Consider the following 115,343-nt stretch of genomic DNA (forward strand, 5'->3'; position numbering starts at 1 on the left):
CAAAGAACACTGGCGCATCACCATCCAAAACGGCGTCCCCTGGTTCATCCCCCCACCCCACATCGACCCCCACCAAACACCCCGACGCAACCACCACCACACACCACCCAAAACATGACACCGGGCGGGAAAACGTGACCCCGGGGCGGGAAAACCAATACGCATCCCAATGCCCGCGCGCCTAAGACAGGCCCAAGACGCAGCTAAACAGGAGCCCGAACGGGCGCCGGACATGCCCCCGGACATGCACTGCTCCCAACGCGCTGGCCACGACAGCTGCCGTCGTTCGCACGCCTGCACTGCCACGCACGTGGGTCGCTCCGGTATTCCTAGGACTCACAGAGCCTGCCTTAGGGGCTGCGCACGGCACGCGTGCGGCCTAGGCTGGAAAACCGAACCCCGCTGGAAAGCACACTGCAGCAGGGCAAGGTCCAGCCACGATCAAGGAGCACACCATGAGGATTGCCGTCACCGGCGGAAGCGGGAAACTGGGCAGGAGCGTGGTGCGTCGCCTCACGCAGGATGGCCACCAGGTTCTCAATATGGACCGGGCCGGCACACGCGGACGAGGCTACGTCAGCGTGGACCTTCGGAACTACGGACAGGTCCTGGACGTCATTCTGGGCCTGGATGACCAACATGACGGCCTCGATGCAATAGTTCACCTGGCCGCCATCCCAGCGCCGGGCCTCGCCCCCGACGCTGCGATCTTCGAAAACAACATGGTCTCCACCTACAACGTTTTCCAGGCAGCACGGCGTGCCGGCATCAAAAAGGTGGTCTATGCCTCCAGCGAGACCGTCCTTGGCCTCCCCTTCGACATCGACCCTCCCTACATTCCGGTCGATGAGGAGTACCCCGCCCGGCCGGAAAGCACGTACTCACTGGTGAAGCACCTCGAGGAGCAGATGGCCATCCAGCTGACGCGGTGGGATCCCGACCTGAGCATCACGGCGCTTCGTTTCTCCAATGTCATGGACCCCGAGGACTACGATGCCTTCCCGTCCTTCGACGCCGACGCCACACTGCGCAAATGGAACCTTTGGGGCTACATCGATGCCCGGGACGGGGCCCTGGCCGTGGTGCGTGCTCTGGAACACGGGGAACCGGGATTCGAGACGTTCATCATCGCCGCGGCCGATACCGTGATGAGCCGCAGCAGCGCTGAGTTGGCAGCGGAAGTCTTCCCCGGCGTCGAGGTTCTCAAGGAACTGGGCGAGCACGAAACCATGCTGTCGATCGACAAGGCGCGCAAACTGTTGGGCTTCGAACCTGAGCACAGCTGGCGCAACGTCCACTCCAACCGCACCACTCCCACCGAGGACTAACGCTCAGCACGGACGCGGCACCATCATGCCCCGACGCGCGACGGCCCATCCCCTGGCTGCAGTTTCCTGCATGCACTCGTAAGGGGATGGGCCGCCGCAGCTTGGGACGCATCAGATCATGGTCATGACCATGGCGGGGTCGGACAGGATGGCGCCCAGGTCCGCCAGGAACCGCGAGCCTTGTTCCCCGTCCACCAGACGGTGGTCGAAGGACAGGCTAAGGGACATGACCTGGCGCACTGCCAGTTCATCGTTCACCACCCATGGCGCCTTCCTGACAGCACCAAGGGCCACAATCGCGGCCTCGCCCGGATTGAGGATCGGCGTGCCCGCGTCGATCCCGAACACGCCGATGTTCGTGATCGAGATCGTGCCACCGGAGAGATCGGACGGAGACGTCTTGCCTGCCCGCGCCGTGTCGGTGAGCTGGGTCAACGCAGTGGAGAGCTCGCGCAGCGACAGTTGGTCAGCGTCCTTGATGTTCGGGACGGTCAGGCCCCGCGGCGTCGCGGCCGCGATACCCAGGTTCACATAGTTGAACTGGACAATCTCCTGGTTCGCCTCATCCCAGCGGGAGTTCAGCGAAGGATTGTTCCGCAGGGCCACCAGGACCGCCTTGGCTGCGATGGTCAGCGGCGTCAGTTTGAAGCCTTCGAAGGTCCTGTTGCCCTTGAGCCTGGCCAGCAATTCCATGGTCGCGGTGACATCCACTGTCAGGAATTCCGTGACATGCGGTGCCGTAAAGGCGCTCTGCACCATGGCAGCGGCGGTGAACTTCCGGACTCCCTTGATGGGCGTGCGGGTTTCCCGCTCGCCCTGCCCTGCAGCAACCGGCGCCACGGCAAGCTCATCCGCTGTGCCGGAAAAGTTCTGGACATCCTCGCGGGTAATAAGTCCGCCCGGGCCGGTTCCTGGCACCAGTTCCAGGTCGATCCCGAGGTCGCGGGCCAACTTGCGCACCGGAGGCGTGGACCTCGGACGCTCACCCGAGACCTCCGCCTGCGGCTCCGCGACCGGTTCCGGGATCGCCGGAACTTCCGCCTGCACCGTAGCCTGCTCTGCTGCGGGCGCCTGAATGCGGGCACGTCGCGTTGGACGTCCGGAGTGTTCGACGACGGCACCGTAACCCACCAGGTTCGGCTCACGTTTCGCGGGGGTCCCCACCGCTTCAACACCGCTGGCGGCAGGCGCACCATGCGCAGAGGCCCCGACGGCGGACCCGGCACCAGCGGTCGGCGAGCCAGCCCCGTTGGAGGACCCGGCGTCGTCGACTTCGAAAGAGACGATCGGCTTCCCGACCTCCACGACCGTTCCGGGCTGCTCGTGAAGCGCGGCCACCGTGCCTGCAAATGGTGACGGCAACTCCACCACGGCTTTGGCGGTTTCGACCTCGGCGATGACCTGGTTCAACGTGACAGTGTCGCCCACTGCCACCTTCCAACTCAGGATTTCCGATTCCGTCAGCCCCTCACCCAAATCCGGGAGCCTGAATTCCTTGATCATGGTGGCGGTCATCCTTCCAGTCCACTCAGGGAGTTGGGGCGGCCGAGGGCGCGATCCACGCCGTCGAGGATCCTGTCCAGATCCGGCAAGTGGTGCATTTCGAGCTTGGAGTAGGGATACGGCACGTCAAAGCCGGTAATCCGGACTGGCGCGGACTCCAGGTAATTGAAGCAGCGTTCCGTAATGCTCGCCGCGATCTCCGCGCCAACGCCACCGGATTGTCCTGCTTCGTGGGTGATCACGAGTCGTCCCGTCTTGCGGACGGAGGCTTCCACTACCGGGTAATCCACTGGGGCCAATGACCGGAGATCGATCACTTCAACCGATATGCCGTCGTCAGCGGCAGCCAAGGCGGCATCCTTCGCTGTTTTGACCAGCGGACCGTACGCAATGAGGGTGACGTCGGAGCCGGCGTTGACGACAGCAGCCTTATCCAGGGGCAATGCCGTGGCGAGGTCGAGCGACTCATCCACATCACCCTTGTCGTGGTAGCGCCTCTTGGGCTCAAAGTAGAGGACGGGGTCGTCCGATGCGATGGCCTGCTGGATCATCGTGTAAGCGTCCTGGGGGTTGGAAACGGCCACGACGCGCAAACCCGAAGTGTGGGTGAAGTAGGCTTCCGGCGATTCGGAGTGGTGTTCCGGCGATCCGATCCCGCCGCCAAAAGGCACCCGGATAGTGATGGGCATCTTGACGCGCCCCTGGGTGCGGTAATGCATCTTGGCTACCTGGCTGACGATCTGGTCGAACGCAGGGTAGATGAAACCGTCGAACTGGATCTCGCACACCGGGCGGTAACCGCGGTAGGCCAACCCCACTGCGGTGCCGATGATCCCGGACTCGGCCAGGGGAGAATCAATAACGCGGTGCTTTCCAAAGTCTTTCTGCAGCCCGTCGGTGACACGGAAGACGCCACCAAGGGAGCCAATGTCCTCACCCATGAGGACCACTTTGGGATCATTTTCGAGCGATTTCCGGAGGCCGGCGTTGATTGCCCGGGCAAAAGTGAGCTTGGACATCAGAGTGCACCTTCCTCGACGGGCTGGTTGAAACTGTTCAGGTAGCGGGAGTAGTGGTCCTTCTGGCGCTCGATCCAGGAATTCGGAGTGCTGTAGACGTGGTTGAACACGTCCAATGGCTGCGGGTCGGGCATGCCAATGCAGCTCGAACGGAGATCGGCTGCAACGGCATCGGCCTTGGCCTTGACGCGGGCTTCCACATCCTCCGTGAGCAGGCCCTTGGCCTCCAGGAGCTTCCGGAGCCTAAGAATCGGGTCCTTGGCAGCCCAATCCTCCAGCTCAATCGGATCACGGTAGCGGGTGGGGTCATCAGCGGTAGTGTGCGGACCCATTCGGTAGGTGACGGCTTCAATGAACGTTGGTCCCCCGCCCTTGCGCGCCCGGTCAAGCGCCACACGAGTGGCCGCCATGACAGCCAGGACATCGTTGCCGTCCACGCGCATGCTGGGAATACCAAAGCCAGTGGGCCTGTCGGCCAACTGAACGTGCGACTGGATGCGCACGGGCTCCGAAATTGCCCAGTGGTTGTTCTGGCAGAAGAACACCACAGGAGCTTGGTAGCTGGCTGCGAACACCATGGCCTCGTTGACATCGCCTTCGCTCGTGGCGCCGTCGCCGAAGTACGCGAGGACTGCCGTGTTGGCTCCGTCCAGCTGCACACCCATTGCGTAGCCCGTAGCGTGCAGGCTCTGGGAACCAATGATGATCTGGGGAGTCGCCAGGTTGATGCGCTGCGGGTCCCAACCGTACGAAGCGTTACCACGCCAGACTCGCGCGATCTCGGAAAGATGGGCACCCCGGACGTAGGCCACTCCGCTTTCCCGGTAGCTCGGGAAGACGAAGTCGTCGTCGCGCAGAGAACGGCTTGAACCGATCTGTGCCGCTTCCTGGCCAAGGAGCGGCGGCCACAAGGCCAGTTCACCCTGGCGTTGGAGTGCCGTGGCTTCTGCGTCGATACGGCGGATGACGGTCATGTCCTCGTAGAGCGAGCACAATTGTTCGTCGCCGACATCCTTAACCCATAGATCAAACTCGGGATGGCTGATGCGCTCGCCGTCCGGAGACACCAACTGGAGCAAATCGCCGCCAGTCCGCAAGGAGATATGTGCACTTTGTTCCGGGCCCGGAGCATCATGTCGCACTCCCTTGCCCGCCTGATCCGTCAACACAGGTGATCGCAACCTTCCGGCTCGTTTTCGTCGGCGCTCGCAGGACTTGTGATCCTGCCGCACGCCGGCCCTCCGGCACCTTCGCCGGAGTTAATTGTGACCCTACTCACAGAACGCATCGGGTACAACTACCCGGGATGAAGTTGAGCATTATGCACTATTCGGAGTATCGGGGGCGTGCTAATCTTGCGCATTATGCAACCCTTGGATGGCACCGACACCCGCCTTCTTTCCGCCATGGCGAAGGATCCCCGTGGCACTGTGGTTGCCCTTGCGCAGAAGCTCGGCCTCTCCCGCAACACGGTGCAGGCCCGCATGGCGCAGCTCGAAAAGAAACACGCCTTTCTGTCGTTCGAACGACGCATCAACCCCGTGGCCCTCGGCTACCCTCTGACGGCCTTCATCACCGTCCACGTGCAGCAGCAGAAGCTCGCTTCCCTGGCGCGGGACCTGGCCGACATCCCGGAAATCCTCGAAGGCTTTGGCCTCACCGGCTCCGCTGACCTGTTGTTGCGTGTCGTTGCGCTGGATGCGGAAGATCTCTACCGCATCAATGGAAAGATCCTCGGTTGCGACGGAGTGGACAGGACGGACACCGCGCTGGCCATGCGTGAGATGATCCCGTACCGCGTGCAGCCGCTCCTGGGACGTCGTTCCGGGGCTTGAACCGCCACTTCACCTGCGGTGTTCCGTCGCGCCTCTTGCCCGCGGAAGCGGAAATGCGCTTTGATTCAAGAGGACGCACCGGGGGCCGCCCAGAGGTTCCCGGCCAGGTGGTGGCGCTGCCGAAGGCTGCCGAAAGGGGCACTACCGTGAGCAACCCGCAAGAACCAAGCCAGAACCAGCCCGGGTACAACCCGCCACCGGTTCCCCCGGGGCCCGGTTACCCGCCGCAGACCGGAGCGTCGCCGCAGTGGCAACAGCCGCCGTCGTCCGATCCCCAAAGCGGGAACCCGCAATACGCGGCTCCCGGCCAACAGAACCCCTATCCCCAGGGACAAACCCCACCAGGGCAGTATCAACCAGGCCAATATCAGCCGGGCCAGTACCCACCGGGCCAATACCCGCCCGGGCAGTACCAACCAGGCCAGTACGGCCAGCAACCTCCCAAGAAGAACCGAAAAGTTCTGTGGATCGTCCTCGGCATCGTGGCGGGCGTCATCGTGCTGGCGGTAGTCGGCGTCCTTATCTTGGTCAACGTGGTGGGCAATGCCACCTCCAAGGCCCGGTCGCTGGCGGACGAATTCACCAACCTTGTGGTCTCCGGCCAGACCGAACAGGCCTACGACAACTACCTCAGCCAGCCCCTCAAGGACGAACTGGACAAGCAGTCCTTCGTGGACGGCATCGCCAGCCTGGAACTGGACAGCTCGTGCAAGCCGAACTACAACTCCGTAAGCGTTGACTCAAACAACGGGAACAACAAGGCCAACCTCGCAGGCAAACTGCAATGTGACGGCAAGACGATCGACCTCCAGTACGTTTTCGAGGGCACCAACGACCTCAAAATGAGCAGCATCCGCCTCCGCCCCTAGCCGGCAAGAAATAAATCCGCCCATCCACCCATCCACGCAAACGCATGATCCGAATCACTGCTTGAGAGTCCCGACCGGGACTCAGCAGGTCGGCCGGGAATCCCGGCCATCACCGGAAGGCTCGGACCAATGCGTACTTCGCCCAATCGCTTGATCGCCACCATCTTCGGAGCCGTCTACCTCTTGGTAGGCGTGCTCGGATTCTTCGTCACCTCGGGAATCGGCTTCTTCGCCACCGAGGGCGCCAATTTGATCATCTTCGCCGTGAACCCGCTTCACAACATCATCCACTTGGCCATTGGCGCAGCCCTCCTCATCGCCGGCATGAACAGCGTCACGCTGTCCAAGTCCATCAACACCGCAGTCGGCGGCGTCTACCTGCTGGTCGGCATCGTGGGCCTCTTCCTGGTGGGCAGCTCACTGAACATCATCGCCCTGAACGGCGCGGACAACGTCCTGCACCTCGCCAGCGCCGTGGTACTGCTGGGCGTTGCATTGTCCCAGGACAAGGCCACCGTAGCTTCCGCCCGCGCCTGATCATCGACTCCAAAGGACGAGGACGGTAACAGCCATGCACCGCGTGAACCACCCCACCCTGAGGGCAGCTGTAGTGCTGTACGTATACTTCGCTGCGATGGCGGCCGGGATGGTTGAACTGTCCCTGGCCGCCGGGTACCTCGCTGGAACTGGATCCGCCGCCCTGGGCATGGTTGTTGCCGGCGGTGCAGCCCTCGCGGCGGGCCTGGCCTTCATGGCCTGGTCGCTGTGGGGCCTGCACCGCAATTCCCTCGTCCTGGCCCGCTTCGCGCTCCCGGCCCTCGCCACGGCAGCGGTCGCGCACGTAGCGGCCATGGCGGCAGGGATCACCTCCCAGCGCTCCCTCGATGTCAGCCACTTTGCCGCCTTCGGCCTGACCCTCATGGCACTTGCCGGGGCAGGCTGGCTCAGGCGGCAGCACAAGACCAACGACGGCGGCGCCCACGGCCAGCCAAGGACCGGGCGGCTTCTGGCAGCCGCGTTCGGAGCCGCCGTCGTTGTTGCCTCAGTAGCAACACCCGGACTGGCCGCGTCGATGGCCGGCCAGTACGCCGTTCCGCACGGGGAACACGGCCAGGCACCCGTCGGAGAAAACGGCCAGGGCTCCAATCCCGCCCTGGATCCGGGCCACCACCACTAGGTGGCGGTCACGGACCGGCGCACCATCAAACCGTGCCCACTGTTGATGGTGCGCCTGGTTCGTGGATCATGGAGCCATGGATCCCATTGAGGCGCTCGACGAAATTTCCTTCTGGCTGGAACGCAGCCAAGCACCAACCTTCAAGGTCCAGGCTTTCCGGAAGGCGGCCGACGCCGCACGGAAACTCTCAACAGATGAACTGGCCCGACTCGTCGCCAGCGGCAGGATTACCAGCCTCAAAGGCGTAGGCAGCCGCAGCGCCGAAGTCATCACCCAGGCACTGGAGGACCGCGTCCCCGACTACCTGGCCGACCTCCGCGGGAAGGGCACCGAAGCCCTTGCCTCCGGCGGAGACACACTCAGGGCCGCGTTGCGCGGCGACCTGCACAGTCACAGCAATTGGTCCGACGGCGGCTCGCCCATCGAAGCCATGGTGGCCGCGGCCCGCACGCTCGGACGCGAATACCTGGCCCTGACCGACCACTCCCCCAACCTCACCATCGCCAACGGCCTCAGCGTCGAACGGCTCGAAAAACAGCTGGACGTGGTGGAAGGGATCAATTCTTCCCAGGACGACTTCCGCTTGCTCAAGGGCATCGAGGTGGACATCCTGGAGGACGGCACACTGGACCAGACCCCTGCAATGCTGGACAAGCTCGACGTCGTGGTCGCCAGTGTCCACTCCAAGCTCCGAGCCGACAAGGAGACCATGACCGAACGGATGCTTGGCGGTATCAGCGACCCCCACACCAACGTTTTGGGTCATTGCACCGGTCGGCTGGTCCAGGGATCACGCGGGACCCGGCCCCAATCGGAATTCGACGCCCCCAAGGTTTTCAAGGAATGCGCCGAGTGGGGCGTCGCCGTCGAAATCAACTCGCGGCCCGAGCGCCAGGACCCACCGGATGACCTCGTCAAGATGGCCCTCGACGCCGGCTGCTTGTTCAGCATCGACAGCGATGCCCATGCTCCCGGCCAGCTCGACTTCCTGCAGTATGGTGCCGAGCGAGCGGAAGCCCTGGGGGTGCCGATGGAACGCATCGTGACTACCTGGCCGCTGGCCCAATTGAAAGAGTGGCTCAGCCTGAAGAAATGACGCACGCAAAAGGCTCCCCCGGAAAACGCTGTTTCCAGGGGAGCCTTTTGTTCCGGTCTTAGTGGTTCACCGCCTTTTCGGCACCGATGCCGGTCAGAGAACGTACTTCCATTTCAGCTTGCTTGGCCGGGTCCTCGCGCCGCTTGTCCAGGACAGTTCCGAGCCAGCCCAGGAAGAAGGCCAACGGGATGGACACGATGCCCGGGTTGCTCAGCGGGAAAATGGCGAAGTTGGCGCCGGGGATCATGGACGTCTTGGCGCCGGAGACCACGGGCGAGAAAGTGATCAGCAGGATGGCTGCGGCGAGGCCGCCATACATGCTCCAGACTGCGCCCTGGGTGGTGAACTTCTTCCAGAAGAGGGAGTACACGATGGTGGGCAGGTTTGCTGATGCCGCAACAGCGAAGGCGAGCGCCACCAGGAAGGCCACGTTCTGGCCGTTGGCGAAGATGCCTCCCAGGATGGCGAGGACGCCGATCACCACCACTGTACGCCGGGCGACCTTGACTTCCGTGGTGGCATCCGCCTTGCCCTTGGAGATGACGTTTGCGTAGATGTCGTGGGCGAAGGATGCTGCCGCAGTAATGGTCAGTCCGGCCACCACCGCAAGGATGGTTGCGAAGGCCACGGCCGAGATGAATCCAAGCAGCAGCGGGCCACCCAGGTGGAACGCCAGGAGCGGGGCGGCCGAGTTCACGCCGCCGGGTGCGGACTTGATGGTTTCTGCACCCACCAGGGCTGCTGCGCCGTAGCCCAGCACCAAAGTGAACAAGTAGAACAGGCCGATCAGCCAGATGGCCCACACCACGGATTTGCGGGCTTCCTTGGCCGTCGGGACGGTGTAGAAGCGCATCAGGACGTGCGGCAGGGCGGCTGTCCCAAGGACCAATGCCAGGCCAAGGGACATGAAGTCGAGCTTGGACGTCTCGGTCTTGCCGTACTGCAGGCCCGGGTTGAGGATGTTCGGGTTGTTGGCCGCTTCCGCTGCCGATCCCAGCAGGTTGGAGAGGTTGAAACCGTAGATCGCGAGGACCATGGCCGTCATGACGGCGGCACCGGCGATGAGCAGGATGGCTTTGATGATCTGCACCCAGGTGGTGCCCTTCATGCCGCCGATAAGCACGTACATGATCATCAAGGCCCCGACGACGATAATCACCAGGGCTTGTCCGCCCCAGTCACTGATACCCAGCAGGAGCGAGATCAGGCTGCCCGCACCGGCCATCTGGGCGAGGAGGTAGAAGAAGCAGACGGCGAGGGTGGACAGTGCCGCCGCGATGCGCACGGGGCGTTGCCTCAACCGGAAGGACAGGACATCGGCCATGGTGAACTTGCCGGTGTTCCGGAGCAGTTCGGCCACCAGCAGCAGGGCCACCAGCCAGGCGACGAGGAAGCCGATGGAGTAGAGGAAACCGTCATAGCCGTTGATGGCGATGGCGCCCGTGATGCCAAGGAACGAGGCCGCAGAAAGGTAGTCCCCGGCGATGGCGGTACCGTTCTGGGAGCCGGTGAAGGAACGTCCGGCTGCGTAGTAGTCGGCAGCTGTCTTGTTGTTGCGGCTTGCCCTGAAAACAATCACCATGGTGACGGCGACGAAAAGGGCGAAAATGCCCATGTTCAGGAGCGTGGTGTCTTTTAGGGCAGCGACCTCTACTGCCGGGACCATGGTGGCGTTCATTTGGCTCCTCCGTGGATGACGTTGCCGTCCTTATCGAATTGGTGCCCCTCGATCTCATTGCGGATTTCGGCCGCGATGGGGTCCAGCTTCCTGTTGGAGTAGCTCACGTACCAGGCCGTGATGCCGAAAGTGGTGACGAACTGGAGCAGGCCAAGAATCAGGCCGACGTTGATGTTGCCCCAGACTTTGGTGGACATGAAGGCGACGGCATAGTCGGCCAAAAGAACGTACGCGAAATACCACAGCAGGAAGATCACTGCCATGGGAAAGACAAAGCTGCGGTGCCGCTTGCGCAGCGTCTTGAACCGTTCCGTCTGCTGGACTTCCTGGAAGTCCACGGACGCCGTTGCGTCCTGGGGTTGGGCCTCATTACCCATGGTTCCTCCTGGTTGTGATGAGTCCACGTCAGCGCGCGCGGCTGATGTGACTGCAATCACTATCGAATGCGCTCCGGCTTCCCATCCATAGATACGCCGGTCGGCGTCGCCCAGCGGCTGTACCGCTGCGCCAAACGGTGGGTTGCAGCAGGCCACAGGCGATAACGAGGTTCGGGGAACACATCGGACTACGCTGGCCTTATGCCCGATTCCCCGCTCTTCACCGCAGCCGCCATCGCCGTGATCGTGCTGGCGGTCGCCGTCGTCGTGGGCGTTGGCCTGAAGGTGATCCGCTCCTTCCGGGACCTCGGCACGGACGCCGAACGCGCCACGTACAACACGCTGCACGCAGCATCGCGGGCGGGCCAGCATCTGCGCGCGGGCCTCCAGCCTGCGGGAGCTGCCAAAGCCAGCAGGCAGCTGCGCGTCCTGCTGGGCTGCGACGCCTTCGCCATGACGGACACCGCCTCTGTACTTGCGTGGGATGGGGCGGCGGAGGAACTCCGGCCAGCACTGATGGGGCTCGCAGCCGAAGTCCTTGCGACCGGGCGGACTGCCGTGGTTCCCCACGCTGGCCATTCCACGGACAAAGCCGGGCCTGATTTCAGTGCTGTCATCGCCCCGATCAGGGCAGGATCCAGGGTTGTCGGTTCGGTTGCGGCGTTGGCTCCCGCCGCCGGAGCAGGTCTGGTGCGGGCGACCAGTGAGGTTGCTGACTGGATTGCGGCACAACTGGAGCTGGCGGAGCTGGAGGCCTCAAGGACCCTGCTGATGGAAGCGGAAGTGCGGGCCCTGCGCGCGCAGATCAGCCCGCACTTCATCTACAACTCGTTGAACGCCATTGCGTCCTTTATCAACACGGACCCGGCCAGGGCGAGGGAACTCGTGGTGGAATTCGCCGACTTCACCAGGTACTCCTTCCGCAGGCACGGCGACTTCACCACGGTGGCGGAGGAGCTGCGGTGCATCGACCGTTACCTCCTGCTGGAGCGGGCACGCTTCGGTGAGCGCGTCCAAGTCAGCCTGCGGATCGCACCCGAAGTGCTGAGCACCGTCATTCCGTTCCTCAGCCTCCAACCGTTGGTGGAAAACGCGGTCAGGCACGGTTTGGAAGCGAAGGAAGGTCCGGGGCACATCACCATCTGCGCCAATGATTCCGGGGCGTTTGCCGAAGTCACCATCGAAGACGACGGCGTGGGCATGGATCCGGAGCACCTGCGGTCAGTCCTCGCCGGACATACGGATGGCGACCATGTGGGGCTCCGCAATGTCGATGCCCGGCTGCGACAGGTCTACGGAGATGAGCACGGCCTGGTGATCGATACGGCCCCCGGCGAAGGCACCCTGATCACGCTGCGGGTCCCGAAGTCGCAACCCGGCCACGACGCCTGAGGCGGCGGTTAGTCTTTAATCATGATCAACGTGCTCGTCGCCGATGACGAACTGCCCGCGGTGGAAGAACTTGCCTTCCTCCTCGGACGGGATGCGCGGATTGGCGCCATCCATCGCGCGTCCTCCGGGACCGAGGCGCTCCGCAAGCTGGAAACGGAGTCCGTCGATGCCGTCTTCCTGGACATCCATATGCCCGCCCTGTCAGGCCTGGACATTGCCCGCGCCATTTCCCGCAGCAGCAGCCCGCCCGCCGTCGTCTTCGTCACCGCCGACGAAGACTGCGCACTGGAGGCCTTCGACCTCGCCGCCGTCGACTATCTGCTCAAGCCGCTCCGGGCGGAACGGCTGGCCCGTTCGGTGGACCGGATCAGTGAACTCATCAAGGACGGCACTCCTGCCCCGGAAATGATTACCGTTGACCTCGGCAGCACCACCCGGATGATCCGCCGGGACGATGTCACGTACGTGCAAGCACAAGGCGACTACGCAAGGCTGCACACCGCCGAGGCCAGCTACCTCATCCGGGTTCCCCTCACCGACCTCGAGCAGAAATGGGCGGACGCCGGGTTCATCAGGATTCACCGCTCCTACCTGATCGCGCTGCAGCACGTGCAACACCTCAAGCTTTCCACTACCGGACCGAGCGTCGCTGTCTCGGGTGCTGAGCTGCCCATCAGCAGGCGGCACCTACCCTCGGTCAGGGACAAGCTGCAGTCCACCCGCATCCGGCCACAGGCATGACCCGGGTCCGCGTTACCGCTCCACGCCAGTCGGCCGCGCCTGCCACCGGCCGGGTGCCGTACCCACATGAGGCCGCAGAGGACTCGGACGCCGGCCGGATCTTTGTCCGTTCCCTCATCCGCTCCCAGCTTCGCCTGGCGTTGGTGGTTGCGTGCGGATTCCTGATCATCCTCGCTGTACTTGCAACGATCCTGGTCTACGGTCCCGGCGTAGCGGAGACGCGCGTTGTGGGAATCCGCTTGGACTGGCTGGCGCTTGGGGTGGGCATCTATCCGGTGATCGGCCTGAGCGCCTGGCTTTACAACCGGGCAGCAGCACGCAACGAGGCCCGCTACCGGGACCTGGTGGAGGACAAGTGAACCCAGCCGTTGGCTTGTTCGCGTTCCTCGCCGTTTCCCTCGCCACGGCGGTCATCGGCTTTTACGGGTTGCGCGTCTCCCGGACCACCAGCGACTTCTACGTGGCCTCACGCACCGTCCCTCCGTGGTGGAACGCCTCCGCGATTGGCGGCGAGTATCTTTCTGCCGCAAGTTTCCTGGGGGTAGCGGGGCTGATCCTGCTCTCCGGCACCGACGCTCTCTGGTTCCCCGTTGGCTACACGGCCGGTTACCTGATGCTCCTGCTCTTCGTGGCAGCACCGCTGCGCCGCTCCGGCGCGTACACCATCCCCGATTTCACCGAGGCCCGCCTGGACTCCCCCTTGGTCCGCCGCGTCACGAGCCTGGTGGTGGTGGCCGTGGGCTGGCTCTACATCGTTCCGCAACTGCACGGCGCCGCGCTCACCATCCGGATAACCACCGGCCTGCCGTCGTGGGTAGGCTCGACGGCGGTGGTGGCGGTTGTGTGCCTCACGGTGGTGGCAGGTGGCATGAGGTCCATTACGTTTGTCCAGGCTTTCCAGTACTGGCTGAAACTGACTGCCCTTGCCGTGCCTGTGGTCTTCATCCTGTTGGTGCTGGTGGGCAACGGAACACCACCGCAGGCGCCCTTGCCGGTCAATCCCACCGGCCAGGCCGCTGCGGGTGCCTACCAACACATCTCGCTGCTGGTGGCCTTGCTGTTCGGAACCCTTGGCCTGCCGCATGTTCTGGTGCGGTTCTACACCAACCCTGACGGCCAATCTGCGCGCCGGACCACGCTGATCGTCCTGGGCCTACTCTCCGTGTTCTACCTCTTCCCCACTCTCTCCGGCGCCTTGGGACGGATGTTCGCCCCCGAGCTCGCACACTCCGGACAAGCGGACGCCCTGATCCTCCTCCTCCCGGGCAAGCTGATCGGCGGGGTGCCAGGTGACCTGTTGTCAGCGCTCGTGGTGGCGGGTGCCTTCGCTGCCTTCCTGTCCACAACATCCGGCCTGGTGGTGTCGCTGTCCGGTGTCATCAGCCAGGACCTGTTCGGGGGAAGTGTGAGAGGGTTCCGCCTCGCGGCGGTGATGGCCGCCGTCGTGCCTTTGGGTTTTGCTTTCATGACGGACACCCTGGCCCTGGCCGGCAGCGTCGGCCTGGTCTTCGCGTTCACCGCTTCCACCATCTGTCCTGTCCTGCTGCTGGGCATTTGGTGGCGCGGCCTGACGGACTTTGGTGCGATCGCAGGGATGGTCACAGGCGCAGTGCTGTGTGGGGGTGCCATGGTGGCGGGCACCCTGACTGGGACAGGGAACGCTCCCGCTTGGCTGGCCCAGCCCGCGGCGTGGAGTGTGCCTTCAGCCTTCGCCGTCACGGTAATCGTGTCCATCGTGACGCGGAACCGCGTTCCCGCCTCAGTCAACCGGGTGATGTCACGGCTGCATGTACCTGAGCGGCCGGTAGCTACCGAGCGCTGAAAGCTGTTGTCCGCGCAACGGCCCGGGAGGACAATGTCGCCATGTCCGAGGAACCACAATCCGGCGGCCGGGAACCAACACCTGCCGGCCATGGGCAAGCAACGGCCGGTCCGCCGGAGCTGTCGCCAAGCGTCCGCGCGCAACTGCTGGCCACTGAGCATTGGAGCTTGCTCGCTTCACGGAGCACCACGCAGGGGGAAGTCCTCACGCGGATCAGCATGTTCCTGACGTTCACCTCGGCCAGCCTGCTGAGTGTCGCTTTGGTGGGCCAAGCCACCCAATTCTCCGGCGCTTTCCGGGCCTTTGCCCTGACCGTACTGGCTATCGACCTTGTGGTCGGCCTGCTGACTCATATCCGTGTCATGAGCGTTGGCATGGAGGACCTCATGTACGTCATCGCCATGAACCGGCTTCGCGCCGCCTACGTGGACCTGGACCCGGGAATGGCTCCATACTTGATGGCCGGATACCACGACGACGAAGAAGGCTCGAGGCACACGTACTATTTCCTGGGCGGAAGGAAGGACTTCAGCCAAGTGGCCGGCAGCAGCATGGTCTTCATGGGTTTCGCCAATGCGGCACTTATCGCCCTGCTGCTCGGATCAGCCCTGTTGACAGCCGGCCTGCCTGTTGTGCTTGCCGTGGCCATCGCAGTTGTTGTGGCCCTGGCGTTCTTCGCCACATCCTTGGTACGGGGCAGGCGCCACTACATGGACGTATGGAAGAACAATCCGCCGCTCTCCCCCACGCCTCACCAGCCCGGGTAGGCGTCAGTCAATGGCCGCCATCAGCTCCACGACTCGGGCGAGGAAGGCATCAACCTGCGCTTCTTCGTAGCCCTCATCGCCCTTGGCTGCACGGAACACGGCCCGTCGAACGGTGTCTACGCTCAAGGGCTGATCGTTTTCCAGGTAGCCGATCAACTCAACGCACAGGGCATCGACATCCTGGACGTTGTAACTGCGCGTCCGCTTGCGTGCCGGGCGGCGGAAACGCTCACCGTCGGGCCTGTGCAGCCTGCCGCGAAGTATCCCGGAAAGCTTCCCGATCTGGCGCAACCAGGCTTCCTCGCCTTGTTGGCTGATCAGTTCGTCCCGCTCACGGCGTGCGAACGCGTCCTCAAGGCGGTCCAGGGCGGCGTCCACGCTGTGGGCGTCGTAGCCACCCTTGACGGGGTCGAAAGCCACCTCACGGACATCCACGCTGGCAACCTGGTCAGCGGCGCCAACAGGGTTCTCAAACGACGTCCGTGCGCGCTGGAGAAACTCGTCTACCTGCTTGGCGTTATAACCATATTTGCTGCGTTCCACGCGGTCGAACGTCGCGGGGATCTGGCGTCGAATATCCAAGGCCACTATTTTTCCTTCATCGGTTGTCAGACGCCGCTCAGCAGCGCGAACAAAACATAGGCCACAGGGGCCGCGAACACGATCGAGTCCAGACGGTCCATCACACCACCATGGCCCGGCAAGATACTGCTCATGTCCTTGACGCCGAGTTCCCTCTTGACCATGGACTCGGCAAGGTCGCCAGCGGTTGCCGCGGCAACCATTCCAACGGCCAGGACAAGGCCGACCCACCAAGGCCGGTCCAGCAGGAAGATGCAGGCCAGGACACCGATCACCATGGCACCACCCACAGATCCCGCGAACCCCTCCCAGGACTTCTTGGGACTGATCTTCGGAGCCATCGGGTGCTTGCCGAACGAAGCTCCCACGATGTAGCCGAAAGTGTCATTCGATACCACCAGCAGCAGCATGGAGGCGATCTGCCATGCCCCGTCCGGGATTCCATGCGGCCAGAAGCCCACGGGGGTGGCTCCGCCAGTGGCGTGAAGCGGCAGCGCAGCGAAACTGATCAGGAACGGTATCCACGCCAAAGTGAAGACACCCGCGAAGACGCTGCGCGGCGCCCCGGCTGCGCTTTCGATGGAGCGCCAGAGCAGTACGGCCACCGAGCTGGCTGTCATGGTGAAGAGCAGGCCTTCGAGACCACCAAAGTAGGCCGAAACCGGCATCACCAGGCTGCCGACCATCACTGGAACGATCGGCATCCTGGTGCCTTGGGCTTCGAGGGCACGGAAAACTTCCCAAACACCAAGGACCGCGAAGGCCGTGGTGAGCAGGACGAACCCCAACGGGAGGAACAGCAGCCCGCCCAGGACGGCCAGCAGCATGGCAAGGCCGACGCCGATGGCCGCGGGCAGGTTGCGGCCTGCCTTGGGTGTGGGGTTCGCCCGCACACGCCGTGCGCGCTTGGGGGTATCGCGTGTCGGGACCCGTTCAGCGGGCGCCGGCTCAGCCTGGCTCATCAGACCTCGAGCAGCTCGGCTTCCTTGCGCTTGAGCAGCTCGTCGATGCTGTCGACGTGCTGCTTGGTCAGGGCATCGAGCTCCTTCTCAGCGCGCGAGCCCTCGTCTTCACCGGCTTCGCCGTCCTTGACGAGCTTGTCCAGGGTGTCCTTTGCCTTGCGGCGGATGCTTCGGATGGAGACCTTGGCGTCCTCACCCTTGCCCTTGACGATCTTCACGTATTCCTTGCGGCGCTCTTTGGTGAGCTCCGGGATGGTGACGCGGATGACGTTGCCGTCGTTGGACGGGTTGGCCCCGACTTCGGAGTCACTTAGGGCCTTTTCGATGTCGCGCAGCGCGGTCTTGTCATAAGGCGTGATCAGGATGGTACGGGCATCGGGCACACCGAAGGACGCCAGCTGCTGGAGCGGGGTGGGTGTGCCGTAGTACTCAACGATGACCTTGTTGTAGAGACCGGGGTTGGCCCGGCCCGTACGGATCGTGGCGAAATCGTCCTTGGCTACTTCCACGGCTTTGTCCATCTTCTCGCCGGCTTCGAGTAAGGTCTCTTCGATCACGGGTTTCTCCTCAGAAATAGTTGCTGCCCAGCTGCAGGCGGCAATGCACAGTAAAGATCCGCCACCAGGGGCGGACGGTCCTAGAAATATCCTAGCCCTTGCTAGGGAGTTACCAGGGTTCCCAGCGTTTCGCCGAGGATCGCCCGGGTGACATTGCCTTCGCCCTCCATGCCGAAGACCACCATGGAGAGGTTGTTGTCCTTGCACATGGTCATGGCGGTCTGGTCCATGACGCGGATGTCGCGGCGCAGGGCGTCGTCGTAGCTGAGGACATCGAGCTTCTCGGCGGTGGGGTCCTTCTTCGGGTCGGCCGTGTAAACGCCGTCCACGCCGCTCTTGGCCATCAGGACAACATCTGCGTGCACTTCCAGCGCACGCTGCGCAGCCACCGTGTCGGTGGAGAAATACGGCAAGCCGGCGCCTGCACCGAAAATGACTACCCGGCCTTTTTCCATGTGGCGGATGGCGCGGCGGGGAATGTAGGCCTCGGCCACCTGGCCCATCGTGATGGCGCTCTGGACACGGGTCTCCACTCCGGCCTGCTCCAGGAAGTCCTGCAGCGCGAGGCAGTTCATGACGGTGCCCAGCATGCCCATGTAGTCGGCGCGGGAGCGATCCATGCCGCTTTGGGACAGTTCAGCGCCCCGGAAGAAGTTGCCGCCGCCAACAACGATTGCAACTTCCACATCCGCAACACCTGCTGCGATCTGCTTGGCAATGGCCCTGACGGTCTCGGGATCGACGCCGAGCTTGCCTCCGCCGATGACTTCGCCGGAAAGTTTCAGAAGTACACGTCGGCGGGTCTTCTCGGGCTGGATTGCAGTGTTGACGGTTTCCATGGTGCCTTCCCGTTGGTGGACTCTGGCTAGATTATCGTGCTGGGGGTCCGCGCAGGTACTACCCGGACGCGTGCATGAAAAAGGGGCGGCCACCGAAGTGACCACCCCTTTTCATGAATTACTAGTTTCCGACGCGGAAACGGGTTACTGCGGTTGCCTTGACGCCGGCTTCTTCGAGGACCTGTGCAACAGTCTTCTTGGAATCCTTGGCGAATGCCTGGTCAACCAGAACTTCACCCTTGTAGAAGCCCGTAACGCGGCCTTCGACGATCTTCGGGAGAGCAGCTTCGGGCTTGCCTTCAGCCTTCGCGGTCTCTTCGGCGATACGGCGCTCGGACTCGACCAGTTCGGCCGGGACGTCTTCGCGGGTCAGGTAGTTCGGTGCCATTGCTGCAACGTGGACAGCGATGTCGTGTGCGGCGGTGGCAGCGGCTTCGCCTTCACCGTCGACAGCGAACAGGACGCCGACCTGGGCCGGGAGGTCCTTGGACGTCTTGTGCAGGTAGGCGTCAACCGTGGTGCCCTCAACGCGGGAGATGCGACGGACAACAACCTTTTCGCCGAGGACAGCGCCCTCTTCGACGACGACCTCGGACAACGGCTTGCCGTCGACTTCGGTTGCCAGCAGGGTTTCGAGGTCGGCTGCGCCGGACTCGACTGCAACGTTGAGGACCTTGTCGGCCAGCTGGATGAACTTGTCAGCCTTGGCAACGAAGTCGGTCTCGCAGTTGACTTCGATCATTACGCCAACGCCGCCGTTGACCTTGGCAGCAACCAGGCCCTCAGCCGTGGAACGGCCTTCGCGCTTGGTGGCACCCTTGAGGCCCTTGATGCGGATGATCTCGATGGCCTTCTCAGCGTCACCGTTGGCCTCGTCAAGAGCCTTCTTGACGTCCATCATGCCGGCGCCGGTGCGCTCGCGCAGGGCCTTGATGTCAGCAGCAGTGTAGTTCGCCATGTGAACCCCTCTGTCTAGAAATTTGTGTGTTTACGGACTGACAGGACGGCAGCCCACCGTGTGAGCCGCCATCCTGTCAGTTGCCCCCGACGCTGTCTCCAGCATCAGGGAAGGTCCAGATTTACTTGGCTTCGGCTTCGCCGGTTGCAGCTTCAGTTGCTTCCGGAGCTTCTGCTGCGGGAGCTTCTGCGGCCGGAGCCTCAGCTGCTGCTGCTTCTTCAGCCTTGCTGCCTTCGAGGAGCTCGCGCTCCCACTCGGCCAGCGGCTCTTCCGGAGCTTCGGTGGTACCGGTTGCGCGCTGGTTGCGGGCGATGAGGCCCTCAGCTACGGCGTCGGCAACAACGCGGGTGAGCAGGTTGACGGAGCGGATGGCGTCGTCGTTGCCCGGGATCGGGAAGTCGACTTCATCGGGATCGCAGTTGGTGTCCAGGATGGCAACAACCGGGATGTTCAGCTTCTTGGCTTCGTCAACAGCAAGGTGTTCCTTCTTGGTGTCAACAACCCACAGAACCGAGGGAGCCTTGGTCAGGTTGCGGATACCGCCGAGGTTGGACTCGAGCTTGGTGAGTTCACGCTTGAGGAGCAGGAGCTCCTTCTTGGTGTAAGCGGAGCCGGCGACGTCGTCGAAGTTGATCTCTTCGAGTTCCTTCATGCGCTGGATACGCTTGGCGACGGTCTGGAAGTTGGTGAGCATACCGCCCAACCAACGCTGGTTGACGTACGGCTGGCCAACACGGGTAGCCTGCTCGGCAATTGCTTCCTGAGCCTGCTTCTTGGTGCCGACGAACAGGACGGTGCCGCCGTGGGCGACAGTAGCCTTGACGAACTCGTAGGCGCGGTCGATGTAGGACAGCGACTGCTGAAGGTCGATGATGTAGATGCCGTTGCGTTCCGTGAAGATGAAGCGCTTCATCTTCGGGTTCCAACGACGGGTCTGGTGTCCAAAGTGGACGCCGCTGTCAAGCAGCTGGCGCATGGTTACGACGGGCATGCCGACGCTCCTTCCGGCAGGTCATTCATGAGAGAGCCCATGGGGCTGCTCTTACCCTGCCAATAGTTGACGGTTGTTTAGCCTCTGCCCGGACGGGCGCGGCTCCTGGCATCCATTGCGCTTCTCATCCGGCATGGAACCAAAGGCTCCTCCGGACCGCAAGAGGCACAATCCTCCGCAGCATGAAACCATGGGCTTCGCTGGAGGAGGGCTGGATACGCGTAGTCAGCCTGGCACCCCCACACATCTGAATGAGACATGTTCCTGAACAAGCTTGAGGGCACAGCAAACTGCTCCACCAAGTGTACTACAGCCATACCGCCCAACGGACCGCCCATCACCGGCAGTTGTCCACATACCGGCTCCCCGCGGTAGCCCCGGGATCACGCAAAGGGAAGGCTGGATCCATGTCCTTCCTGAAGCTGGCAGCCACCTTGATCCTTACCCTCAACATCACTCTCAGCATCCCGTCCGGGGCGGACGGCGCCCCGGACGCTCCCCAGGGAAGATGGAGCTGGCCGCTGTCCCCCAAGCCGTCCGTCCTGCGGACGTTTGATCCTCCGGACAAGCCGTGGCTGAGCGGACACCGCGGCGTGGATTTAGGCCCAAGGCCCGACGGCGGACAGGTCACCGCGCCGTCCGATGGCGTGGTGGCCTTCGCCGGCGTCGTGGTTGACCGCCCGGTCCTCACCATCGATCACGGCGACGGACTCAGGAGCAGTTTCGAACCCGTGGCCAGCAGCCTTAAGCAGGGCGACCACGTGGCCAAAGGGCAAACGGTCGGCACCCTGCAGTCGGGACACTGCGGAAGCACCACGTGCCTGCATTGGGGTGTTCGGCGCGGCGAGGAGTACCTCAATCCACTGGGCTTTGTGTCCGACCTGCGCCCATCAGTGTTGCTGCCGCTGGAGTGAGCCCCGCCGCGCCGTCCGCGGAGGTTCTAGACGATGGCAGAAACGCCCGTGATGGCCCGACCGGTCACCAGAGTGTTGATTTCGTGGGTGCCCTCGTAGGAGTAGATCGCCTCGGCATCGGAGAAGATCTTGGCCATGCCGTAGTCCGTCACGATGCCATTGCCGCCGAGGATACTGCGCCCCAGGGCGACACTTTCGCGCATGCGTGCAGTGGTGAAAGCCTTGGCCAGGGCGGACTGTTCGTCTTTGGCAACGCCCGCGTCCTCAAGCTGCGCAAGCCTGACCATCATGCCCATTGAGGCGACTGTGTTGCCCAGGATCTGCACCAACTGGTTCTGGACCAGCTGGAAGGCCGCCAACGGGCGCCCGAACTGCTGGCGCTCCACCGCGTAGCTGCGGGCAACGTCGAAGGCGGCCATCTGAAGTCCGACGGCCTGCCACGCCACAGCCAGGCGCGTGACCTTCAGGACCTTGTTGGTATCCCGGAAGCTGTTGCCGTTGGCCAGCTTGAAGAAGTCCGGCACCACCACGTTATCCAGGGTGATGTCCGCGTTCTGGACCGTGCGGAGGGAAATCTTGTTCTCGATCTTGCTGGCGGAATAGCCCGGCAGGGTGGTGTCCACCAGGAATGCTTTCACCTGGTTGTCGGCCACGTCCTTGGCATAGATGACCACCCAGTCCGAGAAGGTGGCATTGCCGATCCAGCGCTTTGCACCGTTGAGAATCCACGTGTCGCCTTCACGTCGTGCCGTCGTGCGGGTTCCGCCTGCAACATCGGAACCACCCAGCGGCTCGGTCAGCCCGAAAGCGCCGATCTTCTTCAGGGAGTAGATGTCCGGCAGCCACGCATCCTTTTGCTCCTGGGAGGCGAGGGCTTCAATGGAGCCCGTGAAGAGGCCGTCATGGACACCCATGAACGTGGCAATGGAAGCATCCGCTCGGGTCACTTCGGCATGGAGCATGCCGGCAAAGAGATTGGAGTATCCCTGGCGCCGAACCGGGCTTACGAGGTCCAGCTCGCCAAGCTTGGGAATGAGGTCCATGGGGAATTCGCCGCGGTTCCAGCAGTCCACTGCGATCGGAGTGACCTCGCGGGCAAGGAACTCCCGCACTTCGGCCAGACGGTCCTGCTCCTTGCCTGTCAGCAACTGCTCGAAGGCATAGAAGTCACCATCGGCGTAAGGAAGAGTGGTGGCGTCGAATGCGGTGTTGGACATGTTCGCTCCTTCAAGGGTGGTCACCTGCGACCACGTCAAGGTCCCGGAAGGACTGCACTGTGACCCGGGAGTCGGCAGGGCAGCCAAGTTACCGGCGGGCAATAAGTTACTGATCAGTAACTTACCGCATGACGCCACCTCCTGCAACGGTGCATGGTCCCGCTTGTCTAGGGCCGGCAACACAAAAAATCCCCCTTGCCGACTTTGAGTCGGCAAGGGGGATCTTCCGGTAGGGCTACTCGGACTTGAACCGAGGACCTTAGGATTATGAGTCCCGCGCTCTAACCAGCTGAGCTATAGCCCCGTAATGCCCGAACAGCCGCCGTCCAGCAGCCGTTCCGGGCAAAGCACTCTAGCAATACTAATAGCTAACGGGGAGTGCTTTGGTCACACCACCATGTCCTCATAGGACGCGCCCCGGTAAAGGTCCTCAAAGGTCTGCAGAGTGCCGTTAAGGCTGTGCGGCTCCACCATTTCGCGGCTCACCTTGCCCATGGCTTCCAGCTCGTCCTCGGGAAGCTGAACCAGTTTGGTGATTTTCGCGGCGAGTTCAGAGCTGTCGTTGGGGGTGAAGAGGTAGCCGTTTTCTCCGTCGCGGACCAGGTGCGGCAGCGCCATGGCATCGGCAAGCAGGACAGGGGTGGAAGCGGACATGGCTTCCAGCGTCACCAGGGACTGCAGTTCGGCCGTGCCGGGCATGCAGAAGATGTCGGCCTTGATGTAGGCCTCACGCAGGTCCTCGTCGCTCGCGAGCCCGAGGAATTTGACCCGGTCTCCCAGGCCAAGCCGGGCCACTTGGGCTTCCAAGGCCGGACGGACTTCTCCGCCGCCGACAATTTCAAGGTTGACGTTCAACTCCCGGGGAGTCTTGGCCACGGCGTCGATCAGCACATCGATGTGCTTCTCCTCCGCGAGGCGCCCAACGAAAAGCACGGTGGGATGGCTGTGCGGTTCAATGACTTCACCGGGCTGAAGCTCATACGCCGAAGAATCGATGCCGTTGGACAGCGGCAGGACTTTGCGCAGGAAGGCGTGCTGGTGCATCGCCTTGGCGGCCAGAGGCGTAGGGGTGGTGACAACGTCAGCCTGTCCCATGACCTTACCCATGTCCTTCCAGGAAATGCGGCCCACGATGTCCTTGAACCACTGCGGGAACGGCAGGAACGGGTTCAGGTTCTCCGGCATGAAGTGGTTGGTGGCAATGATCCTGATGCCGCGTTTGACGGCCTCATAAAGGACGTGTTCGCCGATCATGTAGTGGCTTTGGATGTGCACGACATCGGGCTGCACTTTGTCGAACAGGAGGCTGATTTCCTTCTTGATTTCCCATGGGAAGCAGATGCGGAAGTACTCATGGGTGAAAACGCCATGGGAGCGCAGCCGGTGCACGGTGGCCTCGTCGCGGAGTTCCGTGTAGCTCTTGCCCGAATCCGGACGGCAGGCCAACACGTGAACGTTGTGTCCGCGTGCCGTCATCCCCTTGGCCAGGCGGTAGCCGAACTGGGCAGCACCGTTGACATGCGGCGGGTAGGTGTCCGCGGCAATCAGGATGGTAAGGGGCTTGTTGGTGTCGGGAATGGTCACGTGGAGAACTCCTGATGGTCACGGTGCGGACAGCACTGCTTGTGGCAATGCTGCGGTGTCGCCGGGTTGCCGCCCGCAAAAGCGGTGGCGCAAGGTAAAGATCTGCCCTAGGCCTTCCGGCTGGCAGCCGCCTTCGCGTCCTTTTTGCGCTTGGTGACTTCCGGATGGTGCCTGCTTAGGGCAATAACCCCCACGATAGCAAGCGTAGCGGCCGCTGCCATGGCGATCGCCATCACGGCGTGGACATCGGGACGAAGCTCACCAAGGATGACGATGCCGATCGCAATGCCCACCATCGGGTCAATCACAGTCAATCCCGCGATCACGAGGTCCGGCGGTCCACCAGAGTACGCACTCTGGACAAACCAAGAACCCAGGCCACCTGCAGCAACGATGGCTATCAGCGTGTACCACTGGACGTTGAGCAGGAAGAGTCCGTTGGGATCGAGCAAGTGCTTGCCGATAATCCGGGTCAGTACGGCCACGAAACCGAACAGGACGCCTGCGCCCAGGATGTAAATGAAGGCGCTCATCCGGTGTTTGAACAAGACGGCCAGGGTGCCGAAAATACCGACGGCCAGGGCAAGGAGCAGCACGATCGTCAGCTCATCGTCACCGCTGACGTGGTGATTTTCCTGTGTGACGAACACGGCCAGCAATACAAACAGCGCGGAACCGGTGACACAGGCGCTGATCGCCACAACTGTTGCCCGGTTGATGCTCAGTCCTTGGTCTTTGGCATTGACCACCGTGGTGATGACCAGCGCAATGGCGCCGATCGGTTGCACCACCGTCAAGGGCGCAGACACCAATGCAATGGCATTCATCACCATGCCCAGGGCAAGGAACAGCAGGCCCAGCATCCAGCGCGGATTCCGCAGAAGCCGCAGGAAGCCATTGGAGCTCAGCGCCAGGCCGCCCGTATCGGCTTTCACCGCGCTCCCCTGCCGCTGGGCGCCGATGGCGAGGAAGAAGGCTCCAAGTACCGCCAGGCAAACCGCCAGCCAGACCATCAGCCGAGTCCGCCGTCGTCGGTTTTCAATTCTTTTCCTTTTCGCAGGATGGCCCAGAAGTAGTTGTATGCCGCAATCCAGTGGCCCACCAGGCCCAGGCCCAGGAACGTCCACGCCGCCACGAAATACACGTCAGTCAAGGGTATGGGCAGTTTGGACAGGACGAGCAATGGCGTGCCCACCAGCAGCAGGGCGGTGCGGATTTTCCCGACGATGCTCACGGGAAGATCCGGGTGGCTCCGGAAATAGATCAACGATGCGATCGCCAGGATCGCGTCAGGGACCAGAAGCGCCGCCAGATACCACCACTGCACGACGCCGGCAATCGCCAAAGTGAAAGCCACGGCCAGGAGGGCGGCCCGGTCGGCCATCGGATCCAGGATCCTGCCCAACTTGGAGGTCTGGTCGAACCGCCTGGCGATGTAGCCGTCCACCCAGTCCGTGCTGCCCATGACGACGAGCACCAGGACCGCGAACCCGTACTCCTGTTCGGAGAGCACGAGCCAGACAAAGAGAGGCACGCCCATGAAACGCAGGACGGTGAGGATATTGGGGACAGTGAAGATGAGGTCATGGTCGACCTGCGGACGATCCGGGTGCGAACCAGCACCGATCAGCCTCATGTGTCCCCCTTCCTCGTGTTCAGTATCCGGTGCTCAGAAACCTGCTATTTCTTCAGCAGCTTCCTCAGCGCAACCACGAAGACCACCGCGGCGGTGGCGAAAGCTGCAAGGTCTTTCCAGTGCGCGGCCATCCGCTCGCTGACGCTTTGGGGAACTGAATCGCCGAGGTCGGCGAACTTCGCGGCAGCGAATTCCTTGCCCTCCTGGAACCTGACGTTGGCGCTCTCGAGCAAGGCCTGGCCCTGCTTTTTGACGTCCAGCTGTTCACCCAGCTCATCGCGGACACCCGTCAGGTGTTCGCGGCGCCTCTTCAGGCGGGAGCGAAGCTCGGCTTCCGTGGGCGCCTTGACGGCATCGGCTTCCTTGGCAGCTTCCTTTGCTGCCTTTTCGGCCTTGGCCTTCTCAGCTGCGGCTTCCTTTTCGGCTTTGGCGGCCTTGGCGGCAGGCGAGTTCGGGTCGAGGATCGACTCGTCGAACGCTGAGCCTTCCTTGGCGATCCCGAGGTCATGCTTGATGCCCCGGATGGTGTCCTCGGGGACCAACGGCATGGCCTTCTTGAACTTGGCGATGCCGATCAGCGATGCGATGGCGACAACCACAAGGAAAAACGCTGAGACGAGCAGAGCCGCGAGCCAGCCGGGCAAGATGGTGGCCAGGCCCAGAATGGCTGCCACCACCAGTGCAATGACCAGCAGCGCCATGAAGACGAGGGCAACACCGAAAAAGGCGCCGGCCACGCCAAGCTGTGTGGCCTTGCGTTTGAGTTCCACCTTGGCAAGGGCGATCTCATCATTGATTTGCCGTGGGGCCAAGCGTGCAACGAGCTTGAGGGTCTTCGGCAAAGTACGAATGGCTGGTCCTTGACTGGTCCGGCCGGTGTGACGTCCACTCATGGGTTCCGCCTAACTGCTTCCTCTTGGCATCGTGTCGGGCGAACGCAGCGGAAAACTCCGCCGCGGACACCTGTCCTCAAAGCTATCATTCAGGTTCCTGCTGAACTTTCGGGGCCACGCTCCGGCGCGCCCGTCATAGCAGCAATAAATATGATCCGGGCCATAGGATAGATGATCGTGACCCCTCCCATTGCCCCGGGCGATTCCCTGAGCCGACGCGAAAAGCTTGTCTACATTCTCCTCCTGGGCGCCTTGACGGCCTTGGGTCCCTTCACCATCGATCTCTACCTCCCCGCGTTCCCGGCCCTGGAATCAAGTTTCAACGTCTCGGAAGCGGCAATCCAGCTCACCCTGACCGGAACAACCGTCGGCTTCGGCCTTGGCCAGTTGGTGGTGGGACCGTTCAGCGACAAGGTAGGCCGCAGGCTGCCGCTGATCCTGGCCACAGCCGTGCATATTGGCTCTTCCCTGGGCGCTGCGCTGGCAACCGACATCGGCATGCTTTCCGTTTTCCGTGTCCTCATGGGAATCGGGGCGGCCGGAGGTGGCGTGGTGGCCATGGCAATGGTCAGGGACCTTTTCCACGGCTACTCCATGGTGCGGATGTTCTCCCGCATGTCACTGGTCAACGGGCTCGCGCCCATCCTGGCTCCGGTGATCGGGTCACAACTGCTCCTTGTCTTTCCCTGGCCCGGGATTTTCTACTTCCTGGCGTGCTACGGCCTGCTGGTCATCATCGCCTCCATCTTCTTTATCCGGGAGACCTTGCCTGCCGAACAGCGCGGCAAGTCCACCGTGACGGTCGGACAGCGCTACAAGAAGGTACTTACGGACCGGATTTTCGTGGGCATGGTGCTGGTGGGCAGCCTCAACTTCGGCGGCCTGTTCGCCTATTTGTCCGCGTCCACCTTCCTCTTCCAGAAGGTCTACGGCTTCTCCCCCCAGGAATACGGCATCCTGTTCGGCATCAATTCATTGGGCATCGTGGCCGGTGTCCAGATCAGTTCCCGCTTGATCCGGCGCGTAGCCCCGCAGTGGATTGTGGCCGGAGCAACGCTGTTCATGTTGTGCATGTCCCTTGTGATCATCGTGCTTGATCTGTTCCACGTGGGGCTGTGGGGCACCTTGATTCCCCTGTGGTTCTACATCTGCGCCACCGGGTTCATGTTTCCGTGCGTCCAGGTGTTGTCCCTGGCCAACCACGGCGCACAAGCCGGCACGGCGGCCTCCCTCCTTGGCGCTTCACAGTTCATGATGGCGGGCATCGTTCCTCCGGTGGTCGGCTGGCTGGGGGTCACCTCCGCCGTCCCCATGGGAGCTGTGATGGCCGTCTGCATCACGGGTTCCATGACCGCACTTTGGTTGGTTGTGCGGCCACGGACCGTGCCCTCCATCCACTAGCTGCCATCCATCAACCGCACCGTAGGCTGTCACTATGACGAACAAACCGCACCGCAATGGCAGGGGCCTCTTTCTCGGTGCGATGCTGGGCGCGGTGGCCGGGGCACTCATCGGCCGCGCTGCAGGAAGCGCGGTTTTCGGCGCGTTGCTCGGTGCCGTGATCGGCGCCGCGGTTCTGTACCGGGTCAATCCTGGACCATGGAATCGTGACTAGGCAGGAATCGTGACCAGGCAGGAACCGTGACTAAGCGGCGGCTCTTGCCGACCCTCCGGCGTCGAACGTTTCAAAGCCTCCCCTAAAGCCCTGCCGCAGGGCAGAATGGTGGCCAGCCGGTGTTACCGGTGCCTAACCGGTGAAGGGGACATCACATGAGCACGGCGGTCGGATTTCGTGGCACCCTACGGGGCCTGGCAACCGTGCGGAGTTTGCCGCTGACGCTTGCCTTGGTGGTGGTCCTCTGGGTTTTGGCACTGGCGACGGGAAGCGTCCTTAACGGCCCTCCCGAAGCACTTCTGGAGCAGGTGGGGCTTGGCTTGGCCGTGGAACCCGGGCCGTGGTGGTCGGTCTTCACGTCAACGTTCTTCGGTTCCTCGCTTCTCGACTACCTGGCGTGCACCGCAGCGATCCTGCTGGGGGTCGGTATTGCCGAAAGGGTCATGGGCCCGTGGCTGGCCCTGGCTGCCTTCATCGCCGGCTCCGCCCTCAGCGCACTGGTGCTGGTCGCGCTGGTGGCTTTCGGTACCGACAACAGCGACCAATGGCTGAGCTTCCTCGGCGGGGAGTACGCGGTGGGCGCTTATGGCGGAGCCGCGGCTGCCCTGGGATTTTCGACGGCGGCACTTGACTCGCTGTGGCGGCGTCGCCTCCGGACGTGGTTGCTCGCTGCGGCACTGATGTTCGCCCTCTTCGTTGGAGTGGCCCAAACTTTGCAGGCCCTCGCCGGCGCAGTGATCGGAATCGTTGCCGGCTGGGCCGCACACTCCGTGGTCCTTCACAAGAGCGGCGGATCGTTCAATGCCTCCAGCCTCCGTGAGACGCGTTTCCTGGTCGGCACGGTGGTTGGCGTCTTCGCCCTGGGGCCCCTGTTGACCCAACTGACGGGTACCTGGGAGGTGGGCCCGCTCTCGGTGGTCTCCGAGGTCATGCTCCAGGCAAGCCCCGACGTCGATGAGGTTCAGGAGGCCTGCAGGAACGAAGCGAACTGCGTGGCCCTGCAAAACATCGTTGGTGTCCGGAGCTTTGGTGCGGCCATCCTGACGGTGATCCCTGTCCTGCTCTTGCTGGTCTGCGCCGAAGGCCTGCGACGCGGTCGCCGCCTGGCTTATCGGCTGACACTGATCATCCAGGTGTATCTGGCTGCGGTGACCGTCCTGGCGATTGTCCAATACATCAGCGACCCGGATGTCACCATGGGCGACGACGATTTCGGCTACCTCCTCCTGTACGTGGTCCCCGCGCTCCTGGCGCCAATCATCATCGTGGCACTGCTGCTGGCAAACCGGCACAGGTTCAGGGTGGAGTCCAGCGACGCCGGATACCGCGCCCTCGGCCGGGCTGCCTTGATCCTGGCCGTGACTTCAGTGGCCCTCTACGTGGCGTTCTGGTTCCTGGAGGGCAACCCGGGCCAGTCAACCCTGTGGGACCTCGCCGGACAGCTGACGCACATCCTGGTGCCCTTCCCGGTCCCGTTCGTTGTGGCGCTGCCCCAGGGACTGCTGAGCACTGTGCTGTACGGCCTGGGAGGAGACGTCATCTGGCTTCTCATCCTGGTCCTGGTCCTCAACAACTTCCGCCGCTTCAGGATGATCGCCACCGACCCTGCTGCCGATCTCGGCCACACCCGCGAGCTGCTGCACCAGGGCGGTGGCACCTTGTCCTGGATGGCATTGTGGGACAACAACCAGTACTGGTTCACTCCGGACAGGAAGGCCGGCGTCGCCTACCAGGTCCACAACGGGGTGGCGTTGACCGTTGCCGGTCCCTACGGCGATGCCGGCCACCATGACGAGGCAGCGCTTGGTTTTGTGGCGCACTGTTCCGCATTGGGATTGGTCCCGTGTTTCTATTCCGCCGACTCCGGGCTGGATGGCCCGCTACTCCCCTACGGCTTCAGGAAACTGGAGGTCGCGGAGGAAACACTTCTCAACGTCCAGGCAATGACATTCAAGGGCAAAGAGTGGCAGAACGTCCGCACTGCGCTGAACCGCGCTGAGAAGCTGTCCATCAAGGACCTCTGGTACCACTACGGCAGCATGCCGCCGGGCATCAGGGCCCAACTGGCTGAGATTTCCGAGGAGTGGGTGGCTGACAAGGCCCTACCCGAGATGGGATTCACCTTAGGCGGCTTGAACGAACTCAAGGATCCCGAAGTTCTCTGCTGCGTGGCGGTGGACGACGACGGCCTGGTCCACGGGGTGACCAGCTGGCTTCCCGTTTTCAGCAACGGCGAAATCTCCGGTTGGACCCTCGACTTCATGAGGCGCCGCACAACAGGCTTCAAGGGCGTCATGGAATTCCTGATCGCCTCAGCCGTGACGCACTTCAAGGAGCAAGTTCCGCAGATCTCCCTCTCAGGCTCTCCATTGGCCAATGCGGGGACCGGAGGCGCGGAAGGTGACCGAAGCACCCTGGACCGCGTCCTGGCCCTGTTGGGAAATGCCCTGGAGCCGATGTACGGCTTCAAATCATTGGCTGCCTTCAAGTCCAGGTTCCAACCCGAGCACCGGACCTTGTACATGTACTACCAGGACCCCCTGGCCTTGCCATCGATCGGACTGGCGGTCGGCTCGGCCTACCTGCCCGGGCTCTCGCCCGCACAAAGCGCTGGTTTGTTGAGGCAGATGGTGGCCCGGGAGCCTGCCGCATGACCGGTCATCCGGCGGCGCGTCCATGAACGATGTCCTGAAACTCGAAATCAGCAGCCCGGTAGTCCTGACGATCGCCGGGATCATCGCCGTCGGGTTCTTCCTGGTGCTCTTCCTCCGGCCGTCTGCCCGCTGGGTCCTCACGGCGATGAGCGCCATTGTGGTGGCAGGGCTGGTGGGGTGGTTCACCGTGTGGATCGTGGAGGACGTGCTGGACGTCTTTCACGTGGGACTGACCCCGCGGGTATGGTTCTGGTCGATCAGCTGCTTCGCCGCTTTGGGGTTGGTCGCGGTGAGTTTTCTCCACAGCGCGCGCTGGCGGAAGGTGGTGGCCATCATCTCGGTCCCCGTCTTCGCCACTGTCTCCGCCCTGCAAATCAACGCCGAGTTCGGACTGAACAACACCCTGGGTTCGGCCCTGGGGATCTCAACCGAGGACGTCATTGAACTGAACAAGCCGGACCCGGATGCGTCCATTCCGGCCGGACCCTTGTGGCAGCACTGGACTCCGCCCGCCAACATGCCCTCGAAAGGCAAGGTGGGGACCCAAGTCATCCCGGCCACGGTGTCGGGTTTCGACGCGCGCCCGGCCGGTATCTACCTTCCACCGGCTGCCCTGACTGCCAATCCACCGAGGCTTCCCCTGTTCGTCCTCATGATGGGCCAGCCGGGCCTCCCCGATCCGCAGTACGTCTCCGCCGCCCTCGACGAGTTCGCTGCAAAAAACAATGGACTGGCCCCCATTGCGATCGTCGCCGACCAGATCGGCCCGGACCAGGATGACACCCTGTGCCTGGACACCCCCAAGTACGGAAACGTCGAGAAGTACATCAACCAGGACGTGGTGAACTGGGCCAGGGACAACTTGAGCATCCTTCCGGACAGGGACCACTGGACCATCGCCGGCTATTCCAACGGCGGCCAATGCGCCATCTCCTTCGCCGTCAAGTACCCCGGAATGTGGGGCAACGTGGTGGACATCTCAGGCGAGGAGTTCCCCGGCGCAGAGGACCCCGCGGAGAACCTGGCCGGGATCTTTGGCGGTAACCAGGCCGCCTACGATGCCCAAAAGCCCATCAACATCATGAAGGGCAAACAGTTCCCCGACACCACTGCCGTGTTCACTGCCGGCTCCGACGACCCCACCTACGTGGCCGCCGCGAAAGCCGTGTCCGCGGCGGCGCAAGCGTCCGGAATGAAAGTGACCTACTACGAGGTACCCAACGGCGGACACGTGGGCCTGGCATTGAACGCAGGCCTGGAGAAGGGCTTCGAAGTGCTGTACCCACGCCTGGGCCTGTCCCGCTAGAAGCTCTTTTCGCGGCCACCCACCGGCGATAAAGTTGAGATGTGCCACATTGGCAAGAGCTGAACCCGTTACCGGCACCGTGGCAGCGCAAGGATGACCGCATCCTCCCGCTGTGGTGGGAGCGCCTGTGCTCGGTGACCAGTCCGCCGTCGGCCGCTTTGTACGCGGGTGGACTCTTCACGGACGACCGGCGACGGCCCATAGCCCAGTGGTACAACCCCGAAACGGATGCCGCACTGTTGGTCGCTCCGGAGACCTCGCCGGAGTGGCCGGTCCAAAGGTTCGGGATTTTCTATGCCCCTCCGGGCGGCGGTTTCACGAGAGTCTACTCGGCGCCGCATGAGTGGCATCCGCGTGAGCCCAGGACCCCTCCCACCGAGCAGGACTCGTTCATAGCGGCTGTGGCGGAAGCCGCGCGCTTCCTCCAGGTGGAGATGGATTTCGTTTAAAAAGCAGACCCCGCACCAGCCATTAGGCGGGTACGGGGCCCTTGTGCTCCTCCGACTGGACTTGAACCAGTAACCCTTCGATTAACAGTCGAATGCTCTGCCAATTGAGCTACGGAGGAATGAAGCGGTTATGACTTTAGCAAAGGTTTTACCGGATGTGAAATCGGTCGGCGATACCCCCTGGGGGTATAAAAATACCCCCGCTCCGGCGAACCGGAACGGGGGTATTGTGCGCTCCTCCGACTGGACTTGAACCAGTAACCCTTCGATTAACAGTCGAATGCTCTGCCAATTGAGCTACGGAGGAATGAAGCGGTTACTAGCTTAACAGGGGGCTGCCGGAAAACGAAATCGAGGATCTCAGCCGTCCGAGCGCAGCGCCCGGCGTTCCATTTCGAGCTGCATCAACTCACGGTTCAGCCGCTGGAATTCCTCAGGCTGGGAGGCGGCGTCGAGCCGTTGGAGCTGCCCCATCTTGTCGGCCTTGATGCGGGTGATCTGAAGCTCGAAGAGTCGGGCCAGGATATCCCGGCAATACCGTTGCATAGCTTCCGGGGTGCTGGCGGGCAGTGGTGTCACAGCAAGTTCGGACACCAGATTGCGCAGGGGTTCGGGTACTTCCTGCCGGATCTGCTCCACCCATGACACCGGGTCTGCCGTATGGCCGAGCCCAGTGGCGCGGATCGCCGCATGGACGGCAGCATAGGCCGGCGTGGCGAACATCGTAGCCGCAAAGCGGTCCCACGCCACTCCACCGAGCACTGCGGGATCCTGAAGCACCACCTCGAGTGCTTGGCGTTCCATCCCCGCTACGGGGTCGCGGGGGTTGGGACGGTTGAACACCGGACCGCCCGACGGCGGTGCTGCCGCGGCCGCTGCTTGCTCGCCGCTGCCTGCAGCGTTGCTGCCGCTTGTCCCCCGTTTAGCGGCCGCGCCGACGTATCGGCTGACTTCCTCGATGGGCATGCCCAGCCAGCCGGCAAGGTTCCGCGTGTACTCGGGCCTTGTGGCTGAGTCCCTGATCTGCGCCACCACCGGAGAAGCCTCACGGAGCGCTGCTACGCGGCCTTCCACGGTGTCCAGGTTGTGCCGACGCAGGGTGGCCCTGATGGCGAATTCGAAGAGCGGTTTCCGGGTGCCGATGAGCTCGCGCACAGCGGCATCACCTTTGAGCTGGCGAAGGTCACAGGGATCGGCACCGGAAGGCTCCACAGCCACGTAGGTCTGGGCCGTGAACCGCTGGTCCTCCTCGAACGCCCTGAGAGCGGCCTTCTGGCCGGCAGCATCACCGTCGAAGGTGAAAATGACCTCTCCCCCGCTGCCGTCGTCGGAAAGCAGCCGCCGGGCCACCTTGATGTGTTCTGTACCGAAGGCTGTACCGCAGGTGGCTACCGCCGTCGTGACCCCTGCAAGGTGGCAGGCCATCACGTCCGTGTACCCCTCCACCACTACCAGCTGGCGCTCCTTGGCGATGTTCCGTTTGGCGAGGTCGATGCCGTAGAGGACCTGGGATTTCTTGTAGAGCGTGGTCTCCGGGGTGTTCAGGTATTTGGGGCCTTGGTCGTCTTCGTAGAGCTTGCGCGCGCCAAAACCGATGGTGTCCCCCGCGATGTCCCGGATGGGCCAGATCAGCCGGCCGCGGAAACGGTCGTAGATGCCGCGATTGCCTTCTGAAAACATTCCAGTGAGCTTCAACTCAGCATCCGTGAAGCCGCGTCCGCGCAGGTGCTTCAACAACGCGTCCCAGCCTTGTGGCGCGTATCCCACTCCGAAGTGTTCGGCGGCAGCACGGTCGAACCCGCGGCCATCCAGGAAGTTACGGCCTTCCGCCGCTCCGGGGGTCAGAAGCTGTGCGCGGAAGAACTCATCGGCGATCTTGTGGGCGTCCAGCAGGCGCTGGCGCTTGCCCACTTCCTCGCGGCTGGGACCCGTCCCGCCGTCTTCGTACCGCAGCTCGTAACCGATCCTGGCCGCGAGCTTTTCCACGGCTTCGTGGAAGGAACTGTGATCCATCTTCTGGACGAAGGAAATGGCGTCGCCATCCTCGCCGCAACCGAAGCAGTGGTACCTGCCCACCTGCGGGCGGACGGTGAAGGAGGGAGAACGTTCGTCGTGGAAGGGGCACAGGCCTTTGAAACTGCCCAGTCCGGCACCTTTGAGTGTGACGTATCCGTCAACGACTTCCTTGATGTCCGTGCGCTGGCGTACTTCGTCGATATCTTCACGTTTGATCAGGCCAGCCACGTGTCCATCCTAGTCGCATCGACCAAACCGCCCGGCTCCCGGGCGCGCCTCACCAAAGCGACGGGAGGCTGCCCACCAGACGCTCGTACATGGCCAGGGCAGAGACATCCGTCAAGGACGCCACCTGGTCGATGACGACGCGCAGGCGGGCACCGTCGTCGACGGCGTCCCTCCAGTCAGCGGCGAACATCGGCTCCAGGTGGCGGTCGCCTGTGGCGTTCAAGACGCCCACGAGCGCGTGCAGCACTTCGCGTTGGCGTTCGTAGACAGGCTGCCGGTGGTCCGTGGAGATGACGAAGGTGGTGGCCAATCCCTTGAGCACCGCGATCTCCGTCACGGTCTCCTCGGGGACCATGAGCTCGGCGTCATAACGGGTGAGGTTGGCCGGTCCGAAATGCGCCCGCGTTGTTTCCATGGCACTCTGGCAGAACCTGCCGATCAACTGGCTGGTCATGTCCTTCAGCGCCGCCATCGACTTGCGGCTGCCGTCAGCTTCCCGGACCCAGACCTTGGTGGCCTCGAGCCGGGCCAGGGCAGCATCAATTTCGGCGGGGTCGTTGTGCGGGAGGTACCACTGCTTGGTGTAGCCCACCACCCGCGCCCGGTGGTCAGGGTTCTCCATCCACTTCAGCTGGAAGTGGCCGGCAACGATCGCATCTTCCACGTCGTGCACCGAGTACGAGATGTCATCGGCCAGGTCCATCACCTGCGCCTCGATGCAGGAGCGGTTGCCGGGCGCGCCCTCGCGCAGCCACTCAAATACGGGAAGGTCGTCTTCGTACGCGCCGAACTTGCTGGTGCGGTGGCCATGGATCACGGGGGCGTCGACGGCGGACCACGGGTATTTGGAGGCGGCGTCCAGGCTCGCGCGGGTCAGGTTGAGCCCTGCCGGCCTGCCGTCCGCAGCGAGCACCTTGGGTTCGAGGCGGGTCAGCAACCGAAGCGTCTGGGCGTTGCCTTCGAAACCGCCGATCGTGTGAGCCACTTCGTTCAATGCGGATTCGCCGTTGTGGCCGAAGGGAGGGTGGCCAAGATCGTGGCTCAGGCAAGCGGTGTCCACGACATCGGGATCGCAACCCAGCGAACGGCCCAGTTCGCGGCCTACCTGCGCTACCTCGAGGCTGTGCGTGAGCCGGGTGCGGACAAAGTCATCGGTATCCGGGGCCACGACCTGTGTTTTGGCGCCCAGGCGTCGCAGCGCGGAGGAATGCAGGACCCTGGCGCGGTCCCGTTCAAAGTCGGAGCGGTAGTTGCTCTTGCGCGGCTCTTCAACCCACCGGGCAGAGTCTGCCTCGGCGTATCCGGGGATGGCCAGCACAAAATCGTGGCTTGCTGCATCGTGGCCAAGCATTGCTTCGGTTCCCATGGGTATCTGCCTCCTTCAAGCGCCGGGGTGTGGAGCTTCTTGAGCCAGTCTTACACGTGTGAGGCTAACCGCCCGAAACGTCCAGCTCCGCTGCCGAGATATCCGCGCTCTGTTCAGCGTTCAGCTGACGGCTGTCCAGCCAGTCCTTGGGCAGCGCCGGCTTTTTCGGGGATCCGGCACGCCCCCGGGGGCCTTCGGAATCGACGCCCGGATAAGGAAGATCCATGTCCAGTTCGTCGAGCAATTCCCGCAGGACCTCCAGGGTGGGCACTGTGGCAAGTTTCGCCCGCAGCTCCCCGCCCACCACGTAGCCCTTGAAGTACCAGGCCATGTGCTTGCGGATCTCGCGGAGAGCCTTGTATTCGTCGTTCCCGAAGGTCTCCACCATCAGTTCCGCGTGACGGTAGACGCCCTCGGCAACCTCGCGCAGCCCGGGCCGGTGCCGCTGGTCGCTGCCTTCGAAAGCAGCCTGGAGATCGCCGAACAGCCAGGGACGGCCCTGGCACCCACGGCCCACGACAACACCGTCGACGCCGGTTTCGCGCACCATCCGGACAGCGTCTTCAGCGGACCAGATATCGCCGTTGCCGAGCACCGGGATGTCCGGCAGGGCTTCGCGGAGGCGGGCGATCGCGGACCAGTCGGCCTGGCCGGAATAGAACTGTGCAGCCGTCCGGCCATGGAGCGCCACTGCGGCGACTCCGGAGTCACGGGCGATGCGTCCTGCCTCCAGGTAGGTCAGGTGGTCATCGTCGATGCCTTTGCGCATCTTGATGGTCAGCGGGATTCCGCCCTTGGAGGCTTCCTTGACCGCGGTCTGCACGATCGAGGTGAAGAGGTCGATCTTCCACGGCAGCGCGGACCCTCCCCCGCGGCGGGTGACCTTGGGGACGGGGCAGCCGAAGTTGAGGTCGATGTGGTCGGCGCGGTCCTCGTCCACGAGCATCCGCACCGCTGCGCCTACGGTTACGGGGTCCACGCCATAGAGCTGGACGGATCGGACTTTTTCGTCCTCGTCATGGGAGATGATGCGCAGCGATTCCGGCGTCCGCTCCACCAAGGCACGCGAGGTCACCATCTCGGCCACGTACAAGCCGCCACCGTATTCACGGCAGAGCCTGCGGAAGGCGGAGTTGGTGATTCCGGCCATCGGCGCAAGGATTACCGGGGTGTCCACGGTAATCCCGCCGAGCTTCAGGGGCGGGAGCTCAAGCTTTGGTGCGGGAGGCGTTGCTACTACAGTCACCTATCCATTGTTGCAAAGCAGGGCAAATCGGGGGCGCAGGCCCTCACAGAAGCCACCCGTTCTCATGTGCCAGGCGCACGGCTTCCGCCCGCGTCCGGCCGCCGGTCTTGGCCATCGCCGCTGAGAGATAGTTCCGTACCGTGCCCTCCGAGAGCATCGCCGCTTTGGCAATGTCCGCCACCGTACCGCCGTCGGATGCAGCCTTCAGCACCTCGACCTCCCGCTCGGTCAGCGGACTGTCACCGGAGGTCAGAGACTCCGCGGCGAGCATCGGGTCCACCACGCGGAGCCCGCTGTGCACGCGACGCACGGCTTCGGCCAGCTGCCGCGCAGGCGTGTCTTTGACCACGAACCCGGAGGCTCCGGCCTGCATGGCCCTCCTGAGATAACCCGGCCTGCCGAACGTCGTGACCATCAGGACGCGGCACGTCGGCACCGCACGGCGGACTGCCGCGGCAGCGCTGATGCCATCCAGACCGGGCATCTCGACGTCGAGCATCGCCACGTCGGCGGCATGCTCCAGCACGGCCGACACAACGCCTGTGCCGTCCGCCAGCTCCGCCACCACCTCGATGTCCTCTTCAAGCCCCAGAAGGGCGGCAAGGGCACCGCGCACCAGCGCCTGGTCGTCCGCGATCACCAACCGGATGGTCATACGTCAATAGCCAATCTGAACCCTCCCAGGTCGCTCGCACCTATGTTTACTGTGCCACCGGCACTGGCCACTCTCTCCCGAAGCCCCGCCAGCCCGTTGCCGCCCGCTGCCGGACCAGGCCCCACGCCGTCGTCCTCCACCAGAACCGTCGACGCCGTCAACCGGACCCGGCAGCGCCCGGCACCGGAATGCCGCACAACGTTCGTCACGCCCTCGCGTAGTACCCAGCCGAACAGCTCACGGTGCTTGGCGGGCACCTGCTCCACCGTCCCCGGAAGATCAGCGTCGATACCCGCCGATTCCAGCGCCGTCCGGGCCGCCGCGAGTTCTGCCAGGACATTGACCCCGCGGTAGCCGGCAACGGTGGCCCGGACATCTGCGAGCGCACCACGCGCCAGCTCCTGGACTTCCACGATTTCCGCTGAGGCTTTGTCCTTGGCCGGTCCGCCGGGTGCCTGCTCCAACAGCCGGGCAGCCAACTCGGCTTTGACCGCTATGACAGTGAGGGAATGCCCCAGGATGTCGTGCATGTCCCTGGCCACGCGGCTGCGTTCGGCGGCGACGGCGGCATCCGCCAGTTCAGTCTGGGCGGTCCGGAGTTCAACGGTCTGGCGGATCAGGCGCGCAAACGAGGACATCATGAATCCCAGGGACAGGATGAGGGCCGGTTGGAAGAAAGCCTGTCCAGGGTTGCCGCCGGCGAGTTCCGACGCAAGTGAAATTCCCGAAAGCGCCACGATCACAGCGAAGTCGACGCGCGGCGGAAGTGTGGTCATTCCAATGGCGCACGCCAGGAAAGGCCACGTCCACAGCGCTTCCCTGCCCACCAGAAGGATCACCAGGCCGTTGAGTGCCAGCAGGATCGCGAGGCACAGCAGGCCGGTCCGACTGTCCCGTACCCGGCTGAACATCGGCAAAACGGCATAGGCGGCGAAGAAGGCCACCAACGACGCCGAGGCCAGTACCTTCCAGCCTGCCGGTTCGTCCACGGACCACACGAGGTTCCAGGTGGGCCACGCCCAGAGGACAATGGAAAAGCCGGCGCCGATGAACCATTTGCGGGGTCCGGGACCGCGGAGGGCATCCCCCAGGGACTGGCTGCTCATGGATCCCACCTTAGCCACGCCGGAGCAACTCAGACGCGGCTGGTGTCGCGGCGGAAGGCCATGGCGGCGCCGCCGACGAAGATGGCGAGCCAGACCAGGACGTTGAGAATCCACAAGACGTCGAACTCACCGGTGATGGGGCTGCGCGCCAGCTGACCGATCCCGTAGGCGGGCGTGAATTTGGCGATGGTCCCGAAGGTATCGCCCATGATTTCGATCGGCATGAAAAGGCCTCCCAGCATGGCAAGGATCGCCAGGGCCGGTCCAAGGATCTGCATGACATTCTGGCTGGGCATGAGGTACCCCACGAAAAGTCCCAGGGCGGCGAACACCAGGGAACCCAACCAGGCCACCAGCCCGGCGGTCAGCCACGTCTGCGCGTCCATGGTCACTCCGGCGATGGCTCCGATCACGAACTGGGCGATCACAGCCACCAGCGACAGGGTCAGCGCCGCAGCTGCCTTGATGGCGATATACGCCCCGGGCAGCAGGGGCGTGAGGCGCAGCTGCCGGCTCCATCCCTGGGCACGTTCGACCGCCACCTGGCTGCCGGCTCCCGTGGCGGCCGTCATGGCTGCGTACACGGTCAGGCTGATCAGGATGTACTGGCCGTAACTGTGGCCGTTGGGCAATTGCTGGTCTTTGTTGGACAGCCCGAAAATGAAGAAGAAGATCGCGGGCATGAGCACGGTGAAGACGATGGTCCGGCGGTTCCGGAGCATCCGCTTGATTTCGATCCACAGGAACGTCGTGTTGACACCGCCGGCGGAGGGCTTGCGGTCCTGCATTGCTGTCGACTGGCTCATGCCCGCTCCCCTTCCAAAGCAGTGGGGGCTGAGGTATACGTGGGGGCTGTTGGATCCGTGGGGGTTGAGCTATCCGTGGGGGTTGTGGCCGTCCCGGCTTCGTCCGCGGTGAGGGTCACAAAGGCCTCCTCAAGGTTGTTCGCAACCACTTCAAGGTCGTGGGCTCCTGTTTTGGTGAGCAGGAACCGGACTACGGAATCCGAGTCGGAGGTGCGGACGGTGACGCGGCCGCCGTCGAACTCCACATGGTCTGCCGGCGGCAATCCTGCCAGCAGCGCGCGGTCACCGGCCGGCAGCGAAGCCCGTACTGTCCTCCCGGACGCCAGGTTCTTGATCTGCGCTGCCGTGCCGTCAGCAACCACCGTCCCTTGGCGGACCAGCACAATCCTGTCTGCGTAGGCGTCGGCCTCCTCGAGGTAGTGGGTGGCGAAGATGACGGTGCGACCCCTCGACGCGTCGTCGCGGATGGCGGACCAGAAGTCCCGGCGCCCCGCAACGTCCATGCCCGTGGTTGGCTCATCCAGGATCAGCAGGCCGGGGTCCGAGACCAAAGCCATGGCGAAGCGAAGACGTTGCTGTTGGCCGCCGGAGCACTTTTCAACCCGGCGGTCGGCGATGTCCAGGATTCCCGCGCGGGTCAGGACTTCATCCACGGGCCGTGCCGAATCAAACATCGCGGCCGTGAGCTGCACGGTTTCCCGGACGCTGATGTCGCGCAGCAAACCCCCGGTCTGCATGACGGCGGCCACCTGTCCGCGGGAAATGGCTCCCCTGGGACTATGGCCGAAAATGGACACCTCGCCGGCATCCGGGGTGCTCAGGCCCAGGATCATGTCGATGGTGGTGGTCTTTCCCGCACCATTGGGGCCCAGGAAAGCCACGACCTCCCCCTGCTGAACCGTCAGGTCCAGGCCGCGCACCGCCTGCACTTTTCCGAAGCTCTTATGAAGTCCGGCGGCGCGAACCGCAGGAACACCCGGTGTTGTCATTGCTCTCCCTGGAATAGGTCTGGTGTACCCATTCAAGCCGGAGGAGCATCCACACACCCGTAGCGGGTGTCACCTGTTCGGGATGACAAATGTCATCGGGCTAGTCGCTGCCCCGGCGTTCGGCTTCGCGCTGCGCCCGGCGACTCCCGGGCCGCGCCGGCCCGTCCCCGGCACCCGGGCGGGTACCGGCGTCGTTCCTTTCGTCCTTCTCGGAACCGGCCACGACGGCGGCAGCGGCCAGCGCGCCGGTGTCGTCAAGGTCGTCCGGACTGACGGCGATCCCCGCGGCGGCAAGGCGCTTCATCCCGGTGGCCTTGACCACCAGTACGGCGATGAGGGTAGTGACCGGGATGGCAAGGACGAGGCCGATGGAGCCCACCAGGGTCCGGATGACTTCTTCCGACAGTTCGGCGCTGGTCAGGGCCTCGGCCAAGGGGCGGTCGTACAGCATCACAATGATCAGAATGGGAAGGGCGGCACCCGCATACGCAAAGGCGATGGTGTAGACCGTGGACGCAATGTGGTCCCGGCCAATCCGCATCGCAGAGGAAAACAGCTTGCGGGCGCTGGTGTTCGGCGCCAGCTCATAGAGTTCCCAAACGGCCGAGGACTGGGTGATGGTGACGTCATTGAGGACACCGAGGCCGGAAATAATCAAACCGCACAGGATAATCCCGGAGATCGATATCTGCGGTGACATGTTCACCAACGTTGAAGCGTCGTGGTTTCCTACGCCCGCCAGGTTTGCTGCATCCGTGGCCCAGGCGGCCAGCAGGGCGGTGATTCCCAGGCCGAAGATGGTTCCCAGCAACGCTGTGGACGTTCTCGCCGAGAACCCGTGGGCAAAGTAGAGGACCCCGATCATGATCACCGTGGACCCCACGAGCGCCAGCAGGAGCGGTGGCTTGCCCTCCACCAGACCGGGCAGGATGAAGCTGACCAGGACGAAGTAGGCCCCCACCAGGCCCAGCAGGGCACGGAAGCCGCGCCAACGGGCAACAGCGATCACCACCACCGCGTACAGCACCGCCAGGGCGGCTATGGGGATGTTGCGGAGAAAATCAACGAAGACGTACGCCGGGGCGCCGTTGCCTGCACTGCTTCCTTGGACGCCGGAAAGGTTCAGGTAGCGGATGGAGTCGCCGACATCCACCCCGTGGGACATCGCAACGTCAGGGTTGATGACCACCTTGACCGCCTCGCCGCCCTTGTCCGGAACGGTGTAGGCGAACGTGCACTGGGACCCGCCGGATTGGTTGGACTGGCTGTTGCCGGGCTGGCTGCTGTTCGGTTGGCTGCTGTTCGTTTGACCCGTCTGCGAGCAGCTCTCCACCACCACGCTCTGGATTTTGCCGGTATCGAAAGTGACCCCCGGGGCAGCCTGGTAGGGACTGGAAAAGTTGATTCCCTCCCGGCTGCCCGACGGCCACATAAGCAACATCGCCACGAGAGTGAGCACACCCAACGGCACCAGGACGGCCGCCAGCAGCCAGTTGGCCCGTTTACGGGAAGCGATCGCCTGCGGAGTTGGTTCCGAACCCTCGGAATGACCGTGGGAGTGACTGTGACCCATCAGCTGCAAAACCTCATGGGTTAACCCTACGTGGGACGGCAGCGGACTCCCGACTCAGGCCGGCGCAATGTTCTGGTTGACGCGGAAGAGGTTGCCGGGATCGTATTTGGACTTAATGGCCACCAGCCGGTCCCAGTTGGGCCCATAGTTGGACCTCACGCGGGACTGGTCCTCCGAGTCCATGAAATTGATGTATCCGCCGGCTTCCGAATACGGAGCGAGCGCGTCTGCGTACGCGCGTGCCCAGGCAATGTTTGCCTCGTTGTCCGCAGGATCCGCCCACTGCGTGGCGATGACCGGCGCAAACTTCATGTCGCGGTGGACAAAAGCCGTGTCCTGCGCCCCTACCCGGGATACTGCCCCGTCGATCGGATAGACGTGGACGGCCGTATTGACGCTGGTGACAGTTGCCCCGAACCGGGCGTGCGCCTCAATGGCACCGTCGTTGAGGTCACGCAGGAAATTGGCTTTCCAGTAGCCCTGCATACCTTTCTGGTTGAGTCCGTCGAACGCCACGTTCAAGGCTGGATAGGGCATGGGACCCACCATCGAGCCTGCCACCGGGGCAGCCTCCAGGAACGGCTGCCAGCGTGCCTCGCCTTCCGTCGGGTTGCCGGTCCACATACCCACCACCACACACACGGACTTGCCATGCCACTCCTCAGGCAGGAAGGGGACGGGTGGCCCCTGGTGGAATCCCAGGAAAGCTCCGAACTCTTCCGGTGCGGAAGCGATGTAGTCACGGTAGAACCTCGCCACTGCGGGGATATTCTCCGCGCCGTAGATGATGATGCCGGCGTGGACCATATCCACGTGATGGAGCTGGAACTCCAGGGACGTGACCACTCCGAAGTTTCCTCCGCCGCCGCGGATCGCCCAGAACAGGTCCTCGTTGCGTTCTTCGCTGACAGTCAGGAAGTTGCCGTCCGCCGTCACGATGTCGGCCGAAACCAGGTTGTCGCAGGACAAGCCGTATTTCCTGGCGAGATAGCCGATACCCCCACCCAAGGTCAGTCCCGCGACCCCCGTGGATCCCACGATCCCGCCGGTAGTTGCCAGCCCGAACGCGTGGGTCGCGTGGTTGAAGTCGGCCCACGTGGTTCCCGCTTCGGCCCGGGCCCTGGAATTTTCAGGGTCCACCCGCACTCCCGTGCGGTTCACGAAGTCCAGGACCAACGCGTCGTCCCATGTCCCGAATCCGGGAGCGCTGTGGCCGCCTCCCCTGATTGCCAGTGGCATGGAGTTTTCCCGGGCGAAGTTCACACCGGCAATGACATCGGAGACCTGCGCTACTCGGATCACGCCGGCGGGGCGTTTGTCCACCATCGCGTTGAAGACGGCGCGTGCTGCGTCATAGTCAGGATCTTCGGGAGTGACAAGTTGCCCGCGCAGCTGTTCCCGCAGCCCGTCAAGGGCTATTTGGCTCATTTTGATTTACCACCGATACAGACGAGAGACCGATCTGTTCCACGCGCCGCATCCCTCCAGCGGTGGCGGCGCGGGGGCTTACTCCGATAGGCCTACTCTTGCCCGGGGGCGGCGTCAATCATCTTTATTACAGGGCCGGATTACAGGGCCGGGTTACCGCTTAAGCACAGGATCCTGCCGTCCGCACCGAAACGGGCGAAGGCAGGATCCAGACGTGCAGAAACGGTGGTCAGTCGCTCACGATCAACGTGTCCGCACCGCGTACGTGTGCTTTACCGGACTCCAGCAACGGCTCAAGGACGGACCGCAGAGCCACCATGGACTCATCCACCTCCAGCAGCACCGGGTGCTGGTAGGCAATGAGCGCCAGCAGGTCCCGGACGGCAAACGCAGCGTCCTCGGCCGACAGGCTGGGATCGTGCCCAAGGAAGACGTCCGACGGTTCGTCGGTGCCGCCCTGCGCATAGCTGATGGCAAAAGCCTGGATCTTTCCCTTGCGGCTCGCCGGAACACCATCGCCGAAGGCGCTGGCTTTGGGTGCCCGCAGCACAATGGCACCATGGGCGCCGGTGAGATCGTGCAGGAACAGACGCTGGACAGTGGCGATGCTGAGCTCCCCCGGGCTGTCCCAGTGGTGGACGTGGGAGTAGTACTTACCAACAACGTCGCTGAGCTCAACCGAGCCGGTCGCAAGATCCTCCACCCGCTCCGATGCTGCTTCCTCGGAACCGTCCCCGAAACGCGGCAGCGTCAGAGGCTCAGGATCCACCACCACCAGCTGGGAGCGCTGGATCGGTGCCAGCCCGGCGGCAGCGGCGAACGCCGCACCTGCAGTGTCCGGTTCAACTTTGCTGCGGAGCTTGGAAACGCCCGACGGCGAGTTCCCGGCTTCGCGGCGAAGCATCGTCAGGAGGGTGGCCCCAACGCCGCTGCGGCGGTGGTCCTTGGCAACCTCGATGTAGGCCCAGAGCCGTTCCGGGTGCAGCGAGGCCTCGTGGACCACGCCGGCGGCAACGGGAATCCGTACGCCGTCGACTACGTCCTCGGCCACGATGCACCGGCGCCACGGTTGGTTGCTCGATGGTGCAAGGGCAGCACGGAACTGTTCTGCCGGGAGGGTCTCAGGACCACCCCAGATTTCCAGAAGGGCGAGGTCGTCGCCTTCCTTCCATTCGCGGTATTCCAAGGCCATGGCTAAGCGCCGATCAAACGCGCGGCCAGGTAGCCCTCAACCTTGTCCAGGGAAACGCGTTCCTGGCTCATGGTGTCGCGCTCACGGATGGTCACGGCCTGGTCTTCGAGGGTGTCGAAGTCCACGGTGATGCAGAACGGCGTACCGATTTCGTCCTGGCGACGGTAGCGGCGGCCGATGGCACCGGCGTCGTCGAAGTCGATGTTCCAGTTCTTGCGCAGCTGGGCGCCCAGCGCCTTGGCCTTCGGGGACAGGTCCTCGTTGCGGCTCAGCGGCAGGACGGCAGCCTTGACCGGTGCCAGGCGCGGATCCAGCTTCAGTACCGTGCGGACGTCGACGCCGCCCTTGGCGTTGGGTGCCTCGTCCTCGGTGTAGGCGTCGATCAGGAACGCCATGAAGGAGCGGGTCAGGCCGGCGGCGGGCTCGATGACGTACGGCGTGTAGCGCTCGTTGGTGGCCTGGTTGAAGTAGCTCAGGTCCGTGCCGGAGGCCTTGGCGTGGGTGGAGAGGTCGAAGTCCGTGCGGTTGGCGATGCCCTCGAGCTCGCCCCACTCGGAACCCTGGAAGCCGAAGCGGTACTCGATGTCCGTGGTGCCCTTCGAGTAGTGGCTGAGCTTCTCCAAGGGGTGCTCAAAGAAGCGCAGGTTCTCTTCGCGGATACCCAGGCCCGTGTACCAGGACATGCGTTCCTTCATCCAGTACTGGTGCCACTCTTCATCCGTGCCGGGCTCGACGAAGAACTCCATCTCCATCTGCTCGAACTCGCGGGTGCGGAAAATGAAGTTGCCCGGCGTGATTTCGTTGCGGAAGGACTTGCCGATCTGGCCGATGCCGAACGGCGGCTTCTTGCGCGAGGTGGTGAGCACGTTGTTGAAGTTCACAAAGATTCCCTGTGCCGTTTCCGGGCGCAGGTAGTGCATGCCTTCGTCACTGGCCACGGGGCCAAGGAAGGTCTTCAGGAGGCCGGAGAATTCCTGGGGTTCGGTCCACTGACCACGCGTACCGCAGTTGGCGCAGACGATGTCCGCCAGGCCGTTCTCTGCCGGGCGGCCCTTCTTTTCCTCATACTCTTCTTCGAGGTGGTCCGCGCGGTAGCGCTTGTGGCAGGAGAGGCACTCAACGAGGGGATCGGAGAAGACCTCGACGTGGCCTGACGCTTCCCATACCTGGCGGGGCAGGATAACGGAGGAATCCAGGCCCACTACGTCCTCGCGGCCGCGGACCATGCTCTGCCACCACTGGCGCTTGATGTTTTCCTTCAGCTCTGCGCCGAGGGGGCCGTAATCCCAGGCAGAACGGGAGCCACCATAGATTTCACCGGCCTGGAAGACAAAGCCCCTCCGCTTGGAGAGGGAAATGACCTGGTCAAGGACGGATTTTGCTGCCATGGGTGACTCCATTTGTTCTACAGGGCCGCTGGGTGCGGTCCGCGGTGGTTTGACCCCGGATTCCGGACGAGGTTGTCCGGCGGGGTTTGGGGGAAATTTACTGACTCCTACCCTACCGGCCTTTCGCCGCACCTCTCCGTGCGAAAGCTCCCTTGGGCCAGGGCAAGGTGGCGACGATGATCGCGGCGAGGGTGAGGACCGTACCCAGCACCGTGGGCAAGGCGACCACCGCGCCGGGACTGGGGATCACGACGTCGAGCACCAGAGACCCGACCAACTGCCCGGCAATCATGCCCAGGCCGGTGATCAGCACGCCCAGGCTGCGGACCAGCAGGGCCGCCAGCCCGATAAAGACGCAACCCATGGGGCCACCGAGGTAGTACCACCATTCAGCCGGAAGCGGATTACCCGGTCCCGCGACGGCGAGCTTGATGAGCCACGCTGTCCAGAGAACCGCTGAACCTGCCACGAAGTTGACCAGGGTCGCCGCGACGGGCGTGCCGTAATGAACCGTGGCGGTGCCGTTCATGGCTTGCTGGAAGCTCATCAGGAAGCCTGCAGCCAAGGGAAGAAGGACGGGCAGCACCAGCGAGGCGAGGTCGGCGTTTCCGCCGAAGCGCGGCGAGACAGCCCAAGCGACGGCGGCGACGGTCAGGACGCTGCCGAGGACCCGCACCCCTGTGATGGCGCGGCGCCCTCCCGGCCCGATGCCCATGCGGTCAACGAGCAAACCGCTCAGCGTCTGCCCTGTCACGGCTGCCACGGTGAACAGCGCGACTCCGAGCAGAGCCACCGTGAAGGACTGCGCGAAGACGAACAATGCACCAATCGCACCGGCCATGACGTAGAAGCGGGGAAAGCTGCGGTTCCGCACGGCGGGGATGATGCGTTGGAGACCGGCTCTTCCTTTGGGCGTGGCCAAGGATATCGCGCTGATCAGCAGCAGGCCTGTGGTGAAGCTCACCACAGCTGCGGCGATGCCGTCGTCGAGTTTGGCGCCGAGCGCCCCGTTGATCCTTCCCTGCAACGGAATGACCAGGCCTGTTGCTACTGCAATGGGCAGGCCAACGGCCAACGGAAGGGCTGAACGGGGAGAAGGCTGCGGCACCGTCTCAACACTACTTCAGGCATCATTGCTGTATGAGCAACCCCGAAATTGAAGAGATCCCCATCCGCGACGACATGATCCGCCTTGGCCAACTGCTCAAGCTCGCCAGCTTGGTGGAGGACGGCGTGGAGGCCACGGAGCTCATCAAGAACGGCCTGGTGAAGGTCAACGGCGAGATCGATGAACGGCGCGGCCGCCAACTCCACGCCGGTGACACCGTGACCGTCAATGGTCAGACGGTGCGGATCACCACCGCCTGAAACAACGCCCCTTAGGGGGCGAGGACCTTGTGGGTGAGGAACTCCCCTACGTGCCCGATTTCCTGCTGGTTGATGCCGTGCCACATGCCCGTGTAGAGGACCTTGGTAAGGTCCACGTGCTTGCGGACCCAGCCCATGGTGTATTCGATCTTGTCCGGCGTAATGACGGGATCCTGCTGGTCACGGCCCCAGAACATCGGCACCGATCCGTCCAGCTCGTCGTCCTTGAACGCGGCGTCGCCACCGGCGTCGATCACGAAGCCTGAAAGCCCGACGACGGCCGCGAAGTCCGCGGGACGGTACCGGAGCATGGTGGTCGCCATGGCCATGCCCATGGAGAAGCCAAGAAGCGTAACCGAGGAATGGTTGGCCTTTACCGTGTCCAGCCAATCCAGGGCGTATTCGGCGGCAAGCTTCACGGCGTCCAGGGAGTAGTCGATGGACGCAGTGAGCGGGAACCACGTAAAACCCGGGCCCATGGGCATCGGTGCACGCAGCGATGCCACGACGAACCCCTCGGGGAGGAGCCCGGCCAGGCTGAAGAGATCGTCCTCGTTGGATCCGTAGCCGTGCAGCAGGACCAGGAGGGGCTTGCCGGCGCGTTCGGCTTCGTCGTGGGACCAGAGGACAACAGGTGCTGGAAAAGCGGGGGCTTCAGTCATGCCTCCATTCTTGCAGTTACCCGTAAGTAACAACCTACGGTGGCGTAGGTCGGCCCTCTGGGGGCAGGATATGAGCGTGAGTGAGAACAATCATTTAGTGAAACCGGGCGAACCCGCCCAAAAGCACCCGTGGAGCCGTTACGTGGCGTTGGGTGATTCGTTCACGGAAGGCATCGGCGATCCCGAACCTGCCAATCCCGGCGGTTACCGCGGCTGGGCGGACCGTGTCGCCGAAGAGCTGGGACGCGGACACGAGGACTTCGCCTACGCCAACCTCGCCATCCGGGGCCGGTTGCTGCAGCAGATCGTCGACGAGCAAGTCGGCCCCTGCCTGGAACTGCAACCGGACCTCGTCTCCATTTCCGCCGGAGGAAACGACCTCATCCGCCCCGGCGGTGATCCCGACCTTCTGGCCGAGAAACTCGACGCCGCCGTCGGCGAGCTGGGCTCGGGTGGCGCCACGGTAATCCTCTTCAACGGTCCGGATACTGCGTCCTCGGTCCTTGGCCGCATCCGGGGCAAAGTTGCCATCTACAACGAGAACCTGCGAACGGTCGCAGCCCGCCATGACGCCATCATTGCCGACATGTGGTCCTTGCGGCAGCTCGCTGACACCCAGATGTGGGATGCCGACCGCCTGCATTTCTCCCCCCTGGGCCACCACACCATCGCCATGATGGTCCTGGAGGCATTGAACGTCCAGCACGCCCTGGAGCCGCTGGTACCCAAGGCCCTTCCTCCCCGGACGTGGCGGGAAGCCCGCTCATCGGACCTGGTCTGGGCACGGGAATACTTCGTGCCTTGGGTTATCCGGAGGCTCCGTCACCAATCGTCCGGCGACGGCATCACGCCAAAGCGTCCGACGCCGGGACCGGTCTTTGGTGCCGCCGGTACCGTGATGCCGCGCAGCTAGCCGGGAGCGATGGGCCGGTGAACCAGCATGGCGAGTGATGACTCTCCCCGTACAGCGGGGGTCCGGCAGTTGCGTCTCCGACGGCAACAGTTACGTCCTCCCCTGGGTGCAGATCCGGGGGATGTGGTGCGCAATCTCCTGGCCGTCCAGTCGCAGGAATTCGCCTATGCCCGTTGGACCGTGGCGCAGCGGACGCCCTCGAGCACTGCAGCTGCAGTAGAACAGGCCGTTGCCGACGGGACCATCCTGCGGACGCACATCCTGCGCCCCACATGGCATTTTGTGCACAGGGATGACTTGGGCTGGTTGATGGCGTTGTCCGCTGGCCGGCTGCATCAAGGCAACAAGGGCATGTACAAGCGGACCGGGGTGGACGGGGAAACTGCCGCACACAGTGGGAGGATCCTTGCAGCAGCCGTGGCCGATGGTGCCCACAAGACCCGCGAAGAATTGGCTGATGTTCTGGGCCAGGCCGGCTTTCCCGGCAAGGGCCTGGGTTTCATCTACCACCTCATGCACGCCGAAATCAGCGGCATTCTGGTGAGCGGCGCTCCGGTTCGTTCGGCTGGCGGGGCCCTGAAGCAGACCTACGCTTTGTTCGACGAACGCGTCACCGCTCCTTTTTCCGGGCCGCTCAGCGGAGCGGAACGGGAACACGCGCTGGGGCAGATGGCCCTGCGGTATTTCAGCAGTCGCGGACCGGCTACCGTGAAGGACTGTTCGGCGTGGTCCGGGCTGACCATGAAAGACGTCACGTTGGGACTCAACGTCGCCGCGGAATTATCACCGGGAACGTTGGCCCGGGTCTCCTTCGATGACCTGGACTTTTACGTCGCCTCGGCTGACGCAGAAGCCCTGGAGACTCCTGCCGGTCCAGCGGCCGGTTCCGGGCTCCCCCGCGTCGACCTCATCCAATGCTTCGACGAATACGTGATGGGGTACTCGCAATCCCGCCACTACCTGGGCGGTACCGCACCGTACTTGCCTGAGGACAACGGCCCCATGCATGTAGTCCTCGTGGACGGCAGGCTGGCCGGATGGTGGCGGCACAGCTTCGCAGGGGGCATGTGCAGGCTCGAGGTCCGGATGGACAAGCCGACAACCAAGGAAGAGCAGATGGCCCTGGAAGCCGAAGCGGAACGCTACGGGATTTTCCTGGGGATGGAGGCCAAGCTGCTGTGATTGGCACAGGGCTAAGCTGGGGTTAAGACCTAGGAGGCCTGCACTGTGAACAATCTGATCTTCTGGATCATCGTCTGCTCGTGGCTGATTCCCATGGGAATCCGCATGTACAACCGGTCCAAGGCCCGCCGCCTGCAGAACGGGAATTTTCGTGGTCAGGATTATCCGCAACAGGGTTTCCCACCACAAAATTACCCGCCGCAGGACTACCCGCAACAGAACTACCCGGGCTACCCGCCAGGGCCGGCAGTCATCCGGCCTGCAGACGAGGCACCTCAGGTCGCGCCGCCGTCGAACGCCTCCTACCCAAGCGGTTCCTACCCAAGCGATTCCTACCGGGCCGGACAGCCCGCTCCCGCGCCGTTTCCCACTGCCGGTTCCGAGCCCCAGGGCTACCGCGCCCGCAAGCTGGCTGAACTGGATGCGAAGTTCACCAATGGCCAGATCGCCATGGAGGACTACATGAAACAGCGCGGCGAGATAATGAACGGCTAGGCACGTCCACAAACAGGCACCTCTTCGAACAGGTTGCCTGGTCTCAGGCGAAGAACGCCCCGCGAAGCTGCTCCGACAATTGGCCGATTTCCGTGAGGAAGCCATCGTGGCCGATCGGCGCCTGGATGGTGTGGACCGGAACATTCCCCGGCAGTGCTGCCGCCAGTTCCTTGGACTGGGCCGGGAAGTACAGCCGGTCCGTGTCCACAGCAGCAACAAAGAACTCGGCGGTGGCACGAGAAAGTGCTTCCTGCAGTGTGCCCCGTCCCCGCCTGATGTCGTGAGACATCAACGCTTCGGTGATGGCGATATAGCTGTTGGCATCGAACCGCCGCACAAGCTTTGTCCCCTGGTGGTCCAAGTAGCTTTCCACCTGGTAGCGACCACGCTCCCCCAGGACTGCTGCGGAGAGCGGCGTTTCCTGATGTTGGGCTTCCCTGCCGAAGCGGAGATCCAGTTCCAGGGCGGAACGGTACGTGATGTGCGCAATCCGGCGGGCCAGGGCAAGTCCGTGTTCCGGGGCCGGACCGCCGTAGTAGTCCCCATTGTTGAAGTGCGGGTCCTGCCGGATGGCCAGGGTTTGGGCCTGCGCAAAGGCAATCTGCTCGGCGGTGCTGTAGGCTCCCACCGAAATGACGGCGCAGCGGTTGACCCTCTCCGGAAACGTGACAGCCCATTCGAGGGCCCTGGCCCCACCCATCGAGCCGCCCAGGACCGCGTGCCAGGATTCAATCCCCAAGAGATCCGCCAAACGGGCCTCAGCAACCGTGCTGTCGCGAAGAGTAACCAGGGGGAACCGCGAACCCCACGGCTTGCCGTCCGGCGCATCGGAGGACGGGCCGGTGCTGCCATAGCAGCCACCCACGATATTGATGGAGACAACGAAGAACCTGTTGGTGTCGATGGTGGCGCCCGGACCCACCAACTGCTCCCACCACCCTTCCTCGTCCGTGGCTCCGCGGGCAACGTGGGTGCTGCCCGTCAGCGCATGCTGGATGAGCACGGCATTGGACGCGTCGGCGTTGAGTCGTCCCCAGGTTTCGTACGCCAACACGACGTTGGGGAGGTGACCGCCGGCTTCGAGCGCCAGCGGCCCTATGCCCGCGTACTTGACGGTTCCGTCTTCTTCTCCGGATTTGGGAAGTGCTGTAGCAGTGATGGTCATTCCTTTGACACCTAACTTCGCGCTTGCCCGTCGCCTTGCGTGCGAACAGGCCAGGTCTTCACCCGGGGCACCCCACCGCGGAAGGAGGGTTGCCGGCCAGCAAGCCGGGGCTATCTGCTGGCACTCATGACCTAATACGTAGAGTCTAGGAAAGACACCACCGTTATGGCGAAGAATGTGACACCAGTGTGACGTTCAAGGGCAGCTTCATTCACGAAAGAGCACTCCGGGGTGCCGTCCGGCGAATAATCGTCGATGTGGACGGCACCCCGGGTCCGTCAGCCAGGTGCGTCAGCTGCAGGCGTGGACTGCCCGTTCAGGCGCCCTTGGCCGCGCGGAAGCCGGCTTCGAGGTCGGCAATGATGTCATCGATGTGCTCAATGCCCACGGACAAGCGGACCAGGCCCGGGTTGACGCCGGCGGCTACCTGCTGCTCGACCGTCAGCTGGCTGTGCGTGGTCGACGCCGGGTGGATGACCAGGGAGCGGACGTCACCAATGTTGGCAACGTGGGAGTGCAGCTCCAGACCGTCCACGAAGCGCTTGCCGGCTTCTACGCCACCCTTGATGTTGAAGGCCACGATGGCGCCCGTGCCCTGGGGTCCGTACTTGCGGCCCCGCTCGTACCAGGGGCTGGACGGCAGGCCCGCATAGGCGACCGATTCGACGTCGTCATGCGCTTCCAGCCACTCGGCCACCTTGGTGGCGTTGGCGACGTGGCGCTCCACCCGCAGGCTCAAGGTTTCCAGGCCCTGCGCGATGAGGAACGCGTTGAACGGCGACACGGCCGAGCCGAGGTCGCGAAGGAGCTGGACACGGGCCTTCAGGATGTAGGAAAGGTTGGCTCCGAGCGCTCCGTCCTTGCCCAGGTCGCGGGCGTAAACCAAGCCGTTGTAACTGGGGTCCGGGGTGTTGAAGCCGGGGAACCGCTCCGGGTCTTTGCCGAAGTCGAAGTTGCCCGAGTCCACGATCACGCCTGCGATCGCCGAACCGTGTCCGCCGAGGTACTTGGTTGCGGAGTGGACCACAATGTCCGCGCCCCACTCGATGGGCCGGATGAGGAACGGCGTGGAGAGGGTGTTGTCGACGATGAGAGGCACGCCTGCCTCGTGCGCGATACCGGCGACGCCTTCGATATCCAGCACGTCCTGGCGTGGGTTCGAGACGACTTCACCAAAGAACAGCTTGGTGTTCGCCTGGACGGCCGCACGCCACTGCTCGAGGTTGTCCGGGTCCTCGACGAAAGTCACGGAGATGCCGAACTTCTTCAGCGTGTGGGCCAGCAGGTTGTACGTGCCGCCGTAGAGGCTGGGGCTCGCGACGACGTGGTCGCCGGCCTCGGCGATGTTCAGGATGGCAAAGGTCTCGGCTGCCTGGCCCGAACTGAGCAGCAGTGCACCCAGACCGCCTTCGAGGCTCGCGACGCGCTGTTCCACGGCGTCCTGCGTGGGGTTGCCGATCCGGGTGTAGATCGGAGCCAGTTCGGCCAGGGCAAAGCGGTTGGCCGCGCTTTCAGCACTCGGGAAAACGAACGACGTTGTCTGGTAGATCGGCAACGAACGCGCGCCCGTGGCGGCATCCGGCTCTTGGCCTGCGTGGATCTGGCGGGTTTCGAAAGACCATCCTTGGGACATGGAGTTCTCCTGTTCGTGGCGCGTGTGGTCGGCGGAATAGCTGTGGGAAGGAAGCTGCGGCCAGTCTAGGAAGTGTCCGGGTCCTTGGACAGCTTTGTGACGCCAGCAGAATATATGGGCTCTTTTGCGACCTTCCATGACGCCCGTCGCGAGATCCCACCTTAGTTAGGGTTGGCTTAGCTGAGACACCGATCACAAAGTGCCAAGATGAAGCCATGCGCATGGATCACGTCTCTTACGCCTGTGAACGAGATGGCCTCTTGGCCACTACCGAACGAATTTCCGCGGCTCTGGGAGTGGACGCAGTCCGGGGCGGAGTGCACCCGCGCTTCGGCACCCGGAACATGATCATTCCCCTTGCGGATAACAAGTACCTGGAAGTCGTGGAGGTCCTGGACCACCCTGCTTCCGACAAAGCACCCTTCGGCCAAGCTGTCCGTGCACGCTCAGCCGCCGGCGGCGGTTGGATGGGCTGGTGCGTGGCAGTTGACGACCTCGCCCCGTTTGAGGAACGCCTCGGCCGCGCAGCAGTCCCGGGCAACCGCAAGTTCCCTGACGGCCGCGAACTGGTGTGGCAGCAGATCGGCATCCTCGGCTTGATCGCCGATCCCCAGGTGCCGTACCTGCTCAAGTGGGAGGGCGACCCCTCACTTCACCCGTCCAAGGTGTACGAGAGCGATGTGAAGATGTCCAGCCTCACGATCGCAGGTTCCGCGGAACGCGTGACCGAATGGCTGGGCGAGCCAGTGGAGAAGCCTCTCGAGGACGTCGCGGTCCAGTGGATAGCACCACGCGGCACGCCGGGCATCATGGCCGTCACTTTCGAAACCGCCTCCGGAGCCGTCACCATCTGACCGTTCCCCTGATCCGGGCTGGTCCCGGCCCTGGACACCGCTGTCCAAACAATGCTTCGGCCGCCATCAGCGGGTGCCAATGACGTCACCCACCGATGGCGGCCGGATACTTTTAACGGCTGCAACGGCTTTCACGGCTGCTCAGCCCAGGCCCACCGCTTTGCCGAACAGGCTGAATCCAACGAATGCCACAATGTCCAGCAGGGCATGGGCAACCACCAAGGGCATCACCCTCTTGGTCTTGGTGTAGATCCACCCAAAGACCAGGCCCATCACCACATTGCCGATGAACGGGCCAAAGCCCTGGTAGAGGTGGTAACTCCCGCGAAGGAGGGCGCTGACGACGATGCCCGCCGGAACGCTCCAGCCGAACTTGCCGAAGCGGTCCAGGAGATACCCCACCACAATCACTTCTTCCACTATGGCGTGTCGCACGGCGGAGAGAATCAGCACGGGAACCGTCCACCAGTAGGCATCCAGGCCGCTGGGCACAATGGCAGTGGTGATTCCCAATGCCCGGCCGGCCGCGTAGAGGCCAAGGGACGGTATGCCGATAAGCGCCGCGAGGCCCAGGCCCTGAAGCAGATCCTTGCCGGGGCGGGCCAGGTTGAAGCCGAGCCGGGCGAACGCCGAACCTTCACCGTCCCTTGTGGCCTGGACGTGCGTGGACAGGAAGTAGAACACCAGCGCCACGGGCACCAGGGCGAACAGGATATCCAGAAGCTGGTACGTGAGATCGAAATATTCGCGGGTGCTCTGGGACCTGTTCAGCGTGGACGTTGCATCAGCCAGCGGCGCCCGCGTCATCTTGTCGAGCAGTTGCACCACGGAGTAGACAGCCGACTGGCCCAGGGACAAGCCCAGGACAATGAGCACTTCGGCGCGCAGCCGGCGACGGGAAGCAAGGAACATGTACCTATCTTGCCCGCAGTTCCTGCCTCTTTGCCGGGAACCGCCGCCCTATGCTTGGTGGGATGGGTGCCCCAGAGAGAATATTCATGATCCGGCACGGACAGTCCGCCGCGAACGCCGACACGTCCATCTACAACCGCGTGCCGGATTATCGGATTCCGCTGACGGACCAGGGCGTCCAGGAGGCCCGGTTGGCCGGCGAGGACCTGCGGCGCAAACTCGACGGGCAGCAGGTCTGCGTCTATGTTTCCCCCTATTTGCGCGCCTACCAGACGCTGGAAGCCCTCAACCTGGGGTCCCTGATTGAGCGTGTCATCGAGGAGCCGCGCCTCCGTGAGCAGGACTGGGCCAATTTCCAGATCGCCGGGGACATTGAGGACCAGAAGGAACTCAGGAACCTCTACGGCCACTTCTTCTACCGTTTCCGCGAAGGCGAATCAGGCTCGGACGTCTACGACCGGGTGTCGTCCTTCATGGAGACGCTTTACCGGCACTGGCAGAAGCCCACGTACGCACCGAACACCCTGTTGGTGACGCACGGGCTGACGATGCGGCTGTTCTGCATGCGCTGGTTCCACTGGACGGTGGAGTACTTTGAGTCGCTCAACAATCCGGGCAACGCTGAGCTGCGCACGCTGGTCAAGAACGACGACGACCAATACAGCCTGGATCTGCCGTTCAGCCAGTGGGTGCCCAGGGAAGTGGACGATTCGGTGCTCCACGCCCCAAGGATGCGGTTCTAGGGGTCCGTCAGCCTGCCGGTGCGACGATGACTTCCGTGCCGTTGGCTTCGAACGCCGCTTTGTCGTCGGGGCTGATCCCGGAATCGGTGATGAGGTGCCTGAAGTCGTAGCCGGCCATGGCGGCAAAAGAGCGCCGGCGCACCTTTGAGGAATCGGCTACCACGTAGGATTCCGTGGCTCGGCGTGCCATCACGGTGTTCACCATGGCTTCGCCCTCGTCGGTGATGGTGGGGCCGAGGTCCGGGTCCACGCCGTTGACGCCAATGAAGGCGATGTCCAAGGCGACCTTTTGCATGATCACGTCCGTGTACGGTCCCACCAGCTCATAGGACCGCGGGTTCAGGATGCCGCCGGTGACCATGATCTTGATGTTGGGGCGCACCGCCAGTTGGGAGGCGATGTTGATTGCATTGGTCACCACGGTAAGCGTGGGCCTGTTCGACGGTGCGTTGAGGTCTTCGCGGGTGGACAGGAGCTGGGCCAGGGCGGTGTTGGTGGTTCCGCCGCTCAGCCCTATGACCGCTCCGGGACGGATCAGCGCGGAGGCCGCGAGCGCAATTTCCTGCTTGGCCTCGGCGTGGTCGTCACGGTTGTATCGTCCGGGAAGGTCGTATGCCACCGATCCCGTCGTGGCGCCTCCCCTGGTGCGGCTCAGCAGCCGCTGCTTGGCGAGGCTGTCCAGATCCCTGCGGGCCGTGGCAGGTGACACGCCTAGACGCGTCACGATGTCCTCGACTTCCACGTGGCCGGATTCGGCCAGGAGATCGAGGATGGCGGTCAGCCGATCGGTGCGGGTCATGACAAGCCTTTCGCGGTTTCCGGCTATTTCGCTTTGGCGAACAGCGTCAGCATACGTGCCGACTCCAGCACCAGGGCCTCCCGGCCGGCCTTGATGTACTTCCGGGAATCCACCACTGCGGGGTTGGCAGCGAGGTACTCACGGACGGCGCGGGTGAAGAACCCGTTCAAATGTGTGGATACGTTGATCTTAGTCATACCAGCGCCGATAGCGGATACGAGCATCTCATCTGTGACACCGGATGAGCCATGAAGAACCAGTGGTTTTCCAACGGCGGACTTCAGGCGGGTGATCAGGTGCAGGTCCAGCGCTGCGCTGCGTTCCGTCATGGCGTGGGACGAACCGACGGCCACAGCGAGTGCGTCCACTTCCGTGGCCTCAACGAAATCCCGGGCCTCGGACGGGTCGGTCCTGACACCCGGGGCGTGGGCTCCGTCCTTGCCTCCAACTTTTCCGAGCTCGGCCTCAACGTACACACCGCGCTCGTGCGCGTATTTGGCGACGCGGCGCGTGACCTCAACGTTCCACTCATAAGGCAAGTGGGCGCCGTCGTACATCACGGAACCGAACCCGAGGTCGACGGCGGCGAGCGCCAGGTCTTCGGACTCGGCGTGGTCGAGGTGGAGGGCCACCGGCACGGAGGCCGAACGCGCGATCGCAAGCGCTGCGGACGCGATGGGTTCCAGGCCGCCGTGGTACTTGGCGCAGTTCTCGGAGATTTGGAGAATCAGCGGAACCCCGGCGGCCTCGGCACCTCCCACCAGGCCCTCCGCAGTTTCAATGTGGATGACATTGAACGCGCCTTGGCCGGTGCCGGCGGCAGCTGCCTTGTCCATCAGTTCCCGCGTGTTGACCAGGGTCACCGGGTCTCCTTCCATGTCACGATCAGTTGGTCCTGCAGTTCCTGGTACCGCGGCGAGATCTCGCCTGCTGCCGGCATGAGCACGGCTGCTGCGGACCAGGCGGTGGCACGGCGAAGAATCTCGCGCGGCTCGGTGATGCCTTCGGCGAGCGCGACGGCGGCAGCCGCCACACCGGCGTCGCCCGCCCCTGTGGGGTTGCCGCTGAGCGACTCAGGCAAGCGCGCACTCCAATAACCGCCGGGGGCGGCGTGGTCGAAGGCGAGCATGCCGTCCGCTCCGGCGCTCACCAGCACAGTGCGGGCGCCCATGTCGATCAAAGAGAGGGCCGCTGCCTGCAGGCTGGACTCCCCCGTGGCTTCGGCGAGTTCATGGTGGTTCGGCTTGAGGATGTCCGCGCCGGCCTTGGCTGCGGCGATGATCCCGGGACCGGAGGTATCGATGATGGCGGGAATGCCGGCGTCGTGAGCCAGACGGACCAGCTCCGGGTAGAAGTCAGCGGGAGCGCCGGGAGGCAGGCTGCCGGAACCGACCAGCACGGAGGCGGGGAGATTGCGGTTTCCGGTGACGGCTTCAGCGACGGCGGTTCGCAACGACCGCCACTCATCGGGAAGCAGCGCCTGGCCTTCCTCGTTGAAGATGGACGTTTCGCCGCCCACGGTGTCCACCAGGGCAATGCTGCGGCGCGTCTCCGCAGCGACCCCCACCAGGATGTGCGGCACGCCGCTGGTCCAAAGTTCGGCGGCCAGGGTCTGGCCGGCGGCACCGCCTGTGGGCGCTATGGCCAGCACCGGGTATCCGAGTTGGTGCGTCACACGGGCAACGTTGATGCCTTTGCCCCCGGCACGGCTGATGGGAGTGGGGACGCGGTGGCTGGCGCCTTCAGTGATGCCGTGGACGGTGTACGTCATGTCGATGGCAGGGTTCGGCGTGACTGTGATGATGCGGTTCACGTTGGCTCGCTTCATTGTCCGGCTCCCAGCAGCTTGCGTGCGTTGTGGGCGGCACCGAGCAGGCCTGCGTCCTGACCCAGCTGGGCACGGATCAGATGGGGGCGGCGTTGGAAATCCAGGGTCTGGTCAACTCGGGCGCGCAGGGGCTGCAGGAGGTCCTCACCGGCCTCGGCGAGGCCTCCACCGATCACCACCGCTTCGGTGCCGATGATGTTGACGCATTGGCAGATGGTGAAGGCGAGCGCGTCCATCGCCTCTGCCCATACGCGTTCCGCCAGGGCGTCGCCGGACTTTGCCCTGAGCAGCACGCTGCGGGCGCCGTTGACCTTGTTTCCAGATTTCAGGTGGTAGCGCTTTGCGATGGCCCCGGCTGAACCGACGGCTTCCAGGATGGTGGCTGCGGTGCCGCCGGGACCGGCGTCGGGATCCGGAACCTGCGCGTGGCCGAGTTCGCCGGCGAAACCCCCGGCAGTAACGGCTTTGCCTCCGGAGAAGACTGCGGCCGCGATGCCGGTGCCCACCACCATGACCACAACGTCGCTGAACTCCCTGGAGCCTCCCAGCGCGTGCTCAACGGCAGCGGCGGAGCGGACGTCGTGGTCGAAGGCCACCGGAATCCCGAGACGCCTTTCGGCTTCGGCCGTGAAGGGAAAGTTCCGCCATCCGAGGTTGGCCGAGTAAACGCCCACCCCTGCCACCGAGTCGACAATGCCGGGGACGATGATTCCGGCGGCTTTGGCAGGGGTGCCCGGGAACTCGGCAGCCAGCTCGGCGGCGAGCTCTGCCAGCCGCTCAACGACGGCTTCGCCAGGACGTGCCGGGTCCAGTGGCGTGGGGACGCGGCGCATGCCCAACACCACGCCCTTGGCATCCACCAAACCGGCTTTGATGTCGGTCCCGCCAACATCGAATGACAGCACCGGTGATTCTGCGGCTCCGAGAACCATGACGTGTGCCTAGGCGGAGGCGTCGAGAATGACCGAGCGGGTCAGGTTGCGCGGCAGGTCCGGGTTCAAACCACGGACCCGTGCACGCTCGAGCGTGACTTTATGGACCCGGGCCAGCTCGGCCAGGGGGTGCTTGTCCGTGTGGAGGTAGAGGGCGCCGGTGGCGGCCATGTCCTGGTCCAGTCCTTCGGGCTGGGTGCCAAACAACCAGGTAACCCGGCCGGGAGCGGCGATGGAGATCGGACCGTGGCGGTATTCCATGGCCGGGTAGGACTCGGTCCAGCCTTGGACGGCTTCGCGCATCTTGAGGCCGGCCTCGTGGGCCAGCCCTACCGTCCATCCCGTGCCGAGGAAAGTGAATTGCTCGGCGTCCAGGAGTTCCTGCGGGACCGGAGCGGACACGGCGTCGCGGGCATCGGCGATGGCCTGCTGCACGTCGATGTCGAGGCTGGTCAGCATGTACACCAGCGCGGTGGTGGCGAAACGGGTCTGCACCACGGAGCGCTCGTCGGCATACTGGAGGCCGATCACGGTGTCGGCCAGTTCGATGATGGGCGAGGTGGTGTCTCCGATGATGGCGACGGTGGGGACGATGCCCTTCAGCGCGGCGAGGATCTCCAGCACTTCGGTGGTGGTGCCGGAGCGCGTGATGGCCACGACGGCGTCGTACTGACGGTCCGCACTGTTGCTGTTAAGGAAAGCCTCGGAGGCCGCAAAGGCGTCCGTTACCCCTTTGCCTGCGGATTCGCGGGCAGCTGCGTAGCTTTGGGCCATGAACCATGACGTGCCGCAGCCAATGACGGCGATGCGTTTTCCATCTGCGGGAAGCAGGTCTTCGCTGCGGGCCTGCTCAACGGCGCGCTGCCATACGACAGGCTGGGAAACCAGCTCTTCCTCCATGAAGGCACCCAGTATGTTCTCGCTCATCGTGTGTTTCGCTCCCGCTCAAGTAATGACGTTTTTTGATCTATAGAAACACTAAACGATCATTTTCGATCTCACAAGGATCATCTACTGGAGAAGACTGCTCATTTGCCGCTCATGACGGAAGAGGTCCCGCCCACGTCGCAATCATGTTCTTGCGTGTGCTTTTAAGTTAACTACCTGTTAACTCTTGTCATGTTCTTGTTCGTGCAGCAGGCTTGGATGAGTCCGCAAGAAAGTGATTATTACTCACTCGGAATAATCAATAAGGAGCATCATGCCCCGCTTATCATCCCCAAGACGCCTCGCCTCGTTGAGTTTGGCCTGTGTCGTCGCCTCATCATCGCTGGGCTTGATGGCCATCCAGCCCGCCACCGCAAGCCCCCTGGTCCTGCCCGCCGAGCTCGTCGGCGCCGCCGAAGCCGCCACCATCACCTCCGGCAGCCTCGCCGTGGACATCGCCACCACCTTCCCCCAAGTCCTCGGCTACACCGACACCGCCACCAAGGCCCGCCTCGACGGCACCCCGGCCCGGTTGAACACCATCACCCTCAACGGAGTGGAGTTCAATGTCAGCGGAACGTCCACGGCCTCCGGAAAGGATGCCCGGGATTACGTCCTCACCGTGCCCGATTTCGACAACACCGTGATCAAGGCGCGGCTCTCCGTCAAGAAGAATGTGGTGTCCTTCAACGTCACGGAAATCAAGGACTCCGCGGACCACCTCGTGAAGACCCTTCAACTCCCCCGGCTGAACCTGGTCACTGTAGGTTCCACCCAGGCCGGGGCCCAGGTCTCCACAGCCAATCTGTCCGTCGACCGAAGCGTCAGCGGAGACGAATTCACGCCCGTTACTGCAGCTACGCCCCTGGATACTGCACCCAAAAGCTCCGCGTACGCGCTGGCCAACACCGCCGCGCTGGGTGCCGCCGTCGAATCAAACGCCCTCTACGACACATCCTCCGGCTCGGGCGCGAAAGACAAGGGACGCTTCTGGCGCCAGGCCGTCAGCGACGGCGCCGGCGGGGTGGCCATGGGCATCGCCAGCGGCCAGTGGCTGTACCGTGCCGATGGTTCCACCACTACGGAGGAACTTCCCTGGACCCGGGTTGCCATCACCACCGATGCGAATGCCGATGGCGGCGTGGACTGGCAGGATGCGGCCATCGCCATGAGATCCATCCAGGTGTCCGCCAACAAGGGCGAACAGACCCCGGACAACGTGGTCACCCACATCCCTTTCAACTTCGCCTCACAAGCAACCCACCCGTTCCTCCGCACTTTGGACGACGTCAAACGCATCTCCCTGGCAACGGACGGACTGGGCCAGGTGGCCATGCTCAAGGGCTACACCAGCGAAGGCCACGACTCGGCCAACACCGACTACGGAAACAACTTCAACACCCGCGCAGGCGGCCTGGAGGACCTCAACACTTTGGTGAAGGAGGGCAAAGACTGGAACGCCAGCTTCGGCGTCCACATCAACGCCACCGAGATCTACCCCGAAGCGAAGTCCTTCAGCGAAGACCTGTTGCGCGCTGACAAGGGACTCGGCTGGAACTGGCTGGACCAGTCCTACTACATCAACCAGCGCCAGGACATCAACTCCGGCAAGCTCGCCCAGCGCATCAAAGAACTCCGCGAAGCCACGGACAAAAACCTGGACTTCGTGTACGTGGACGTCTACTACGAGTTCGGCTGGCTTGCCGAGAAGCTGCAGCAGGAACTGGTCAAGAACGGCTTCCGTGTCGGCTCGGAGTGGGCCGACCATCTGTCCCGCAACAACACGTGGTCCCACTGGGCCAACGATGAGAAGTACGGTGGCTCCACCAACAAAGGCGTCAACTCGCAGATCCTGCGCTTCATCAACAACACCCAATCAGACGTGTGGAACCCGGACCCCAAGCTCGGCGTGAGCCACATCGTGGAGTTCGAAGGCTGGACCGGGCAGAACGACTTCAACGCCTTCAGTGAGAACGTCTGGACAGCCAACCTCCCGGCGAAGTTCCTGCAGCACCACCAGATCACCAAATGGACACCAGACCGGATCGACCTCGCCGATGCCGTGGCCGTCACCGGAAACACCGCGGAAGAACGCAACATCACCGTCGCCGGAACCTCGGTGCTGCAAGGCGGAAGCTACCTGCTGCCGTGGTCCTCCAAGGAAAACGGCAAGGCCGACAAGCTCTACCACTACAACCCCGCCGGTGGCGCCAGCACCTGGACGCTCACGGAGGAATTCGCCAAGTCAACATCGCTGGAAATGTTCAAACTGACCGACAACGGACGCGTGAAGGTCGCTGATGTACCGGTAGTCAACGGCCAGGTCACCGTCACCGCGGACCCGAAGCAGCCCTACGTTCTCACGACCAAGAACAACGCGCTCCCCAAGAAGGCGGACTTCGGCGAAGGCACAGCCTTCAACGATCCCGGTTTCAACGGCACCGACCTCTCCCCCTGGAACCCCACGGGCAACGTCACCCAGGTGCGCGACGACAAGGGCCGCCGCTTCGCCGAAATGGGGGCAACGCCGTCGTCGATCAGCCAGGACGTCAAGCTGGACGCCGGAACCCAATCCGTCAGCGCCTGGGTTGAAATCCAACCCGGCAAGGTCCGGCCCACCACCCTCTCTGTCGAGATCAACGGCAAGACCGAAAGCACCACCATCGATTCATCCAACGCGGAAAACTACGTGGCCGGCGACGAGAAGCACGGGACCTCGTTCCAGCGCGTGCGGGTACTGGTGGACGTGCCGCAGAACAACACGAAGGCCACTGTTTCCGTCAAAGCCGCCGACGGCGACGCTACAGTCCGCGTCGACGACTTCAGGGCGGTGAAGACCGCCCGGGTTGCCACCACCGGCGTGCTCAGCGAAGACTTCGAGAACGTGGACCAAGGCTGGGGACCCTTCGTGAAGGGCAACGCCGGCGGCTCAACGGACCCCCGGACTCACATCACCGAGCGCAACGAGCCCTTCACCCAGAAGGGCTGGGACACCAATGTGATCGACGAAGTCCTGGACGGTACATGGTCCCTGATCGCGCACGACGAAAACACCGCCCCTGACGGCGGACCGGGCATGGTGTACCGCACCACCGAGGCGGGCGTTCCCTTCCAGGCCGGCCGCAAGTACAAGGTGTCCTTCGACTACCAGAACTCCAAGGCCGGGCAGTACGCCTGGGTTTCCGGCTACGACTCGCAGGCGGGCCCGGCAGTGACGGGCAGCCAGGCCATCGACGCGAAAACCACCACCACGCGGTTCGAGCAGATCCTCGACACCGGCTTCTGCGGTGACTACTTCGTGGGCTTGCAGCGTACCGGCAGCGCCAACGGATCGGACTTCACGCTGGACAACTTCCTGGTGGAGGACCTCGGTGCCTCGGAAGCCGTCCCGGCGTGTGCGCAACTCACCGCCGGGCTTCAAGGCGACGTGGTCCAGCAGGGCAAGGCACAGGACTTCGTCACCACGTTTATCTCCGACGAACCGACGGCCATCAGCGACCTCGCCGTTGCGCTTGAGCTTCCCGAGGGATGGCCCGCGACACCGTCCACGCCGGCCACGGCAGCAACCCTGCCCGCCGGTGGCACCCTCACCACCACCTGGAAGATCACGGCACCCGCGTCCGCGGACGGCGACTACCCCATCACGGCCAAGGCCGGTTACACCGCCGCAGCATCGGGCAACAACCCGGCAGGCGGCCGGACCATCAGCACCACCACCACTGTCCGGACACTGCCCAAACCGCCGCAGGCCACAGTGTTCGCCAGCGACCACCCATGGGTCAGCGCCACCAACGGCTGGGGCCCAGTTGAAAAGGACCAGTCGAACGGCGGAACCGGGGCCGGCGACGGCACCCCGCTAACGCTGAACGGCACCGTCTACGCGAAGGGTCTCGGCGCACACGCAAACGGCAACATCCGCTACTACCTTGGCGGCTACTGCACCGCCTTTACCGCAACAGTAGGCATTGATGACGCCCAGCCGACGCGGGGCAGCGTGAAGTTCTCCGTGGTGGCTGACGGGACAACCAAGGTCACAACCCCCGTCCTGGGAGCCACCAGCGCTCCCCTGCCGCTCACCGTTGATGTCACCGGCGCCCAGTACGTGGAACTCGTGGCTGACGACGCCGGCGACTCCAACGGCAACGACCACGCCGACTGGGCCGACGCCAAGTTCACGTGCTCGTCCACGTCCCAGGAACCGCCCGCACCCGTCCTGCAAGGCACCGTGTTCGCCTCCGACCTGCCCTGGATCGGCAGCATCAACGGTTGGGGTCCAGCGGAAAGGGACCGGGCCAACGGTGAGCAGAACGCCGGTGACGGACCCGCATTGCGGCTTGACGGCGTCGTCTACCCCAAGGGAATCGGCGTCCACGCCGACTCGAAGATCAGCATCGCCACCGAAGCAAAGTGCACCGCCTTCACCGCCGTGGCGGGAGTGGACGACACGAAGCTGAACAAGGGCCTGCACGGCTCGGTGGTCTTCATCGTGAAGGGCGACGGACGTGAACTGCTGCGGACTCCCGTTCTCAGCGCCGACTCTGCAGCACTTCCCCTCAACGTGGACATCACGGGAGTCCAGAACGTCGAACTGATCGCCGACAGGAACGGTGACGACGCCGGCGACGACTGGGGTGATTGGGCGGACGCGAAGTTCAGCTGCGCATAGTCCCTTCGCGCAACAGTCTTTCCACGCAACAGCAAAGGAGGGCGGTGTTCCTACCGGAACACCGCCCTTCTTTACTGTTATCCCTTTGCCGTCATCTCTTTGCTGTGGCGCCTTTACTGTTGTTGGAACGCGCGCACGCCCGCCCGCCACACCGAGTGCGTCAACGGGACTCCCGGACGGTACGCCAGGTGGGTCGCCGACGGTGCCTTCAGCATGTGCAGGTCAGCCCGGTGGCCGACGGCGAGCGAACCCACCGCCCGTTCGCCGTCGACGTCGTTCCCGGACTCCCGGCCCAACGCCAAGGCGCCGCCGTACGTCGCCGCGCGGACGGCCTCGTGGACGCTCAAGTGCATCTGGAGAACCGCTGTGGTGACGCAGAAAGCCATGGACGTGGTGTACGACGTTCCAGGGTTGCAGTTGGCCGCCAGCGCGATCTGCACGCCGGCGTCGATCAATTCACGCCCAGGCGCCAAAGGCTGGCGGGTGGAGAGATCGCAAGCCGGAAGGCAGGTGGCAACCGTGCCCCGTGCTCCGTTGCCTGTAGCGGCGTCCCAGCCGGTCCAGGTTTCCGCGAGGGCGGCGATGTCCTTGTCCGAAAGGTAGTTCACGTGGTCCACACTCGCAGCCGCGAACTCCACGGCCAGCGCCACACCCGGCCCCTCGCCGAGCTGGTTGCCGTGGACCCGCAGGCCGAGACCTGCGTTGCGGGCCGCCGTCAGGACGCGACGGGACTGGTCTTCGGTGAAAGCGCCGCGCTCGCAGAAGACGTCTGCCCAGCGGACGTGCGGGAGGACGGCGTCGAGCATGGCACCGCAGACCAGGTCCGTGTACTCCTCAGGGTCCGAACCGGCGGGGACCAGGTGCGCGCCGAGGTACGTGACCTCGTCGACCTCGGCCGCGGCGATCCTGGCGCTGCGGGCTTCGTTGTCCACGTCCAGCCCGTAGCCCGTCTTGCTCTCCAAGTAGGTGGTCCCCTGGGAGACCGCCTCTTTGACCCGGTCCCGCACGAGGCGGCTGAGTTCGTCGTCGCTGACACTGCGCGTAGCTCCCGTGGTCACGGCGATGCCGCCCGCGCTGTAGCTCTGCCCGGCCATGCGGGCCTCGAACTCGGCGGTGCGGTCCCCCGCGAAGACAAGGTGGGAATGCGAATCGACCCAGCCAGGCAGGACGGCGCGGCCTTCGGCGTCGACTTTTTCATCGGCGGCCGGAGCGTCCTGGCGGGACCCGATCCAGGAAATCCGTTCGCCTTCAAAGACGATGGCCGCATCCGTGAGGACCCGGTGCTCCAGGTCCTGGGTCATCAGCTCGCCGATGTTGGTAATGAGTGTGCTGGCTGGTGTGGTTCCGCTCATATGCCTATTGTTCAGCGCCGGATGGACCAACGGGTGGCCGCGAGTTGCTCCGCTGTCCGGGATTCCGGACTCTCCGCCTCGACGGTGCCAAGGATGAGGGCCGCAGCCAGTTCAGCGATGGCAGAGGACGTCTGGAAACCGTAGCCGCCCTGTCCGGCCAGCCAGAAGAAGCCGGGTGCTTCGGCGTCGAATCCCACCACCGGGATGCCGTCGGCGGCCTCGGTCCGCAGGCCGGTCCAAGCGCGGTCCACGGACTGGATGCCCAACGTTGTCACGCTGTTGAGCCTGGAGATGAGGCTTTCAACGTCCCCGGGCTGTGGTTTCGCGTCTTCCGGACCGCTGGGAACGTGCTCTGACGGCGAGATCAACACTTGCTTGCCTTCAGGCCGGAAGTAGAAGGAATCATCCGCCGCGCACACCATGGGCGTTTCCGGCGTCAGCGGATTCCGGACGTTCACGATTGCGGCGGTCCGCCGGAACGGCTGAAGCCCCAGCTTCTCCACGCCGCTGATGACTGCCAGCTCATCTGCCCAGGCACCGGCCGCATTCACCACGACGCCGGACTGGAACCCTTCGGTGCCGGCGCCCACCTGCCAGCCACTCCCCAAGCGCTGGGCCGAATGGACCTTGGCACCGGTGATGATGTCCACGCCTGCGGCCTCTGCGGTGCGCCGGTGTTCGTCGAGCAGCAGTGGAGCATTACATCCGAACGAGCCGTTGTCGAGTCCTGCGGCAGTGAAGGAATCCGGGGCGAGGACAGGGCACAGGTCCATTGCCTCAGCGTGGGTGATACGGTGCATGTTGCCACTGGCCTCGGCACTCACCGTCTCCTCATCCCCCACCAGCATGAAGCCTCGCGGAGTGAGGATCGGCTCCGTTGCCCGGGCGTCGCGGGCGGCCATCAATTCCAAGGTCCGGAGAGTCAGCTCCTGCACCACCGGCGGCCCGTAGCTGGGGATCAGTTGACGGGCCGAGCGTGAAGAAGTGTGGAAGGCCAGGGATTGCTCAGCTTCCACCAGAGCTACTGTGCATTTGCCCGCCAATGCCGCCGCCAAGGACAGCCCGGCGATACCGCCACCAACGATTACCACGTCATAATTCGAAGCCATGGATCCATCCTGTCAGAAGCCCGCTGAACCGCCAGCGATCCTCGCTCACATCCCACGGGCTTCCCGGGATCGCTCGCTCACTTTCTTGGGAAAAGCGATAGAGGGATGCCTTGAAACCCGAGGGATGTGAGCAAGCGTTTGGAGGGCTGACCGCGGCGCGACTGTTGACGACGACCCGAACGCACGCACCGCCGTCGACGTCGCCTGTCCGGGCAGCACCAACTACCAACGCTCACTCACGAAACAGGCCTTTAAACCCCCACGCTCACTCACATAACGGCCCCTTAAACCCCAACGCTCACTCACTTGTTAGAAGGAAGTGAGCGAGCGTCGCGGGCAAGCACGCGGGACGTGAGGAAGCGTCGGAATCAAGCACGCGGGACGTGAGGAAGCGACGGCAGGAAACCGTAGGGATGTGAGGAAGCGTTTGGGGGGTGACCGCGGCGCGACTGTTGACGACGACCCGAACGCACGCACCGCCGTCGACGTCGCCTGTCCGGGCAGCACCAACTACCAACGCTCACTCACGAAACAGGCCTTTAAACCCCAACGCTCACTCACATAACAGCCCCTTAAACCCAACGCTTACTCACTTGTTAGAAGGAAGTGAGCGAGCGTCGCGGGCAAGCACGCGGGATGTGAGGAAGCGACGGCAGGAAACCGTAGGGATGTGAGGAAGCGTTCGGAGGGGTGACCGCGGCGCGACTGTTGACGACGACCCGAACGCACGCACCGCCGTCGACGTCGCCTGTCCGGGCAGCACCAACTACCAACGCTCACTCACGAAACAGGCCTTTAAACCCCAACGCTCACTCACATAACAGCCCCTTAAACCCCAACGCTTACTCACTTGTTAGAAGGAATTGAGTGAGCGTCGGAACCAAGCACGCGGGACGTGAGCGAGCGTCGCGGGCAAGCACGCGGGACGTGAGCGAGCGTCGGGATCAAGCACGCGGGACGTGAAGAAGCGTCGCGGGCAAGCACGCGGGATGTGAGCGAGCGCTGTTAGGCGACGGCGGCGCGGCTCTTGACGAACGCTTGGACGCACGCTTCGACGTCGTCAGCACTGTGCGCGGCCGAAAGCTGCACCCGGATCCGTGCCACGCCCTTCGGCACTACGGGGAAGCTGAATGCGGTGACGAAGACACCATTGTTGAGCATCTCGTCAGCGATCTTCGCGGCCACCACGGCATCGCCAAACATGACGGGGATGATGGCGTGTTCGCCGTCGAGGAGTTCGAAACCTTCCTCGCTCATGCGGCGGCGGAACAGCGCGGCGTTCTCGAAGAGGCGGGTGCGCAATTCTCCGGATTCCTGGACGAGCTCGATCGCCTTGATGGTGGCCGCAACAATGGCCGGGGCGAGGGAGTTGGAGAACAGGTACGGGCGGGCTTTTTGGCGCAGCATGGCGACGATTTCGCCGCGGCCGGAAACGTATCCGCCCGAAGCCCCGCCGAGGGCCTTGCCGAAGGTTCCCGTGTAGATGTCGACACGCTCGGAGACACCGGCGTGCTCGGGCGTGCCGGCACCGGTGGGGCCCATGAAACCGACGGCGTGGGAGTCATCAACCATGACCAGGGCGTCGTGCTTCTCGGCGAGATCGCAGATGGCTTCCAGCGGAGCGAGGTACCCGTCCATGGAAAACACGCCATCGGTGACGATGATCTTGCGGCGTGAGCCCTCGGCTTCGACCAGCTTGGCTTCAAGGTCTGCCATGTCCTGGTTGGCGTAGCGGAACCGCTTGGCCTTGCTCAGGCGGATGCCGTCAATGATGGACGCATGGTTCAGCGAGTCCGAGATGATGGCATCCTCGGGGCCGAACAGGGACTCAAAGACACCGCCGTTGGCGTCGAAGCAGCTGGAGAACAGGATTGTGTCCTCCGTGCCGAGGAATTTCGATACACGTGCCTCAAGTTCCAGGTGGAGGTCCTGGGTGCCGCAGATGAACCGAACGGAAGCCATGCCGAAGCCACGCTCGTCCATGGCGGACTTGGCGGCGGCGATGATGTCCGGGTGGTCGGCCAGGCCCAGGTAGTTGTTGGCGCAGAAGTTCAGGACCTTGTTGGCCGGCTGGCCGAGCTGGCCGGCGGCGATGTGGCTTGCCTGCGGGGAATCGATGTGGCGTTCGGTCTTGAAGAGGCCGGCGGTGCGGATCTCGTCGAGTTCGCCCTGCAGCTGGTCTTTGATGGCTGAATACATGGGTGCTCCTAAGTCTTTGGCGGTCCGGGTTGCAGTTCGGTCCGGGTGGCGGTTCGGTCCGGTTTACAGTTCGGTCCAGTCGAGGACCACTTTGCCGCCGGTGCCGTTGCGGGCGATTTCGAAGCCCTTTTCCCAGTCGGCTGCGGACAGCTTGTCGGTGACGACGGCGGAGATGCTGCGGTGCAGCACGGGGTTGGACGAGAGCATGGCGCTCATGGCGTACCAGGTCTCGAACATCTCGCGACCGTAAATTCCCTTGAGCGTCAGCATGTGGGTGACAACCTTGCCCCAGTCGATGTCGATGGACTGGCTGGGAAGGCCGAGCATGGCGATGCGTCCGCCGTGGTTCATGTTGTCGATCATCTCAGGCAGTGCCGTGGGGTGTCCCGACATTTCAAGACCGATATCAAAGCCTTCGCGCATCCCCAGTTCCTGCTGTGCCTCGCGGACGCGCATCTTGGAAACGTCGACGGCGAGGTCCACGCCCATCTGCCGCGCGAGTTCCAGGCGCGGTGCGGAGACGTCGGTGATGGCGATCTTGCGTGCACCGGCGTGCCGGGCCACAGCGATGGCCATCAGCCCGATCGGGCCGGCGCCGGTGATGAGCACGTCTTCGCCGACCAGCGGGAAGCTCAAGGCGGTGTGGACGGCATTGCCGAAGGGGTCGAAGATGGCGCCGAGCTCAGGGGTGACGGATTCGTCATGGTGGACCCAGACGTTCGTCTCCGGGATCACGACGTATTCGGCGAACGCGCCATCACGCTGCACGCCCACGGAGACCGTGTGGATGCACATCTGGCGGCGTCCGGCGCGGCAGTTGCGGCAGATTCCGCAGACTACGTGCCCTTCGCCGGAGACGCGGTCGCCGACCTTGACGTCGCGGACGTCCTCGCCGACTTCAACTACTTCACCGTAGAACTCGTGGCCTGCGATCAAGGGGGTTTCGATGATGCTCTGCGCCCAGGCGTCCCAGCTCTGGATGTGGAGGTCCGTGCCGCAGATTCCGGTGGTCATCACGCGGATCTTGACGTCGCTTGCGCCCGCTTCAGGTTCCGGACGGTCGACGAGTTCGAAACCGGCGTGGGGTCCGGATTTGTAGAGAGCCTTCATGGGATTCCTCACTGCTGGGGCTGCTTCACTGCTGCTGAGTCCATTGAAGCCCCGGCAACGATTTAGCACAACTAGATTCTTCTCAATCAACGATTTAGGATTTGCTAATGGAAATTCATCAGCTGCAGATGCTCCGTGAGCTCGGCGACCTGGGCAGCGTCAAGGCGGTAGCAGAGACACTCATGGTCACTCCTTCGGCCGTGTCGCAACAGCTCGCCCTGCTCCAAAGGTCCGTGGACGTGCCGTTGACACGGAAGGAGGGCCGCGCCCTGGTCCTGACCGACGCGGGCCGCGTGCTGGCCGAGGCGGGCGCCGCCGTCGTAAATGCCATGGCAGACGCGCGGGCAGCGATCGGCGCGTATCACGATGCTCCCGACGCGCCGGTCAGCGTGAGCGCCTTCCACAGCGCAGGGCAGGCGCTGTTCGCGCCGCTGGCAGCGCTGTTGGCGTCCGACGGCGGGAACTCGCCTCGCCTGCGCCTCGCCGACGAGGACGTGGCGCAGGAGGATTTCCCGGGGTTGGCAGCACGGTACGACCTGGTTTTGGCGCATCGCATGGACAACAGCCCGCAATGGCCGGAGGACAAAGTCGCGGTGATCCCACTGGCCGACGAGCCGCTGGACATCGCGCTTCCGGCGGATCACCCACTCGCATCCCGCCGCGAACTGGAGCCTTCCGACGTCGTGGATGAACCCTGGGTGACCAGCCGCGACGGTTACTCCCCCGCGGACGTGCTCGCCGCCGTCGTTGCCGTGAGCGGGAGGCCTGCGGAGGTCCTGCACCGCATCAACGACTACTCAACAGTGGCCGCGCTCGTCTCGACCGGCGGCGCGATCGGGCTGCTCCCGCGCTTCACGGCCCGGCGTGTCCTGGACGCCGGCGTGGTGCTGCGCCCGTTGTCCGGCGTGAACTCGGTGCGCAAAATCGACATCCTGGCCCGTCCGGAAACGCTGAAACGGAAATCGGTCATGACGGTTTGCGAGTCACTTCAAACCGTCATGACCGGGCTTTCCTCACCCCGCTAGGTCAGTCGCGGACCAGGACGGGCTGGCCGGCGTCGAAGTAGGCCACCAGTTCGGCCGGGAGTTCCGGGACCTCTCGCGCTGAGCCGTCGCCCCGCAGCGATTCTGCCGCGAGGATGCCGGCAACCACCGCCTGCCGTGCAGCAATGGGGCTGGTTTGCGTCTGCCCGCCCTCCGACGCGAAGCGGAGGAACTCCTCGATCAGGCGCGGGTCGGCGCCGCCGTGGCCGCCCTCGCCGTCCTGGATGGTGATGACCTCATCCGGTGCCGCATATCCCGATGTCCGGGAAGTCCACACATTGATGGTTTCTCCCGGTCCATCGCCCAGGTTCTCGATCCGGCCCTTGGTTCCGATGATCGTGTAGTTGCGCCAGTAGTCCGGGGTGAAGTGGCACTGCTGGTAGGAGGCCAGCACACCGTTGTCCAGGACCATGTTCATCATGGAAATGTCCTCGACGTCGATCACTTCCGCCAGATCCTTCTGCTCCGTCGGCGGCCAGTTGTCCAGGGAGAACCAGTCCCCCATGCGTTTGCCGGTGTTGTCGGCACGGTTGGCGACATCACCATAGACAGCCAGATCTCCGACGGCGGCAACCCGCTTGGTGTAGCCACCGGCGAGCCAGTGGATGACGTCGATGTCGTGGGCGCCCTTTTGAAGCAGGAGGGACGTGACGTTGGCGCGCTGGGCGTGCCAGTCCTTGAAGTAGTAGTCCCCGCCGTGGCCGACGAAGTGGCGGCACCAGACCGCTTTGACGTCCCCGATCCTGCCTTCCTCGATGAGTTGGCGCATCTGTACTACCACCGGCATGTGGCGCATGTTGTGGCCGACGTACAGGCGTGTGCCGGTTTCGAAAGCCGTGCTGAGGATCAGGTCCGCGGCCTCAACCGTGATGTCGAGGGGCTTTTCGCAGAAGGTGGGGATGCCCGCCTTGAGCGTCCGGACCGCGACGGCGGCGTGCTGGCTATCGGGGGTCAGGACCAGTACGGCGTCCAGGCCGCTGGCCAGCAGTTCATCGAGGTCGGCAGTGATGCGGGCTGTGGGAATGCGCTGGGCAGCATCGGCTCTGCCGCGTTCACTGAGGTCGCAGATGATGGTGACCTCGGAGCCGTTGCCGGGTTTGTGGGCGTGCTTCCACAACCCCGAACGCAGGCCGAATCCTACGATTCCGACCTTCAAATCCTTATCCATGGTGTGCATTTTCCTTCTGCTGTTTCTTAGTAAAGTCTGGTGGCGGTGCTGCGGTGGGGCGCCGATTCGCGCACGAACAGATGCCAGGGGAAGTCGAGGACGGCGGGCTCGTCGTGTTCGCCGTGGCTGGCAGCACGCTTCAAGAGCCGCCGGGCGAGCTTGTCGAAGAAGTCCACGGGACCAACGGTGCTGAGCGAGGGCGACATCCGCTCACCCTCCACTGTGTTGCCGACACCGATGATGTCCACATCCACGCCGACCCCGAGCCCCAGGCGCTGTGCTGCATTGATGGCACTGACCGCCGCGTAGTCCGTGGTGGCGTAGATGGCGGTGGGACGGTCCGGCAGGCTGAGGAGCCGGGTGGCAGCGGCATAGGCACTGGCTGTGGTCCCATCGAAGAGCCCCACATAGTCCTGCCGCTCCGGGATGCCGGCCGAGGCCAAGGCTTCCGAGTAGGCCCGGTACCGCGATCCGCCGGAGGTGCCCGCCGCCGTTGCCGGAGTCAGGCAAGCGATCTGCCGGTGGCCGTGGAGCAGGTGCTCCACGGCCATCCGGCAGCCGGGGCCGGCAATGGAACGGATGACATCGAAGCCGTCCGCTTCCAGGACCTCGTCGAAAACCACCAGGGTGGTCCCGCGTTCCGCGAGTTTGCGCAGGTCATCGCGCTGGTTCTCGCGGACAGCATCGACGAACACCGCGTCTGCGTTGTGTGTGCCGAGTACTTTGACCCAGTCAGCATCGCCGAGGATCATCGGCGTGATTCCCAGCGGGACCGCGGCCTTCTGCACGGCTTCGATGACGGACAACGACCAAGGATCGGAGAGCATGGTCAGCGACAGGATCACGGTGTTCGTGCGGCCCGTCCGGATGGCCCGGGCCGCCTGGTTGGGGCGGTAGCCGAGCCGCTCGGCAGCAGCCTTGACCTTTTCCGCCGTCGGATCCGAAACGCCTGGTCCGCCGTCACCGCGCCGCCCTGACAACACATAGGACACCGTGGCGGTGGAGACGCCGGCCAGTTCGGCCACCATTCGAATGGTGGGCCTTACTCCGGTGCTGCTCGCTTTTGCCATGGTTCCCCCTGCTTGTTCGCTGATCTCTGGTCACGCCATTCTGTGTCGAGGCTAGCTCCTGAAGCGGCCTAGCTTCGGAAGACTGGCGCGTTGGGGTCCAACGCGGCCTGGTACTCATCGCGCATCTTGTCCCCGCCTTCGCTCTTCCAGCGCTTGACCGCGTCCTTGAGCTCGTCGATCTTCGCCCGGCCTGTGATGATGTCCACCACTTTGTCGCGCAGCTGCTTGGTGATCTTGGCACCCACCTTGGCGTTGGTATCCGAGTAGGAACCGTTGGTGGGGTTGCGCCAGGCGAACTCGAGGAGTTTCTCCTCCTGCTGGCTGACGTAGCGGGTGTCGTCGTCGAATCCGGGGTTGAAGATGACGTTTTCCGGGCTGGACATGATGTTCAACGCCGACACCAGGCCGGGTGCGTTGGTGGTCCCGGTTTCCGTGCGGACCGGGTTGCCGGCGGCATCGATGGTGTAGTCCTGGCCGAGCTCGCCGAAGTTCTTCTGCATGTACTCGACGGTGCCGAAGGGTGCCGACAGGTAGTTGATGAGTGCCAGCAGTTCGCGGATCCTGCCTTCGTCGGCCTTCTTGAACGGGGTGAATCCAACCGTGCCATAGCCCATGTCATAGACAGGCTTGACCTTGCCGTCGGCGCTGAAGGGGATCAGGATGTCGAACTGTACGTCCTTGTTCAGCGCACGGTAGCTGCGGATGTCGTGTGGACCCACGACAACCTGCGCCGCCACGCTGCCGTTGGCCACGCGGGAACGGATATCAGTGGCCTTGGAGTCCGGGTAGAAGACACCTGCTGCGAACATTTTGGCGGTGAACTCGACGCCGGCCAGGTATTCGTCGGTCTCGTACAGGTGTGTCAGGGTACGGTCCTTGTTGACGGCCCAGCTGTTCGGGGCGCCGAACCACTCAGTCACCATGTGCAGGGCGTTGATGTAGGCCGGTTCCAGGGCGTATTGCTGGTCCCCCGGTCGCGTCAATTCCTTGGCTTTGTCCAGGAATTCATCGGCATTGGCCGCTTCAAAGCCGCCCACTTGCGACCAGACATCGTGATTGCCTACGTATACCTGTCCGAACGGGGTGCTCGGGATGGGCGCTCCCCAGATCTTGCCGTTCACGACGGCGGTCTTCCAGGAATCGGGCTTCAGTGCGGCCAGGTTGGGGTACTCAAGGACGGCGTCGCCTGAAAGGTACGGCGTCAGGTCCTGGAACTTGGCTTCAAGCATGGGACCGACGTTGGGAATGCCCTGGTTCGGCGGAACCCACATCATGTCCGGGAGGTCGTTGCTGGCCAGGACGGTAGCGAACTTCGCAGGGTAGCCGTCTCCGATATCTTCGGCGATCTGCAGTTCCAGGTCGCCGCCGAGCTTGGTGTTGAGCCGCTGCCAGAAAGGATTGTCCTTCAGGCCGGGGCTCATGGTGTCGAAGGTTTCGGTCAAGCCGGTGACCTTGCCCTTGAGCGGGGGCGTCTTCACGGACTGCACGGCTGTGGGCAGCTTGAAGTAGCCGGACTGCAGGCCCTTGGCGTTGCCGGCGATGTCCGGGGTGACGCCGGTGAATTCCTTATAGGTGGGCAACTTGACCGAAGCGGAGGCAGCGGCGCCTCCGTTGCCGCCGGCTCCGCCGCCACCGCAGGCGGACAATCCGGCTGCGGTCACGGCCAGGCCCGCGAGGCCAAGGAAACCGCGGCGGCTGAATCCAGCCTGTGAGGAAGTGCTCGTCATGGCATAACCCTTTCTGGTTATTTGCTTCATGGTGTGGGTTTCAGTTCTTTCGGGCTCCGCGGGTGCGGGTTAGCCCTTGACGGCGCCGGTGATGACGCCCTTGGCAAAGTGCTTTTGGAGGAACGGGTAGACCATCAGGATGGGAACCAGGGCTACGACCACCACTGCCATTTGGATGGACTGCGGCGGAGGGGTTGTGGTGATGCCGAGCTGGTCGGCCGCCCCGCTCCCCTGGACCACGAAGTTGCGGAGCAACAGCTGGATTGGCCATTTGCTGTGGTCGTTGATGTAGAGGAGGGCGTTGAAGAATGAGTTCCAGAAGCCCACCGCGTAAAAGAGGCCGACGACGGCGATCACGGCTTTGGAGAGCGGCATCACGATGCGCCACAGGATTTGCCAGTCGTTGGCGCCGTCGATCCTGGCACTTTCGATCAGTTCGCCCGGAATGTTCATGAAGAACGAGCGCATCACCACAAAGTTGAAGGCTCCAAAGATGCCTGGAAGGATCAGCGACCACAGGGAGTCCAGCAGGCCGAGTTGACGGATCATCAGGAACGACGGGATCAGTCCCGGTGCGAAGAGCAGCGTGAAGAGCACTGCCAGGATGACGGGCCTGCCGAAGAGGACCGAACGGCTGGTGGCATAGGCCATGGTGATGGTCACGAACAGCGCCAGAATGGTGCCGACCGCGGTGATCAGCACGCTCACCCCGAGGGATTGCAGGACCATGGGGCCCTTGAAGATGGTGGCGTAGGCCTCCAGCGTGGGGCGTTCGGGCCAGAGGACGAAGCCTCCTGCCTTGACCAACTGCTCCGTATCGGCCAGGGACGTTGAGACCACCAGCAGGATGGGAGTGAGGATGGACAAGCTGAACACGACCAGGACCACTGCCTTGACCGTTTGGTACAGCGCAGATGGCTTTTCTTTCCACACCGGGCGCTTGGGGTTGTACGTCAGTTCCCGGGGTTTCTTGCTAAACAATGGTGTTGCCATGAAATTCTCCTTGTGCGGCAGCCCCGCGGGCTGGCATGACTTTCAGCGCGCTTGTTTTGCGAAGATTCCGTCTTCGCCAAAGCGGTGGGCAAGTTTGTTGGCTCCGTAGATCAGCAGGGCACTGACAACGCCCTTGGCCAGGCCGGCAGCCGCACCCGAACTCCACCCGCCACCCACTACGCCGGTGTAGTAGGTGAAGGTGTCCAGGACCTCGGCCGCGCCGGCTCCGACGGCGTCCCGTTGCAGGATGAACTGCTCGAATCCGACCGAGAGGATGTCGCCGATGCGCAGGATGAGAAGGAGCACGATCACGGGCCGCAAGCCGGGGAGGGTAATGTGCCACATCCTCCGCCACCTGCCGGCACCGTCGGCGGCGGCGGCTTCATACAGCGAGGCATCGATGCTGGCCAGGGCTGCGAGGAAGATGATCATTGCCCAGCCGGCGTCCTTCCAGATCATCTGGACCACGACCATCACGGGGAAGGTCTCCGGGTTGGTCATGAAGGGAATGGGCTCCATGCCCCAGTCACGGAGCAGGTTGTTGACGAAGCCGGCCCCGCCCAGCATCTGCTGGAAGAACGCGATAACCAGTACCCAGGACAGGAAGTGCGGGAGGTACGCGATGCTTTGGAAAACCTTCCGGACCCGCGTGCTGACGAGCGAATCCACAATCAGGGCCAGTACCAGCGGCACCGGGAAGAGGAAGACCAACTGCCAGGCCGCCAGGTACAGGGTGTTCCAGAAGGCGTGGATGAAGTCGGGGTTGCCGAACAGGTCCACGAAGTTCTGCCAGCCAACCCAGAGGCTGTCACCGATGCCGAGGTATGGCTGGTAGTCCTGGAAGGCGATGACGTTGCCAAGGATGGGGATGTAGAAGAAGAGCAGAAGGAAGAGCACTCCCGGGACCATCATGAGCAGCATCTGTTTGTCCCGCCTCAGCCGGGACCGGAAGCTCTGCTGCGGGACCTTGTTCCTTTTCCGCTTCTTCGCACCGGCTCCGGCGGTCTTTCCACCTGCCCGGGCGGGGACTCGGCGAGCTTCGGGCAATGCCGGAGCCTGTTCCGTCGTCGAGTTCATGCTGTCTCCTCAAGTGTTGAGCGAAAGCCATCAATGTGATTCAAGCCACGCTCGTTAACCGTTTAACAAACCATAAGTGACGCTTGTCTCTTTTTGCAAGATCATGATCGAAACAGCTCGCAGAAATCAGCTTTCATCATTTTCGACGGCAGGTAGGTGCCAGTAGGATGTGTTGAGCGGGGCGCGCGGCGGGAAGCCCGCGCCGCGTGGAACAAAGCCGCGTGGAACAAAGGAGATGGGTGTGGCAGATTGTTGTGCCCCGGGCCCGGGTGCCAGGGATCATTCGACGCCCAAGCCGTCTTTGCCCCTGTCCCAGGCGAGTGGCGGCACCGGCGCGGACACCGGCGTCGGGATATCCGGGCAGGGAAAGCCTCCCACCCCCGCGGCCACGGGCGGCGACGTCCAGATTTTGGCGGGGACTTTCGCCATGGGCGACCCGTTCGGAGAAGGCTATGAGGCCGACGGCGAGTCCCCGGTGCACCAGGTTCGGATGCCGGCTTTCAGGATCAGCGCCACAACCGTCACCAACCAGGAATTCGCGGCATTCATCGATGCCACCGGATACCGCACCGAGTCGGAGATCTTCGGGACATCGGCCGTGTTCCACTTGGCTGTCAAAGCGGACAAGAAGGACATACTCAACAGCGTCGGAAACGTCCCGTGGTGGCTGAATGTCCGCGGAGCCGACTGGGCCCACCCTGCCGGTCCGCTTTCCCACTGGAGCGAAGCCGCGGACCACCCGGTGACCCATGTGTCGCACAACGATGCCCTCGCCTACTGCGGATGGGCCGGCCGCCGGCTGCCCACCGAAGCCGAATGGGAGTACGCAGCCCGCGGAGGACTGTCCGGGCAGCGCTACCCCTGGGGCAACGAACTGCACAGTGACGCGCCGGGACAGGCGGCCCACCATTGCAACATCTGGCAAGGCGACTTCCCGGCCCGCAACGACCTCGACGACGGCTATCTCACCACAGCCCCCGCGCGGTCCTTTGCCCCCAACGGCTACGGTCTCTACCAAACCAGCGGGAACGTGTGGGAATGGTGCAGCGACTGGTTCCTGCCCAAGTACTACAAAACGTGCCTGGCACAAGGAACGGTGGAGAACCCGCAAGGGCCTACCATCGGCCGGGGCAAGGTGATGCGGGGCGGCTCGTACCTCTGCCACGACTCCTATTGCAACCGCTACCGCCTGGCCGCACGAAGCTCAAACACACCGGACTCGGCCAGCGCGAACCTCGGCTTCAGGACCGTAGCTCTGTAGCCTGCCTGGGTCCGTGCCCGCGGTGCCCGCCCATGAGACCGTGCCCACCCATGAGGCCCTGCCCACCCTTGATGCCGGCCGGCAGCTCACCGGCGACGATCTTTGTTGCGGTCACGGTGCCGCCGTCCTTGATGCCGCTGATGTGGACCTTGTCACCGGCTTTCAGCTCGGCAGCCGTCACCGACGGCAATGCAGGCTTGCTCTTGCCGTTGCCATTGCCGTTGCGGAGCTGCGACACGTCAGCGGGAATCCTGGCGATCCTTGTGTCGGTGGTGATCGCATACCCCTGGGTGAAGCCGTCTTCGCTCTTCACCGTGATGTCGGAGCCACTCACCGAATCTATGGTTCCGGCCTGGGTGAGGACGGTCCGGTAGCTCCCGTCCGGCTGCTTGACGACGTGTTCGCCATGAATGGCCTGGCCCCGGGCCACCTGGGATGGGGCCGCCTGGGATGGGGCCGCCTGGGATGGCTTGGCGGAAGCAGAGGAACTTGGCGTGGCTGAAGGTCCCTGCGTCCCTGAAGGGCTCTGAGTGCCGGCCCACACGGCAGCGCCTCCGGCGCAGGTCAAGGTGACAGCGATTCCGCCGGCAAGAAGGGCCTTCCGAAGGCCCGGTTTGAGAGTGGCCATGCATCCATTGTGCGCCCAAAACAAAGCAGGCCGCAGCATCAACTGCGGCCTGCTTTGTAGGGAAATACAGGCGTCTAGCCCTCGACGCCGAGCTTCTCCAGGATGAGCTCGCGGACACGGCCTGCGTCTGCCTGGCCACGGGTGGCCTTCATGACGCCGCCAACAATCGCGCCGATGGCCTGGATCTTGCCACCACGGATCTTCTCCGCGACGTCAGGCTGTGCCGCCAGGGCGGCGTCGATGGCTTCCAGGAGGGGACCGTCGTCGGACACGACCGCAAGGCCGCGCTTTTCAACGATCTCCGCCGGAGTTCCTTCGCCGGCGAGGACGCCGTCCAGGACCTGCGTGGCCATCTTGTTGTTGATCTTGCCGCCCTCGACGAGCTTGTTCAGCTCGACGATGACCTGCGGCGTGACGCCGAGTTCGGAAGGATCGACGTCGGCCACCTTGGCGCGGCCGACGATCTCACCCATCCACCACTTGCGGGCAACATCGGCAGATGCGCCGGCGGCAATGGTTTCCTCGATCGAGTCCATGACCCCGGCATTCACGACATCGCGGAACTCCAGATCCGAGTAGCCCCAGGCTTCCTTGAGGCGCTTGCGACGCTCAGCAGGCGGCTCGGGAAGGGTGGCGCGCAATTCCTCCACCCACTCGCGGGAAGCGACAACGGGAACCAGGTCCGGCTCCGGGAAGTAGCGGTAATCGTCAGCGTCGGACTTGGGCCGGCCCGACGTCGTCGAACGCGTGTCCTCGTGCCAGTGGCGCGTCTCCTGGATGACCGGTTCACCGGACTCAAGGACCGCGGCGTGGCGCTGGATTTCATAACGTACGGCGTGCTCGACGGCGCGCAGGGAGTTGACGTTCTTGGTTTCCGACCGGATGCCGAAGCGTTCACGGCCATGCGGCCGCAGCGAGACGTTGGCATCGCAACGGACGTTGCCGCGCTCCATCTTGGCATCGGAGACGCCGAGGTTCTTCACGATCTCGCGGACGGCCGCGACGTAGGCCTTGGCGAGTTCAGGGGCGCGGCTGCCGGCACCCTCGATCGGCTTGGTGACGATTTCCACCAGCGGCACACCGGAGCGGTTGTAGTCCACCAGGGAGTAATCGGCGCCCTGGATACGGCCCGCAGCGCCACCCATGTGGGTCAGCTTGCCGGCGTCCTCTTCCATGTGGGCGCGTTCGATCTCCACGCGGAAGACCGTGCCGTCCTCCAGCTCGATGTCAAGGTAACCGTCATAGGCGATCGGCTCATCGTACTGCGAGGTCTGGAAGTTCTTGGGGGTGTCCGGGTAGAAGTAGTTCTTCCGGGCGAAGCGGCAGGACTCGGCGATCTTGCAGTTCAGAGCCAGCCCGATTTTGATGGAGGACTCCACAGCGGCCTTGTTGACCACCGGAAGAACGCCGGGCATGCCGAGGTCAACTTCGTTGACGTTGGTGTTCGGCTCGTCACCGAAGACGTTGGGTGCCGAGGAGAACATCTTGGTCTTGGTGTTGAGTTCCACGTGGACCTCGAACCCCAGGACGGGATCGTACTTCTCCATGGCTTCTTCGAAGCTCAGGGTTGCGTCGACGGACATTAGTTGGAACCTCCGGCGGTGTTGGACGTTGCGCCAAGGGCAGCACTTTTCAGTTCCGGCGCCTGCGCCAGAATCGGGCCGCCCCACTTCTCTTCAAGGATGGACTCGAGGACCGCACCCACGCGGTACAGACGGGCATCTTCGCGGGCCGGAGCCAGCAGCTGGATGCCGACGGGCAGGCCGTCCTCATCAGCCAGGCCACCCGGCAGGGACAGGCCGGGGATACCGGCGAGGTTCGCGGGAATCGTGGCGACGTCGTTCAGGTACATGGCCAAGGGATCATCAAGCTTCTCCCCCAGCTTGAACGCCGTGGTGGGCGCCGTCGGGGAGATCAGGACATCGGCTTGGGCAAAAGCGGCGTCGAAGTCACGCTGGATCAGGGTGCGGACCTTCTGCGCGGAACCGTAGTAGGCGTCGTAGTAACCGGCGCTCAGCGCATAGGTTCCCAGGATGATGCGGCGCTTGACCTCATCGCCGAAGCCGGCAGCCCTGGTGGCACCCATCACGCGTTCGATGGTCATCGGACCGTCCTTGGGCAGGACTCGCAAGCCGAAGCGGACGCCGTCGAACTTGGCCAGGTTGCTGGAGACCTCGGACGGCATGATCAGGTAGTAGGCACCCAGGGCGTACTTCAGGTTGGGGCAGGAAACCTCGACGATTTCCGCACCGGCGTCCTTCAGGATCTGGAGCGACTCGTTGAAACGGTTCTCGACGCCGGCCTGGTAGCCCTCGCCGTGCAGCTCTTTGACGATGCCGATCCTCATCCCGGCGACGTTGCCCACGCGGGCGGCGGCAACCAGGTTGTTGAACGGATCGGTCAGGGACGTGGAGTCGAAGGGGTCGTGACCGCCAATGACTTCCTGGAGCAGGGCCGAGTCAAGCACGGTACGGGACACCGGGCCGATCTGGTCCAGCGAGGACGCCATGGCGATGGCACCGTAGCGGGAAACAGCGCCGTAGGTGGGCTTGACGCCGACGGTTCCAGTGACGGCACCGGGCTGGCGGATAGAACCACCGGTGTCCGTGCCGAGCGCCAGGGGCGCTTCGAAAGCGGCGACGGCGGCCGCGGAGCCACCGCCCGAACCGCCGGGGATGCGGTCCAGGTCCCACGGGTTGCGGGTGGGCCCGAACGCAGAGTGCTCCGTGGAGGAACCCATGGCGAACTCATCCAGGTTGGTCTTGCCCAGGATGGGCATCCTGGCCGCGCGAAGCTTCTTCACCACAGTGGCGTCATACGGGCTGTGCCAGCCCTCAAGGATCTTCGAACCAGCGGTGGTCGGCTGGCCAATGGTGACAATGAGGTCCTTGACCGCGATCGGCACGCCGGCAAGGGCGTGCAGTTCCTCGGCAGCGGCACCGCCGGCAGCGCGGGCAGCGTCGACGTCGGCGGCAACGGCCAAAGCCTCTTCGCTGTTAACGTGCAGGAACGCATTAACCTGACCGTCGACGTCGGCAATGCGGTCGAGGTGCGCCTGCGTCACCTCGACGGCGGAAACTTCGCGGGCGGCCAGCTTCGCTGCGAGGTCGGCAGCGGAGTGGCGGATGAGTTCGTTCTTCAGCTCAGTCATAGTGATTAGTCCTCATCCAGAATTGCCGGGACCTTGAAACGGTTCTCGAAAGCATCCGGAGCGCCGGACAGCGCCTGTTCGGCCGTGAATGTGTGACCCACGACGTCCTCACGGAACACGTTGGTCAACGGAATCGGGTGCGATGTCGCTGGAACATCGTCCCCGGCAGCCTCGCTCACGCTCTTCACCGAATCCACGATGACAGCAAGCTCAACAGCCATCCTGTCCAGTTCTTCGGCACTCATTTCAATGTGAGCCAGACGCGCAAGATGCGCGACGTCGTCACGGTTGATCGCAGCCATGGATCTCCCCTGCAAAGTTCAAATGGTTTTCCGAACCAGTCTACTTGGCTGTGCACCGGCTTCAGCGCCGGTTCAGGTGCTGCGCGTTCAGCTCCTCCAGTTGCGCGTCCGTCAGTTCATCGAAACCGCGCGCCTCACGTTTGTCACTCCTGGAGAAACGGATGAACATGAGGATGATAAGTGGCAGATCGACGATTTCGCAGATGAACCAGAGGACATCCCCCGCCAGTTGCTGGTCGCGTAGCGGGTCCGGGAACCACCCCGCCATGGCCTGGGTTGTCATGACGTGGTCCAGGACCTGGCCGTTGAGACGCAGCAGGATACCCGGCACGGCATCTGCCAGAAGCTCAATGAAAACGAACACGAACTCCAGGGTGATGTACGCGCTGGAGCGCTGGAAATCCGCTTCTTCGATGATGGGCAGGGCCATCAGGAGGCCCAGCAAGGGAATGCAGACGGTCAGCAGGGTTTCGGCCAACGGATCGGCACGCAGCGCATGGAAGGCCGGTGTCAGGAAGGTGGAGAAAAGCGCCAATCCGATCAGCGGGGCGGCCAGCGAGTTGCTGAAGAAGCGCACAACGCGGTGGGCCAGCACTGCGTTCAGCACCGCTGTGCCGGTGTCTGGCAGTGCCGCACGGGCCAGCGTGATCGGCCGGCCCAGCCCCAGCAACAGTGGGACGACAAAAAGGAGCAAGGAGACTTTGAGGGTAAATGCCCAGCGAAGATCGGCACTGTAGACCCCGGTGAATCCGCAGCAAAGGACAGCCATGGATCCCAGGCCGGGACCGTAGAACGCAGCCGCCCGCCAGAGGGGCCATCTATGGCCGTTCCTGGTGGCGGCCCTGATCCCCAGGCCGTAGAGCACGCCAAACGTGCTGATCATTGCGACGGCTGCCCAGTCGATTCGCCAGGCACTGCCAAGGAGTTCAAGTGGCGGCACCAGCCCATGATATTCCCACCGCCTGAGCAGTTGGCCGATGGGGGAAATTCCCAGAATGGCTCAGTAATATGAGCCGCTTCTGACCCCCAAGGAAAGGCCGGCCCTGTGCAAGGTCGTCACGAAAGTCCCGACCCCAACCGCTCCGACCCAGCTCTTGCTGCCTACCCCGGGCAGGGAAACCTGGTTGACGGCAGCCTCGGTTCGCCCACCCGTAAACGTCGCCGCTGGCTGCGGCTCGGCGTCCTGGTGATAGCCGCAGTCCTCCTCGGTGTGCTGTGCTTCGGCGGCTATTGGTTGTGGCGGTTGCAGTCCAACATCTCCACGAGTGCGCTGGGAGCCGGAGGCGCCCGCACCGAGGGCCCGGTTGATGACCGCAAGGACCGGCTCCAGATCCTGGTCCTGGGCAGCGACACCCGCAGCGGCAAGAACAGCCAGTACGGTACGGCGGACCAGTCTTCGGGCTACGGTCAATCGGACGTCATGATGCTGGTGGATATTTCGGCAGACAACAACAACGTCAATGTCATCAGCTTTCCCCGCGACCTCATGGTGGATGTTCCTGAATGCCAGGACCAGGCCACCAAGCAGCAGCATGCTGCCCGTGAGGACGCGATGATCAACAGCGCCATGGCCGAAGCCGGCATTGGCTGCGCCGTGGATACCGTCAACAAACTAACGGGCCTGGAAATCGACCACTTCATGATGGCGGACTTCAATGCCGTCAAGGAACTCTCCACCAAGGTGGGAGGCGTGGATGTATGCGTCAACTCGGATGTCTACGATCCCGATTCCGGCCTCCGGCTTCCCAAGGGAACCTCCCAGGTGGAAGGCGACCAGGCCTTGGCGTTCCTGCGCACCCGGCATGCTTTCGCCGACGGCGGGGACTTGGGCCGCATCCAGGCTCAGCAGGCCTTCCTTGGCTCGCTGGTGCGCAAGCTCAAATCCGAAGGCACACTGACCAACCCGCAAAAAGTGCTGGATATCGCTGACACGATGACCAGCAACCTCACAGTGGACACCGGTTTGTCCTCCGTTCCGGCACTGCTGACCATCGCGGACCGGCTCAAGAACATCGACCCCGCAAAGGTCAACTTCATCACCGTACCTACTGTGCCCGCGCCGTCCGACCCCAACCGGCTGGCCTTGGCGGAGCCGGCGGCGTCGCAACTTTTCTCCGCCCTCCGGCAGAGCGCCGACCTCAGCCAGGGTGCGGCCCCTACGGCTGAGCCTTCCAGCCCGCCCGCCAAACCTTCCTTCGACAAAGCACTCCAGCCGGTTTCCGTTGCCAACGGCACTTCCGTGACGGGCCGGAGCAATGCCATCGCCGCGACGCTGGCCGCCGCCGGCTACACCAAGACAACCCGGCTGCAGGCCCAGCCACAAACCCAAACGATGATTTACTATCAGGCCGGTTTCGACGACGTCGCAACCGACATCGCCGCGATGTTCGGACTTCCGGCTACCAGCGTCCAGCAGGCCGCCGGCATTGAGGGCGTCCAGCTCTACGCAGGCGAGGACTTTGCCTCGGGCGACAAGCCGGTCCCGGCCCCGGCGGAGGGAAGCATTCCGAGCCAAACGGCAAATGACCAGACCTGCCAGGCAACAAACCCGGCAGGCTGATCATTTACAGCGGCGTATTCGGCGGTGCCGCAGCTTGTAGTCGAAGCTCGCGGCGCCTGCGGGCGGTCAGCCGATGCCGATCGCTCCGGTCAGGACACCGACGGCCAGCATGACGATCGAGATGACCGCGGTGCGCCAGAGCACCTTCTTGTGGTGGTCGCCCAGGTCGACCTTGGCCAGTGATACCAGCAGGAGGATGGCCGGAACCAGGGGGCTCTGCAGGTGGAACGGCTGGCCCGTGATGGAAGCACGCGCCATGTCGGCGGCGCCCACTCCGTAGTGGGCTGCGGTTTCGCTCAGGACCGGCAGGACTCCGAAGTAGAAGGCGTCGTTGCTCATGAAGAAGGTCATCGGGATGCTCAGCAGGCCGGTGATGACTGCCATGAACGGGCCCATGTCCGCGGGGATGATCTGGACCAGCCATTCGGACATTGCCTTGACCATGCCCGTACCGTTCAGCACACCGGTCAGGACAGCGGCTGCCATGACCATGCTGACCACGGCGACGATTGACGGCGCGTGCGCAATCAGCTGCGCGCCCTGGTCCTTGACCTTGGGGAAGTTCACCAGCAGGGCGATGGCTGAGCCGACCATGAAGACGAAGGGCAGCGGAACGATGTTGGCAACCAGGGTCACCATGACGGCAACCGTGAGGCCCAGGTTGAACCAGAACAGCTTGGGACGCAGCGTGGTGCGGTTGGGGTCCAGGGCCGTGTCGGCCATGGCGGTGTCGTGGTCGTCCACCAGGGTTTCGGGACGTTCAAGAACGGCGACGCCGGAACCTCCGCCGGTGCCCGGCTTGCCTGCCGTGCGTCCGAACCCGAAGCGGCCCTTGCCCGAACCCGATCCGGAGCCCGTGCCGGAAGCTGCGGCGAGTGCGCCACCGCGTCCAGTGCCGCCGTCGAACGCTTCGGACGGATCAGCGACGTCGCCCCAGATTTCGGGAGCCGTGGTGCGGAGGCGGTTGCGTTCCTGCAGACCGAGCAGCCAGGAGAAGACCAGCACGACGATCAGGCCGACGATCAGGGACGGGACCATGGGGACGAAGACGTCGTTGACGTCGAGCTTCAGGGCTGTGGCAGCACGTGCGGTGGGGCCGCCCCAAGGCAGGATGTTCATGGTGCCGTTGGCCAGGCCTGCCACACAGGTCAGGACCACGGGGCTCATCTTGAGGCGCAGGTACACGGGGAGCATGGCGGCGGTAGTAAGGATGAAGGTGGTGGAGCCGTCCCCATCGAGGGACACTGCGGCGGCCAGGATGGCGGTGCCGAGGACAACCTTGGCGGGGTCGTTGCCCAGCTTGCGGAGGATGAACTTCACCAGGGGGTCAAAGAGTCCGACGTCGATCATGAGGCCGAAGTAGATGATGGCGAACATCAGCAGCGCCGCCGTGGACGTCATGGACTTCATGGAATCCATGACCATGGGACCGATACCGAGGCCTGCCCCGGCGAAAAGGCCGAAGACGGTGGGGACGATGATCAGCGCCAGGACGGGCGTCAATTTTTTGGTCATGATCAGGACCATGAATACCGCAATCATTGCGAATCCAAGCAAAACCAGCACGGCCGGCTCCTTACTACTGTGAATGGCGCCACGTCGGTGTGATGCGCACTACAGACATTAGGGTGGCGTCCATCACTGGCAGGGGTTTCCGGGAATTGTTGGGAATACTGCTCGTTGCGAACGTTTTGCGCATTATGCTCAATGCTTCAATGGATCTGGAGGAAAGGAGTGACGGTGCCCCGCAACAACAGAACCAGCATGCGCTTTTCCACCCAGACCCTCCTCCTCCAGCTCGGGGTGGTACTGCTGGTAGTCCTGCTCAGCGGCATCGTCCACGCCTGGCTGGTGTATGAACGGATCGGTGACGAAGCAGAAAACCAGGCCCTGACTCTGGCAAGGACAGTTGCCGCCGATCCCGACATCCGCGCGGACGTCCAGGCCATCAGCAAAGAAGAGGGCACCCCGCCGCCCGACGTCCTCGCCGCCGGCCCCCTCCAGAACGCGGCGGAAGCAGCCAGGGTCCGGACCGGCGCGCTGTTCGTCGTCATCACGGACGAAACCGGGCTGCGGCTCGCGCACCCGGACACCGCACGCCTCGGTGAACGGGTCAGCACCGATCCCTCAGTGGCCCTCGCCGGCGAAGAAATCACCACACGCAATACCGGCACACTGGGGCCTTCCGCCGGTGCCAAAGTGCCCGTCTACTCCCCCGACGCCCCGGGCACAATCGTGGGCGAAGTCAGCGTGGGATACTCCGTGGAGTCCCTGACAAAGAGCCTGGTGCGGGACATCGCGCCCATCGCCCTCACCGCCGGCGGCGCCCTGCTCGCCGGTGTCCTTGCCTCGTTCCTGCTCCGCCGCCGGCTCCAGCGGCTCACCCTCGGCTTGGAACCTGAAGAGATCAGCACCCTGGTCCATGACCAGGTTGCTGTGCTCCAGGGCGTGGATGATGGCGTGATCGGCATCGCGGCCGACGGCCGCATCTCGGTATTCAATGCAGCCGCTGCCAGGCTCCTGGACATCCCTGATGCGACCGGCCAGGACTGGACCTCGGCCAACGTCCCGGAACAACTCAAGCAGCTCACGCGGCCGGCAGCGCGGGACGCCGAAGCCGTTGAAATCGTGGCGGGCGAACGGGTCCTCGTGGCAAGCGCACGCAAGGCGTGGCACCGGAAGGAAGACCTCGGCTGGGTGGTCATGCTGCGCGACCGCACCGAATTGCAGCAGCTGACCCGGCAACTGGATGCTGTAGGCACCATGTCCACCGCGCTCCGTGCCCAGCGCCACGAATTCGCCAACCAGCTGCACACCATCGCCGGATTTATGAGCATCGGCCAGTACGACTCCGCCAAGGAGTACCTGGCCAGGATCTCAGCCACCGGTCCGTTGAAATTCCCGGTGGAGCAAGCCGAACTGTTGCAGGATCCCTACCTCCAGGCCTTCGTCGGCGCCAAGGGCGTGGAAGCATCCGAACGCGGCGTCGCCCTGCGGGTCGGCCCCGAAACCCTGGTGCGCGGGCACGTGGCAGACCCCCAGGACGTCACCACCGTGCTCGGCAACCTGATCGACAACGCAGTGAGCGCCGCCGTCGCCGGGTCTGCCGCGGAGCACTGGGTGGACATAGAACTGCTGGACGAACAAAGCCCCGGCGGCGGCGCGCTGCACATCGTGGTGGCGGACTCCGGCGACGGCTTGGGTGGCCTGGAACCCGAAGAGGTTTTCGCGGAGGGCTTCACGACGGCGGAGCAACCGTCACGTCCGGGGGCCGGACAGGGTTTGGGGCTTGCGCTGGTACGGCAGCTGGCGCGTCGGCGCGGCGGCGATGTCCGCGTCCTGGAACCGGGAACCGCAGGAGGGCCCGGTGCAGTGTTCATGGCCACCATCCCCGGAGTGATGGACGGCGCCGGATCCGGAACCACCGGATCCGGCTCAACGATGAGGGAGGACAACGGTGGCTGAGGACCTGAGGGTGCTGATCGTGGATGACGACTTCCACGTGGCACGGCTCCACGCTGCATACGTGGATTCAGTGGCGGGTTTCATGGCCCTGGCTCCGGCCGGATCTGTGTCCCAGGCACTCCAGGCGATCCACAGCCTGCGGCCGGACCTTGTGCTGCTGGATGTCTACCTGCCCGACGGATCCGGGCTGGATCTCCTGGGCCAACTGGACGTGGACGCCGTGATGCTCACCGCCGCTTCTGATGCCCAGTCCATCAAAGTGGCCTTCCGCAGGGGCGCTTTGGGGTACCTGCTCAAGCCATTTACTGCAGAGTCCTTATCGCAGCAGCTCAGGTCCTATGCCCGCTATCGCCGGATCCTGGGACAGCAGACCGCCATCGACCAGACCACCATTGAGCGGGCCAAGCGTTCCCTGATTCCCGGCGACGTCGCTCCTGCTGCTAAACCGCGGTCCGCCACCGAGGCTGCAGTCCTGGAATCCCTGCTCCCCGGCGAACAGTATTCCGCCGCGGAGGTCGCGGAACGGGTTGGCGTTTCCCGGGCCACAGCGCAAAGGTACCTGTCTTCTCTCGCGGACGACGGCGCCGTCGAGATCCAACTGCGGTACGGAACCACCGGCCGCCCGGAACACCGCTACGGCATTCCGGGCTGACCCGGCAGCCCACAAATCCGGTTTGCCGCGCTGCTACGCGGACTTCTGGGCCACCAGCTCGATCTCCACGAGCATTTCCGGATCCAGGAACGGCAGTACGTGGACCAGTGAGAGCGTCGGGCGAATCTCGCCGAAGACCTCGCCGTGCGCGCGGCCGGCATCTTCCCACTTGCTGATGTCCGTCAGGTACAGCTTGGACTGCACCACGTCTTCGTAGGAGAAACCGGCGTCTTCCAGGACCGTCCCCAGCTTTTCGAGGATGTACTTGGTCTGGGAGTAGAAGCCGTCGCCCACAATCGCCGGTTTGCCGTCCACGGTCCCGCTGGCAGCCGTCGCCGAAATGAAGAGGGTGTTGTCCACCTGGACTGCGCGGGAGTAGCCAAGGGTCTGCTCCCAGACCGAACCCGTACCGAATGTCTTGCGCATGCCGCGCCTTCCTGTCGTTGCGCCCGGCCCGGTGACCGGCGCTTCGAAGGAAACTTTATGACTGCCCGAGCTCGAGCCTGTAAACGAACAGTTTTATGTCGGTGCCGGGCACGAACCAGTCGCGATGCGGTGCGCGGTCAAAGCCGGTGCGGGCGTACAACGCGTTGGCGCTTTCCCAGGTGGCGCCCGTGGTCAAGGACACGGCGTTGATACCGTCCATGGCTTTGGCTTGGTCGACGACGGCCTGCACCAAGGCGCGCCCCGCGCCGGAGCGCTGGACAGCCGGATCCACCACAAGGGTGCGCAGTTCCAACTCGTCCTCAAGGCCAATGTCCGAAAAGCCCCCGCCGGCCGGAGCAGCCGTGACGGAGCCGATGACCTCGCCGTTGCGCTCAGCCACCAGGATATCTCCGTGCTCTGCGCGGCCGGCCACGTCCTGAAGCTTCTGCAGGTACGGGTGGTCGGCATCGCCGTAGTACCCCGCGGTGACGTAGGAGTCCTGCGTAATCCGGGCAACGGCGTCGTAGTCTTCGGGCAGGGCGGGACGGACGGTAATCGGCGAAAGCACCTACCAATGGTAGTCGCGCCCGACCCATGCAGGTCACCAAAGGCGGCTTTCCGTGATGGAACTATCACCTCTGGTCACAGCACGACGCCGGATGGCCGGCTTGCGCAGCCGTGTGGCGGAACCTCCCGCGGCGCCTTTCTGTTGCCTCCCGTGGCGTTCAATGCCGTTCCGTTGCGCCCGGTGAACCCCGGTTTCGCGCTGTTGCGGGCACATGTCGGGCTGCTGGCGGTGCTCTTCGCGGACGTGCTTATGTTGCCACACACCCGCCCCCACACCGTCCTGAACCGAGGAGAAACCATGACCCCGCCAGACCGCCAACTGCACCTCAACGCCTTCCTCATGAGCACCGGACACCATGAGGCCTCATGGCGCCTTCCGGAAAGCGACCCCTTTGCCTCGACCAAAATAGAGCACTACCAGCACCTTGCCCGTACCGCGGAACGGGGGAAGCTGGACTCCATCTTCTTCGCCGACTCGCCCGTCCTCTTCGGCGAGGTAGGCCGGCGGCCGGCCGGAAAACTCGAACCGACAGTGCTCCTGACAGCCATCGCCACGGCCACGGAAAAGATCGGCCTCATCGCTACCGCCTCCACCACCTACAACGACCCCTTCAACCTCGCACGCCGTTTCGCCTCCGTGGACTGGGTCAGCGGCGGACGCGCGGGGTGGAACGTGGTGACCACGGCCGGCCCTGACGCGGCACGGAACTTCGGAGTGGACGACCAGCCCGCACACGCAGTCCGCTATGAACGGGCAGCCGAGTTCATCGAAGTGGCGCAAAAGCTCTGGGACAGCTGGGACGACGACGCCATTCTTGCCGACAAGGCCGACGGGGTGTGGGGCGACGATAAGAAGATCCGCGTCATTGACCACGAAGGCAAGCACTTCCGGGTCCGTGGACCCCTCAACGTCCCCCGGTCACCGCAGGGGCACCCACTGATTGTCCAGGCAGGGTCCTCCGAAAACGGTAAGAACCTGGCGGCGCAGTATGCCGAAGCTGTCTTCACAGCACATCAGACGCTGGCAGATGCCCAGGACTTCTACTCGGACTTGAAGGCACGCACCGCGGCTACGGGACGCGATCCGGAGGGGATCAAGATCCTGCCCGGCATCGTCCCGGTGATCGGTTCCACCGAAGCCGAGGCCCTCAAGCTGGAGCGGGAGCTTGATCACCTGATCAAGCCCGAGTACGCGCGCGAGCAGCTTGCCCGGACACTGCGGCTTTCACCCGAGGACCTTCCCTTGGACCGGCCACTGCCGGCCGACCTGCCGTCGGAGGACGACATCGAAGGAGCCAAGAGCCGGTATACACTGATCGTCGAACTGGCCCGCCGGGAGCAACTGACCGTCAGGCAGTTGATTGCCCGGCTCGGTGGCGGCCGGGGCCACAGGACGTTCACCGGCACGCCGGAACAGGTTGCTGATGCCATCCAGGAGTGGTTCCATGCCGGCGCGGCTGACGGTTTCAACATCATGCCGCCGGTCCTGCCTTCCGGCCTGGAAGTTTTTGTTGACCAGGTGGTGCCGATCCTGCAGGAACGCGGTCTGTTCCGCACCGAGTACACGGCCTCCACGCTGCGCGGACACTACGGTCTGGAACGGCCCGTCAACCGCTACGCCGGAACTGCAGCGCAGGAGCTGACCTCCATCGGTTCGGCCTTCTAGTCCAGTCCATCCGCTGCGGGGATCACCGCTTTGGCCAGCTCCACGATGGGCCCTCAAGCGCGCCGAGGCCCTTGATCCTGGTCTCGCCCATGTCCTTATAGAGTTCGTGCTCGTGTGCCGACCCGCTGGCCCGGAGTGCCGTGAGCAGGGCTTCGGAGTGCGTCACCACGATCACCTGGCTGTAGGCGCTGGCCTGGACAATCAGTCCGGCCAGCGCCGGCATCAGGTCAACGTGGAGACTGGTCTCCGGTTCATTGAGCACCATGAGTTCCGGAGGCCGGGGAGTCAGCAAAGCGGCAGTGAGCAGAAGGAAACGCAGGGTTCCGTCGGAGAGCTCCGCAGCTTTCATGGGCCGGAGCATTCCGGGCTGTTTCAGCTCCACACTGAACCTGCCGTCATTGACCGCAATCTCCAGCCGGCTTCCGGGAAAAGCATGGTGCACGGCGGCGTCCAGTTTCTGCTCGAAACCCACCTCGCGGAGGGTCTGGAGCGCGGCCGCGAGGTCCTTTCCGCTGTGGTGCAGCACAGGGGTGCGGGTCCCGATCTGGGCTTGGCGGGCCGGTGCGTCCGTGTCGGTCCGGAAATGATCATAGAAGCGCCATGAACGGACCGAGTCCCGTACCCGCAGTACCTCCGGTGCCCGGTCCTGGTCCGACACTTCCGTGAGCATGCTTTGGAAGGTATCCAGGCGGCGCGACAGCTCGGTCCATTGGCCCTCGGCGTCACGGAGCCTGGCCAGGCTTCCTTTACGGTCCACCAACAAGGAGCCAGGCCTGGCGACCGGCCCTGAGAATATCTGCTCCCGCTTGATTTCGGGATCGAGTCCGAACGCCGAAGGCCTCGGGCGGCCGGTTTCCTGGTCAAATCCGACGCCGCCGGGCACCGGCATGCCAAGATCCACCAGATAGCCGAATTCGTCCCCGGAATAGCCCAGTTTCAGGTTCACGGACTCCCGGCGGACAGTGCCTTGGACGGGAACTTCACCCCGGCGCATGGCGTCGCTGATGTTCTCCGGCCCTGCCCAGAGTGTCGATGACAAACCGCCATCCCTGGCCAGGGAGCCCACCACGTTTCCGGAGTCTCCCCCGGCGCATTCGGCCAACAACCGCAGGGCCCGGTACAGCGACGACTTGCCGCTGCCGTTGGCCCCGGTCACGACATCCAGGCCGTGAAGCTCGATGGCCAGATCCCGGATGGAGCGGTAGTTGGCGATGGCGAGTGTCTTGATCACGGGACGGTTTTCCTCCGGGGAAGTCGGATCACAGGGAAACCCGGGTCACAGCGAAATCCCGTCACAAGGGGAATTTGCCGGAAAGTTCCAAGGCACCGGCACACATCCACGCCGCCAGGCGATCCTCCGTGCTGGGCCCTCCATCCAGCGGACTCCTCAGTCTGGGCCGGCGAACCCAGCACCCCGCTTCTTCTGCGATCAACGCACCCGCGGCAAAGTCGTGTTCGTTCAAGCCACGCTCACCGTAGGCATCGAAGGTCCCGTCTGCCACCAGGCAAAGATCCAACGCCGCGGAGCCCAAGCGGCGCACATCCGCGAACCCCTCCATGAGCTCAGCCAGACCTGCCGACTGATCGGCCCTGGTCAGGGGATCGTAGCTGAAACCGGTGGCCAGGATCAGCCCTGTCCGGCCCGGCACGGGCCCCGACAAGGAGATGGTTTGCCCTCCGGTTTCCAGTTGCGCTCCCTGGCCCCGGGCTGCTGAGTACACGCGTCCCAAGGCAGGTGCGTGAACGACGCCGGCCAGCCATACGCCGTCGGAATCCGCCACGGCAACCGAGGTGGCGTAGTAGACAATGTTCCGGATGAAGTTGGTGGTCCCGTCCAGCGGGTCGATGGACCATCGGTAGCGGGAAGGCTCCGCGGGACGCGTGGTTCCGTGCTCCTCCCCCGTGATGGTGTCATCCGGCCGTTCGGACAGGATCGCCTCGCGGACCGCATTCTCCGCCGCCACGTCGAAGGCGGTGACCCAGTCGCCGGCCTCGCCCTTGTTGGTGGTCTCCAGGCCGTGGCCTGCCGTGCCGCTGACCGAGCGCCCGGCCAGCACGGCAGCCCCTGCGGCCGCGGCGCGCTTGGCAACGGCCAGTAACTCTGTGGTGTCCGTCATTCTGTTTCAGCCTCCGCCGCTGTGGCTTCAGGGTCTGCTTCGGCTTCGGGCTCTGCTTCGGTCTTGGCCGGTCCGTTGGCCAGCAGCTCACGGAATCCGTCCTCATCCAACACCGGAATACCCAGTTGCTCGGCCTTGTCCAGTTTGGTGCCGGCACTCTCGCCGGCCACCAGGTAGCTGGTGTTCTTGGAAACGGATCCGGAGGCCTTGCCGCCGCGGATAATGATGGCTTCCTTGGCCTCATCCCGGCTGAAATTGGGCAGGGTTCCGGTGACGACGACAGTGAGTCCCTCAAGGGTCCGCGGCATTGAGGTATCCCGCTCGTCCTCCATCCGCACTCCGGCTGCAGCCCAGCTGTCCACGATGTCGTTGTGCCAGTCCACAGCGAACCATTCCTTGAGTGCCGCCGCGATGGTAGGGCCTACGCCGTCAACATGGGCAATCTGCTCCTCAGTGGCGCTGCGGATGGCGTCCATGCTGCCAAAGGCGGTGGCCAGGGCCCGGGATGCCGTAGGACCTACGTGCCTGATGGACAGAGCCACCAGCACGCGCCACAGTGGCTGCTTCTTGGCCTTCTCCAGCTCAACGAAGAGCTTCTCCGTGGTGGCTGTGGGCTTCGACGGCGACTTGGCTGTTCCCTTGGTGTAGAAGTACGGAACGAGCTCGTATTCACCGGTTCCCACACCCTTGGAACGCTTTTCACGACGGATCTTCACGTCCGCCAGGGCTTCACGGGTCAGGCTGAACAAGCCGGCCTCGCTCGTCAGGGGCGGGGTCTCGGGCTCTGCCGGCTGGGTGAGTGCGATGGCGGCTTCCCATCCCAGGGCTTCGATGTCGAAAGCACCGCGGCCGGCCAGGTGGAACACGCGCTCACGGAGTTGGGAAGGGCAGGACTTGGCGTTGGGGCAACGGATGTCCACGTCGCTTTCCTTCGCTGGTGCCAACGGAGTGCCACAGGACGGGCACTCGGTGGGCATCACGAATTCGCGCACCGGAGGATCCTGCTTGTCGCGCAGTGCCAGCACGGGCCCCACGATTTCCGGAATGACATCGCCGGCTTTGCGGAGGATCACGATGTCGCCGATCATGACGCCCTTGGCTTTGACCACATCCTGGTTGTGCAGGGTGGCCATCCCCACTGTGGAGCCGGCCACTTTCACGGGTTCCATCAGTCCGAAAGGAGTCACGCGTCCTGTGCGCCCAACGTTGACCGCGATGTCCAGGAGCTTGGTGTGCACTTCCTCCGGCGGGTACTTGTACGCTGCGGCCCATCTGGGGACTCGGGAGGTGTACCCGAGGGCGCGCTGGGTGGCGAAGTCGTCGATCTTGACCACAATGCCGTCGATCTCATGCTGAAGGTCGTGACGGTGAGTTCCGTAATGGGCGATGAACTCCAGCACTTCCTCAAAGGAGCCGAGCACTTTGAGGTAGGGGCTGACCGGGAGACCCCACTGCTCCAGCAGCTTGTAGGTCCCGGACTGGCTCTTCGCTTCCAGACCTTCGCGCGCACCGATGCCGTGCACGTACATGCTCAGGGGTCGCTTGGCTGTCTCGGCCGGGTCCTTCTGGCGCAATGAACCGGCCGCGGCGTTGCGCGGATTGGCGAGGGGCGCCTTGCCCGCGGCCACCAGTGTCTCGTTGAACTCCACGAACGCCTTGGAGGGAATGAACACCTCACCACGGATCTCCACTTCCGAGGGGAATCCGGAGCCACTGAGTTCCCGCGGGATCTCCTTGATGGTGAGCACGTTATGGGTGATGTCTTCACCGGTAGTACCATCGCCACGTGTAGCGGCACGGACCAGTTTGCCGTCCCGGTACAGCAGGTTCACGGCGAGCCCGTCGATCTTCAACTCCGTCAGCCACGCAATGGGTGGAACGCTTTCCCCGAGTTTCGCCACGGAAGCCTCGGCCTTCCGGACCCAGGCCTCAAGCTCTTCCAAGGAGAAGACGTCATCCAAGCTGTACATGCGCTGCAGGTGTTCCACGGCAGCGAACGCCGAGGAGACTTCCCCGCCCACTTCCTGAGTGGGGGAATCATTGGTGACGAGTTCCGGGTGGAGAGCTTCGAGTTCCTCGAGGCGACGGTAGAGTTCGTCGAACTCCGCATCGGAAACCGTGGGCGAGTCCTCCTGGTAATACGCATACCGGTACTTGCGGACGAGGTCTGCCAATTGCTCATGCTCGTCCCGCAAGGACTCCGCGGGCGGTGTTCCCTCCCCCTCCACGGCAACAGCCGGGGAGTGGTCACCTGTGGTTTCTACCGGATTCGCAGTTTCTGGTGTGCTCACAGGTCTATCTTGCCGCAAGCCACCAACATTCAAGCCCAACGGCCTCCTAGCTGCGGTTTTCCGGCGGCATGGCAATCTGCAGCTTGCGGACCTTTCCTCGACCCACGATGTACCCGCGGCCCGGGATGAAATCCTTGCTGATGCGGCCCAGGGAAGTGTTCAGGAGCGTGTCCCCTTCCACGTCCCCCGGGTTGAGCAGGAGGCCCCTGCGTCCGGACTTGAATGGCTGCGCCAAAGACCAGGCTTGGGACCAGGTGGATGTTTCGGACTCGCCAACCACCCATTGGTCTGCCTTGATGGCAGCGGTGACCAGCCGGCCAACCCCGGATTCGGCCAATGTGTCCGTGAACTCGGTCAGGCCCTCAATGAAGATGGCCATGCTGCCCGGGTTGTCGGAAGCCTTGTCGACGAGGTCGTCGATGACGTCGGAGACCTCATCGGCTCCTACCAGCGACCGGCTCCAGATGTTCAACGATGCCACCGCCGAGCGGCGCGAGCCGATGTAGATAAGGTCGGTGCGTGGGTTGGAGCGCCGCAGGGCGTAGGCCAACGTGACCAGCGCGACCGTCCGGCCCGAGCCGGGAGGGCCTGCCAGCAGGAGCGAGCCCTTGGCGGCGATGGCCGCTGAACCCAGCGTTTCGTCGTCGACACCAATAACGGGGTTGTCCGGAGCGCCGATGGGCAGGATATCCAGATCAACAAGCTCCGGTAGGCGCTGGATCTGGGGTGCCTGCTCGAGGCCCTGGCGAACCATTGCCTGGCTCAGTTTGGACACTTCTCGGGCCTGCAGAGCCAGGTTCGAGTTGCCGCCCAACACGGCGAGCTGGACTTCGAGGCCGTCCAGCAGTCCGCGGCCCGGAGGTGAGGCAGCGTTCAGGACATCCTTGGGGACGTCCAAGGTCATGTAGTCGTCTTCAGAACTGAGCCGCAGCACCAGTCGTTTCTGGATGGAGGCAAGCAACGACGCCGGAACGGAATTGGTGCGGTCACCGCTGACGACGAGGTGGATGCCCAGGGGACGGCCATCGGTTGCCAGGGTCAGGAAGATATCCCACAGCGCGGAGAGGTTGCTGTACTCATAGCTTTCCCGGAAAGAGGACATACCGTCCACCAGGATGAAGATGCGCTTCTCCTCCGGCCGGTTCGCCAGTTGGCGGTATTCAACAATGGTGGAGGCCCTGACTTCGGCGAACCTCGCTGCCCGGTCGTCGGCTACTTCCTTGAGCCACCGCAAGAGGCGCCCTACACGCTCGACGTCGTCACCATTGATGATCTCGCCAACGTGGGGAAGGCCGTCGAGCATTTTCAGGCCCGAGGAGCCACAGTCTATCCCATAGACGTGTACCGGTCCGCCACGGGGAGTTACCGCTGCCGCAATCGCGATACCCCGCAACGCTGCCGACTTGCCGGATCCACCCGTACCGTAGACGGCCATGTTGCCGTCCTTGTCCGGTTCGTAGAACACGGTGGGCTGGTCCTGGTGCGCGGGGTCATCGGCAACGCCCAACAGAAGCCGCTCATCGGTGCGCGGGTTGGGGAGCTTGGAGAAATCGTAGGTTGTGGCGAGCTCGTTGAGCCACGGTTTCCGTGGCGGGGCAATGGACAGGACATCGGCTGCCCGGATGATGTTTCCCGTCATCCGCGCGATGTCGTTCGGGCCGGCAGGTTCTTCTTCCACCTGGGCTTCCAGCGGCGGCTCCCACACAGGTCCGGACCCGAAGGCCATCTCCACGATGTCGATCCTGGGACGCTGCGGTTTCTCGGTGGTCCAGCCACCGGCATATCCGGTCTGGAACCCCTGAATGCGCCCCGGTCCCGTCTTCGCGGCACCACGGCCGGGAATGGACGGATCAAAGTACGCGGCCGTGGGGACGCCCAGAATGTCCACGGCGTCCACTTCGTCAGCCATGCGCAGCGCGACACGGAGGTTGGTGTTGGCACGCAGGTTGTCCTTGATGACACCGGCGGGGCGCTGCGTAGCAAGGATGAGGTGCAGGCCCAGGGACCGTCCACGGGCCGCCACATCCACCACCCCGTCAACGAACTCGGGAACTTCGGTGGCGAGGGCCGCGAACTCATCGACAATGATGATCAGGTACGGCGGAGCCTCGGGATCGGCCTCGCGTTGCAGAGCCAGCAGGTCCTTGGCCTTCTTGCGGTTCAGGAGACGTTCCCGGTAATGCAGCTCGGCCCGCAAGGAAGTCAGTGCCCGGCGAACCAGGTGCGGGGACAAGTCCGTTACCAGGCCCACCGTGTGGGGCAGGTGCAGGCAGTCGGCGAAAGCCGCACCGCCCTTGTAGTCGACGAAGAGGAAGCTGACGCGGTCCGGGCTGTACGCGGCCGCCATGCCCATGACCCATGACTGCAGGAACTCGGACTTGCCGGCACCGGTGGTTCCACCCACCAGCGCGTGCGGGCCCTCGTTCTTCAGGTCCAGGTAGAACGGTTCCACGCCCTTGGATCCCACGAGGGCACGGAGGCTTCCGTTGTCCTTGCGGTTGGGAACGGCCGTGGCGTGCACTGAGTTGTTTTCCTGCCACCGCTCGGCGACGGCCTGCGGGTTGTCCATCAGCTCCTTGCCGATCAACGTGGCGTAGGAGACCGCACGCGGGAGGTCGGAGTCGTCCTCAAGCGGGTTGCCCACGTCCACCAGCGGCGACATCATGCGCGCCAGCTGCGTGGCGAGATCGGCGTCGAGGCTTTCACAGCTCACCGGGTAGGTGTGCCGGCCCAGGCGGACCTGGCCCGTAGTGGTGCCGTGGTCGCCGTCGACGGAGAGGAAGTCGCGGCACGCGGCCGGAAGGGCCTGCACATTTGCCGCCACCCACATGACGTGCACACCGTAGTCCGGACCCCGTTCAACCAGCCTGGTCAGGCGGCCGCGGTCCACGGGAGCGTCATCCTCCACGATCACCAGCACGGCGGGCACTACGGGAGACGGGATTTCCTGGTTCTCGTCCTTGAGGCCCGGACGCGGCTGGGGGCCCGGTTCCTTGGACAGGGACTCGCGCTCTTCCACGAGGTTTTCCAGGCGGGACAACAGGGCAGCGCCCGCGCCAGGGCCGGCCGCAAGGTGGTCACCCGAAAGGGGGCTGTGGCCTGAACCGACATGCGGGAGCCATTGCAACCAATCCCAGCGCTCACGCGAACGCGGCGACGTCAAAGCGGTCAGGACCACCTCGGCAGGCGAATGGAGGGCCACCAACTGGAGCACCATACCCCGGGCTACGTCATCAACCACACTGCGGTCCCCCGCAACGCCGAAGGAACCGGAAGTGCGCAGCTGTGACACGATCGGCACGCCCTCGATGACGCGCACCTGCTGCAGGCACTCCTGGATTTCGCGCATGTACTGCGGCTCTGTCTCGTTGGCGGCAGGCTCATCGAAGGGAATGCGCGAAGGCGCAGAGCCCAAACCGAAACGGACGCCCAGGAAGTGCTGGTGCTCGGGACGGTTGGTCCACAGCAAGGGCCCGAGCTTGTAGATCGCGTCCACGGTATCGCTCACAGAGGGCGCTTCCTGGAGCCGGACGGCGCGCTCAATGTTCTGTTGCTTGTCGATGTCCTCGCGGAATGCCAGCATGGCGGCCTTGAACTGCTTGTGGCCTTCCTTCGCCTGGCGCTTGCCCTGCATCTTGTGATCCACGTAGTGGCCCACAATGAACAGCGGCATCATCGCCATGAAGAGCACGGACAGGAGGTTCTGGGTTACCGCGAAGAGCACGCCGCCCATCAGCAGCGGGGCAACCAGCATGATGTACGGGAACGGCTGGTGTTCAGGCCGTTTCGGACCAGCTGGTGGAACCCGCTTGGGCGATTCAAACCGAGGCAGCACCCGCGGCGAGCGATTGAAATCCACCAGTGGCGACGACGGGCCGCCACCGTGGTTCCGGGAGAGGGAGACGACGCCCACCGTAGTGTCGCCCAGCGTCACGGTGTCCGATGAAGCGAGCGTGGCCCGCGTTACCGGCAGGCCGTCCATGAGGAGACCGTTGGCGGAGTTCGTGTCCACGATCTCCACCGTCTCGCCCACGGTGATGCGCGCATGGCGCTTGGAGGTGAGCGGGTCGGAGAGCCGGATGTCTGCGTCCCGGTCCCGGCCGATGTAGCTGGTGCCGAACGGCAGCGAAAATTCGCGTCCGACGTCGGGCCCTGACATGACACGCAACGTCGCCGCGGCTGGGCCCCTGTTGGTGCCGTGGCCGTTGGAGGCGAATTCCTCACTGACGTGCGCCAGCGAAACCTTGGAACCCGGGCGAAGGCCCGATTCCAGGAGGTTCTCCGTGGGCCTGAGGACATGACCGGACAAGCCACCGCCGACGAACGCTTCGTCCACGCTGATGGACAGGTTCGACGGCGGTTCGGTGCCCTTGCGTGCGGGGTCGGCAGCCCACAGCTCGGTGGCGATGTCGGCCACGGTGGCGCGGCCGTCCACGGTTACGGCGAGGTCCTTCGCTTCCGCAGGGTCACGCCGCAATGTCAGGCGGAACTTCATCCTTCGTCGACCTCGCTCATTTTCTCAAGAAGATGCAGGTCAGCCGGCGTCACCAGGTGGGACGTCACGGCATGCTCCACCAGGCGCGCCCGGCGGTTGGTGGCCAATTTGCCGGCTCCGCCGCGAAGACCCACGACGCCAACGCGGTCGAGCTTGTCGCACACATTGTCCAGCTTGCGGTTGAAACGGGTCAGGGCCCACCCCAGGCGTTTGGCGGCCTCAGCAGAAGACGGTATGGCGCTGAAACCGGTACCCTCCCGGCGAAGCATCGGCTCGGCGAGGGCCACGATGAGTGCTTTTTGTGAATCGGTGAAGACCACGGGGCCAATGGTGGTGTCCCCGGCTTGGTCTTCCTCGCGTGCCTCGTGCCGGAAAGACGGCGTCTTCAGGTGTACCGCAAACTCGTAGGTGGTGGGGCCCGCGGTGAAAATGACGTTGGTGTGGCTGAACACCAACGGGATCCTGGCACCCGGTGCCAGCCATGCCTGCATGCCTCCGGAGCCATCCGCGATCGTGGCCGACAGCATGCTGCCAACGTTGCTCAGCCACCAGATTCCGTCGTAACGGGCAATCTGCAGGAAGCGGCGATGCAGGTACGGGTTGTCGTCTACTTCCAGGTCACCTTCGCGGCCGATGTCAAAGACGTCCTCGTCGGATGGTTCGTACCATTCCCCACAGAAATCTATTGCTAGATCCCCCATGATCTGTGCCTCCTTGCTGGACAACGTGTTTCTGTCATGAGCCGTCTATTTCTCCACACAGGCAATGGACTCAGGGCCGCCCGGCGATGCCGAACCATCCGCCCGGACCATGATGACCTGGATGCAGAGGGGCCGCTCGGCGTGGCCCGTGATGATGGCGTAAAGTTCGGACGTCGATTCGTAGGTGCCCTCGGACTTCGCGGATTTGAGTCGCCACTTGAAAGTGTCCGTCACCTTCCAGTCAGGGCTGTCCCAGCGAAAAACCACCAAGGGCGTCGTTGAGGTGCCCCCGCTTTGGATCTCGTAAGTGATGTCCGTAACCTCGGGAACCCCACCATCGCCTATCGGGTCCGCCGGCGGCTTGCTGGCCGCCTCTGTGGGTGCCACCTTCGGCTGCGCCTGGGCGCCCAGCACCACTCCGACCACGATCGCCACAACCAGCACCGCCGCGCCCGTTGCAGCAAGCCACAAGTTTCGTTTGCTGTGGTCCGCAGCCGGCGCTTCATTGCCGGTGTCCTGGGATGCCTGCGACGCGGAGCGACTGACAGTATCGTCAACGATGTCCTGCCTGCCCGAGGGTTGCCAGCCGCGAAGGACGGTGGACTCCGAAGAATCGGGCTCGTCCAAGACCGGCTGGGCCGTGTGGAATCGCGGCGGCGCTGTCTGTTGGGCAGCAGCTGCTGCCTGCTGGGCAGAGCCTTGGGACAGGGTCGGCCGTGCTGCCGGTTGCGGGGCTGTTTGCGGCGGGTTGTTCCCGGGAACAGTCGAAGGAAAAGTTCGGGCAGGGAAGGTCGGTGCAGAGCCTGTCGTGGCTGTGCCCGACGCGTCCGGGTCGATCGACGCGATGCTCCGGACCCGGGTTTCCTCGAAGTTGTCATCCGGGTGCTGCTCATCGCCGTGACCTGGTTCTTCGAGCACTTCGAAGGGCGTCACGGACAGGTTCAGCTCGGTCTGGATCCGCTGCAACGCCAAAGCGAAGGCGTGCGCTGAGGAGTAGCGGGAGCCTGGGGACTTCGCCATGGCGGTGGCCAGCACCAATTCCAACGATTCCGGAACGTCGGCGCGGCCCAGCCTGGGAAGGGGCGCGTTGGTGATGCGCGAGATCAGTTCCCGCTGCGAGTTGTCCTGTCCCGGAAGCACGAAGGGTGACCGGCCCGCCAGCAACGTGTAGAGCGTAGCCCCGAGAGCCCAGATGTCCACGGGAACGCCCTCCACGGCACCACCACGGAACTGCTCGGGCGGCGACCATGGAATGGACATGCCGGCGTCGTCCTCGGCATCGGCACCGATGGTGCCTGAGATGCCGAAGTCCGTGAGGGCCGGACGGTTGTAGTCGGTGACCAGGATGTTGGCCGGCTTGATGTCACGGTGCACGATTCCGGCCCGGTGGGCGGTCTCGACGGCGGACGCCACCTGGATGCCGACGGCAAGTACCTCGTCGACGCTGAAGCGCTGCCTACGGTAGCGCACGTCAAGGCTGGGCCGGGAGCAGTACTCCATGGCCAGATACGAGTGGCCGCTCTCAGTGATCTCCGCTTCGAAAATCGTCACGATGTACGGGTGCGAGGACAGCTGCGCCATCAGGTTGGCCTCGGACTCGAAGCGGCGCCGCGCCCCTTCCGTCTTGAGGTCTGACAGCAGCACCTTGACCGCTACCTTCCGGCGCGGCCGGTCCTGCTCGTAAAGGTAAACATCGGAAAAGCCACCGGAGCCAAGCAAGCTGATGTACTTGAACCCCGGGATGGGTGGAGGCGGCGCGGGGGGCCTCTTGGAACTCAAAGAATCTCCTCGAAACGCAATGAAATGTCGTCGCCGAGTTCGGCGATATCGCCATCCAGCAGGATGGCCATCTCGTTTTGGGCAAGCCTTCGGGGCGCTTGGCCCTCGCGGATAAGCACGGTGCCGTTGGTCGCCTTCAGGTCGCACAGCATCACGTGCCAGCCTTCCAGCCGGACCTCGACGTGGGAGCGTGAGATGTCCCCGCCGGGGCTCTCCACCTGGACCAGCCGTGGCATGGTGCCGCCCTGGACGCGCGAAACCGAGGGTTGGCGGCCGATGATGAGCGACTGATCGAGGTCGATCAGTTCCCCGGTGGAAAGCCGCATGCGTCCCAGACGGGGGCGCGGAACGTGAACAGCATCGCCGGAAACCGGCACGCCGCATACCGAGCACAGCGGGTAGGTGGGCGGGTTGGCATGTCCTTGGGAGCAGACCCTCGCCAAGACGCTGGGACCGTTGACAGCCGGCGTCCCGCCGGGTGCGGCTGCAGTTTCCCCGTCATCGGCCGCGGGCAGGCTGCTTTTCATGATTGTCTGACCGTCGTGGTCCGAGTCCTCGTCCACCGGGCCGCTGGTAGGGGCGGGTGTCCAGGCTGCAGGCACCTGTGGGGCGGGAGCAGCCACCGGCGCCGACGTAGCGCTGCGCAGCCACGGCACCGAATCAATCAGTCCACCTGCCGGCGCTGCGGCGGCGGACTGACCGGCCACCGGCGCAGTTGCCTGCACTGGCGGGATAACCAACGGTTGAGGTGAAAGCGGTTCAGGTGAAAGCGGTTCGGGGCCAGCCGGGTCCGGGACGGTTCCTTCCGGCTCCGACGGCGGTTGCGGAGCCGACGGCGGTTGCGGGCCAAGTGCCTGGCCCGCAGGAGTGTCGTGGTCATCAGAGTCGCTCTGCAGACGGACTGCGGCGTCTTCGATGGTGCGCATCACCGTCTTGTCCCACAAATGGTCATAGTTCGTGGTGTTCTCCAGCGAGGGACCCACGGGATCAGTCGTGCTGGTGTGGACCGGGACTTCCGAATCGTCCACGGCTCCGTCTTCGCCGGACCGGTCCGGAGCGGGGAGTTCTTCATCGCCGGAACGGACTTCAGCTTCTTTGGCTTCAGCAGCAATGTACCCCGCAGGCTCTTCCTGTCCAGCGGGCTCCCCCACTTCAGGCTCCCCCACTGCGAGCCCGGCCTGCTCCGTGTCTTCCTGTCCGCTGTCCCCGTCCTCGACGGCCTTCGTTTCAGGTGCGGCCGGGACAGGGCCCTCGATGGCGTGGGCTTGGCCTGGTGCAATCGTCAGCCCGAGGTCGGCTTCCTGGTAGCCGACCATGGTTTCGTCGGAAACAGACGCGACGTGCGCGTTCGGCATCACGGAGGTTTCGGGCGCCATATTTTGTTCAGGAGCTGTGTCCTGTTCCGGCGCTATGTCGCTTTCCGGCGCTGTGTCTTGTTCCGTCACCATGGGCGCTTCCGGCACGGGATCCGCCGCTGAAGGGGCCGAACCGGCGGCTTCCAGGGAAGCCAACAGCACCACGCCGTCCTTGACGGGGAGGGAATCCAAAAGCGGGCGGTCCATCCCGGCGGCAGCCGGCGCACCGATGTAGACGTTGAAGGAGGACACACCGACAATGCGGCGCTCCGTCCAGGTGGTGACGTCACGGCCTGTGAGATGTTCCTGGCGTCCGTCCAGATGCACTGCCAATTCGAGGTCGCCACGGAGGAACACCCGCAGCGCGTCCTTGGAATCAATGATGCCGAACGGCGGGATACGGCTAAGCGAGACACCAAAAGCCCCGGTGACTTCGTTCAGTACTTCATGGGCCTCGGGTGAGGATTCCAGCAGCTCCCAGACGGTGTCGATCAAGGCATGGGGTGTTTCCGGCCCAAGAAGGACAACGGTTCCATTGCGAACAACACCAAACCATTCACCCTGCTGGTACCGCGTGTGGGAGAGGAGATTACTGCTTGCCATCGCTGCCTTCCTCTTGGTCGTTTTGCCCGGTGCCGTTTACCCAGGCCTTGGGAAGGGTGTCCTCCTCCACCTCGGACCCGACTTCCGGGCGGGGCGCCGTAATGGCGATACCGGCGTCGTTCAGAACGTTCTTGGCGTCAACCACAATCACTGTGACGTTGTCCCGTCCACCGCTCCGCAGTGCAGCCTGGATGAGCGCGTCAACCGCGTCCTGGGGGTGGGCGACGGTGCTGAGGATGCGGAACATGTGGTCATCGCTGAGTTCGCCGTTGAGTCCGTCCGAGCAGACCATGATCCGGTCGCCCTCCTGGATGGGCAGCAACCAGAAGTCGGCCTCCGTCTCATCGCCGGTTCCCAGCGCGCGCGTCACAACGTGCCGGCGGGGATGAACGGCCGCCTGCTCGGACGTGATATCGCCCGAGTCCACAAGCTCCTGGACTTCCGAGTGGTCCACGCTGATCTGGGCGAATTCGCCCTGGCTGAGCCTGTAGGTCCGGGAATCACCGATATTCATGACCAGCCAGTACGGAAGGCCCATCTGCTCCACCACAACCACACCCGAAAGCGTGGTGCCGGCGCGGGCACCCGTGGCGTCGCGGATGGCGGCGTCGGCCTTCAACAGGCAAGCCTGCAGATCCGCCGCTGACGCCGTGCGGACCCCGGAAGCCAACTCGGGAGCGCTGCCCAGGGTGCGCACGCACATGCCACTGGCTATCTCGCCTGCCTCGTGCCCGCCCATTCCGTCCGCGACGGCGAAAACCGGGTCCGCGGCGATGAACGAATCCTCATTCAGCTCGCGACGAAGTCCGCGGTCGGTTCCGTATCCGTAGCTAAGACGGAATGAGGTACCGCCTGCGGCTGGGCCGGCGTCGGCGTTGGCGGGAGTGGCCGGCTGTGAATTCATGCTTGTCCTAGGTGGAAGGAGCGGTCCCCGAAGTGGACTGTGGAACCGGGGCGGACGAAGACAGCTTCGCCCGGTTGGAGCCTGGTTTGGATGCCGTCGGGGGTGGTGACGGCACTGCCGTTGGTTGAATTGCGGTCCGTTACCCACACGCCGTCGCCGTCCACCCGGAGATGAAGATGGGTTTTGGAGATGGACCTGCCGGGATCGGACACCGGCAGGAGCTGCTCAACGTTTTCCCCGGGCTGGGCAGCGGGATTGCGGCCCAGCAGGACAGTTCCGCCGAGCTGGACATCCTGGCCGTCATCCACCCGTATCCGCAGGACTGCCTGGGCGCGGGCTGTGCCGGGACGCATCTGGGTGCGTTCGACGTCGTCGTCGGGGTGGGCGGCCGCAGCCGGCTGCGGAACGACCGGAGCCGCATGGGACGCGGCGGCCTGCTGGGGGGCAAGCTGCACCTGTGGCGTGACAGGAACCTGGCGAGGCGGGGTCGGTGGACGCCACTGGTTGGGATCATGCGAGGGCTGCACGGCCGGTGCAACGGACGACGCCGGAGCGGCCTGGGCGGTCGGGGTCACCGGCGCGGTCGCCTGGGTTGGGTGAGCCTGCGCCGGGGCCGGGGCCCGCCCGGACGGCACGGGGGAAGCAACCGGTTGGACCGGGGGAAGGTCCATGGGAGCGAAGCTGTAGGGACCTTGGATGCCGCCCGAGATTACCGGATTCCGGCCGGCGTTGACATCGAACACCAAGGACTTTGCCGCTTTGTCATGCCAGCCGCGCAACTTGCCGTTTTTGTCCCAGGCGTTGGAGACCACCACCAGGATGGCCCATACAACACCGAGCACCATCAGCGGGAGCGCGATCCACGCGACAAGCCCCAGCAGGCCGAGGGCCGACAGGATGACTGCAGCCAAGGACCCCACAACGAGAAGGCCACCAGTCACGATGCCGCGAACGAAAACCGCCCCAGCACCCGGTGCGTAGCCGTCCGCGTCGGCGCTGCGGATGCCCATGAGCTGGTTGCCGATGGTGTTGCCCGACTTTGCCTCCACCCCCAGCAGAACGAACGTGTAGATCACGGTGACTGCGAGGCCGATGCTGCCAAGAAGAACCAGCAGGCCGGTGTCGTAGACAATAAAGCCATTCCGGCGCGTCTGGGTGATGCCGGCGATGCCGATGGCAAATGTCGTGGCCAGGACGGCGACGGGACCCAACCAGTCCAAGGCTGCCGCGCCCATCCGTTTCCCGGCGGAAGCGGGTACGAGGTCGAGCTTGGTGGTCATGGTGGTCCCTCCCCCTGGCCCCTGCAGTCTGTCCGGTTCGGCACTTGTCCCCGGAAGCACCGGCGATACTGGCGCCGACACTACGGAGATACTACCGGGATCGGCCACGCCCTGCCGGGCGGCGGACTCCAGGGCCGCCCTTTGGGCATGGTTGATGTTGCCTTCTTTACGGGCGCCCCGGTTGTTCAGCGGCGATCCGCATTGGTTGCAGAACGCCGCCCCCGGACGGACAGCGTGACGGCAGGCCGGGCACAGTTCAACGTCACTGCTCATCAGTGGTGTCCTTCGTGAATGGCAGTTTCAAACGCCGCCCGCCGGGATTGGAAGGGTCTTGTTTCCGACGGCGGAGGGCCGCCCTGCCGTCGGACAACAACGAGCGCGGAGAGAACCGTGCCTGCTGCCGCTTCCAGAATCCGACGCTTCCAGTGATATCGGTCAGGGACGAGTCGACGATCTCCCAGTACTCCTTGACCTCCGACTCGCTCGGCTGGCCGGCACCGAACACCGCGGCGTCGGCGCGGTGCGCAAGCACGGTAGTGGTGTTGCCGGCTGTGGGGAAAGCGTCCGCAATCACCGAGGCAGACTCGCGCCTGGTGGATTTGGTGTCGATCGATGCACCCATGTCGGTGACAAGGCTCAATACCTCGCTCCATCCTGCGCCAACCCGCTGGGCCGGGTGGCCATCACGGAAACGTGCCTTTCGGCGTCGAGACTTCAACAGGAGGATCAACAGCAGCGGGATAGCCAGGATCCCCAAAGGAATCAGGGCAACACCGATCGCAGCCAGGAGTGGTCCCCAGAACAACCAGGGGTTGTTCTTCTTCTCGTCCGCGTCCAGGGCGTCGGGAGTGGAGTCCGGCGGCAGGTCCGCGGGCTCCTGCGGCGGCGGTGGCGGCTGCAGTACCTGGGGCTTCGGCTTTGACTTGTTCTGCGGATCCGGCGGGATGGGCACGTTGTCCTTGGGCGGTGTGGGATCGAAGGAGACCCAGCCAACTCGGTCAAAGGCCACCTCTACCCAGGCGTGGACATCCTTGCCCGTGATCTTGACATCGCCGGCGCCGTTTTCGGGGCTCTTGGGATCCGGGTAGAAACCCATTACAACGCGCGAAGGAATGCCCAAATGGCGGAGCATGAGGGACATGGATACTGCGTACTGCTCGTCATCGCCCAGCATCTGCTTGGCGGAGAGCATGTTGCGGATGCGGGCCGCGCTGTGGCCCGGAAGGCTGGGCAGCTGCCCCTCTGCCACCAGGCCGTTGCTGAAGGCACCACTCTTCTGGAAGTGGGCCTCGATCTGCCGGACACGGTCGATCGCTGTGGGTGCATCCGCGGACAATTCGTTGGCCTGCGAGGCAACGATCGGGGGAACTTCCTCAGCGTCGGGCAACGTGAGCTTCGCAAAGTCGTACTGGGTGAGCTGTCCATGCTCCAAAGTGCCGGGATCGGAAACCTGGACCGTGTAATTCTCGCCCTTGCCCAGTCCCTTGGTGGTCACCGCAGTATCAGTGCCCGCATTGAAGTAGAGCCCCGATGCCGCACCGGAGGTGTCCGCGAAGCTCATCCCGGTGGTGTGGCGGCCGCCAGGGACAAAGAAACCCTGGTAGTCCTCCACCGTGATGTCCAGAGTGTAGTTGGTGCCTTCCACCGGGCTCCCGGAATCAGCCAGCGTGTTCAGCGACTTGGCGTCGCCAACTTTGCTGAAGTTGCCGGAACTGTTCGGATCCATGGTGTAGTTCAGGCCGTTGAACGCATCCAGCGCTGCCAGCCGTACACGGGCGTCCTTGGGCAAGCCCTTCACCGTGAAGAGCGTGGTGTCCTTTTCGTCCTTGACGAAGCTCCGGAAGCTCGCCAGTGGAGTGATGTAATCACGGGGGTCGAACGGCGGGACGATCGTGTTCCGCAGCACCTTGCGGTCGTCGCTGGCGGTCACCAGGGGGGATGCGATGGCCGTTACGCCCACGGCCACGGCGATGACCGCGGCTGCAGTCCCCAAGCGGCGGAGCTGGCCGCGGCGGGCCGCACCGGCGTCGGAATCCGGCCTGTTGGCTGAGACGGTCCGGGTGCTGCGCTGGCGGAGCACGTCCCGGCGGAACGTCGCCCAGACGATCGAAACTATGGTCAAGGACACGCCGCGCTCCACGTTCAGGAAGCCCGAGCTGGTGCTGAAGGCGATGCCCGTGACGAACAGGACCAGAACCGGCAGCAACGGCCAGTATGGGCTTTTCAGCCGCCAGGTCAACAGCCCTGCCGCCAGGGCCATGAGCAGCGAGCTCAGGAACGGCACGATCAACGTGCCGTTGGCTGTTCCGACCGGAACGCCGACCGTGAGCATGTCCTTCCACGAGAACACAATGCCCAACAGGAGCGTTCGCAGGGAATCGAAGCTTGGCAGGAAACCGAGAACCGCGGAATCCGGCACGGCAAGCGCAGAACCGAACACCATGTAGGCGCCAAAGGCCAAAGCTGTTGTGATGAGGAGACCGAGCCGGAGATGGGCATTCAGGACGGCAATGCCGAGCCCGAGGATCACCCCGCCCAAACCAGCGACGAGGAAGCGTGCGTCCCCACCGAAGCTCAGCGTGAAGCCAAGAACGCCGAGGAACAGCAGCACTGTCAGGGCGCCGCAGTCCACGAAGAAGTGCCACAATGGCCGGTCGTCGGCAAAGACAGATCCGCCGGCAGCGCGTTTCCTGGCCCGGGCACCGGACTTCGCGGACTTGTCCGCACGCGGACGGATGCGGAGGTTGGGCGCGGTGCTCATGCTGCCGCCTTTCGAAGGACAATGGCGAGATCGTCCAGGTCGCCTACAGTGAGGACCGTCAAGTCCGCGATGTTGGCCCTCGACGGCGCGGCGCCGGGTTGGACGCGGACGGCAAGGCTGCGGACTCCCGGTGGAACGGACGCTGAGGCCGAACGCAATTGCGTGGCCGTGACATGGCTGCCGACCACGAAGAACACCACGGAAGCATTCGGGACGGTATCCGAGAGGGTCCGGGCAAGATCGACGGCGGTCTTCCGCATGGGTGCCCCGACAATCCTGGTCATGTCGTCCAGGAGGTTGCGGCCGGTTTCGCAGCGGAGCGGCCCCTTCTGGGTCAGGACGTCCAGGTCCCGCTGTTCACTGATGGCTTGGCGGCCGATGGAGGCCGCCACCGAAATGGCCATTTCGAATTCCGCTTCGGTGTCGTACTCGTCGGTGTTGATGGACAGGGAAATGGCCAGGTGTGCCCGGCGCGTCTCCTCGAACTGGCGGACCATGAGTTTGTTGGTGCGGGCCGTGGTCTTCCAGTGGATGTGTCTCCGGTCATCGCCCGGCACATAGTCGCGCAGGGCATGGAAGGAGACGTCGGCGCTGGAAAGTTCCGTGGTGGGCATGCCTTCGAGGTCGCGGATGAACCCGGCAGCGGAACCCCCGAGCGCCACAGTCCTCGGGTGCACGAACAGATCAACCGGTTCGGTCCAGAGCACGCGGCGGCGCAGCAGGTGGAGAGGGTCGGCGCGAACGGAGCGCACCGGTCCGACCACGATCACCGCACGGCGGGCCGTGGGAATGGTGAAGAGATCCTCGTGGACCTGGGCCGGCTTCATCCGCGGCAGGTGGAAGACGGCCGTGTTGGCTCCCACGGGAAGTTCCAGCGCGGCAGGCAGCAACGGGCGTGTGGAGACATTGGAAACGGCAATGCTCCCCACGGCGTCGTCACCCACCGCGACACGGGTGCGGGCAAGGTCCAGGACCACGCCGTACGCCGAGCGGCCCACAATGAAGCCAACGGCCAGCACGAAGAGCAGGAAGGCCACCAAGGCCGCGGACTTGGCTTCCTGCCAGCCCCAGGACTGGCCTGCCCACCAGAGCCCGATCGCCGCTGCGAGCACCACCCAGCCGAGCAGGCTGACAACGGAGAGTGCCGGCCAGACAAAGCGCAGCCATAGGGAACGGACTTTCTCCCAGGCCGGCGCGAGGAACTCCCCTGCCGTGCCAGCAGCCTCGGCCCACACAGCGGCGGGGTGCAGTTTCCTGGTTTTTCCGGACGTGCTTCGGCTGCCAGGGCGGTTGCCCGCTTCTTTGCCGGAGCCACGCAGGGAGCGCATCGTGCCGCCAACTGCTGACGTGGCGCGCTTAAGCGAATCAGCAGCCCTGGTCAGGGGTTTGCTGGAGGACATGTAGGGGCCTTTGTTCGAACGGTGCGAGAAGGGAACTGCGCTGGCTTAGGCGGTGGCGCGTTGCTGCGGGGCGGCCACTTCGGCGAGGACGCGCGTGAGCACGACGTCCGGCGTGGCGCCAGAGAACTCTGCCTCAGGATCCATCACCAAACGGTGCGTCCACACCACTGGAGCGAGCTCCTTGATGTCGTCCGGAAGCACAAAGTTCCGGCCCTGTCCCGCTGCCCATACCTTGGCCGCACGGACCATGGCCAGGGCTCCACGCACCGAAACGCCGAGGCGGGTTTCGGAGGCGTTACGGGTCTCCTCGCACAGCCGGGAAATGTACTCAAGCACTGCGGTATCCACGTGCGTGGTGGCGGCGAGATCCGCCATGTCGGCCACGGCCTGCGTCGTGATCAACGGCGTCAGATCCTTCGACCGGTCCTTCAGGTTGGCCCCGCCCAGCAGCCGGACGGTGGAGGCGTGGTCCGGGTAGCCAATGGAGGTCTTGATAAGGAAGCGGTCCAGCTGGGCTTCCGGAAGCCGGTAGGTACCAGCTTGCTCGATGGGGTTCTGGGTGGCCAGGACCATGAACGGGCGGCCTGCCTCGTAGGTGGTGCCATCCACGGTCACCCGGGACTCCTCCATGACTTCCAGCAGCGCAGACTGCGTCTTCGGGGAAGCACGGTTGATTTCGTCGGCGAGAACGATGTTGTTGAAGACCGGTCCCTTGTGGAACTCGAACTTCTGCGTCTTCTGGTCGTAGATGGTCACACCCGTGACATCAGAGGGCAGGAGGTCGGGGGTGAACTGGATGCGGTTGTGTGAACCCTGCACCGTGGCAGCCAAAGCACGGGCCAGGGAGGTCTTGCCCGTGCCGGGTGCATCTTCAAAGAGGACATGCCCCTCAGCCAGCATCGCAGTGAACGTCAGCCGGATGACGTGTTCCTTGCCCAGGACGGCTTGGCCCACGTTGGCAACGAGCTTCTCGAACGTTTCTGCAAACCACGCGGCCTGCTCGTTTGTCATGGTCATCGGTTGATCCTGTTCCTTGTGTTGGGGTGTTGGGATGAAGTTGTTGTTGGTGCCGACCGGCCGGACGTGGCTAGCAACCGCCGGGCTTGGTTCCGCGCAGATCCACGGTGGTGGACTTCACGAACCAGCCGGGGTGGCTGCCCTGGGTGACGCGGTACCAGGGAGTGCCGTTGTTGTAGATGTCCTTGGTGCAGTTGACGTTCAACCACCCTTCGGAGTTGGAGACCCAGCCAACGCCGCAGCTCGGGCCGCTCGGGTTGTAGGTATCGGCCTGTCCGGGCTTACCGGGGCACGTGTTGTTGTGGGCCCTGATCTCGCCTGCCGGAGGCTGCGGGGGCGGCGGCGCATCGCCACTGCGCGAGGTGTCGCTGCCAACCCGTCCTGCCTGTCCACCGCTGACGGCGCGGACCTGCAACGTGTGCGTTTCGCTGAATCCGACAGTCTTGGAGAAGCTCCGCTGGGACGTATCCTGCCAGGCACCGCCGTCGAGGCTGTACTGGTAGCCGGTAACCGGCCGGCCGTTGCCATTGGGGGCGTTCCAGGTCCAGGACACTGTCTTGTCCCCCACGCCGCTGCTCTTGCTGCCGGTAACGGTCGGAGCGTAGGCAAGGCCGTAAGGATTCACAGTGTTCGACGCCGGGCTGCGATCACCGGGCGTCGGGTTACGGGTCGAGATCGCCCAAACCACCACGGCGGTGTCTGTACCGTTGGGTGCTGCCACCACGCCGCCGCCGGCGGGAATGGCACCGCTGCCGCCGCCTGAGGTCAGCGCATATCGGTAACTGATCTCGTTGGCGTTGGCACCGTTGCGTTCGGACGCGGAGAGCGGGTTGAACGCGACGCGGATCTTGCCGCCGTCGGCGTTGGTTTCCACCAGGGCCGCCGACGGCGCGCCCACCATTCCGGGCTTGCCTGCAGCACGGATGGCATTGGACTGCTGGCTCACGCCACTGACGCCTGCCTTGTTCGTGGCCGAGACAGTGAACGAATAGTCGGCTTCGGAGTTGTCAACGGTCACGTTCTGGGACGTCGCTGCTACAGCCTGCGAACCCACGACGGCGCCACCACGGTACGTGGTCAAGGTGTAGCTGGACACGGCGTCGCCGTTGTTGTTCGGCGCCGCCCAGCTGACCTGCAACTGGCTCTGGCTGCCGACCGATCCTGCGCCGGCCACCGACGGAGCGGCAGGTGTCGCGGGGACACCTGCCGGGGTCTCCGCAGCAGAGTAGGTACTCCACTCGGAAGGCTCCTTGGCGTCGTTGCGGGCCAGGACCCGGACCT

Annotated in this window: 96 protein-coding genes, 3 tRNA genes, 1 pseudogene and 1 riboswitch (1 of these 101 running past the window's edge); of the genes and pseudogenes, 30 read left to right on the plus strand and 70 right to left on the minus strand. The window is 64.0% G+C overall.

From position 1 onward, the window contains the following. The first annotated feature begins 455 nt into the window (after positions 1-455). Complete coding sequence (locus PV760_RS02600) at positions 456-1,328, plus strand: NAD-dependent epimerase/dehydratase family protein (protein ID WP_018777504.1); 873 nt, start codon at positions 456-458, stop codon at positions 1,326-1,328. Between the two features lie 111 nt (positions 1,329-1,439). Here the strand turns inward: PV760_RS02600 and PV760_RS02605 are convergent, their stop codons facing one another. From PV760_RS02605 to pdhA, 3 genes are read right to left on the minus strand one after another with little or no spacing between them, the layout of a single operon-like run. Further along, positions 1,440-2,843: a dihydrolipoamide acetyltransferase family protein gene (locus PV760_RS02605; RefSeq protein ID WP_055975143.1), complete on the minus strand. Its 1,404-nt coding sequence runs from the start codon at positions 2,841-2,843 to the stop codon at positions 1,440-1,442. Next, complete coding sequence (locus tag PV760_RS02610) at positions 2,840-3,850, minus strand: alpha-ketoacid dehydrogenase subunit beta (RefSeq protein ID WP_079581014.1); 1,011 nt, start codon at positions 3,848-3,850, stop codon at positions 2,840-2,842. The genes PV760_RS02605 and PV760_RS02610 overlap by 4 nt, the downstream gene beginning before the upstream one ends. Continuing rightward, a complete protein-coding gene (pdhA, locus tag PV760_RS02615) occupies positions 3,850-5,019 on the minus strand; it encodes a pyruvate dehydrogenase (acetyl-transferring) E1 component subunit alpha (RefSeq protein ID WP_018777501.1) in 1,170 nt (389 codons plus the stop codon). The genes PV760_RS02610 and pdhA overlap by 1 nt, the downstream gene beginning before the upstream one ends. Before the next feature lie 195 nt (positions 5,020-5,214). Here pdhA and PV760_RS02620 point away from each other — a divergent pair, with 195 nt between their 5' ends. The 5 genes from PV760_RS02620 to PV760_RS02640 all read left to right on the plus strand — a co-directional run bounded on the left by PV760_RS02620 (position 5,215) and on the right by PV760_RS02640 (position 8,827). Further along, entirely contained in the window at positions 5,215-5,685 is a 471-nt protein-coding gene (locus PV760_RS02620; RefSeq protein ID WP_018777500.1) for an Lrp/AsnC family transcriptional regulator, read from the plus strand. Positions 5,686-5,831: 146 nt separating this feature from the next. After that, positions 5,832-6,554: a hypothetical protein gene (locus PV760_RS02625; protein ID WP_231375223.1), complete on the plus strand. Its 723-nt coding sequence runs from the start codon at positions 5,832-5,834 to the stop codon at positions 6,552-6,554. Positions 6,555-6,683: 129 nt separating this feature from the next. Then, entirely contained in the window at positions 6,684-7,091 is a 408-nt protein-coding gene (locus tag PV760_RS02630; RefSeq protein ID WP_018777498.1) for a DUF4383 domain-containing protein, read from the plus strand. A gap of 34 nt (positions 7,092-7,125) precedes the next feature. Next, complete coding sequence (locus PV760_RS02635; protein WP_018777497.1) at positions 7,126-7,731, plus strand: hypothetical protein; 606 nt, start codon at positions 7,126-7,128, stop codon at positions 7,729-7,731. A 76-nt stretch (positions 7,732-7,807) separates the two neighbouring features. Continuing rightward, complete coding sequence (locus PV760_RS02640) at positions 7,808-8,827, plus strand: PHP domain-containing protein (RefSeq protein WP_354627096.1); 1,020 nt, start codon at positions 7,808-7,810, stop codon at positions 8,825-8,827. Positions 8,828-8,885: 58 nt separating this feature from the next. Here the strand turns inward: PV760_RS02640 and PV760_RS02645 are convergent, their stop codons facing one another. Together PV760_RS02645 and PV760_RS02650 are read right to left on the minus strand one after the other, a co-directional pair. Further along, entirely contained in the window at positions 8,886-10,505 is a 1,620-nt protein-coding gene (locus PV760_RS02645) for a monocarboxylic acid transporter (protein ID WP_018777495.1), read from the minus strand. Further along, positions 10,502-10,882 (minus strand): DUF485 domain-containing protein, encoded by a 381-nt coding sequence (locus tag PV760_RS02650; RefSeq protein ID WP_055975136.1) that lies wholly within the window; start codon positions 10,880-10,882, stop codon positions 10,502-10,504. Before PV760_RS02650 ends, PV760_RS02645 begins: the two co-directional genes overlap by 4 nt. A gap of 201 nt (positions 10,883-11,083) precedes the next feature. Here PV760_RS02650 and PV760_RS02655 point away from each other — a divergent pair, with 201 nt between their 5' ends. Genes PV760_RS02655 through PV760_RS02675 form a run of 5 tightly spaced genes read left to right on the plus strand, consistent with a single transcriptional unit; the run spans position 11,084 to position 15,604 of the window. Beyond that, the gene (locus tag PV760_RS02655) at positions 11,084-12,274 is read left to right on the plus strand and encodes a sensor histidine kinase (protein ID WP_018777493.1); all 1,191 of its coding nucleotides are present in this window, start codon (positions 11,084-11,086) and stop codon (positions 12,272-12,274) included. 21 nt (positions 12,275-12,295) lie between these two features. Then, positions 12,296-13,015, plus strand: a complete 720-nt coding sequence (locus PV760_RS02660; protein ID WP_193589676.1) for a LytR/AlgR family response regulator transcription factor — start codon at positions 12,296-12,298, stop codon at positions 13,013-13,015. Next, the gene (locus PV760_RS02665) at positions 13,012-13,374 is read left to right on the plus strand and encodes a hypothetical protein (protein ID WP_018777491.1); all 363 of its coding nucleotides are present in this window, start codon (positions 13,012-13,014) and stop codon (positions 13,372-13,374) included. Before PV760_RS02660 ends, PV760_RS02665 begins: the two co-directional genes overlap by 4 nt. Then, positions 13,371-14,837, plus strand: a complete 1,467-nt coding sequence (locus PV760_RS02670; protein ID WP_018777490.1) for a sodium/solute symporter — start codon at positions 13,371-13,373, stop codon at positions 14,835-14,837. The genes PV760_RS02665 and PV760_RS02670 overlap by 4 nt, the downstream gene beginning before the upstream one ends. 41 nt (positions 14,838-14,878) lie before the next feature. Then, positions 14,879-15,604, plus strand: a complete 726-nt coding sequence (locus tag PV760_RS02675; protein WP_079581016.1) for a hypothetical protein — start codon at positions 14,879-14,881, stop codon at positions 15,602-15,604. Positions 15,605-15,607: 3 nt separating this feature from the next. Here the strand turns inward: PV760_RS02675 and PV760_RS02680 are convergent, their stop codons facing one another. The 6 genes from PV760_RS02680 to rpsB form a co-directional block, all read right to left on the minus strand. Then, positions 15,608-16,192, minus strand: coding sequence for a DivIVA domain-containing protein (locus PV760_RS02680; protein ID WP_018777488.1), 585 nt, complete (start codon positions 16,190-16,192; stop codon positions 15,608-15,610). A gap of 20 nt (positions 16,193-16,212) precedes the next feature. Further along, positions 16,213-17,148, minus strand: a complete 936-nt coding sequence (locus PV760_RS02685; RefSeq protein WP_079581017.1) for a phosphatidate cytidylyltransferase — start codon at positions 17,146-17,148, stop codon at positions 16,213-16,215. Further along, positions 17,148-17,705 carry a ribosome recycling factor gene (gene frr / locus PV760_RS02690; protein ID WP_018777486.1) on the minus strand — a complete coding sequence of 186 codons (558 nt, stop codon included), beginning with the start codon at positions 17,703-17,705 and terminating at the stop codon, positions 17,148-17,150. The genes PV760_RS02685 and frr overlap by 1 nt, the downstream gene beginning before the upstream one ends. A gap of 101 nt (positions 17,706-17,806) precedes the next feature. Beyond that, positions 17,807-18,544 carry a UMP kinase gene (gene pyrH / locus PV760_RS02695; RefSeq protein ID WP_018777485.1) on the minus strand — a complete coding sequence of 246 codons (738 nt, stop codon included), beginning with the start codon at positions 18,542-18,544 and terminating at the stop codon, positions 17,807-17,809. Between the two features lie 121 nt (positions 18,545-18,665). Then, positions 18,666-19,502, minus strand: coding sequence for a translation elongation factor Ts (gene tsf, locus PV760_RS02700; RefSeq protein ID WP_018777484.1), 837 nt, complete (start codon positions 19,500-19,502; stop codon positions 18,666-18,668). A gap of 121 nt (positions 19,503-19,623) precedes the next feature. After that, positions 19,624-20,493 carry a 30S ribosomal protein S2 gene (gene rpsB / locus PV760_RS02705; protein ID WP_018777483.1) on the minus strand — a complete coding sequence of 290 codons (870 nt, stop codon included), beginning with the start codon at positions 20,491-20,493 and terminating at the stop codon, positions 19,624-19,626. A 407-nt stretch (positions 20,494-20,900) separates the two neighbouring features. Here rpsB and PV760_RS02710 point away from each other — a divergent pair, with 407 nt between their 5' ends. After that, a complete protein-coding gene (locus PV760_RS02710) occupies positions 20,901-21,407 on the plus strand; it encodes a M23 family metallopeptidase (protein WP_018777482.1) in 507 nt (168 codons plus the stop codon). Positions 21,408-21,433: 26 nt separating this feature from the next. On the opposite strand, the gene PV760_RS02715 is transcribed toward PV760_RS02710, so the two are convergent. From PV760_RS02715 to PV760_RS02740, 6 genes are all read right to left on the minus strand, one after another. Then, positions 21,434-22,624: an acyl-CoA dehydrogenase family protein gene (locus PV760_RS02715; RefSeq protein ID WP_018777481.1), complete on the minus strand. Its 1,191-nt coding sequence runs from the start codon at positions 22,622-22,624 to the stop codon at positions 21,434-21,436. A 230-nt stretch (positions 22,625-22,854) separates the two neighbouring features. Beyond that, positions 22,855-22,928, minus strand: a tRNA-Ile gene (locus PV760_RS02720). An 83-nt stretch (positions 22,929-23,011) separates the two neighbouring features. Continuing rightward, on the minus strand, positions 23,012-24,208 hold the full coding sequence (locus PV760_RS02725; RefSeq protein ID WP_354627097.1) for a glycosyltransferase: 1,197 nt from the start codon (positions 24,206-24,208) through the stop codon (positions 23,012-23,014). 107 nt (positions 24,209-24,315) lie between these two features. After that, positions 24,316-25,221: a DMT family transporter gene (locus tag PV760_RS02730; RefSeq protein WP_039240471.1), complete on the minus strand. Its 906-nt coding sequence runs from the start codon at positions 25,219-25,221 to the stop codon at positions 24,316-24,318. Continuing rightward, entirely contained in the window at positions 25,221-25,844 is a 624-nt protein-coding gene (locus PV760_RS02735) for a CDP-alcohol phosphatidyltransferase family protein (protein ID WP_055975112.1), read from the minus strand. Before PV760_RS02735 ends, PV760_RS02730 begins: the two co-directional genes overlap by 1 nt. Before the next feature lie 44 nt (positions 25,845-25,888). Then, positions 25,889-26,737, minus strand: coding sequence for a phage holin family protein (locus PV760_RS02740; RefSeq protein ID WP_354627098.1), 849 nt, complete (start codon positions 26,735-26,737; stop codon positions 25,889-25,891). Between the two features lie 171 nt (positions 26,738-26,908). Here PV760_RS02740 and PV760_RS02745 point away from each other — a divergent pair, with 171 nt between their 5' ends. The 5 genes from PV760_RS02745 to PV760_RS02765 all read left to right on the plus strand — a co-directional run bounded on the left by PV760_RS02745 (position 26,909) and on the right by PV760_RS02765 (position 32,761). Beyond that, on the plus strand, positions 26,909-28,138 hold the full coding sequence (locus PV760_RS02745; protein WP_055975106.1) for a multidrug effflux MFS transporter: 1,230 nt from the start codon (positions 26,909-26,911) through the stop codon (positions 28,136-28,138). Positions 28,139-28,172: 34 nt separating this feature from the next. Then, positions 28,173-28,352 (plus strand): YMGG-like glycine zipper-containing protein, encoded by a 180-nt coding sequence (locus tag PV760_RS02750; RefSeq protein ID WP_018777475.1) that lies wholly within the window; start codon positions 28,173-28,175, stop codon positions 28,350-28,352. Between the two features lie 155 nt (positions 28,353-28,507). After that, positions 28,508-31,006, plus strand: a complete 2,499-nt coding sequence (locus PV760_RS02755) for a bifunctional lysylphosphatidylglycerol flippase/synthetase MprF (RefSeq protein ID WP_018777474.1) — start codon at positions 28,508-28,510, stop codon at positions 31,004-31,006. A gap of 22 nt (positions 31,007-31,028) precedes the next feature. Continuing rightward, positions 31,029-32,312 carry an alpha/beta hydrolase gene (locus tag PV760_RS02760; RefSeq protein ID WP_354627099.1) on the plus strand — a complete coding sequence of 428 codons (1,284 nt, stop codon included), beginning with the start codon at positions 31,029-31,031 and terminating at the stop codon, positions 32,310-32,312. 41 nt (positions 32,313-32,353) lie between these two features. Beyond that, on the plus strand, positions 32,354-32,761 hold the full coding sequence (locus tag PV760_RS02765; protein WP_354627100.1) for a hypothetical protein: 408 nt from the start codon (positions 32,354-32,356) through the stop codon (positions 32,759-32,761). A 46-nt stretch (positions 32,762-32,807) separates the two neighbouring features. On the opposite strand, the gene PV760_RS02770 is transcribed toward PV760_RS02765, so the two are convergent. From PV760_RS02770 to PV760_RS02835, 14 genes are all read right to left on the minus strand, one after another. Then, a tRNA-Asn gene (locus tag PV760_RS02770) sits at positions 32,808-32,880 on the minus strand. A gap of 115 nt (positions 32,881-32,995) precedes the next feature. Next, a tRNA-Asn gene (locus tag PV760_RS02775) sits at positions 32,996-33,068 on the minus strand. A gap of 53 nt (positions 33,069-33,121) precedes the next feature. Beyond that, positions 33,122-35,005, minus strand: coding sequence for a DNA primase (dnaG, locus tag PV760_RS02780; RefSeq protein ID WP_079581019.1), 1,884 nt, complete (start codon positions 35,003-35,005; stop codon positions 33,122-33,124). Between the two features lie 49 nt (positions 35,006-35,054). Then, entirely contained in the window at positions 35,055-36,371 is a 1,317-nt protein-coding gene (locus PV760_RS02785; RefSeq protein ID WP_018777470.1) for a deoxyguanosinetriphosphate triphosphohydrolase, read from the minus strand. A gap of 64 nt (positions 36,372-36,435) precedes the next feature. Then, entirely contained in the window at positions 36,436-37,617 is a 1,182-nt protein-coding gene (gene dusB / locus PV760_RS02790) for a tRNA dihydrouridine synthase DusB (RefSeq protein WP_018777469.1), read from the minus strand. Positions 37,618-37,660: 43 nt separating this feature from the next. Further along, positions 37,661-38,272, minus strand: a complete 612-nt coding sequence (locus PV760_RS02795; protein WP_039240462.1) for a response regulator transcription factor — start codon at positions 38,270-38,272, stop codon at positions 37,661-37,663. Next, positions 38,269-39,378 carry a sensor histidine kinase gene (locus PV760_RS02800; protein ID WP_354627101.1) on the minus strand — a complete coding sequence of 370 codons (1,110 nt, stop codon included), beginning with the start codon at positions 39,376-39,378 and terminating at the stop codon, positions 38,269-38,271. The genes PV760_RS02795 and PV760_RS02800 overlap by 4 nt, the downstream gene beginning before the upstream one ends. 29 nt (positions 39,379-39,407) lie before the next feature. Continuing rightward, complete coding sequence (locus PV760_RS02805) at positions 39,408-40,184, minus strand: ABC transporter permease (RefSeq protein WP_035733434.1); 777 nt, start codon at positions 40,182-40,184, stop codon at positions 39,408-39,410. Next, a complete protein-coding gene (locus PV760_RS02810; protein ID WP_354627102.1) occupies positions 40,181-41,173 on the minus strand; it encodes an ABC transporter ATP-binding protein in 993 nt (330 codons plus the stop codon). The genes PV760_RS02805 and PV760_RS02810 overlap by 4 nt, the downstream gene beginning before the upstream one ends. A 100-nt stretch (positions 41,174-41,273) precedes the next feature. Then, positions 41,274-42,746, minus strand: a complete 1,473-nt coding sequence (locus tag PV760_RS02815; protein WP_354627103.1) for a YibE/F family protein — start codon at positions 42,744-42,746, stop codon at positions 41,274-41,276. A 54-nt stretch (positions 42,747-42,800) separates the two neighbouring features. After that, positions 42,801-44,174, minus strand: a complete 1,374-nt coding sequence (locus PV760_RS02820; RefSeq protein WP_079581025.1) for an FAD-binding oxidoreductase — start codon at positions 44,172-44,174, stop codon at positions 42,801-42,803. A 229-nt stretch (positions 44,175-44,403) separates the two neighbouring features. Then, complete coding sequence (locus PV760_RS02825; protein WP_039240451.1) at positions 44,404-45,366, minus strand: GNAT family N-acetyltransferase; 963 nt, start codon at positions 45,364-45,366, stop codon at positions 44,404-44,406. A gap of 2 nt (positions 45,367-45,368) precedes the next feature. Then, entirely contained in the window at positions 45,369-46,754 is a 1,386-nt protein-coding gene (locus tag PV760_RS02830) for a glycine--tRNA ligase (RefSeq protein WP_018777456.1), read from the minus strand. Positions 46,755-46,866: 112 nt separating this feature from the next. Next, positions 46,867-47,862: a DMT family transporter gene (locus PV760_RS02835; protein ID WP_354627104.1), complete on the minus strand. Its 996-nt coding sequence runs from the start codon at positions 47,860-47,862 to the stop codon at positions 46,867-46,869. A gap of 32 nt (positions 47,863-47,894) precedes the next feature. Between PV760_RS02835 and PV760_RS02840 the strand changes: the two genes are divergently transcribed. Next, positions 47,895-48,122 carry an RNA-binding S4 domain-containing protein gene (locus PV760_RS02840; RefSeq protein ID WP_018777454.1) on the plus strand — a complete coding sequence of 76 codons (228 nt, stop codon included), beginning with the start codon at positions 47,895-47,897 and terminating at the stop codon, positions 48,120-48,122. Between the two features lie 11 nt (positions 48,123-48,133). On the opposite strand, the gene PV760_RS02845 is transcribed toward PV760_RS02840, so the two are convergent. Beyond that, positions 48,134-48,784 carry an alpha/beta hydrolase gene (locus tag PV760_RS02845; protein WP_275778779.1) on the minus strand — a complete coding sequence of 217 codons (651 nt, stop codon included), beginning with the start codon at positions 48,782-48,784 and terminating at the stop codon, positions 48,134-48,136. Positions 48,785-48,854: 70 nt separating this feature from the next. On the opposite strand from PV760_RS02845, the gene PV760_RS02850 reads away from it, so the two are divergent. The 3 genes from PV760_RS02850 to PV760_RS02860 all read left to right on the plus strand — a co-directional run bounded on the left by PV760_RS02850 (position 48,855) and on the right by PV760_RS02860 (position 51,374). Continuing rightward, positions 48,855-49,697: an SGNH/GDSL hydrolase family protein gene (locus PV760_RS02850; protein ID WP_354627105.1), complete on the plus strand. Its 843-nt coding sequence runs from the start codon at positions 48,855-48,857 to the stop codon at positions 49,695-49,697. Between the two features lie 126 nt (positions 49,698-49,823). Continuing rightward, complete coding sequence (locus tag PV760_RS02855; RefSeq protein WP_354627106.1) at positions 49,824-50,879, plus strand: winged helix DNA-binding domain-containing protein; 1,056 nt, start codon at positions 49,824-49,826, stop codon at positions 50,877-50,879. Between the two features lie 45 nt (positions 50,880-50,924). Beyond that, positions 50,925-51,374: a hypothetical protein gene (locus tag PV760_RS02860; protein ID WP_064721838.1), complete on the plus strand. Its 450-nt coding sequence runs from the start codon at positions 50,925-50,927 to the stop codon at positions 51,372-51,374. Positions 51,375-51,417: 43 nt separating this feature from the next. On the opposite strand, the gene metX is transcribed toward PV760_RS02860, so the two are convergent. Further along, complete coding sequence (gene metX / locus PV760_RS02865; RefSeq protein WP_039240446.1) at positions 51,418-52,539, minus strand: homoserine O-acetyltransferase MetX; 1,122 nt, start codon at positions 52,537-52,539, stop codon at positions 51,418-51,420. A 14-nt stretch (positions 52,540-52,553) separates the two neighbouring features. Then, positions 52,554-52,671, minus strand: a riboswitch (SAM riboswitch). A gap of 184 nt (positions 52,672-52,855) precedes the next feature. Further along, positions 52,856-54,193, minus strand: a pseudogene (locus tag PV760_RS02870) (bifunctional o-acetylhomoserine/o-acetylserine sulfhydrylase); the annotation flags it as partial. 194 nt (positions 54,194-54,387) lie between these two features. On the opposite strand from PV760_RS02870, the gene PV760_RS02875 reads away from it, so the two are divergent. After that, positions 54,388-55,026, plus strand: a complete 639-nt coding sequence (locus PV760_RS02875) for a VOC family protein (RefSeq protein ID WP_018777448.1) — start codon at positions 54,388-54,390, stop codon at positions 55,024-55,026. Between the two features lie 141 nt (positions 55,027-55,167). On the opposite strand, the gene PV760_RS02880 is transcribed toward PV760_RS02875, so the two are convergent. After that, positions 55,168-55,938 (minus strand): CPBP family intramembrane glutamic endopeptidase, encoded by a 771-nt coding sequence (locus PV760_RS02880; RefSeq protein ID WP_018777447.1) that lies wholly within the window; start codon positions 55,936-55,938, stop codon positions 55,168-55,170. Positions 55,939-56,024: 86 nt separating this feature from the next. On the opposite strand from PV760_RS02880, the gene PV760_RS02885 reads away from it, so the two are divergent. After that, complete coding sequence (locus PV760_RS02885; protein ID WP_018777446.1) at positions 56,025-56,681, plus strand: histidine phosphatase family protein; 657 nt, start codon at positions 56,025-56,027, stop codon at positions 56,679-56,681. 7 nt (positions 56,682-56,688) lie between these two features. Here the strand turns inward: PV760_RS02885 and PV760_RS02890 are convergent, their stop codons facing one another. The 5 genes from PV760_RS02890 to PV760_RS02910 are packed head-to-tail and all read right to left on the minus strand — an operon-like array spanning position 56,689 to position 61,167. Then, entirely contained in the window at positions 56,689-57,480 is a 792-nt protein-coding gene (locus tag PV760_RS02890; RefSeq protein ID WP_018777445.1) for a DeoR/GlpR family DNA-binding transcription regulator, read from the minus strand. A gap of 23 nt (positions 57,481-57,503) precedes the next feature. After that, positions 57,504-58,358: a class II fructose-bisphosphate aldolase gene (locus tag PV760_RS02895; RefSeq protein WP_079581028.1), complete on the minus strand. Its 855-nt coding sequence runs from the start codon at positions 58,356-58,358 to the stop codon at positions 57,504-57,506. Beyond that, positions 58,340-59,308 carry a 1-phosphofructokinase family hexose kinase gene (locus PV760_RS02900; RefSeq protein ID WP_018777443.1) on the minus strand — a complete coding sequence of 323 codons (969 nt, stop codon included), beginning with the start codon at positions 59,306-59,308 and terminating at the stop codon, positions 58,340-58,342. The genes PV760_RS02895 and PV760_RS02900 overlap by 19 nt, the downstream gene beginning before the upstream one ends. Next, positions 59,305-60,240: an ROK family protein gene (locus PV760_RS02905; protein WP_018777442.1), complete on the minus strand. Its 936-nt coding sequence runs from the start codon at positions 60,238-60,240 to the stop codon at positions 59,305-59,307. The genes PV760_RS02900 and PV760_RS02905 overlap by 4 nt, the downstream gene beginning before the upstream one ends. A gap of 9 nt (positions 60,241-60,249) precedes the next feature. Beyond that, positions 60,250-61,167: an SIS domain-containing protein gene (locus PV760_RS02910; protein ID WP_018777441.1), complete on the minus strand. Its 918-nt coding sequence runs from the start codon at positions 61,165-61,167 to the stop codon at positions 60,250-60,252. A gap of 274 nt (positions 61,168-61,441) precedes the next feature. Here PV760_RS02910 and PV760_RS02915 point away from each other — a divergent pair, with 274 nt between their 5' ends. Then, positions 61,442-65,833, plus strand: a complete 4,392-nt coding sequence (locus tag PV760_RS02915; RefSeq protein ID WP_354627107.1) for an endo-alpha-N-acetylgalactosaminidase family protein — start codon at positions 61,442-61,444, stop codon at positions 65,831-65,833. A gap of 113 nt (positions 65,834-65,946) precedes the next feature. On the opposite strand, the gene hutI is transcribed toward PV760_RS02915, so the two are convergent. The 4 genes from hutI to tdh form a co-directional block, all read right to left on the minus strand. Beyond that, a complete protein-coding gene (gene hutI / locus PV760_RS02920) occupies positions 65,947-67,185 on the minus strand; it encodes an imidazolonepropionase (protein WP_055975056.1) in 1,239 nt (412 codons plus the stop codon). An 11-nt stretch (positions 67,186-67,196) separates the two neighbouring features. After that, positions 67,197-68,294 (minus strand): NAD(P)/FAD-dependent oxidoreductase, encoded by a 1,098-nt coding sequence (locus PV760_RS02925; protein WP_354627108.1) that lies wholly within the window; start codon positions 68,292-68,294, stop codon positions 67,197-67,199. Positions 68,295-69,299: 1,005 nt separating this feature from the next. Further along, positions 69,300-70,493, minus strand: a complete 1,194-nt coding sequence (locus tag PV760_RS02930; protein WP_055975054.1) for a glycine C-acetyltransferase — start codon at positions 70,491-70,493, stop codon at positions 69,300-69,302. 63 nt (positions 70,494-70,556) lie between these two features. Continuing rightward, positions 70,557-71,603: an L-threonine 3-dehydrogenase gene (tdh, locus tag PV760_RS02935; RefSeq protein ID WP_018777436.1), complete on the minus strand. Its 1,047-nt coding sequence runs from the start codon at positions 71,601-71,603 to the stop codon at positions 70,557-70,559. 107 nt (positions 71,604-71,710) lie between these two features. Here tdh and PV760_RS02940 point away from each other — a divergent pair, with 107 nt between their 5' ends. After that, complete coding sequence (locus PV760_RS02940; RefSeq protein ID WP_354627109.1) at positions 71,711-72,628, plus strand: LysR family transcriptional regulator; 918 nt, start codon at positions 71,711-71,713, stop codon at positions 72,626-72,628. A 1-nt stretch (position 72,629) separates the two neighbouring features. Here the strand turns inward: PV760_RS02940 and PV760_RS02945 are convergent, their stop codons facing one another. The 5 genes from PV760_RS02945 to PV760_RS02965 form a co-directional block, all read right to left on the minus strand. Continuing rightward, on the minus strand, positions 72,630-73,823 hold the full coding sequence (locus tag PV760_RS02945) for a Gfo/Idh/MocA family protein (protein WP_354627110.1): 1,194 nt from the start codon (positions 73,821-73,823) through the stop codon (positions 72,630-72,632). A 17-nt stretch (positions 73,824-73,840) separates the two neighbouring features. Further along, positions 73,841-74,884, minus strand: a complete 1,044-nt coding sequence (locus PV760_RS02950) for a LacI family DNA-binding transcriptional regulator (RefSeq protein ID WP_026267123.1) — start codon at positions 74,882-74,884, stop codon at positions 73,841-73,843. A gap of 68 nt (positions 74,885-74,952) precedes the next feature. Next, the gene (locus PV760_RS02955) at positions 74,953-76,611 is read right to left on the minus strand and encodes a type 2 periplasmic-binding domain-containing protein (protein WP_079581033.1); all 1,659 of its coding nucleotides are present in this window, start codon (positions 76,609-76,611) and stop codon (positions 74,953-74,955) included. Between the two features lie 69 nt (positions 76,612-76,680). Then, positions 76,681-77,604, minus strand: coding sequence for a carbohydrate ABC transporter permease (locus PV760_RS02960; RefSeq protein ID WP_018777431.1), 924 nt, complete (start codon positions 77,602-77,604; stop codon positions 76,681-76,683). 42 nt (positions 77,605-77,646) lie between these two features. Further along, entirely contained in the window at positions 77,647-78,681 is a 1,035-nt protein-coding gene (locus tag PV760_RS02965; RefSeq protein WP_055975042.1) for an ABC transporter permease, read from the minus strand. Positions 78,682-78,916: 235 nt separating this feature from the next. Between PV760_RS02965 and PV760_RS02970 the strand changes: the two genes are divergently transcribed. Next, complete coding sequence (locus tag PV760_RS02970; RefSeq protein ID WP_434328245.1) at positions 78,917-79,942, plus strand: formylglycine-generating enzyme family protein; 1,026 nt, start codon at positions 78,917-78,919, stop codon at positions 79,940-79,942. Here PV760_RS02970 and PV760_RS02975 read toward each other — a convergent pair. The 5 genes from PV760_RS02975 to PV760_RS02995 form a co-directional block, all read right to left on the minus strand. Continuing rightward, positions 79,923-80,570 (minus strand): DUF5666 domain-containing protein, encoded by a 648-nt coding sequence (locus PV760_RS02975; protein ID WP_354627111.1) that lies wholly within the window; start codon positions 80,568-80,570, stop codon positions 79,923-79,925. The genes PV760_RS02970 and PV760_RS02975 overlap by 20 nt on opposite strands. Positions 80,571-80,644: 74 nt before the next feature. Further along, positions 80,645-82,153, minus strand: coding sequence for an Asp-tRNA(Asn)/Glu-tRNA(Gln) amidotransferase subunit GatB (gene gatB / locus PV760_RS02980; protein ID WP_018777427.1), 1,509 nt, complete (start codon positions 82,151-82,153; stop codon positions 80,645-80,647). Next, positions 82,153-83,721, minus strand: coding sequence for an Asp-tRNA(Asn)/Glu-tRNA(Gln) amidotransferase subunit GatA (gatA, locus tag PV760_RS02985; RefSeq protein ID WP_064721852.1), 1,569 nt, complete (start codon positions 83,719-83,721; stop codon positions 82,153-82,155). The genes gatB and gatA overlap by 1 nt, the downstream gene beginning before the upstream one ends. 5 nt (positions 83,722-83,726) lie before the next feature. Continuing rightward, on the minus strand, positions 83,727-84,023 hold the full coding sequence (gatC, locus tag PV760_RS02990) for an Asp-tRNA(Asn)/Glu-tRNA(Gln) amidotransferase subunit GatC (protein WP_018777425.1): 297 nt from the start codon (positions 84,021-84,023) through the stop codon (positions 83,727-83,729). Between the two features lie 61 nt (positions 84,024-84,084). Then, positions 84,085-84,963: a cytochrome c oxidase assembly protein gene (locus tag PV760_RS02995; protein WP_079581036.1), complete on the minus strand. Its 879-nt coding sequence runs from the start codon at positions 84,961-84,963 to the stop codon at positions 84,085-84,087. A 105-nt stretch (positions 84,964-85,068) separates the two neighbouring features. Here PV760_RS02995 and PV760_RS03000 point away from each other — a divergent pair, with 105 nt between their 5' ends. Beyond that, entirely contained in the window at positions 85,069-86,583 is a 1,515-nt protein-coding gene (locus PV760_RS03000; protein WP_275778747.1) for an LCP family protein, read from the plus strand. Between the two features lie 66 nt (positions 86,584-86,649). On the opposite strand, the gene PV760_RS03005 is transcribed toward PV760_RS03000, so the two are convergent. Next, positions 86,650-88,149 (minus strand): CitMHS family transporter, encoded by a 1,500-nt coding sequence (locus PV760_RS03005; protein ID WP_354627112.1) that lies wholly within the window; start codon positions 88,147-88,149, stop codon positions 86,650-86,652. Between the two features lie 198 nt (positions 88,150-88,347). Between PV760_RS03005 and PV760_RS03010 the strand changes: the two genes are divergently transcribed. Both PV760_RS03010 and PV760_RS03015 read left to right on the plus strand, forming a co-directional pair. Beyond that, positions 88,348-90,048: a sensor histidine kinase gene (locus tag PV760_RS03010; protein ID WP_354627113.1), complete on the plus strand. Its 1,701-nt coding sequence runs from the start codon at positions 88,348-88,350 to the stop codon at positions 90,046-90,048. Continuing rightward, complete coding sequence (locus PV760_RS03015) at positions 90,041-90,700, plus strand: response regulator (RefSeq protein WP_018777420.1); 660 nt, start codon at positions 90,041-90,043, stop codon at positions 90,698-90,700. Before PV760_RS03010 ends, PV760_RS03015 begins: the two co-directional genes overlap by 8 nt. Before the next feature lie 33 nt (positions 90,701-90,733). On the opposite strand, the gene PV760_RS03020 is transcribed toward PV760_RS03015, so the two are convergent. Both PV760_RS03020 and PV760_RS03025 read right to left on the minus strand, forming a co-directional pair. Next, complete coding sequence (locus PV760_RS03020) at positions 90,734-91,126, minus strand: RidA family protein (RefSeq protein ID WP_018777419.1); 393 nt, start codon at positions 91,124-91,126, stop codon at positions 90,734-90,736. A gap of 55 nt (positions 91,127-91,181) precedes the next feature. Continuing rightward, a complete protein-coding gene (locus tag PV760_RS03025) occupies positions 91,182-91,694 on the minus strand; it encodes a GNAT family N-acetyltransferase (RefSeq protein WP_354627114.1) in 513 nt (170 codons plus the stop codon). A gap of 297 nt (positions 91,695-91,991) precedes the next feature. Here PV760_RS03025 and PV760_RS03030 point away from each other — a divergent pair, with 297 nt between their 5' ends. Further along, positions 91,992-93,359, plus strand: a complete 1,368-nt coding sequence (locus PV760_RS03030) for an LLM class flavin-dependent oxidoreductase (protein ID WP_189075845.1) — start codon at positions 91,992-91,994, stop codon at positions 93,357-93,359. A 22-nt stretch (positions 93,360-93,381) separates the two neighbouring features. Here PV760_RS03030 and PV760_RS03035 read toward each other — a convergent pair whose 3' ends face one another. From PV760_RS03035 to PV760_RS03095, 13 genes are all read right to left on the minus strand, one after another. Continuing rightward, complete coding sequence (locus PV760_RS03035) at positions 93,382-94,590, minus strand: AAA family ATPase (RefSeq protein ID WP_018777416.1); 1,209 nt, start codon at positions 94,588-94,590, stop codon at positions 93,382-93,384. Positions 94,591-94,651: 61 nt separating this feature from the next. Further along, the gene (locus PV760_RS03040) at positions 94,652-95,476 is read right to left on the minus strand and encodes an inositol monophosphatase family protein (protein WP_018777415.1); all 825 of its coding nucleotides are present in this window, start codon (positions 95,474-95,476) and stop codon (positions 94,652-94,654) included. Continuing rightward, the gene (gene ligA / locus PV760_RS03045; protein WP_039240420.1) at positions 95,473-97,767 is read right to left on the minus strand and encodes an NAD-dependent DNA ligase LigA; all 2,295 of its coding nucleotides are present in this window, start codon (positions 97,765-97,767) and stop codon (positions 95,473-95,475) included. The genes PV760_RS03040 and ligA overlap by 4 nt, the downstream gene beginning before the upstream one ends. A gap of 46 nt (positions 97,768-97,813) precedes the next feature. Then, entirely contained in the window at positions 97,814-102,262 is a 4,449-nt protein-coding gene (locus tag PV760_RS03050) for a type VII secretion EssC family protein (RefSeq protein WP_354627115.1), read from the minus strand. Beyond that, positions 102,259-102,963 carry a hypothetical protein gene (locus tag PV760_RS03055; protein WP_018777412.1) on the minus strand — a complete coding sequence of 235 codons (705 nt, stop codon included), beginning with the start codon at positions 102,961-102,963 and terminating at the stop codon, positions 102,259-102,261. The genes PV760_RS03050 and PV760_RS03055 overlap by 4 nt, the downstream gene beginning before the upstream one ends. Positions 102,964-103,008: 45 nt before the next feature. Then, entirely contained in the window at positions 103,009-104,742 is a 1,734-nt protein-coding gene (locus PV760_RS03060; protein WP_018777411.1) for a serine/threonine-protein kinase, read from the minus strand. Beyond that, positions 104,739-106,700, minus strand: a complete 1,962-nt coding sequence (locus PV760_RS03065) for an FHA domain-containing protein (RefSeq protein ID WP_354627116.1) — start codon at positions 106,698-106,700, stop codon at positions 104,739-104,741. Before PV760_RS03065 ends, PV760_RS03060 begins: the two co-directional genes overlap by 4 nt. Continuing rightward, positions 106,687-107,604: a PP2C family protein-serine/threonine phosphatase gene (locus PV760_RS03070; protein ID WP_055975011.1), complete on the minus strand. Its 918-nt coding sequence runs from the start codon at positions 107,602-107,604 to the stop codon at positions 106,687-106,689. Before PV760_RS03070 ends, PV760_RS03065 begins: the two co-directional genes overlap by 14 nt. Continuing rightward, the gene (locus PV760_RS03075; RefSeq protein WP_018777408.1) at positions 107,601-109,157 is read right to left on the minus strand and encodes an RDD family protein; all 1,557 of its coding nucleotides are present in this window, start codon (positions 109,155-109,157) and stop codon (positions 107,601-107,603) included. Before PV760_RS03075 ends, PV760_RS03070 begins: the two co-directional genes overlap by 4 nt. Continuing rightward, complete coding sequence (locus PV760_RS03080; protein ID WP_354627117.1) at positions 109,147-111,645, minus strand: transglutaminase-like domain-containing protein; 2,499 nt, start codon at positions 111,643-111,645, stop codon at positions 109,147-109,149. Before PV760_RS03080 ends, PV760_RS03075 begins: the two co-directional genes overlap by 11 nt. Beyond that, on the minus strand, positions 111,642-113,045 hold the full coding sequence (locus PV760_RS03085) for a DUF58 domain-containing protein (RefSeq protein ID WP_110504501.1): 1,404 nt from the start codon (positions 113,043-113,045) through the stop codon (positions 111,642-111,644). Before PV760_RS03085 ends, PV760_RS03080 begins: the two co-directional genes overlap by 4 nt. Positions 113,046-113,090: 45 nt before the next feature. Next, on the minus strand, positions 113,091-114,062 hold the full coding sequence (locus PV760_RS03090; RefSeq protein WP_018777405.1) for an AAA family ATPase: 972 nt from the start codon (positions 114,060-114,062) through the stop codon (positions 113,091-113,093). Positions 114,063-114,132: 70 nt separating this feature from the next. Continuing rightward, positions 114,133-115,343, minus strand: partial view of an Ig-like domain-containing protein gene (locus tag PV760_RS03095; protein WP_354627118.1) — the 3' portion only. 4,885 nt of this gene lie beyond the right edge of the window; only the last 1,211 of its 6,096 coding nucleotides appear in the window; its start codon lies beyond the right edge, outside the window; its stop codon occupies positions 114,133-114,135.

The sequence above is a fragment of the Paenarthrobacter sp. CC6 genome, from assembly GCF_040560085.1.
GTDB classification, from domain to species: domain Bacteria; phylum Actinomycetota; class Actinomycetes; order Actinomycetales; family Micrococcaceae; genus Arthrobacter; species Arthrobacter nicotinovorans.

What these genes read in the sequence shown, in the direction of transcription:
- PV760_RS02970 (WP_434328245.1), top strand. Translation starts at nt 78,917, where the DNA reads ATGGGTGTGGCAGATTGTTGTGCCCCGGGCCCGGGTGCCAGGGATCAT.
- PV760_RS02635 (WP_018777497.1), top strand. Translation starts at nt 7,126, where the DNA reads ATGCACCGCGTGAACCACCCCACCCTGAGGGCAGCTGTAGTGCTGTAC.
- PV760_RS02785 (WP_018777470.1), bottom strand. Translation starts at nt 36,371, where the DNA reads ATGGGAACCGAAGCAATGCTTGGCCACGATGCAGCAAGCCACGATTTT.
- PV760_RS02830 (WP_018777456.1), bottom strand. Translation starts at nt 46,754, where the DNA reads ATGGCAGCAAAATCCGTCCTTGACCAGGTCATTTCCCTCTCCAAGCGG.
- PV760_RS02760 (WP_354627099.1), top strand. Translation starts at nt 31,029, where the DNA reads ATGAACGATGTCCTGAAACTCGAAATCAGCAGCCCGGTAGTCCTGACG.
- PV760_RS02755 (WP_018777474.1), top strand. Translation starts at nt 28,508, where the DNA reads ATGAGCACGGCGGTCGGATTTCGTGGCACCCTACGGGGCCTGGCAACC.
- gatB (WP_018777427.1), bottom strand. Translation starts at nt 82,153, where the DNA reads ATGTCCGTCGACGCAACCCTGAGCTTCGAAGAAGCCATGGAGAAGTAC.
- PV760_RS02645 (WP_018777495.1), bottom strand. Translation starts at nt 10,505, where the DNA reads ATGAACGCCACCATGGTCCCGGCAGTAGAGGTCGCTGCCCTAAAAGAC.
- PV760_RS02820 (WP_079581025.1), bottom strand. Translation starts at nt 44,174, where the DNA reads ATGAGCCAAATAGCCCTTGACGGGCTGCGGGAACAGCTGCGCGGGCAA.
- tdh (WP_018777436.1), bottom strand. Translation starts at nt 71,603, where the DNA reads ATGAAGGCTCTCTACAAATCCGGACCCCACGCCGGTTTCGAACTCGTC.
- PV760_RS02665 (WP_018777491.1), top strand. Translation starts at nt 13,012, where the DNA reads ATGACCCGGGTCCGCGTTACCGCTCCACGCCAGTCGGCCGCGCCTGCC.
- PV760_RS02880 (WP_018777447.1), bottom strand. Translation starts at nt 55,938, where the DNA reads ATGTTCCTTGCTTCCCGTCGCCGGCTGCGCGCCGAAGTGCTCATTGTC.
- PV760_RS02940 (WP_354627109.1), top strand. Translation starts at nt 71,711, where the DNA reads ATGGAAATTCATCAGCTGCAGATGCTCCGTGAGCTCGGCGACCTGGGC.
- PV760_RS02850 (WP_354627105.1), top strand. Translation starts at nt 48,855, where the DNA reads ATGAGCGTGAGTGAGAACAATCATTTAGTGAAACCGGGCGAACCCGCC.
- PV760_RS02840 (WP_018777454.1), top strand. Translation starts at nt 47,895, where the DNA reads ATGAGCAACCCCGAAATTGAAGAGATCCCCATCCGCGACGACATGATC.
- PV760_RS03040 (WP_018777415.1), bottom strand. Translation starts at nt 95,476, where the DNA reads ATGACGGACACCACAGAGTTACTGGCCGTTGCCAAGCGCGCCGCGGCC.
- PV760_RS02655 (WP_018777493.1), top strand. Translation starts at nt 11,084, where the DNA reads ATGCCCGATTCCCCGCTCTTCACCGCAGCCGCCATCGCCGTGATCGTG.
- PV760_RS02930 (WP_055975054.1), bottom strand. Translation starts at nt 70,493, where the DNA reads ATGTATTCAGCCATCAAAGACCAGCTGCAGGGCGAACTCGACGAGATC.
- PV760_RS02750 (WP_018777475.1), top strand. Translation starts at nt 28,173, where the DNA reads ATGACGAACAAACCGCACCGCAATGGCAGGGGCCTCTTTCTCGGTGCG.
- PV760_RS02895 (WP_079581028.1), bottom strand. Translation starts at nt 58,358, where the DNA reads ATGGAAGGAGACCCGGTGACCCTGGTCAACACGCGGGAACTGATGGAC.
- PV760_RS03010 (WP_354627113.1), top strand. Translation starts at nt 88,348, where the DNA reads ATGCGCTTTTCCACCCAGACCCTCCTCCTCCAGCTCGGGGTGGTACTG.
- PV760_RS02710 (WP_018777482.1), top strand. Translation starts at nt 20,901, where the DNA reads ATGTCCTTCCTGAAGCTGGCAGCCACCTTGATCCTTACCCTCAACATC.
- PV760_RS02630 (WP_018777498.1), top strand. Translation starts at nt 6,684, where the DNA reads ATGCGTACTTCGCCCAATCGCTTGATCGCCACCATCTTCGGAGCCGTC.
- PV760_RS02740 (WP_354627098.1), bottom strand. Translation starts at nt 26,737, where the DNA reads ATGAGTGGACGTCACACCGGCCGGACCAGTCAAGGACCAGCCATTCGT.
- PV760_RS02945 (WP_354627110.1), bottom strand. Translation starts at nt 73,823, where the DNA reads ATGCACACCATGGATAAGGATTTGAAGGTCGGAATCGTAGGATTCGGC.
- metX (WP_039240446.1), bottom strand. Translation starts at nt 52,539, where the DNA reads ATGACCATCACTGCTACAGCACTTCCCAAATCCGGAGAAGAAGACGGA.
- PV760_RS03065 (WP_354627116.1), bottom strand. Translation starts at nt 106,700, where the DNA reads ATGGCAAGCAGTAATCTCCTCTCCCACACGCGGTACCAGCAGGGTGAA.
- PV760_RS03090 (WP_018777405.1), bottom strand. Translation starts at nt 114,062, where the DNA reads ATGACCATGACAAACGAGCAGGCCGCGTGGTTTGCAGAAACGTTCGAG.
- PV760_RS02975 (WP_354627111.1), bottom strand. Translation starts at nt 80,570, where the DNA reads ATGGCCACTCTCAAACCGGGCCTTCGGAAGGCCCTTCTTGCCGGCGGA.
- PV760_RS02890 (WP_018777445.1), bottom strand. Translation starts at nt 57,480, where the DNA reads ATGACCCGCACCGATCGGCTGACCGCCATCCTCGATCTCCTGGCCGAA.
- PV760_RS03055 (WP_018777412.1), bottom strand. Translation starts at nt 102,963, where the DNA reads ATGGGGGATCTAGCAATAGATTTCTGTGGGGAATGGTACGAACCATCC.
- PV760_RS02610 (WP_079581014.1), bottom strand. Translation starts at nt 3,850, where the DNA reads ATGTCCAAGCTCACTTTTGCCCGGGCAATCAACGCCGGCCTCCGGAAA.
- hutI (WP_055975056.1), bottom strand. Translation starts at nt 67,185, where the DNA reads ATGAGCGGAACCACACCAGCCAGCACACTCATTACCAACATCGGCGAG.
- PV760_RS02875 (WP_018777448.1), top strand. Translation starts at nt 54,388, where the DNA reads ATGCGCATGGATCACGTCTCTTACGCCTGTGAACGAGATGGCCTCTTG.
- PV760_RS03080 (WP_354627117.1), bottom strand. Translation starts at nt 111,645, where the DNA reads ATGAGCACCGCGCCCAACCTCCGCATCCGTCCGCGTGCGGACAAGTCC.
- PV760_RS02650 (WP_055975136.1), bottom strand. Translation starts at nt 10,882, where the DNA reads ATGGGTAATGAGGCCCAACCCCAGGACGCAACGGCGTCCGTGGACTTC.
- PV760_RS02915 (WP_354627107.1), top strand. Translation starts at nt 61,442, where the DNA reads ATGCCCCGCTTATCATCCCCAAGACGCCTCGCCTCGTTGAGTTTGGCC.
- PV760_RS02795 (WP_039240462.1), bottom strand. Translation starts at nt 38,272, where the DNA reads ATGACCATCCGGTTGGTGATCGCGGACGACCAGGCGCTGGTGCGCGGT.
- PV760_RS03085 (WP_110504501.1), bottom strand. Translation starts at nt 113,045, where the DNA reads ATGTCCTCCAGCAAACCCCTGACCAGGGCTGCTGATTCGCTTAAGCGC.
- PV760_RS03070 (WP_055975011.1), bottom strand. Translation starts at nt 107,604, where the DNA reads ATGAATTCACAGCCGGCCACTCCCGCCAACGCCGACGCCGGCCCAGCC.
- PV760_RS02715 (WP_018777481.1), bottom strand. Translation starts at nt 22,624, where the DNA reads ATGTCCAACACCGCATTCGACGCCACCACTCTTCCTTACGCCGATGGT.
- PV760_RS02845 (WP_275778779.1), bottom strand. Translation starts at nt 48,784, where the DNA reads ATGACTGAAGCCCCCGCTTTTCCAGCACCTGTTGTCCTCTGGTCCCAC.
- gatC (WP_018777425.1), bottom strand. Translation starts at nt 84,023, where the DNA reads ATGGCTGCGATCAACCGTGACGACGTCGCGCATCTTGCGCGTCTGGCT.
- PV760_RS03050 (WP_354627115.1), bottom strand. Translation starts at nt 102,262, where the DNA reads ATGAAGTTCCGCCTGACATTGCGGCGTGACCCTGCGGAAGCGAAGGAC.
- PV760_RS02730 (WP_039240471.1), bottom strand. Translation starts at nt 25,221, where the DNA reads ATGGTCTGGCTGGCGGTTTGCCTGGCGGTACTTGGAGCCTTCTTCCTC.
- PV760_RS02735 (WP_055975112.1), bottom strand. Translation starts at nt 25,844, where the DNA reads ATGAGGCTGATCGGTGCTGGTTCGCACCCGGATCGTCCGCAGGTCGAC.
- tsf (WP_018777484.1), bottom strand. Translation starts at nt 19,502, where the DNA reads ATGGCGAACTACACTGCTGCTGACATCAAGGCCCTGCGCGAGCGCACC.
- PV760_RS02605 (WP_055975143.1), bottom strand. Translation starts at nt 2,843, where the DNA reads ATGACCGCCACCATGATCAAGGAATTCAGGCTCCCGGATTTGGGTGAG.
- PV760_RS02955 (WP_079581033.1), bottom strand. Translation starts at nt 76,611, where the DNA reads ATGACGAGCACTTCCTCACAGGCTGGATTCAGCCGCCGCGGTTTCCTT.
- PV760_RS02825 (WP_039240451.1), bottom strand. Translation starts at nt 45,366, where the DNA reads ATGGCCTTGGAATACCGCGAATGGAAGGAAGGCGACGACCTCGCCCTT.
- rpsB (WP_018777483.1), bottom strand. Translation starts at nt 20,493, where the DNA reads ATGCCCGTCGTAACCATGCGCCAGCTGCTTGACAGCGGCGTCCACTTT.
- PV760_RS02805 (WP_035733434.1), bottom strand. Translation starts at nt 40,184, where the DNA reads ATGAGCCAGTCGACAGCAATGCAGGACCGCAAGCCCTCCGCCGGCGGT.
- PV760_RS02910 (WP_018777441.1), bottom strand. Translation starts at nt 61,167, where the DNA reads ATGAGCGAGAACATACTGGGTGCCTTCATGGAGGAAGAGCTGGTTTCC.
- PV760_RS02905 (WP_018777442.1), bottom strand. Translation starts at nt 60,240, where the DNA reads ATGGTTCTCGGAGCCGCAGAATCACCGGTGCTGTCATTCGATGTTGGC.
- PV760_RS02965 (WP_055975042.1), bottom strand. Translation starts at nt 78,681, where the DNA reads ATGAACTCGACGACGGAACAGGCTCCGGCATTGCCCGAAGCTCGCCGA.
- PV760_RS02800 (WP_354627101.1), bottom strand. Translation starts at nt 39,378, where the DNA reads ATGAGCAGCCAGTCCCTGGGGGATGCCCTCCGCGGTCCCGGACCCCGC.
- PV760_RS02675 (WP_079581016.1), top strand. Translation starts at nt 14,879, where the DNA reads ATGTCCGAGGAACCACAATCCGGCGGCCGGGAACCAACACCTGCCGGC.
- PV760_RS02925 (WP_354627108.1), bottom strand. Translation starts at nt 68,294, where the DNA reads ATGGCTTCGAATTATGACGTGGTAATCGTTGGTGGCGGTATCGCCGGG.
- PV760_RS02745 (WP_055975106.1), top strand. Translation starts at nt 26,909, where the DNA reads ATGATCGTGACCCCTCCCATTGCCCCGGGCGATTCCCTGAGCCGACGC.
- gatA (WP_064721852.1), bottom strand. Translation starts at nt 83,721, where the DNA reads ATGACTGAGCTGAAGAACGAACTCATCCGCCACTCCGCTGCCGACCTC.
- PV760_RS02620 (WP_018777500.1), top strand. Translation starts at nt 5,215, where the DNA reads ATGCAACCCTTGGATGGCACCGACACCCGCCTTCTTTCCGCCATGGCG.
- PV760_RS03030 (WP_189075845.1), top strand. Translation starts at nt 91,992, where the DNA reads ATGACCCCGCCAGACCGCCAACTGCACCTCAACGCCTTCCTCATGAGC.
- PV760_RS02960 (WP_018777431.1), bottom strand. Translation starts at nt 77,604, where the DNA reads ATGGCAACACCATTGTTTAGCAAGAAACCCCGGGAACTGACGTACAAC.
- PV760_RS02900 (WP_018777443.1), bottom strand. Translation starts at nt 59,308, where the DNA reads ATGAAGCGAGCCAACGTGAACCGCATCATCACAGTCACGCCGAACCCT.
- PV760_RS02640 (WP_354627096.1), top strand. Translation starts at nt 7,808, where the DNA reads ATGGATCCCATTGAGGCGCTCGACGAAATTTCCTTCTGGCTGGAACGC.
- PV760_RS03075 (WP_018777408.1), bottom strand. Translation starts at nt 109,157, where the DNA reads ATGAGCAGTGACGTTGAACTGTGCCCGGCCTGCCGTCACGCTGTCCGT.
- PV760_RS02950 (WP_026267123.1), bottom strand. Translation starts at nt 74,884, where the DNA reads ATGGCAAAAGCGAGCAGCACCGGAGTAAGGCCCACCATTCGAATGGTG.
- PV760_RS03020 (WP_018777419.1), bottom strand. Translation starts at nt 91,126, where the DNA reads ATGCGCAAGACATTCGGTACGGGTTCGGTCTGGGAGCAGACCCTTGGC.
- pyrH (WP_018777485.1), bottom strand. Translation starts at nt 18,544, where the DNA reads ATGGAAACCGTCAACACTGCAATCCAGCCCGAGAAGACCCGCCGACGT.
- PV760_RS02815 (WP_354627103.1), bottom strand. Translation starts at nt 42,746, where the DNA reads ATGGGTCACAGTCACTCCCACGGTCATTCCGAGGGTTCGGAACCAACT.
- PV760_RS02660 (WP_193589676.1), top strand. Translation starts at nt 12,296, where the DNA reads ATGATCAACGTGCTCGTCGCCGATGACGAACTGCCCGCGGTGGAAGAA.
- PV760_RS02810 (WP_354627102.1), bottom strand. Translation starts at nt 41,173, where the DNA reads ATGACAACACCGGGTGTTCCTGCGGTTCGCGCCGCCGGACTTCATAAG.
- PV760_RS02600 (WP_018777504.1), top strand. Translation starts at nt 456, where the DNA reads ATGAGGATTGCCGTCACCGGCGGAAGCGGGAAACTGGGCAGGAGCGTG.
- PV760_RS02885 (WP_018777446.1), top strand. Translation starts at nt 56,025, where the DNA reads ATGATCCGGCACGGACAGTCCGCCGCGAACGCCGACACGTCCATCTAC.
- PV760_RS02685 (WP_079581017.1), bottom strand. Translation starts at nt 17,148, where the DNA reads ATGAGCCAGGCTGAGCCGGCGCCCGCTGAACGGGTCCCGACACGCGAT.